The organism is Pseudoalteromonas sp. Angola-30, from assembly GCF_028599215.1.
Lineage (GTDB): Bacteria > Pseudomonadota > Gammaproteobacteria > Enterobacterales > Alteromonadaceae > Pseudoalteromonas > Pseudoalteromonas atlantica.
The window spans coordinates 173,015-288,357 of sequence record NZ_JAQREI010000001.1 but is presented as its reverse complement, the minus strand read 5'-3'; the positions used below and the strand labels follow the sequence as shown (position 1 = coordinate 288,357).

Annotated in this window: 102 protein-coding genes and 1 pseudogene (2 of these 103 running past the window's edge); 49 read left to right on the top strand and 54 right to left on the bottom strand. The window is 41.0% G+C overall.

Annotated features, from left to right (window positions below; all coding sequences use genetic code 11):
• The 7 genes in view from PSH54_RS01315 to tagH are tightly spaced (at most 20 nt apart) and all read right to left on the bottom strand, a layout consistent with a single transcriptional unit that may run on beyond the window.
• Positions 1-656, bottom strand: partial view of a PP2C family protein-serine/threonine phosphatase gene (locus PSH54_RS01315; protein WP_273605263.1) — the 5' portion only. It extends 142 nt beyond the left edge of the window; 656 of the gene's 798 nt are visible here — the first part of the coding sequence; its start codon is at positions 654-656; its stop codon lies beyond the left edge, outside the window.
• A complete protein-coding gene (gene tagF, locus PSH54_RS01310) occupies positions 649-1,377 on the bottom strand; it encodes a type VI secretion system-associated protein TagF (protein WP_024032881.1) in 729 nt (242 codons plus the stop codon). Before tagF ends, PSH54_RS01315 begins: the two co-directional genes overlap by 8 nt.
• Positions 1,359-4,868, bottom strand: a complete 3,510-nt coding sequence (tssM, locus tag PSH54_RS01305; protein WP_273605261.1) for a type VI secretion system membrane subunit TssM — start codon at positions 4,866-4,868, stop codon at positions 1,359-1,361. Before tssM ends, tagF begins: the two co-directional genes overlap by 19 nt.
• Before the next feature lie 10 nt (positions 4,869-4,878).
• A complete protein-coding gene (gene tssL / locus PSH54_RS01300) occupies positions 4,879-6,159 on the bottom strand; it encodes a type VI secretion system protein TssL, long form (RefSeq protein ID WP_096042737.1) in 1,281 nt (426 codons plus the stop codon).
• Positions 6,160-6,179: 20 nt separating this feature from the next.
• Positions 6,180-7,508, bottom strand: coding sequence for a type VI secretion system baseplate subunit TssK (gene tssK, locus PSH54_RS01295; protein WP_024032884.1), 1,329 nt, complete (start codon positions 7,506-7,508; stop codon positions 6,180-6,182).
• Between the two features lie 14 nt (positions 7,509-7,522).
• Positions 7,523-7,987, bottom strand: coding sequence for a type VI secretion system lipoprotein TssJ (gene tssJ / locus PSH54_RS01290; RefSeq protein ID WP_024032885.1), 465 nt, complete (start codon positions 7,985-7,987; stop codon positions 7,523-7,525).
• 15 nt (positions 7,988-8,002) lie between these two features.
• Positions 8,003-9,277: a type VI secretion system-associated FHA domain protein TagH gene (gene tagH, locus PSH54_RS01285; RefSeq protein WP_273605258.1), complete on the bottom strand. Its 1,275-nt coding sequence runs from the start codon at positions 9,275-9,277 to the stop codon at positions 8,003-8,005.
• A 484-nt stretch (positions 9,278-9,761) separates the two neighbouring features.
• On the opposite strand from tagH, the gene PSH54_RS01280 reads away from it, so the two are divergent.
• Both PSH54_RS01280 and PSH54_RS01275 read left to right on the top strand, forming a co-directional pair.
• Positions 9,762-11,735: a serine/threonine-protein kinase gene (locus PSH54_RS01280; protein ID WP_273605256.1), complete on the top strand. Its 1,974-nt coding sequence runs from the start codon at positions 9,762-9,764 to the stop codon at positions 11,733-11,735.
• A gap of 171 nt (positions 11,736-11,906) precedes the next feature.
• On the top strand, positions 11,907-12,263 hold the full coding sequence (locus tag PSH54_RS01275; RefSeq protein WP_096042733.1) for a PEGA domain-containing protein: 357 nt from the start codon (positions 11,907-11,909) through the stop codon (positions 12,261-12,263).
• Positions 12,264-12,301: 38 nt separating this feature from the next.
• On the opposite strand, the gene PSH54_RS01270 is transcribed toward PSH54_RS01275, so the two are convergent.
• Positions 12,302-12,685 carry a DUF1294 domain-containing protein gene (locus tag PSH54_RS01270; protein WP_138685255.1) on the bottom strand — a complete coding sequence of 128 codons (384 nt, stop codon included), beginning with the start codon at positions 12,683-12,685 and terminating at the stop codon, positions 12,302-12,304.
• A gap of 53 nt (positions 12,686-12,738) precedes the next feature.
• Between PSH54_RS01270 and PSH54_RS01265 the strand changes: the two genes are divergently transcribed.
• Positions 12,739-13,269, top strand: coding sequence for a hypothetical protein (locus PSH54_RS01265; protein WP_004587031.1), 531 nt, complete (start codon positions 12,739-12,741; stop codon positions 13,267-13,269).
• A 63-nt stretch (positions 13,270-13,332) separates the two neighbouring features.
• Here the strand turns inward: PSH54_RS01265 and PSH54_RS01260 are convergent, their stop codons facing one another.
• Entirely contained in the window at positions 13,333-13,875 is a 543-nt protein-coding gene (locus PSH54_RS01260; protein WP_024032892.1) for a carboxymuconolactone decarboxylase family protein, read from the bottom strand.
• Positions 13,876-14,007: 132 nt separating this feature from the next.
• Between PSH54_RS01260 and PSH54_RS01255 the strand changes: the two genes are divergently transcribed.
• Entirely contained in the window at positions 14,008-14,595 is a 588-nt protein-coding gene (locus PSH54_RS01255) for a TetR/AcrR family transcriptional regulator (RefSeq protein ID WP_024032893.1), read from the top strand.
• A gap of 96 nt (positions 14,596-14,691) precedes the next feature.
• On the opposite strand, the gene PSH54_RS01250 is transcribed toward PSH54_RS01255, so the two are convergent.
• The 6 genes from PSH54_RS01250 to PSH54_RS01225 form a co-directional block, all read right to left on the bottom strand.
• Complete coding sequence (locus PSH54_RS01250; protein ID WP_273605252.1) at positions 14,692-16,812, bottom strand: methyl-accepting chemotaxis protein; 2,121 nt, start codon at positions 16,810-16,812, stop codon at positions 14,692-14,694.
• Positions 16,813-16,911: 99 nt separating this feature from the next.
• Positions 16,912-18,129: an organoarsenical effux MFS transporter ArsJ gene (gene arsJ / locus PSH54_RS01245; RefSeq protein ID WP_273605250.1), complete on the bottom strand. Its 1,218-nt coding sequence runs from the start codon at positions 18,127-18,129 to the stop codon at positions 16,912-16,914.
• 31 nt (positions 18,130-18,160) lie between these two features.
• Positions 18,161-19,171, bottom strand: coding sequence for an ArsJ-associated glyceraldehyde-3-phosphate dehydrogenase (locus PSH54_RS01240; protein ID WP_024032896.1), 1,011 nt, complete (start codon positions 19,169-19,171; stop codon positions 18,161-18,163).
• Positions 19,172-19,209: 38 nt separating this feature from the next.
• The gene (locus tag PSH54_RS01235; RefSeq protein WP_273605248.1) at positions 19,210-19,563 is read right to left on the bottom strand and encodes a metalloregulator ArsR/SmtB family transcription factor; all 354 of its coding nucleotides are present in this window, start codon (positions 19,561-19,563) and stop codon (positions 19,210-19,212) included.
• Between the two features lie 85 nt (positions 19,564-19,648).
• On the bottom strand, positions 19,649-19,777 hold the full coding sequence (locus PSH54_RS01230; RefSeq protein WP_273605246.1) for a hypothetical protein: 129 nt from the start codon (positions 19,775-19,777) through the stop codon (positions 19,649-19,651).
• Between the two features lie 148 nt (positions 19,778-19,925).
• Complete coding sequence (locus tag PSH54_RS01225; RefSeq protein WP_273605244.1) at positions 19,926-20,810, bottom strand: LysR family transcriptional regulator; 885 nt, start codon at positions 20,808-20,810, stop codon at positions 19,926-19,928.
• A gap of 181 nt (positions 20,811-20,991) precedes the next feature.
• On the opposite strand from PSH54_RS01225, the gene PSH54_RS01220 reads away from it, so the two are divergent.
• The 3 genes from PSH54_RS01220 to PSH54_RS01210 all read left to right on the top strand — a co-directional run bounded on the left by PSH54_RS01220 (position 20,992) and on the right by PSH54_RS01210 (position 24,424).
• Positions 20,992-21,612 carry a glutathione S-transferase gene (locus PSH54_RS01220; RefSeq protein ID WP_273605242.1) on the top strand — a complete coding sequence of 207 codons (621 nt, stop codon included), beginning with the start codon at positions 20,992-20,994 and terminating at the stop codon, positions 21,610-21,612.
• A 119-nt stretch (positions 21,613-21,731) separates the two neighbouring features.
• Positions 21,732-23,867, top strand: a complete 2,136-nt coding sequence (locus PSH54_RS01215; RefSeq protein WP_273605241.1) for an FAD-binding oxidoreductase — start codon at positions 21,732-21,734, stop codon at positions 23,865-23,867.
• 89 nt (positions 23,868-23,956) lie between these two features.
• Positions 23,957-24,424 (top strand): nuclear transport factor 2 family protein, encoded by a 468-nt coding sequence (locus PSH54_RS01210; RefSeq protein WP_064387149.1) that lies wholly within the window; start codon positions 23,957-23,959, stop codon positions 24,422-24,424.
• A gap of 275 nt (positions 24,425-24,699) precedes the next feature.
• Here PSH54_RS01210 and PSH54_RS01205 read toward each other — a convergent pair whose 3' ends face one another.
• Positions 24,700-25,128, bottom strand: coding sequence for an organic hydroperoxide resistance protein (locus PSH54_RS01205; protein WP_004587024.1), 429 nt, complete (start codon positions 25,126-25,128; stop codon positions 24,700-24,702).
• A 131-nt stretch (positions 25,129-25,259) separates the two neighbouring features.
• Here PSH54_RS01205 and PSH54_RS01200 point away from each other — a divergent pair, with 131 nt between their 5' ends.
• Entirely contained in the window at positions 25,260-25,718 is a 459-nt protein-coding gene (locus PSH54_RS01200; protein ID WP_273589196.1) for a MarR family winged helix-turn-helix transcriptional regulator, read from the top strand.
• Here PSH54_RS01200 and PSH54_RS01195 read toward each other — a convergent pair.
• Entirely contained in the window at positions 25,707-26,606 is a 900-nt protein-coding gene (locus PSH54_RS01195; protein WP_029773656.1) for a LysR family transcriptional regulator, read from the bottom strand. The genes PSH54_RS01200 and PSH54_RS01195 overlap by 12 nt on opposite strands.
• Before the next feature lie 113 nt (positions 26,607-26,719).
• On the opposite strand from PSH54_RS01195, the gene PSH54_RS01190 reads away from it, so the two are divergent.
• The 3 genes from PSH54_RS01190 to astB all read left to right on the top strand — a co-directional run bounded on the left by PSH54_RS01190 (position 26,720) and on the right by astB (position 30,595).
• A complete protein-coding gene (locus tag PSH54_RS01190) occupies positions 26,720-27,730 on the top strand; it encodes a zinc-binding alcohol dehydrogenase family protein (RefSeq protein WP_264390781.1) in 1,011 nt (336 codons plus the stop codon).
• A gap of 2 nt (positions 27,731-27,732) precedes the next feature.
• A complete protein-coding gene (locus tag PSH54_RS01185; protein ID WP_273605238.1) occupies positions 27,733-28,836 on the top strand; it encodes an L-dopachrome tautomerase-related protein in 1,104 nt (367 codons plus the stop codon).
• 412 nt (positions 28,837-29,248) lie between these two features.
• Complete coding sequence (gene astB / locus PSH54_RS01180; RefSeq protein WP_273605237.1) at positions 29,249-30,595, top strand: N-succinylarginine dihydrolase; 1,347 nt, start codon at positions 29,249-29,251, stop codon at positions 30,593-30,595.
• A 90-nt stretch (positions 30,596-30,685) separates the two neighbouring features.
• On the opposite strand, the gene PSH54_RS01175 is transcribed toward astB, so the two are convergent.
• On the bottom strand, positions 30,686-31,537 hold the full coding sequence (locus PSH54_RS01175) for a mechanosensitive ion channel family protein (RefSeq protein WP_273605236.1): 852 nt from the start codon (positions 31,535-31,537) through the stop codon (positions 30,686-30,688).
• 345 nt (positions 31,538-31,882) lie between these two features.
• Between PSH54_RS01175 and PSH54_RS01170 the strand changes: the two genes are divergently transcribed.
• A complete protein-coding gene (locus PSH54_RS01170; protein WP_273589205.1) occupies positions 31,883-32,881 on the top strand; it encodes a DUF4382 domain-containing protein in 999 nt (332 codons plus the stop codon).
• A gap of 228 nt (positions 32,882-33,109) precedes the next feature.
• Positions 33,110-33,790 (top strand): SDR family oxidoreductase, encoded by a 681-nt coding sequence (locus PSH54_RS01165; RefSeq protein WP_004587015.1) that lies wholly within the window; start codon positions 33,110-33,112, stop codon positions 33,788-33,790.
• 143 nt (positions 33,791-33,933) lie between these two features.
• Here PSH54_RS01165 and PSH54_RS01160 read toward each other — a convergent pair whose 3' ends face one another.
• Together PSH54_RS01160 and PSH54_RS01155 are read right to left on the bottom strand one after the other, a co-directional pair.
• A complete protein-coding gene (locus tag PSH54_RS01160; RefSeq protein ID WP_273605235.1) occupies positions 33,934-34,197 on the bottom strand; it encodes a Txe/YoeB family addiction module toxin in 264 nt (87 codons plus the stop codon).
• Complete coding sequence (locus PSH54_RS01155) at positions 34,190-34,444, bottom strand: type II toxin-antitoxin system Phd/YefM family antitoxin (protein ID WP_273605234.1); 255 nt, start codon at positions 34,442-34,444, stop codon at positions 34,190-34,192. The genes PSH54_RS01160 and PSH54_RS01155 overlap by 8 nt, the downstream gene beginning before the upstream one ends.
• Before the next feature lie 134 nt (positions 34,445-34,578).
• On the opposite strand from PSH54_RS01155, the pseudogene PSH54_RS01150 reads away from it, so the two are divergent.
• Positions 34,579-34,866, top strand: a pseudogene (locus tag PSH54_RS01150) (SDR family oxidoreductase); the annotation flags it as partial.
• A 123-nt stretch (positions 34,867-34,989) separates the two neighbouring features.
• Here the strand turns inward: PSH54_RS01150 and PSH54_RS01145 are convergent.
• The 4 genes from PSH54_RS01145 to PSH54_RS01130 all read right to left on the bottom strand — a co-directional run bounded on the left by PSH54_RS01145 (position 34,990) and on the right by PSH54_RS01130 (position 37,471).
• On the bottom strand, positions 34,990-35,370 hold the full coding sequence (locus PSH54_RS01145; RefSeq protein WP_055255525.1) for a VOC family protein: 381 nt from the start codon (positions 35,368-35,370) through the stop codon (positions 34,990-34,992).
• 306 nt (positions 35,371-35,676) lie between these two features.
• The gene (locus PSH54_RS01140; RefSeq protein ID WP_273605233.1) at positions 35,677-36,306 is read right to left on the bottom strand and encodes a hypothetical protein; all 630 of its coding nucleotides are present in this window, start codon (positions 36,304-36,306) and stop codon (positions 35,677-35,679) included.
• On the bottom strand, positions 36,307-36,870 hold the full coding sequence (locus PSH54_RS01135) for a hypothetical protein (RefSeq protein WP_157686050.1): 564 nt from the start codon (positions 36,868-36,870) through the stop codon (positions 36,307-36,309). It lies immediately after the preceding gene.
• Between the two features lie 142 nt (positions 36,871-37,012).
• The gene (locus tag PSH54_RS01130) at positions 37,013-37,471 is read right to left on the bottom strand and encodes a hypothetical protein (protein WP_157686051.1); all 459 of its coding nucleotides are present in this window, start codon (positions 37,469-37,471) and stop codon (positions 37,013-37,015) included.
• Positions 37,472-38,531: 1,060 nt separating this feature from the next.
• Between PSH54_RS01130 and PSH54_RS01125 the strand changes: the two genes are divergently transcribed.
• Positions 38,532-39,845 carry a M20/M25/M40 family metallo-hydrolase gene (locus tag PSH54_RS01125; protein WP_273605232.1) on the top strand — a complete coding sequence of 438 codons (1,314 nt, stop codon included), beginning with the start codon at positions 38,532-38,534 and terminating at the stop codon, positions 39,843-39,845.
• Between the two features lie 15 nt (positions 39,846-39,860).
• Here PSH54_RS01125 and PSH54_RS01120 read toward each other — a convergent pair whose 3' ends face one another.
• On the bottom strand, positions 39,861-40,793 hold the full coding sequence (locus PSH54_RS01120; RefSeq protein ID WP_273605231.1) for a LysR family transcriptional regulator ArgP: 933 nt from the start codon (positions 40,791-40,793) through the stop codon (positions 39,861-39,863).
• A 72-nt stretch (positions 40,794-40,865) separates the two neighbouring features.
• On the opposite strand from PSH54_RS01120, the gene PSH54_RS01115 reads away from it, so the two are divergent.
• Positions 40,866-41,468: a LysE/ArgO family amino acid transporter gene (locus PSH54_RS01115; RefSeq protein WP_121638281.1), complete on the top strand. Its 603-nt coding sequence runs from the start codon at positions 40,866-40,868 to the stop codon at positions 41,466-41,468.
• A gap of 59 nt (positions 41,469-41,527) precedes the next feature.
• Here the strand turns inward: PSH54_RS01115 and PSH54_RS01110 are convergent, their stop codons facing one another.
• The 3 genes from PSH54_RS01110 to PSH54_RS01100 all read right to left on the bottom strand — a co-directional run bounded on the left by PSH54_RS01110 (position 41,528) and on the right by PSH54_RS01100 (position 44,176).
• Positions 41,528-42,325 carry a response regulator gene (locus tag PSH54_RS01110; RefSeq protein ID WP_004587007.1) on the bottom strand — a complete coding sequence of 266 codons (798 nt, stop codon included), beginning with the start codon at positions 42,323-42,325 and terminating at the stop codon, positions 41,528-41,530.
• A 121-nt stretch (positions 42,326-42,446) separates the two neighbouring features.
• A complete protein-coding gene (locus PSH54_RS01105) occupies positions 42,447-43,163 on the bottom strand; it encodes an SIR2 family NAD-dependent protein deacylase (RefSeq protein ID WP_273605230.1) in 717 nt (238 codons plus the stop codon).
• Positions 43,160-44,176, bottom strand: coding sequence for a Kelch repeat-containing protein (locus PSH54_RS01100; protein ID WP_273605229.1), 1,017 nt, complete (start codon positions 44,174-44,176; stop codon positions 43,160-43,162). Before PSH54_RS01100 ends, PSH54_RS01105 begins: the two co-directional genes overlap by 4 nt.
• 426 nt (positions 44,177-44,602) lie before the next feature.
• Between PSH54_RS01100 and PSH54_RS01095 the strand changes: the two genes are divergently transcribed.
• The 3 genes from PSH54_RS01095 to PSH54_RS01085 are packed head-to-tail and all read left to right on the top strand — an operon-like array spanning position 44,603 to position 49,242.
• Positions 44,603-46,663, top strand: a complete 2,061-nt coding sequence (locus PSH54_RS01095) for a TonB-dependent receptor plug domain-containing protein (protein WP_273605228.1) — start codon at positions 44,603-44,605, stop codon at positions 46,661-46,663.
• An 8-nt stretch (positions 46,664-46,671) separates the two neighbouring features.
• Positions 46,672-47,205: a YfiR family protein gene (locus PSH54_RS01090; protein WP_273605227.1), complete on the top strand. Its 534-nt coding sequence runs from the start codon at positions 46,672-46,674 to the stop codon at positions 47,203-47,205.
• Positions 47,206-47,208: 3 nt separating this feature from the next.
• On the top strand, positions 47,209-49,242 hold the full coding sequence (locus tag PSH54_RS01085) for a bifunctional diguanylate cyclase/phosphodiesterase (protein WP_273605226.1): 2,034 nt from the start codon (positions 47,209-47,211) through the stop codon (positions 49,240-49,242).
• Position 49,243: 1 nt separating this feature from the next.
• On the opposite strand, the gene PSH54_RS01080 is transcribed toward PSH54_RS01085, so the two are convergent.
• The 5 genes from PSH54_RS01080 to trhP all read right to left on the bottom strand — a co-directional run bounded on the left by PSH54_RS01080 (position 49,244) and on the right by trhP (position 56,487).
• On the bottom strand, positions 49,244-49,879 hold the full coding sequence (locus PSH54_RS01080; RefSeq protein ID WP_273605224.1) for a methyltransferase family protein: 636 nt from the start codon (positions 49,877-49,879) through the stop codon (positions 49,244-49,246).
• Between the two features lie 98 nt (positions 49,880-49,977).
• On the bottom strand, positions 49,978-52,905 hold the full coding sequence (locus PSH54_RS01075) for a TonB-dependent receptor (protein WP_273605223.1): 2,928 nt from the start codon (positions 52,903-52,905) through the stop codon (positions 49,978-49,980).
• 469 nt (positions 52,906-53,374) lie between these two features.
• The gene (locus tag PSH54_RS01070; RefSeq protein ID WP_273605222.1) at positions 53,375-54,700 is read right to left on the bottom strand and encodes a methyl-accepting chemotaxis protein; all 1,326 of its coding nucleotides are present in this window, start codon (positions 54,698-54,700) and stop codon (positions 53,375-53,377) included.
• A gap of 132 nt (positions 54,701-54,832) precedes the next feature.
• Complete coding sequence (locus tag PSH54_RS01065; RefSeq protein WP_004586998.1) at positions 54,833-55,087, bottom strand: YfhL family 4Fe-4S dicluster ferredoxin; 255 nt, start codon at positions 55,085-55,087, stop codon at positions 54,833-54,835.
• Between the two features lie 8 nt (positions 55,088-55,095).
• Positions 55,096-56,487 carry a prephenate-dependent tRNA uridine(34) hydroxylase TrhP gene (gene trhP / locus PSH54_RS01060; protein ID WP_273605221.1) on the bottom strand — a complete coding sequence of 464 codons (1,392 nt, stop codon included), beginning with the start codon at positions 56,485-56,487 and terminating at the stop codon, positions 55,096-55,098.
• 217 nt (positions 56,488-56,704) lie between these two features.
• Between trhP and ndk the strand changes: the two genes are divergently transcribed.
• The 9 genes from ndk to der all read left to right on the top strand — a co-directional run bounded on the left by ndk (position 56,705) and on the right by der (position 67,513).
• Positions 56,705-57,136, top strand: coding sequence for a nucleoside-diphosphate kinase (gene ndk / locus PSH54_RS01055; RefSeq protein ID WP_004586996.1), 432 nt, complete (start codon positions 56,705-56,707; stop codon positions 57,134-57,136).
• A gap of 184 nt (positions 57,137-57,320) precedes the next feature.
• Positions 57,321-58,451, top strand: a complete 1,131-nt coding sequence (locus PSH54_RS01050; protein WP_004586995.1) for a bifunctional tRNA (adenosine(37)-C2)-methyltransferase TrmG/ribosomal RNA large subunit methyltransferase RlmN — start codon at positions 57,321-57,323, stop codon at positions 58,449-58,451.
• A gap of 126 nt (positions 58,452-58,577) precedes the next feature.
• The gene (gene pilW / locus PSH54_RS01045) at positions 58,578-60,449 is read left to right on the top strand and encodes a type IV pilus biogenesis/stability protein PilW (protein WP_273605220.1); all 1,872 of its coding nucleotides are present in this window, start codon (positions 58,578-58,580) and stop codon (positions 60,447-60,449) included.
• Complete coding sequence (locus PSH54_RS01040) at positions 60,446-61,342, top strand: RodZ domain-containing protein (protein ID WP_273605219.1); 897 nt, start codon at positions 60,446-60,448, stop codon at positions 61,340-61,342. The genes pilW and PSH54_RS01040 overlap by 4 nt, the downstream gene beginning before the upstream one ends.
• A gap of 5 nt (positions 61,343-61,347) precedes the next feature.
• On the top strand, positions 61,348-62,466 hold the full coding sequence (ispG, locus tag PSH54_RS01035) for a flavodoxin-dependent (E)-4-hydroxy-3-methylbut-2-enyl-diphosphate synthase (protein ID WP_004586992.1): 1,119 nt from the start codon (positions 61,348-61,350) through the stop codon (positions 62,464-62,466).
• Positions 62,467-62,862: 396 nt separating this feature from the next.
• Positions 62,863-64,143: a histidine--tRNA ligase gene (hisS, locus tag PSH54_RS01030; RefSeq protein ID WP_273605218.1), complete on the top strand. Its 1,281-nt coding sequence runs from the start codon at positions 62,863-62,865 to the stop codon at positions 64,141-64,143.
• 19 nt (positions 64,144-64,162) lie between these two features.
• Positions 64,163-64,783, top strand: a complete 621-nt coding sequence (locus PSH54_RS01025; protein WP_273605217.1) for a YfgM family protein — start codon at positions 64,163-64,165, stop codon at positions 64,781-64,783.
• Positions 64,784-64,793: 10 nt separating this feature from the next.
• Positions 64,794-65,972: an outer membrane protein assembly factor BamB gene (bamB, locus tag PSH54_RS01020; RefSeq protein WP_004586989.1), complete on the top strand. Its 1,179-nt coding sequence runs from the start codon at positions 64,794-64,796 to the stop codon at positions 65,970-65,972.
• A gap of 74 nt (positions 65,973-66,046) precedes the next feature.
• Positions 66,047-67,513 (top strand): ribosome biogenesis GTPase Der, encoded by a 1,467-nt coding sequence (gene der, locus PSH54_RS01015; RefSeq protein WP_004586988.1) that lies wholly within the window; start codon positions 66,047-66,049, stop codon positions 67,511-67,513.
• Positions 67,514-67,620: 107 nt separating this feature from the next.
• On the opposite strand, the gene PSH54_RS01010 is transcribed toward der, so the two are convergent.
• A complete protein-coding gene (locus PSH54_RS01010) occupies positions 67,621-68,121 on the bottom strand; it encodes a TFIIB-type zinc ribbon-containing protein (RefSeq protein ID WP_273605216.1) in 501 nt (166 codons plus the stop codon).
• Between the two features lie 31 nt (positions 68,122-68,152).
• Entirely contained in the window at positions 68,153-68,740 is a 588-nt protein-coding gene (locus PSH54_RS01005) for a DUF4202 domain-containing protein (RefSeq protein WP_273589222.1), read from the bottom strand.
• Positions 68,741-68,986: 246 nt separating this feature from the next.
• On the opposite strand from PSH54_RS01005, the gene PSH54_RS01000 reads away from it, so the two are divergent.
• From PSH54_RS01000 to PSH54_RS00985, 4 genes are all read left to right on the top strand, one after another.
• Positions 68,987-70,714: a DUF885 domain-containing protein gene (locus PSH54_RS01000; RefSeq protein WP_273605215.1), complete on the top strand. Its 1,728-nt coding sequence runs from the start codon at positions 68,987-68,989 to the stop codon at positions 70,712-70,714.
• Positions 70,715-70,764: 50 nt separating this feature from the next.
• Complete coding sequence (locus PSH54_RS00995) at positions 70,765-71,472, top strand: winged helix-turn-helix domain-containing protein (RefSeq protein WP_064385769.1); 708 nt, start codon at positions 70,765-70,767, stop codon at positions 71,470-71,472.
• A gap of 155 nt (positions 71,473-71,627) precedes the next feature.
• On the top strand, positions 71,628-71,966 hold the full coding sequence (locus PSH54_RS00990) for a hypothetical protein (protein WP_054981643.1): 339 nt from the start codon (positions 71,628-71,630) through the stop codon (positions 71,964-71,966).
• 115 nt (positions 71,967-72,081) lie between these two features.
• Positions 72,082-73,389: a DASH family cryptochrome gene (locus tag PSH54_RS00985; RefSeq protein ID WP_273605214.1), complete on the top strand. Its 1,308-nt coding sequence runs from the start codon at positions 72,082-72,084 to the stop codon at positions 73,387-73,389.
• A 26-nt stretch (positions 73,390-73,415) separates the two neighbouring features.
• On the opposite strand, the gene PSH54_RS00980 is transcribed toward PSH54_RS00985, so the two are convergent.
• Positions 73,416-74,492 carry a YeiH family protein gene (locus PSH54_RS00980; RefSeq protein WP_273589225.1) on the bottom strand — a complete coding sequence of 359 codons (1,077 nt, stop codon included), beginning with the start codon at positions 74,490-74,492 and terminating at the stop codon, positions 73,416-73,418.
• 137 nt (positions 74,493-74,629) lie between these two features.
• On the opposite strand from PSH54_RS00980, the gene PSH54_RS00975 reads away from it, so the two are divergent.
• Complete coding sequence (locus tag PSH54_RS00975) at positions 74,630-75,508, top strand: LysR family transcriptional regulator (RefSeq protein WP_273605213.1); 879 nt, start codon at positions 74,630-74,632, stop codon at positions 75,506-75,508.
• A 53-nt stretch (positions 75,509-75,561) separates the two neighbouring features.
• Here PSH54_RS00975 and PSH54_RS00970 read toward each other — a convergent pair whose 3' ends face one another.
• The 3 genes from PSH54_RS00970 to PSH54_RS00960 form a co-directional block, all read right to left on the bottom strand.
• On the bottom strand, positions 75,562-76,284 hold the full coding sequence (locus PSH54_RS00970; RefSeq protein ID WP_096042699.1) for a hypothetical protein: 723 nt from the start codon (positions 76,282-76,284) through the stop codon (positions 75,562-75,564).
• Positions 76,281-76,451 carry a hypothetical protein gene (locus tag PSH54_RS00965; RefSeq protein ID WP_167381771.1) on the bottom strand — a complete coding sequence of 57 codons (171 nt, stop codon included), beginning with the start codon at positions 76,449-76,451 and terminating at the stop codon, positions 76,281-76,283. The genes PSH54_RS00970 and PSH54_RS00965 overlap by 4 nt, the downstream gene beginning before the upstream one ends.
• Positions 76,452-76,747: 296 nt before the next feature.
• A complete protein-coding gene (locus tag PSH54_RS00960) occupies positions 76,748-77,206 on the bottom strand; it encodes a TlpA family protein disulfide reductase (RefSeq protein ID WP_337946978.1) in 459 nt (152 codons plus the stop codon).
• A 128-nt stretch (positions 77,207-77,334) separates the two neighbouring features.
• On the opposite strand from PSH54_RS00960, the gene PSH54_RS00955 reads away from it, so the two are divergent.
• The 4 genes from PSH54_RS00955 to PSH54_RS00940 all read left to right on the top strand — a co-directional run bounded on the left by PSH54_RS00955 (position 77,335) and on the right by PSH54_RS00940 (position 82,567).
• Positions 77,335-79,890, top strand: coding sequence for a CotH kinase family protein (locus PSH54_RS00955; protein WP_273605211.1), 2,556 nt, complete (start codon positions 77,335-77,337; stop codon positions 79,888-79,890).
• 77 nt (positions 79,891-79,967) lie between these two features.
• Positions 79,968-80,885 (top strand): polyphosphate polymerase domain-containing protein, encoded by a 918-nt coding sequence (locus PSH54_RS00950; RefSeq protein ID WP_273605210.1) that lies wholly within the window; start codon positions 79,968-79,970, stop codon positions 80,883-80,885.
• 1 nt (position 80,886) lies between these two features.
• A complete protein-coding gene (locus PSH54_RS00945) occupies positions 80,887-81,474 on the top strand; it encodes a DUF4956 domain-containing protein (protein ID WP_029772252.1) in 588 nt (195 codons plus the stop codon).
• Position 81,475: 1 nt separating this feature from the next.
• The gene (locus PSH54_RS00940) at positions 81,476-82,567 is read left to right on the top strand and encodes an OprO/OprP family phosphate-selective porin (RefSeq protein WP_273605209.1); all 1,092 of its coding nucleotides are present in this window, start codon (positions 81,476-81,478) and stop codon (positions 82,565-82,567) included.
• A gap of 392 nt (positions 82,568-82,959) precedes the next feature.
• On the opposite strand, the gene PSH54_RS00935 is transcribed toward PSH54_RS00940, so the two are convergent.
• The 5 genes from PSH54_RS00935 to PSH54_RS00915 all read right to left on the bottom strand — a co-directional run bounded on the left by PSH54_RS00935 (position 82,960) and on the right by PSH54_RS00915 (position 86,020).
• Entirely contained in the window at positions 82,960-83,841 is an 882-nt protein-coding gene (locus tag PSH54_RS00935) for an NAD-dependent epimerase/dehydratase family protein (protein ID WP_008126570.1), read from the bottom strand.
• A 131-nt stretch (positions 83,842-83,972) separates the two neighbouring features.
• Positions 83,973-84,497, bottom strand: coding sequence for a hypothetical protein (locus tag PSH54_RS00930; protein ID WP_096042694.1), 525 nt, complete (start codon positions 84,495-84,497; stop codon positions 83,973-83,975).
• A gap of 73 nt (positions 84,498-84,570) precedes the next feature.
• Positions 84,571-85,215, bottom strand: coding sequence for a hypothetical protein (locus PSH54_RS00925; RefSeq protein ID WP_096042693.1), 645 nt, complete (start codon positions 85,213-85,215; stop codon positions 84,571-84,573).
• Positions 85,216-85,337: 122 nt separating this feature from the next.
• A complete protein-coding gene (locus PSH54_RS00920; RefSeq protein WP_096042692.1) occupies positions 85,338-85,673 on the bottom strand; it encodes a hypothetical protein in 336 nt (111 codons plus the stop codon).
• A gap of 116 nt (positions 85,674-85,789) precedes the next feature.
• A complete protein-coding gene (locus tag PSH54_RS00915; protein ID WP_096042691.1) occupies positions 85,790-86,020 on the bottom strand; it encodes a hypothetical protein in 231 nt (76 codons plus the stop codon).
• Positions 86,021-86,730: 710 nt separating this feature from the next.
• Between PSH54_RS00915 and PSH54_RS00910 the strand changes: the two genes are divergently transcribed.
• Positions 86,731-87,216 (top strand): hypothetical protein, encoded by a 486-nt coding sequence (locus PSH54_RS00910; RefSeq protein WP_024032946.1) that lies wholly within the window; start codon positions 86,731-86,733, stop codon positions 87,214-87,216.
• Positions 87,217-87,243: 27 nt separating this feature from the next.
• On the opposite strand, the gene PSH54_RS00905 is transcribed toward PSH54_RS00910, so the two are convergent.
• On the bottom strand, positions 87,244-88,449 hold the full coding sequence (locus tag PSH54_RS00905) for an anhydro-N-acetylmuramic acid kinase (RefSeq protein WP_273605208.1): 1,206 nt from the start codon (positions 88,447-88,449) through the stop codon (positions 87,244-87,246).
• Positions 88,450-88,596: 147 nt separating this feature from the next.
• On the opposite strand from PSH54_RS00905, the gene PSH54_RS00900 reads away from it, so the two are divergent.
• The 3 genes from PSH54_RS00900 (at position 88,597) to PSH54_RS00890 (ending at position 90,957) form a co-directional block, all read left to right on the top strand.
• Entirely contained in the window at positions 88,597-89,085 is a 489-nt protein-coding gene (locus tag PSH54_RS00900; RefSeq protein ID WP_273605207.1) for a GNAT family N-acetyltransferase, read from the top strand.
• A gap of 177 nt (positions 89,086-89,262) precedes the next feature.
• Positions 89,263-90,291, top strand: coding sequence for an NADP-dependent oxidoreductase (locus tag PSH54_RS00895; RefSeq protein ID WP_273605206.1), 1,029 nt, complete (start codon positions 89,263-89,265; stop codon positions 90,289-90,291).
• A gap of 48 nt (positions 90,292-90,339) precedes the next feature.
• Positions 90,340-90,957 carry a glutathione S-transferase family protein gene (locus tag PSH54_RS00890; protein ID WP_138576690.1) on the top strand — a complete coding sequence of 206 codons (618 nt, stop codon included), beginning with the start codon at positions 90,340-90,342 and terminating at the stop codon, positions 90,955-90,957.
• Positions 90,958-91,022: 65 nt separating this feature from the next.
• On the opposite strand, the gene PSH54_RS00885 is transcribed toward PSH54_RS00890, so the two are convergent.
• Both PSH54_RS00885 and PSH54_RS00880 read right to left on the bottom strand, forming a co-directional pair.
• Positions 91,023-91,331, bottom strand: a complete 309-nt coding sequence (locus PSH54_RS00885; protein WP_171036109.1) for a YkgJ family cysteine cluster protein — start codon at positions 91,329-91,331, stop codon at positions 91,023-91,025.
• A 45-nt stretch (positions 91,332-91,376) separates the two neighbouring features.
• Positions 91,377-93,305 carry a RecQ family ATP-dependent DNA helicase gene (locus tag PSH54_RS00880; protein ID WP_121638252.1) on the bottom strand — a complete coding sequence of 643 codons (1,929 nt, stop codon included), beginning with the start codon at positions 93,303-93,305 and terminating at the stop codon, positions 91,377-91,379.
• Positions 93,306-93,808: 503 nt separating this feature from the next.
• Here PSH54_RS00880 and PSH54_RS00875 point away from each other — a divergent pair.
• The 3 genes from PSH54_RS00875 to PSH54_RS00865 all read left to right on the top strand — a co-directional run bounded on the left by PSH54_RS00875 (position 93,809) and on the right by PSH54_RS00865 (position 98,950).
• A complete protein-coding gene (locus PSH54_RS00875) occupies positions 93,809-95,113 on the top strand; it encodes an NAD(P)/FAD-dependent oxidoreductase (protein ID WP_004586960.1) in 1,305 nt (434 codons plus the stop codon).
• 135 nt (positions 95,114-95,248) lie between these two features.
• A complete protein-coding gene (locus PSH54_RS00870) occupies positions 95,249-97,339 on the top strand; it encodes a cupric reductase (RefSeq protein ID WP_273605205.1) in 2,091 nt (696 codons plus the stop codon).
• Between the two features lie 111 nt (positions 97,340-97,450).
• Positions 97,451-98,950: a phospholipase effector Tle1 domain-containing protein gene (locus PSH54_RS00865; RefSeq protein WP_273605204.1), complete on the top strand. Its 1,500-nt coding sequence runs from the start codon at positions 97,451-97,453 to the stop codon at positions 98,948-98,950.
• Positions 98,951-99,352: 402 nt separating this feature from the next.
• On the opposite strand, the gene eat is transcribed toward PSH54_RS00865, so the two are convergent.
• Genes eat through PSH54_RS00850 form a run of 3 tightly spaced genes read right to left on the bottom strand, consistent with a single transcriptional unit; the run spans position 99,353 to position 103,058 of the window.
• A complete protein-coding gene (gene eat / locus PSH54_RS00860) occupies positions 99,353-100,756 on the bottom strand; it encodes an ethanolamine permease (RefSeq protein ID WP_273605203.1) in 1,404 nt (467 codons plus the stop codon).
• Positions 100,757-100,776: 20 nt separating this feature from the next.
• On the bottom strand, positions 100,777-101,655 hold the full coding sequence (gene eutC / locus PSH54_RS00855) for an ethanolamine ammonia-lyase subunit EutC (RefSeq protein ID WP_273605202.1): 879 nt from the start codon (positions 101,653-101,655) through the stop codon (positions 100,777-100,779).
• Positions 101,655-103,058 carry an ethanolamine ammonia-lyase subunit EutB gene (locus PSH54_RS00850; protein ID WP_054982089.1) on the bottom strand — a complete coding sequence of 468 codons (1,404 nt, stop codon included), beginning with the start codon at positions 103,056-103,058 and terminating at the stop codon, positions 101,655-101,657. The genes eutC and PSH54_RS00850 overlap by 1 nt, the downstream gene beginning before the upstream one ends.
• A 219-nt stretch (positions 103,059-103,277) precedes the next feature.
• Here PSH54_RS00850 and PSH54_RS00845 point away from each other — a divergent pair, with 219 nt between their 5' ends.
• Together PSH54_RS00845 and PSH54_RS00840 are read left to right on the top strand one after the other, a co-directional pair.
• Positions 103,278-104,246: a helix-turn-helix domain-containing protein gene (locus tag PSH54_RS00845; protein WP_273605201.1), complete on the top strand. Its 969-nt coding sequence runs from the start codon at positions 103,278-103,280 to the stop codon at positions 104,244-104,246.
• 800 nt (positions 104,247-105,046) lie between these two features.
• Complete coding sequence (locus PSH54_RS00840) at positions 105,047-105,610, top strand: cytochrome b (protein WP_024032960.1); 564 nt, start codon at positions 105,047-105,049, stop codon at positions 105,608-105,610.
• Positions 105,611-105,641: 31 nt separating this feature from the next.
• Here the strand turns inward: PSH54_RS00840 and arfA are convergent, their stop codons facing one another.
• From arfA to PSH54_RS00825, 3 genes are all read right to left on the bottom strand, one after another.
• Entirely contained in the window at positions 105,642-105,842 is a 201-nt protein-coding gene (gene arfA, locus PSH54_RS00835) for an alternative ribosome rescue factor ArfA (RefSeq protein WP_024032961.1), read from the bottom strand.
• A gap of 217 nt (positions 105,843-106,059) precedes the next feature.
• Entirely contained in the window at positions 106,060-108,600 is a 2,541-nt protein-coding gene (locus PSH54_RS00830; RefSeq protein ID WP_273605200.1) for a TonB-dependent receptor plug domain-containing protein, read from the bottom strand.
• Positions 108,601-108,827: 227 nt separating this feature from the next.
• Complete coding sequence (locus tag PSH54_RS00825; RefSeq protein ID WP_273605199.1) at positions 108,828-109,805, bottom strand: sensor histidine kinase; 978 nt, start codon at positions 109,803-109,805, stop codon at positions 108,828-108,830.
• A gap of 111 nt (positions 109,806-109,916) precedes the next feature.
• On the opposite strand from PSH54_RS00825, the gene PSH54_RS00820 reads away from it, so the two are divergent.
• Together PSH54_RS00820 and hemH are read left to right on the top strand one after the other, a co-directional pair.
• Positions 109,917-111,248 (top strand): HD domain-containing phosphohydrolase, encoded by a 1,332-nt coding sequence (locus PSH54_RS00820; RefSeq protein ID WP_256850967.1) that lies wholly within the window; start codon positions 109,917-109,919, stop codon positions 111,246-111,248.
• A gap of 286 nt (positions 111,249-111,534) precedes the next feature.
• A complete protein-coding gene (hemH, locus tag PSH54_RS00815; protein ID WP_004589664.1) occupies positions 111,535-112,554 on the top strand; it encodes a ferrochelatase in 1,020 nt (339 codons plus the stop codon).
• A 736-nt stretch (positions 112,555-113,290) separates the two neighbouring features.
• Here the strand turns inward: hemH and PSH54_RS00810 are convergent.
• Positions 113,291-114,448: a benzoate/H(+) symporter BenE family transporter gene (locus PSH54_RS00810; protein WP_273605198.1), complete on the bottom strand. Its 1,158-nt coding sequence runs from the start codon at positions 114,446-114,448 to the stop codon at positions 113,291-113,293.
• Positions 114,449-114,825: 377 nt separating this feature from the next.
• Here PSH54_RS00810 and PSH54_RS00805 point away from each other — a divergent pair, with 377 nt between their 5' ends.
• Positions 114,826-115,343 carry the 5' portion of a hypothetical protein gene (locus PSH54_RS00805; protein WP_273605197.1) on the top strand. It continues 199 nt past the right edge of the window, so 518 of the gene's 717 nt are visible here — the first part of the coding sequence; it begins with the start codon at positions 114,826-114,828; its stop codon lies beyond the right edge, outside the window.

Genomic DNA, 115,343 nt, shown 5'->3' with positions numbered 1-115,343 from the left:
GCCATACCTGAATCAATAATACTATTAGGTTCTAATGACAAACATATTTCTTCATCAGACAATTCGCCTGTTAAGCCATCTGAACAAAGTAAGAAAATATCATTAGTATTTACTTCACCTTGTACTACATCTACTTTAACTTCGTCTGTAACGCCCACTGCACGGGTAATCACATTCGAAAGAGGGTGCGTTTTTGCTTCCTCGACTGAAATTACGCCCTCATCGATAAGGTCATTTACTTGGCTATGATCCCGCGATACTTGCTGTAATTGGCCATTTCGCAGCATGTATGCCCGGCTATCACCTACCCACAAAACGTAATATTGATTATCTTTTATAAATAAGACGGTTACTGTACTGCCCGCCGTTTTACTTCCTAAGTACTGAGCGCTGTAATCATTTAATTGGCGATTTGCATCTTCAATAGCTGAAACAATATGAGAAACGCTAAGCGTAGCTAGTGTCTTTTCTTCAACTTTTGCTCTAATAACATCTACGACTAGTTGGCTTGCAACTTCACCCGCTTCATGTCCACCCATTCCATCAGCTACTACCCATAAGTTATGGCTATTAATTTCAACATGAGAGTCTTCATTTAATTGCCTAACTGCACCGCGATGAGTTATTGCGTAACTTGTGCTTAAATTGCTAATCACTATTTTTTACCTGTGTGTAATTCCATTCCCAATGTTTCCATCGACCATCTAACATAGCAGCAACTTGGTTAACAGGCGGCAGTCCTGAAGTAACAAGCATCATAGGCTTTATATTGCATGAACCGTGTGTCCACCAAACACTATAATCACCATGCTTTTTATATAAAAGTGCATGTAGGGCGTCTTTTAAAACATCACTTGATAGCTCATCACCTGAGAACTCAAATGCTTCACCCTCTTTATTTTTGTCACTAGAGGGAGAAATACTAAGCTGCTTTTTAGGCGCTATAAGGGTGCTTATCGATTTAGCAACGTCTTTTCTCCACGTAAAAAGGTCAACAGAGCTATCGAGCACTTTAAGTACAGTGTCTTCGTACTCTAAGGAGAAAACGCCCGAATTTAATACTTCTATCGGCGCAACTTCTAATGTACTGGCCACTGTAAATGGGTAATGGCGCCCTACTGCATCCATACTCGGTAATAGGGTTCCCATTACGCCTTTATCGCCAACAATATTCGGCGATAAAGCAAAATGCCATACAGGACCTGTTAGGTAGTTATCTTGCCAATTGTCGCCTAACTGTTCCTTGCTTACAGCAATAGCTGCTTGCAGCCATTGCTCCCAGTGCTCTGAAAATTCTTTCGAAACGCTGTCTTGAACAAAGTCCCCCAAGCTAGGGACTTTGCCGAGGTAGCCTATATTTATAATCGGGTCGGACATGAAAACTTCTCTACACTTTTATTCCAAAATGGATGCCTAATTGATTTTGGCAATAGCTCAACTTTTGCGTTGTTACCCATGAGAGAAAAATGTAACTCTAAATCCTCACGTGTTTTAGCTCTTTTAGCGCTTAGCTCATCTAGCATGCGATAAAGCGACCATTCACCTTGGTAAGTCGTATTAATTGGGCGGCCACCACTTGGCGGCGTAAACTCAATTCTTGTGGTACTTTGCCCTGATGAACCTGGCCATACAAAGTTAGTAATTTTGATTGGGCCATGACGATATGACATGGACTGGCCATCTATTTCCACTCTAAATTTAGAGACAGTTTGATCTAATTCAACGGTTCTTAATCCAAACTCAATTCTAGGTGTTGCACTTCCACCATCGAAGAATACCGTTTGAATTTGATGGGCTAGTTCAAACATGGCTAAAGTATCAGCGCTTATGCCAATGTCTTTTTCAAACTTCCACGGACTCGAACTCATATCCACACTTGGCGCTACATAGTTAGTGAAGAAGCTATCAATAGTGCCATCGGGTCCAAAGAAGCGTGTAAAGTCTTTCATATTCACTTCTTTTTGTGCATAAGGAGAGAAAGGGTATCGGCCCACAATAGCTGCGTTGTACTCACGTAAAACTTGGCTTTTCCAAATCTCATTTAAGTGTCTGTTAGCGCTATTTTTAGTGATATTACTGGTATCTCTGCTTATATCTAATAACCAGCTATTAAATGGGTAAGGTAGATCACGGCTCTGGAACTCAAGCTGGCGAATGAAACTGGGTTTACTTTTTCCACTGATTTGATCTTTTATTGATGACTTTAACTGATCACCTCTATCAAGCTTAGTTAGATATACATTAAGCTCTCTGAGGTTTTTCTGAATGTTATCTAATTGCTGAGCATCAATATTTATAACATCTTCAAACGCTTCTTCAACCTGATAACCTGGTAGTTTAATGTCAAACTTAGGCGCTTCGTCAGGTAAAAAACGTTTAATTCTGTTAGCTTTAGTTTGCATTGCAATTTCAGCGGCATTAGCGGCAACTTTACCCGCTGCTTTTTGATTCTCTGACACCGGCAGTTTGGTTAGTTGCACATTTTTTTGCACAGCCATAATAATGTTTTTAATCGGTGCTTCTGAACCAGCAAGTACATCAGTAATATTCACCCCCTCAGCAGGTGAGCTGTACTGATTAAGGCTTAAATCGTCGATAAATGATTGCCAAAAGAAGACATAATCTTGGAAATAACGCTGCTCTAATTTCTTTTCAATCTCTTCTTTAGAAATATCATAAGTGCCCGATGCTTCCTCGCCATATACCCAGCTGCTTGCCATCAAATTTCCAAGCATTTTACTTTTTTCAACATTAAAAATGCCGTGAAAACCGTTAAAGGTATATAAACCAGGGATACTTCGAGTCAGCTCGCCATTGTTTCTGAATGTGAATTTTTGCGCACTTTCAAAACTAATAATGTCTGTTAATCTAAACGGCGGAATGCTGCTATCAAGAAAATCAGCTTGTAGGCGTTGGTATGCCCTTTCGGCTATTGGTAACTTAGTTAATTCAGCTCTAGCTATACGCACTGCTTGATTATCTATTTTGGTTTGACTAATACCAAGCTCTAATAAGGCAGCAATGTGGTTCATTAACTGGCCGCGAGTTAGCGCATTTTTATCACCCGGTAGATTTCTTTCTAGGTATGCATTAAACCAAGCCGAAATATCTTCACTTTCAAAGTACTCAGGTTGGAATAGCATTAAATAGCACTTTAGCGTCTCGTATAAATAGCTAAGGTGCTCTGGGTGCGCTTCCATTTCTTTAATTAACGTATTTGCGATATAGGGTTCTAAATACGTTTGTAGAGACCTGTTATAGGCTTGTGTAGATGACTGTTTAATTTCACTAAGCTTATTAAAACCTATTGACTGAGATTCATCGTCATCAACTAACGCAGGGTTGTTAGCTGGTAAGTTTCTTAGCGCATTGAGCCTGTCGTTTAATACTAATAAGTTGCTTCTATCAAACGAGGCGGCATCTAGCTCCTGATAAGTTTCAATGGCTTCATCTGTAGCAGCCATTAAATTATTATTCCATGCAAAGCTAAAATACCACGAAATAGAAAAACCAATTACCGCAATACTGGCTAAAGAAATACTACCTACTCTGAGCCATTTGTTTTGCTTATCGTGATGTTTGTTAGTGCTGGCTAGGTTTTGCTCAGGGAAAATTACACCTTCTAAAACATTTTTAATAAAGAAGCTTTTCGATTGATTTATATAACTAGAATCTGCTGAGTTTACGTCATTTAAAAAGCTAGCTGGCTTCCCTTCTTGAGTTGCACTGGTCAAATATACGCCCCTAAACATAGGGAGTTCTTCATAAGCGTTAGGGGTAAAAATTTCTTTTAAAAATGCATCGCCCACACCTTGTAGCACACGAAGTTGTCTAGGAAATTCGAAAATTTTGGCTCGTATTTCTTCATTACGCTCGTTAATCAGCCTACGATTAAGCATTTCTGTCAGTTTTGAAATTAATGCGTGAAACTCTTTGTTAAACGCTTCAACTTGAGTGTCTTTATCTAGGTCTAGCTCAAAAGTAACACCCCAAACTTGCTCGCATTCCTCTTCTGTAAGCTCGCCAAAAAACTCTCTAAACCCTTCAATTAAATCAACTTTAGAAAGAATAACGTACACTGGAAAAGTCATACCCAACTGATTTTGTAACTCTTGTAAGCGCTGTTTAATTGCGCGGGCATGTAGGTTACGCTCTGTTTTAGTTTGACTCATGAGCTCAGAAATACCCATGCTGATCATTACACCGTTAATAGGACGTAGAGGGCGGTACTTGCGTAAAAGCCCTAAAAAGCCCTCCCATGCGCGTGAGTCATGTTTTGCGTGGCTACTTTGTGTAGTGTATCGCCCTGCGGTATCGATAAGTACGGCTTTATTAGTGAACCACCAATCACAATTTCGTGTACCACCTACACCGTGGACTAAATCAACACCTAACTTATCTTTTAACGGATAGTCTAAGCCTGAGTTATTAATAACCGTTGTTTTACCGGCACCAGGCGGGCCAATCATAATATACCAAGGTAATTGATATATATTTTTACCTTTAAATAGCTTTACATCTTTGAGTAAGTTGATGGCCTCATTCATGCGATTTTTTAACGTGGTGATCTCTTCATTCACCTCGTTACTGTTCGACTCATCGCTTTCAATTAGCTCATCAGCCATTTTCTCATCGCGTTTGCTTTGTTGTGTTAAGCTATAAATTTTGGTGATAGCAAACACTAAAATAACAAACAAAATAGTTAACAGCCGTGCTGCTACACTCTCTAAAGGGATAAAGTCAGCAATCGCAATAAGCGGACCACCAAACCAAATTAATAAAGATAACGCCAAAAAGCCGATAATTAACATGGCTGTTTTAGAAGTAAGTACGTAAGTAATTTTTTTTATTTTGTGTGAAAAACTCATGTCAGCCTCATTAAAATAATAAATCGATTTCAATTCGTCGGTTTAGTGACCGAGAAGCTGAATCTGAATTGCTGGCGATAGGCTCTGCAGCACCTTTACCTTCAGGCCATAAACGGCCACTTAGGTTTGTACTTTTAGCCATAGAATTAGCAACTTGCGTTGCACGGGCTAAAGAAAGGTGCCAATTTGATGGGTATTTATCAGTCCGAATAGGCGTATCGTCGGTATGCCCAGTAATTAAAATACGCCCTTTTGTTCCTTCTAAACTAAGTGCTAGCTTTTCTAAGATGGGTTGAATTGACGGTAATAATTTAGCATCGCCTTGATTAAATAGACTTTCGCTGTTTATTGAAATTCTTATGCGGTCTAGGTTTTTCTTTACTGTCACAATCCCCATCTGAATTTCTGTTTGCAGTAACTGCTCAAGTACTAATAGTTGCTTATCTTTTTTATCTACACTTTCGTTTTGCGCTATAGGATGAATAACAGCCAGCTTATCGTTAAGTGAAGTAACGCCGTCGTTTAGTTTCATGTTGATAAATAAGTAAACCATTAACAGCACTAAGCCCAGCACTGAAAAAATCACCCAAAGCGGAACTTGATTTCTAAGCTCTACGCCAGCGGCAACACGCTGCTTCCAATTAGGTGAAAGTTTATTGTTCAATGGGCCATCTAATTGATTTAAAAGATGATACATTTGAGAGCGGTATTCTTCTATTTTAGTATCGCCACCGTTGTCTAGCCTGTATTTACCTTTAAAGCCTAAGTTTAAGCAATGGTACTGCAGCTCAATAAATTGTTTGTGTTGTTCAGGTTGAGCCAGTGCATTATCAAGCAGGGTGTAAAAGTATTCACCGCCAAACGTTTCTTTATGAAACGTCGAGAGTAAACTCTCATCAGCCCACTCCATTGAGCTCCATTTAGAATTTAAAACTGATTCATCTAAAATCGCGCACAAGCAATAACGCGAGTTGGTAATGACATCTTTAGAAAGCCCCTGGTTGCGCACTTCAACTTCAAAGCGCTTTACAGCCTCAACACAGCGATGCTTTAAAGCAGCAATATTTGTCATCTCTTTAGCTTGGCTAATCGAAATTACAATTGAAAAGCAATCTGTTGCCGCTTCTAAAAGTGGGTTTTTAAAAATTGAAACTTTAGACGTATTAGCAACACTGCTGGCAACAGGCTCAACAGACATCACTGTTTTATCAGCATCGTTATCTACATTAGGAGTGTTTGAAGTGTCACGCCCTAGTCTACCAGGGCGAGGTTTTATAATGGTTTCGTCCATTGAAACTCTTCCTTTAAAAGTTAGGTTCTAATTGCCCAAAGGCTTATTTGTAGCTCTGGGTAATTGCCCGATAAGTGGATAGCGATACCACCACTTGAACGAAGTTTTTCCCAATGTTCACCCTGCTTGTTTAACTCAAAGTAATGAAAACCTGCATGGTATGGGATTTGGCGCGGTGCCGTTGGTAAGTTACTAATGGTAATACCAGGAATTTGGTTATTAACTAAGTCACGTATGGTTTCTACACTACCGATCTTAATTTGTGAGGGCAGTATTTTGCGCAGCTCTTCGTGCGGTACACTTGCTTTGATTGCTAAAACAAATTGTGCCGAGTTAAGTACAGATTTATCTTTTAGTGCGCCAAACGAAATACCAAACTTGCTTTGCTCTAATTTAATTTCTGTCGCAGTTTGTTCAATAACATGACTTAAAGATTGATATAAGAAATTAACTACTTCAGAAAATACTTTGCCCAAATTTTCATGATCGTACTTAGGCAGCTTTGGTACTCTTTTATTCGCAGTACTAAAAGTAGATAGCTCGCCAGCAAGCTCAATAAGACGGGTATAAAATACATTTGGGTGGAGGTTATTCACGCTAAGTAGATTGTCAAAAACAGCATCGTACTTATTAAGTGTTTGCAGCATGATAAAGTCGGCAACAGAGGTACTCCCTGCATAACCTTGACATAAACGCACAGAAATACTCTCTGCGCGCTGTTTTATCATAGAGCCTATTTCTCTTACTAAACCGAGTAACGGCTTGCATTGACCTACTTTTAAAGAGGCAGGTATGTATTTAGTGTCAAGCTTAATGCTGCCTTCGCTGCTTACTTCAATAATGCGCGCCACAGGTAGCAAAATATAACCAGCGTGATCATCTGATGAAAGCACAAGTTTGCTATAAATTTTAGCAACCTGAATTACCTCTTGAGATTGAGCTCCCAAAGAGTCATCACTAACTGTTAGATCATTTAGCTTATAGCGCGTGACGATATTTTCATCCAGCGCTGAAATATTAATACCACTGCTTTTTAATGCAGGGATGGCAAGGTATACCACCTCATCGTACACGTCTTTATTAACCACTAATGGCTCAGGTAAAGGGGTTGATTGCGGCATTTCAATTGGGAGTAAATCAGGCGTGATAGCACTTAAAGACTCAAGAGCAAACTGCCCTGAGCTCAATAATTGTGTGTCTATACTTATATCAAGTATGCCCCACGGATCAGATAAATTCCCTTTGCATAATTGATTTATTAAGTTAGAAAAATGCTTATCTGATTGTTGAAAATGTTGCGGCCTTAAGAACATCCCTTCAGTCCACGCAACACGAGTGTTATCACCCATTTTACAAATCCTTTTTATCGCTCTCTCATGTATGTAGCAATTGCTTCAACATTTACATCTATATCGTCATAGCCTGTTGGATCAACCTCAATAACGGCTCTCCACCTTGCTTGGTCGATATCTCTATAGGCCACAACAACACCCACATAACGGGTATTTCTGTTAAGGCTCATTTTGTATTTTTGTACTGAGTTTGGTTGTAGCTCTAACTCATCTTTTTTAAGTAAATCTGGACCCAGTAGCTTTTCAGGCGTTTCGTATAAGCTAAAAAAGTCCTGCGTATCAAAAATTGTTCGTGAACTAAGTTCAAATATTTTCATAACAACTGGCGACGGTCTCTCTGATGTGTCTGGATTTACATCTTTAGAAACATTAATAATTAAATCAGTTGAAGGCGGCACTATTTTATTTACGGTGGTACACCCAACCGTCAAAAAGAGTAGGCTAATGCTCATAAAAAAGAGCTTAAGTTTAGACATTATTTACTTTCCTTCCTAAAACGTTTCTTGAGTTTTATCATTGTAAGCCTTTAAAAAATCGTCAGATAACGCCATAGCGCCTTTCGCATTAACATCATGCGCTAGCTCTTCATGAAGGCTTTGGTATATCTTCCAACATTTTGCTTCTGACTGGCCTGGAATAATCTTTAATACATTAGAGTTTTCATTTACTTGCTGGGTGATCTGCTGGGGAGAAACCTGCTCTAAAATCCCTTTAAGTACACCATCAGCTCCTGCTAATAAAGCATGTTCATGTCTTCGTGTATCAGTAAAACTTTCTTTAATCGACTCACGAGACGACAGGAAGCTTGCACTATTTCTTATGAATAAATTCTGAATAACATCATCAATATCAGCAGAAAATTTTATAGGATTATTTTGCTTTGTTTGAAACATGGTTTGATTCAAACGTAATTGATTTTTTACCAATGCTCGTTGTCTTAATGACTCCATCAGCTCGTTTAATAATAAATTTAAACTTTGCCCCATTTCAAACCACAACTCTGGTGTATTAAGGGCATTTTGAAGCTCAGTTTTAACACCTAAACCTTTTAAAAACGCCTCAGATAAAGCGGAATTAGCGCTTGCGGTACTAGCGTGTGTTTGCGCTTGTTTTACTGGCTGCTTAACGGGTTCTGGTGTTTTTTGTGGCTCAACTTTAACGGGTTGTTCTGCCACTGCAACATCATCAAAATGGTTTTGCGGTGAGACTGACACATCAGGGTTCATTAAATGTGATAACTCATCCCAATTTTCAGGAATTTGATTATCAGGCTGTGCCATGTTTTCTTCTTTCATTGAAACAGCAGGCATTGACTCATCTAAAATAGATTCATTTAAAAATAAGTCACTTGAAGAAAAATTATCTATTGCAGGTGCCGGGGCACTATTTCTTAGTGCAAAGTCATCCGTATTTGGGCGTGCTTCAGTGTATGCTGTCGTAGATTGAGAATCAGCTAACTCGACTTCAATTTGAAAGTCCCCCACAGTAATCACATCACTGTGCGCTAAACGGTGTTTATTACCTTGACCAAGCGCAGACACGCCAAAATTAACAAACGTTCCGTTAGTCGAGGTATCGTATAAGTAAAACGAATCCCCTTCTTTTTCAATACGGCCGTGTCGGCTAGAAATTATTTTTTCAGGATCAGGCAAGTGCCAATCGCACGCTTCCGAGCGGCCAAAAATAAGAGAGTGTTTAGTTGTTTTAGAAGCTTCAATTTCAGGCGAGAGTCTATGATAACTAGTTATATTTAGTATCAGTTCCATTTGATAAGTTAGTCCCATAAATCTACATTTTTATTAGGATAAAGTAGAAGCGAAACTATTGTCAACATTGAAATTAATATATAAAAATATACACATATATTTAATTTTGAAGACAATGATAAATTTAATAAACCTAAAAACATGAAATCCAATAATTAAATTACCGTTTGAATGTTCCTTTTTCAGCACACTGCAACAAACTTAATCCCAAACAAAATAAAGTGAAAAATTACCGATGAATGTACCTTTTACGCCTTTTACAGCCCTTTTAAGCACGTTATTTTTTAAGTTTAAAAATAAAAACAAATTTTAAGTGAGTTCAAACAGGCGACATAATTAATTTTGTATGAAACTTCTACGCTAGAAAGATTGCTAAAGTAATCTTTTTTTGTAAAAATACTGCCGTTATCAAAGGGAGAATTGATAAAAACGATAAAAATTCACCTTTGCAATTATTTATATATACACAATAAAAGGATTTATAATGAGCGGTATCAATAATTCTAACGATAAAACTCAGATAGCGTCGCTTGATTCAAATCTCAAAAAACCCCAAGCTAAAAATAAGCTCAATCTAATTGGCAAAAAAATATCTGCTCGTTACTTGGTTGAAGAATTAATTGGCCAAGGCGGTATGTGTTATATCTATCGCGCAAGGGATTTATTTTTAGAAAGCCCAAGCCGCCCTGAAGTGTTTGTGGCGATAAAAGTGTTACTCGAAGAGTTTTCACAATCAGAAGAGGCCATCACTCTCCTAAAAGATGAAACCACTAAAACACAACAGTTAGCTCACCCTAATATAGTTAAAGTCTATTCAGCAGGTTCAGATGGCGATCTTCACTATGTAACAATGGAGCTTGTTGAAGGCGAAACACTTGAGCAAATAATAAAAAGAAATAAACCCACTGGCATGGTGTTTAAAAAAGCCAAAGTGATTTTAGAGCAGTTAGCTGATGCACTGATTTACGCGCATGCACGCGGTGTTATCCACAATGATTTAAAGCCATCGAATATTATTTTTGATTCTAACGGCAACTTAAAAGTACTTGATTTTGGTATTGCGAAACATAAAACCATTGAAGATGCCTATGCTGTTCAAAACCAACAAAATGCCGCAGTTGTAGGTGGTTACACCCCCACCTATGCAAGCCCGGAGCAACTTAAAGGTGCAGAAGCATCAGTTAAAGATGATGTATTTTCTTACGCATGTATAGCCCTTGAACTATTAAGCAGCAAACATCCATTTAACCGCGTAGCAGCCGATAAGCTAGCAAAAGATGCCACGGCCAAACGCCCTAGTAACTGCCCATTATGGTTGTGGGGTAGCTTAAATAAAGCAATTGCATTAAACGCTTCTGATAGATTAAGTTCACTCGACCCCATTACTGCTAAATTAAACCATAATTACAAACCAGCTATCGCACTAGTAGCAAGCTTAGTGATTGCTACAGTATTAGCAGGGCAATATTACTTATCTAACGATAACAATGTAAAACAGCTCGAAGCAAAATTAGACAATGCTCAGGCGATAAATCAGCAAGTAAAAACGTGGATGTCTTGGAATGGCCCAAGCATACTCGATAAGCTTTCTGAAATACCGCCGCAATACGAAGTTTTAAAGCAAGGCTTATTGCGTGTAAATCAAGAGAGTGTTTTGCAAAGCTTCGATGGTATGGCTAATCAGCTAAATAATAGTGGTGATAAGTTTAAAAACTTCGATGAAACAATAGATGTATACACTCAGGCACTTGAATACTACCCAGATTCAGAAAAGCTTTCTGTGCAACTGGAAAGCATTTTAAGAGAAAGACAATCTATTATTTTTGATATTACATCGCGAATTAATTTACTTTTAGAGCAATCTCGTTATAACGAAGTTGATAACAATAGTATTCCTCAGTTAATTATCGATTTAAAACAGGTCGATGACACGTACGTCTATCAGCCTTCACAAATTCACTTTGATAACTACAAGCTAGCGCTCGACAAAGCTATACAAGAAGACGACGTTATTGCACAAAAAGCGTTATTAAACGTAGGGAAAGCCATCTTTACTAATACGCAAAAAGAAGAGCTGCAATTTGCTGAGCTGCTCAAAAGAGAGTCGGCAATCGATGCTCTCACCTTGTATCAGGAAAAAGTAAATAAAGGCCAGCAAGCACAATTTCCAACTGCAGATGCTGTTGTATTTTATCAGCCACGCTTTAATCGCTACACAGAAAAGCTGGAAGGCATTGAACAATACAAAGAACTATTAGAATTTGAAGAGCAGATTAACGTGGAGTCAGTGGATTTACCATCAGACTTTTCGCTTTTGGTTTCTTTAAAGCAAGAGTTATCTAAACGATACATTACAATGGCGAATACCTTAATGAAGAGAAAAATGTATCGTACTGCTGAACAACTAGTAGAGCGAAGTGAAGCCATTACTCAATCACTTGATAATGTTTTATTGTAACTTATAAACAGTAAAGCAAAGCGATTGTGGCTTTGCTTTTACAATACACTTTAAAAGTTGATGAACACTTAGTTTTACCGACGAAAGTCAAGGACGACGAGTTAAGCTAACGCTTGTACTCCTCCATGATATTTCGCAATTTTAATTACTATAATGATTTATGGAGTACCAATGAAAAAAATAACCGCACTTGCAGCATTACTCATCTTAAGTGGCTGTGCAAACACTTCAAATATGAATGAAACTGAACAAAAAGTTGAAGACAATGTTGCCGATGTTCAGGCTGAAGTAGCCGAAGTGGTTGCTCCAATCTCACTTACCGTAATTACTAACCCTAATGACGCTCGCGTACGTATTATGAATATCAAACCGGTATACCAAGACGCGATCGAACTTAAAGAAGGTGAATACGATGTTGAGGTAAGCAAACCAGGTTACCAAACTTATCGTAAGTGGGTTGTGGTTGATAAAAAAACCATACTTACAGTAGAGTTAGATGAAGTAGCCAAAACTGAAGCTGCAAACTAAACACCGTGTAAAATTGTATTTATGCCTTTAAATACACATTAATTTAAAGGCATAACTCTCATGTTTTCTGCAAAAAATGTAATAGCCCCTATTACACTCACATTCCCAAAAATACACAGCCATAACACCACTATAAAACGACGTTTTTGCGATTTATGCCTAAGCCATTGCTGTGCAATGAGTGCGCCGGGCCAACCGCCTAGTAACGACAGTAACTGAAGCGTGCGCTCGGGTGTGCGGTTTACTTTTTTATGCGCTGATTGTTTAGCTTGTCGTTTATCCCATGCGTACATTATAAAAGTAAAAAAGCTTAAACCTGTAAAGTAGCTTGGTATATAAATACTCATATTATAAAGCCAATGAGCTTGCCATACTGCGACCAAAAAAAGCAGTGCAAAGGTGATTAATGTTTTCTTTATCAATTCATGATCGCCTATACTAAAAAGAGTTAAACCAAAATAATAAGAGCCAAATTATGACATACTTTAAAGCCCTATTTTTAGTATTATGCTTATACGCCTTTAATAGTTACGCCACTGATACCCCAAGCAACCTTGATAAAGAACTCGCTGTATTTAAACCTTATTTAGGTACATGGCAGGCCGATTTTGACGTACCTAAAGGTGCAAAACCTGTACAAGATGTTGGCCACTGGGAGCGCGCATTAAATGGTAAAGCTATACATACCAAGCACTCTATTAATGAAGGTGAGTATGGTGGGGAATCAATGATTTTTTACGACAGTAAAAAAGAGTCATTGGTGTTTTACTATTTTACTACCGCAGGTTTTTACACAAAAGGCACCATGAAAGTGCTCAGCCCTACCCAATTTGTAGCGTATGAAGAGGTAACAGGCAGTAAAGAAGGTATTACTAAAGTGCGCTCGATCAGCGAACTAAAAAACGATACGTTTGTAGTTTCAACTTCTTATTTAAAAAAGGGTGAGTGGACTAAGCCCGAGCAGCGTACTTATACACGCAGCACTAAAGCCGTTAAATTTAAATAATGGCCATTCGCTTAAAACACAAAAAGGCAGCCTAAGCTGCCTTTGTTATTTATAAAACCGCTATTATTTAGCAAACTTTTTAAATGGTTCGTCAACTGGTGTATCAGCAAGGTGGTTAGTGTAGTTGCTCATTACTTTTTGCGATAAGCCTACAACAATTTCTAGTAGTTGCTGTTTACCGTAACCTGCTGCAAAAAACTTCTCAATTTGCTCATCGCTAATTACGCCGCGATCGCGTGTCATTGCAAGCGTTGTTTCACGCAGTGTTTCAAGTTTTGCATCTGCAAGTGGTGTTTTGTTTACTAGAGCATCAACAATATCTTGGTCTACATTCATTGAAGCGGCAATTGCGCTGTGTGCTGGTACACAGTAATGACACTCGTGCTCAACATTAATTGTTTGCCATACCACCGTTAGCTCTTCTGCGTTAAACGAGGTGTTTTGAAATAACTCATGCAGTACTTGGTAACCTTTAAGTAGCGTAGGCGCTTCTGCCATTACGGCATGAAGGTTAGGTAACATGCCAAATGCTGCTACTGAATCAGCCATAAGCGATTTTGACTCTTCTGGTGCGTTGTCTTGAGTATATAACGTAAATTCTGCCATGTTCTGCTCCAATAAATTAATGTGTTTGAGTAACCTGGTGTCAGGTTAAGTAACTTCGAGACACATACTATTTGATTTTGAGCGACTGTTCAAGTTAAAATTGAGCATACGTTCAAAATAGTTGAGAATAAAATGGCAAACAAAGTTAAATTTGAGCGCGATAATGTAATTCGCGTTGCAAGCCAATTGTTTTGGGAAAAGGGGTTTAACGCCACCTCAACCCGCGATTTACAAGAAGCCATTAACATGCGCCCAGGCAGTATATATGCGGCGTTTGGCTCTAAAGAAGGCCTATACAGCGAGTCTTTAAAAGACTACACAGTACAAATGAAAAGCCAAATTGATGGGTTTTTAGCAAGTTCTGACTCTGTTTTAGGTGGTTTGCGTGCGTTTGTAGAAAACGTAATTATTAAAACCAAAGACTGTAGCCCAAGTGCTATTTGTATGTTGGTAAAAGCAAACAGCGAATTTGCAGAAAAAGACGCCTCGTTATACGAGCTAAGCCTAGATCTATCGGCAAAGTTTGAAGCCTACTTAACCACCTTGTTTGCTCAAGCCATTAAAAATAATGAGCTAAGCAGCAACCTTACCGCGCTTGAATACGCGCAGTTTTTTCAGGTGCAATTTACTGGGCTGCGTGGCTATTTTAACCGCCCAGGGGTTGAGCAATTAGCGCAGCCAATGATCAACCAAATGTTTGCCTTGATCAAAAAACTATAACGTTTCGCATTACTAACTTCTAAAAAGTCTCAACTAAAAAAGCGGCTAATTCGTGTGAATTAGCCGCTTTTTATATTTGCTAGGGTTGAGCTTTACTTACGTTTTAAGTTTATTAAGCTCGCTATCTTGCTGCGCTACCAGTGCATTAAGCGCTTCACTGCTATCGCCCGCTTTGGTAGATAAATCAGCAAGTTGCGATGCAGCATCAGAAATAAGCGTAAGGTTACGATTTATCTCTTCAGTTACTAAGCTTTGCTCTTCGGCGGCGGTGGCAATGTGGGTAATTTGATTAGTAATTTCATCTACTTTTACTACCACACTGTGCAGTGCTTCAAACGCCACTGAGGTTTCGTCTACTGCGCTTTGCGCGCGTACTACGCCTTTTTCAATTACGGTTGATGCATTACCTACTTCTAACAATAAGCTATCTATAAGTTGGCTAATATCATCGGTAGATGAGCGTGTTTTAGACGCCAGTGCACGTACTTCATCGGCAACTACGGCAAAGCCTCTGCCGTGCTCGCCAGCGCGTGCTGCTTCAATGGCGGCATTAAGTGCAAGTAAGTTGGTTTGCTCTGAAATGGTTCTGATCACATCTAAAATTTGCGTAATATCTTTACTACGCGAAGCCACTTTTTCAACCGCTTGGTTGGCTTCTTTTATTTCTTCAGACATGGTTTTCACTTGGCTCATAGCCGATGACAAGCTCGACTCACTGCTAACCACTAAACCATTTATTTCATCCGCTTGTTGAGCAGATTGCTCAGAGGCTCTGGCAACTTCAAGTGCGGTGGCGCTCATTTCGTTCATAGCGGTCACTACACTTTCAATTTCTTGAAACTGCGATTGCACATTATGTTTTGTATCAATAGCAATATGCTGTGCTATTTCGCCTTGCTGTTTTGTTTGCGACGATACATCTTTAAGCTCTGCAATTAAGCCACGTAGCTTAGCTAAAAAGGCATTAAAACCACCCGCAAGCGCAATTAGCTCTGCGTGGGTATCTACATGGAGTGTATGAGTTAAGTCACCTTCTGAGCTGGCAAGGTTATCTACACGCTGTTGAATTTGCTCAAGGGGTGCAACCACAGTGCCCACTACCACTTTCATAATAATAAAAGCAATTAAAGCAATAACAGCACCGGTTATTAAAATAACAACACCGAGCTGATTGGCCGAGTCACTCATGTTTTTAGCTAAGGCATTAGGCCCCTCTAGCGCTAAATTACTTGGCACTTCAATAAGTAGGCTCCACTGAGTGTTAGCCAGCTTAATATTAATTGGGTAGTTAACTAAATACTCGCTAGGTGTTTTAAAAAGGCCATGTTGCCCTTTAAATTTAACCAGCTCACTGTAAGTGTTACTACTAACCGCCTCTTTAAAGGGGCGGCCTAATTTAGATTTGTAGTGACTGCTGCCTACAATTAAACCTATATCACTTAAAAGTGTTACTTTTGCTTGGCCGTTATAAAGTTCGCTCGAAAGCTTTTCGGTTAAGCCCTGAAACGTAGGGAGCGTTAAATCAACGCCTGCTAAACCAATAAAGCGGCCCGATTTAGTAATAGGTACGGTTAAAGAGGTAAGCATAACCGAATCGCCAGAAGGTATTTCGTAAAGGTAAGGTTCCATAATACAGGGCTTAAGTGTATCTTTTGCGCATAAATACCAATGCGCTTCACGAATACCAAATTCGTTTAACGAGGTCAGGTATTTATCGGCAGCGTTAGCTACTTTTTGTTGCTCAATAATGCCGTTTTGATCACGCGTTATATATACTTCTAACGTGCCATCGCCATTAACTGAGTGTTTATATCCTTGCTTAAATTGCGCGTCTTGCCCATCAAAGGCATTGGCTTCAAACTGCGAATAAATTGACGATAAAAACCGATTTTTTTCAAGTATAGAGCGGTTAATGCTCACTACCGTGTCGCGGTTTAATGTTTGAGTATTAGCCGCATCACCAAGTAATGCAGCTAATGAGTTTGGAATTCGGTAAGCTTCGTTGATAAATCCGGCAATTTTTTCGCCGTAAGCAGCCGCGTTTGCGTTAAGCTTTTGCTCAACTTCGGCCACGATATAATCTTCTGATTCTTTAGCGAGCGCCTCGCTGTTTGATGACATTTGCCACCATAAAACCCCAGAAAGTACTAATACTGTTAAAAATGTACTCCCTACAGTTATCCATAATAACTTTTTTGCTAACGTGAGTTCTCGCACTTAAATTACCTTTTGTTAAAACACCCCTACAGTTTAATATACAAACTGCATCAAGCCATCAATAACATAAAATAATTTAAGTTTTTTGAACAATTAGGCCTAACGCTTGGCCAAAATAGCAGTGGTTATCGTGGCACCTATGAGTAAAGCAACGCTCACCCACAAACACGCTACAAAGCCATAAACCTGAAACACCCACCCCGAAAGCACCGTGCCCAGTAAACGCCCCATGGCATTGGCCATATAATAAAAGCCAACATCAAGCGATACACCATCGCTTTTAGCAAAGCTGACAATTAGGTAACTATGCACAGATGAATTAACGGCAAATACACCGCCAAAAATAAGCAAACCTATAATCAGCGTGGCATGCACGGCCACATCAAGTTGCATAAAAAGTGCTAATAGTGCTGTTACACCACTTAGCAGCAACACCCATAAATAGGCATGTTTAACGGTATCAACACTTGAGTTACTGGTGCCGGTAATACGCGGCGCTTGTGATTGCACACCACCGTAGCCAATTACCCAAAGTGCCATAAAGCCACTTACCCACCAAAAGTTCCAGTTAAACTGCTGGGCTAAATAAATAGGTAAAGCCACTACAAACCATACATCACGCGCGGCAAACAAGCATAATCGTGCTGCACTTAATAAATTTATTGCACGGGATTTAGAAAATAGCTCTTTAAACTTAGGCTTATTTTTAGCCTTGCCCATGTCGCCTTTTAAAAATACAACGCTAATAATCCAAGCAATAGTGAGTAATAAAATTAGGGCTTTTAAAGCACCTACAAAACCCAGTACCGTAAGGAGTAAACCACCTAAAAAGAAACCGACCCCTTTTAACGCATTTTTTGAGCCCGTTAAAATAGCCACCCATTTATAGAGCTGGCCTTGACCGCTTTCTCCCTCGGGCACTAAGTGTTTAATGGCGCTTTTGGCGCTCATTTTATTTAAATCTTTTGCTATGCCGCTAAGCGCTTGCGCCGCCATAACATAAGCCACGGTGAGCCATTCACTTGGCGCACATAACATGGCAAGCGCCATTATTTGCAGCGCCAAGCCAAAGTTCATGGTTTTATTAAGGCCTAAATGAGCCCCTAGCCAACCGCCCACTAAATTGGTTATCACACCAAAAATTTCGTAAAACAAAAACAGCATGGCAATGGCCAGTGCACCATACCCTAACTGATGAAAATGCAGCACCACCAGCATACGTAGTGCGCCATCGGTTAAGGTAAATGCCCAGTAATTACCGGTAATTATTAAATACTGTTTTATTGCTGTAGGTAAATTAGCGAGTTGCTCAAACATGGTTAACGCCCTTAAAACCTTTAATTAATGGTTAAACCAAGTCACTTTTAGCAACTTTAAGCATAAGCTCGGCAGTACGATTAGCGTAGCCCCATTCGTTATCGTACCAAGCGTATAATTTAAGCTGGGTATTATTAATAACCATGGTAGAGAGCGCATCAATAATGCTACTGCGTGGATCGGTTTTGTAATCAATCGATACCAGCGGTTTTTCTTCGTAACCTAATACGCCAGCAAGCTCGTTTTTAGACGCCTGAGCAAACCATTCATTCACCTCAGCGGCAGTTACACCACGCTCAAGCTCAAATACACAGTCAGTAATCGATGCGTTAGTTAAAGGTACGCGCACGGCATGGCCATTTAACTTACCTTTTAGCTCAGGGAATATATGCGTAATGGCTGTTGCACTACCGGTTGTGGTAGGTATTAGACTTGTCCCGCACGAACGAGCACGGCGTAAGTCTTTATGTGGCGCATCAATAATAGTTTGGGTATTGGTAATATCGTGAATAGTGGTCATTGAGCCGTGCTTAATGCCTACTTTTTCTTGCAGTACTTTTACAATAGGCGCTAAACAGTTAGTCGTACACGAAGCCGCAGTCACAATTTTGTGCTCATCTGGGTTATATAAATTATCGTTAACGCCCATAACCACATTTAAAATGCCGTCTTCTTTTACCGGAGCGGTTACCACAACGCGCTTAACACCTTGTGCTAAATATTGATTTAACAGCTCAGTGGTTTTCATTTTACCGCTGGCTTCTATCACTACATCGCAATCAGACCAATCGGTATCGCTAATGGTTTTATTATTGGTAACGGCAATAGTGTGTTTGCCTACACTAAAGCTATTCTCGTTTGCTGTAACGCTGTGCGCTAAACGCCCGTGCACTGAGTCAAACTCTAATAAATGGGCATGTGTTTTAGCATCGCCCGCTACATCGTTTACTTTAATAAATTCTACTTCTGGCCACTCTAGTGCTGCGCGCAGTGTTAAACGTCCCATACGGCCAAAGCCGTTAATACCTACTTTAATTGTCATAATAAATACCTTTAGTAAAGTTATATCAATTTGCTTAATTAACAGCAGCTTGCTGCACGCTCAGGGCGATTACCCATTGCATTGAGTCGATTTAAATCGTCGTTATAAAACGCAAAATTTTCGTTTTTGGTTTGTGCTATTACGCTAAGAGCCCACTCCGGCAGGGCTTTATTAATACTGTAATACACCCATTGATTTTGCTTACGGTCGCTCAATAGGCCACATTGCCTAAGCTGCGCTAAATGGCGCGACACTTTAGGTTGGCTCAGTTCAAGCGCAGCAACAAGCTCACACACACACAGCTCTTGCTCATGGCTAATTAATAACATGGCTTTTAAGCGTGTATCGTCGGCTAAGCATTTGTAAAATTGTAGTGGGTTGAGTTGTTCCATAGCATCCTCGTTTAGTTAGTGTGCATACAATAAAACAAAATAAGGATATATGAAATAGTGAATATACGATTTTTCGTATATTTATTTAAAAGCCCGCTTCAATTAATGTGATTTCTAGTAAATTGCAGCGCACAAAAAAGCCCAGTGGCAAACCACTGGGCTTTTGTAGCGTTTTAGTATGGGCATACTTGGTGTGCTTTATCGCTGCTGCCATTTAAAGCCTTATGCTAACAAAGTATTTACGCAGGTCTGTGCAATAAAAAGATGCCCTACGCTTTGCTCTACTTCACAAGCAAAGTCTAAATCAATAAGCAGATACGTTATACATTGTGCCTGCACAGTAGCTATTGAGGTAATTACCACTAAGTTGCAAAAGAAAGCGCAAGATGATCAAGTAATGCTCGTATTCTTGCCGGTAAGTGGCGGTTTGAAGCATACACTGCGTTTAATTCCAATATGCTTGCTTCGTAGGGTTCGAACAGTAACTGCAATGAGCCGTCTTTTACGTAAGGCTCTGTCACGTATTGCGGGCCCATGCCTATTCCCAGCCCTTGAGAAGCCATGTGGGTTACTGCTCTGGGGGAGTTAGAAGCAAAATCGCCGCTAACATTAACGGTGAACGTATTGCCATCTTCCTTGAACTTCCAGTTTTCAGGGTCGTTTTGAGAAGTTTGCAATAAACAATTGTGTGTTGCCAGCGCACGGGGATGGCTTGGTTTACCATTGCGATTTAAATACTCAGGAGAGGCAAAAAAAACAATACGCATATCCATCAATTTTTTTGCGATCAGCGTTGAATCCTTCAACGGCCCAAACCTCACAGCAACATCCACACCTTCATCGATGATAGCCACATACTGATCAGACAGGTTCAACTCAACATTAATTTTCGGATGCTTGGCTAAAAATGGGGCCAGTGCATCGACTAATTTAGTACTGCCAAATGCGGTAGGTGCGGTTAAGCGAACCGTGCCAGACAGATCAGACTGCCGATGCTGAATGACATCTTCTAGCTCTTCAAATTGTTCCAGCAAAGGAACGCATCGCACAAAATACGCCTGCCCAGTTTCGGTCAAGGTAACACTGCGCGTAGTTCGGTGGAACAACAAAGCAGCGTGTTTTTGCTCCAGCTGAGCAATGTATTTACTCGCCAGTTTAGTGCTTATGCCTAGTTGCTTAGCACCACCTGTGAAAGATTTTTGCTTTGCCACCGCAATAAACGTGCGCATGCCGTCAAGTGTATCCATAAGAGCTCCCTATATTGCTCCGTGTAATGCTTCGCCCTATTCATGAACATTTTGTACATAGTGATTCCATAAATCAACATATTGTTCATAAGAAACGCAACGCCTAATATTTACCCATGCCACAACAGGTCAGTGGCTAACAGCAAAAGTCATCAGTTAACGATTAAATAAGGTAAATATCATGTCAAACGCCATTAAAATTCACGGTTTTCCATTATCCGGCCATGCCCACCGAGTAGAGTTATTTTCAAGTGTTGCAGGCATAGCCCATGAAGTTATTTATGTAGACTTACCCGCGGGGGAGCATAAACAAGCCCCCTTTTTGGCTCTCAATCCATTAGGTGTAGTACCAGTAATTGAGGATTCAGACGTGGTAATCCACGATTCAATATCAATTTTGATTTACTTGGCACGCAAATACGCACCTTCATATATTCCAGAAGATCTTGCCAACGAAGCTGAGATGCATCGTTTTCTTGCCATGTCTGCAGGAGAGATATCCTACGGTCCTGGTGCAGCGAGGTTAATTAATGTTTTCAACTCGCCGGTTGACCCTGTTTTCGCTAAAGAAACAGCAGCAAAAGCCTTAACAAAATTGGAACAGCAACTCGATGGCAATGACTTCTTAGTGGCAAATAAAGTGAGCTTGGCTGACTTTGCGATATACAGCTATGTCGCCCACGCTCCCGAGGGGGATGTATCTCTTGACCCATATCCAAATATACGTCGCTGGTTATCTAACGTAGAAGGGTTAAGCGGTTTCGTTCCTATGCAGGCTACAAAAGCGGGGCTGGTAAAGTAAGTGTTTGTTTTAGCGGCTCTGCCTTTCAATGAATAGGTTTGAGCCCGACATTCTTTTGCATCACCAGTTTAATATTTTTGGCAAATGCTTTTCCGGCGCACTGCGCTCATGGAGTCATTATGAACACACACATTACTTCAAGTGCTTTTCACGAAGGTGAACAGCAAATGCAAAGACGTGCCGGAAGTTACGAAAAAATGCGTACTATTGGCCGCCGCGCGATCCGCGAATTTATGCCAGATCAGCATAGGCAGTTTTTCCAACAACTGCCGTTTATGGTGCTGGGTAGTACATCAGATAAGGGGCAACTTTGGGCGTCAATTTTGCCTGGAAAGCCGGGCTTCGTGCAGTCCCCTTCCCCGACTCAGCTCACAGTAAACACCCCAATTTTATCAGGTGATCCATTAGCCGCAGCAATCACACAAGGTGCTCGATTGGGTTTATTGGGGTTAGAAATGTCGACCCGGCGTAGAAACCGCGTCAACGCTTGTGTTACCTGCGCAGCGAATAACCATTTTGCTTTAGAGGTTGAGCAATCTTTTGGCAATTGTCCGCAGTATATTCAAACTCGCGACCTTCACTTTATCCGTTCGCCAGATGCGCCATACAGGGCTCCGCGCGCTGAAACGTTTTTTGAACTAAGTGATAGCCTAAAGGCCTTTATCCGCCAAGCGGATACGTTTTTTGTTGCCAGTTCTGCGGGTCACGAACCTGCAAACGAAGTAAACCGTCAGGTATCTGCCCATAATGCTATGGGGGTTGATGTGTCACACCGTGGTGGCATGCCAGGTTTTATAAAGGTTGACGAAAACACCCTCACCATTCCTGATTATGCAGGAAATAACTTCTTCAATACGCTGGGTAATTTCGTATTAAACCCCAAAGCGGGTTTACTGTTTGTTGATTTTACCAGCGGCGATGTTTTCATGTTAACCGGCACGGTTACCTTGCTGACGAGTGACTCACCGATAATCAAAGGGTTTCAAGGAGCGCAGCGCGGCTGGCAATTTACCCTAACCCAAGGGGTGACATTAAAAGCGGCACTGCCATTTCGCGCTCAATTCGACAGCTATTCTCCCAATTCTGAAGCAACGGGTACTTGGTCACAGGCAGAAGCAATCGTTAAAGCACAAGCACAGCGCAACCAGTGGCGCGCATTTACCGTCAGTAAAATCGAAGACGAGAGCAGTACAATCCGGTCATTTTATTTACAGCCAAAAGATGACTCTCCCGTACTGCCATTTTCCCCAGGGCAACATTTAACCCTGCGTATTAAACAGCAAAATACTGAAAACTGGCTTGTGCGCAATTACACTGTATCCAGTGCCCCATCGCAAAGTGGTTATCGTATTTCAGTAAAACGTGAAGAGTATGGTCTGGTATCAAGTACCTTGCATTCTCGAATATCGATTGGCAGTGAAATACAGATTAAAGCACCAAGCGGCCATTTTTTTATCGATAACACACATCAGCGCCCAGCCATTTTAATAGGTGCAGGTGTGGGCATTACACCAATGGTGGCCATGGCAAATGATGCAGTTAATGAAGGTATACGCACTCGCTATATCCGCCCAATGGCAGTTATTCAAGCGGCCAAAAATAGTGAGCAACGCGCTTTTTATGCAGAGCTGAGCAACATTGCAAAGCGCAGCGCTGGGCGTATTCAGTATTATTCTGTATTAAGTGATATTCACTACGCTCAGACAGAGAGTTCTGCGGCGTCGAACAATTACACTTCCCAAGGACGAATTAGCCAAAGCTTGTTAATGGACGTACTTAATGCAATGGCCACAGAGCATAGCGTCGATTTCCCATCGCTGTTCGACAAAGACTTTTATCTGTGTGGCCCTCAAGGTTTTATGCAAAGTATGTATGACTTACTGATCGGCATTGGGGTAAAAGATCAAGATATTCATGCCGAAGCGTTTGGGCCATCGTCTTTAGCACGCCAATCAACAGATACCAGCAAGCACACTGAGCTAGAGGCCGAATCTGCCGTGATAAAGTTTGCCCACTCAGGTATTGAACAAAGCTGGAATAAAGGTGATAGCCCCTTGCTAGAGGTGGCCGAAAGCAAAGGACTTACGCCACCATACAGTTGCCGCAGCGGCCAATGTGGCTCATGTGCGGTTAAACTAAAAAGTGGTGCTGTAACGTATCGCACCAAGCCAAGTGCGCATATTGACGCATCAGACGTATTGTTATGCTGCGCTGTGCCAGCGAAAGATTGCGACACTGTTATATTAGATTTGTAGCTCAATTAATCAGGCTAATATTCAAAGTCACTTATTGATGAAACCTATACAAGTTATTCAACGTTACTTTACCCAAAGAGGATTTAAACATGAATACACGCCCACCACTGCCCCCTTTTACCCGCGAAAGCGCCATCGAAAAAGTGCGTCTAGCAGAAGATGGTTGGAACAGCCGTAACGCTGAAAAGGTATCACTTGCTTATACAGTGGATACCAAATGGCGTAATCGCAGCTCTTTCGTGAACAGCCGCGAAGAAGCCGCTGCATTTTTAACGGGAAAATGGGAAAAAGAATTGGAATATAGGCTGATAAAAGAGTTATGGGCTTTCACTGAAAATCGTATTGCCGTGCGTTACGCGTATGAGTGGCACGACGACAGCGGCAACTGGTTTCGCTCCTACGGCAACGAAAACTGGGAATTCGATGAAAACGGCTTAATGCAAAACCGCTTCGCATGCATCAACGACTTACCCATCAAAGAATCAGAGCGCAAATTTCACTGGCCTCAAGGACGCCGCCCCGACGATCACCCAGGGTTATCGGAGTTAGGGTTGTAAGCACACCCAATACAGGCGATACAGACGATAAAGCCAGCCCTCTATCGGCGTTCATGCAGAACGCCTTAACTCTTTTCATCCTCCCAACATTTTTCAGCATTAAAGAGCTGCTTACTTAATCACTGCAAGACAAATACAGCTGTGTCAATTGATGGTACATGGGTTAATTTAATCATGCTGTTTTTATATATTTATAACGTTATTTAATAAACTTTGCTTACAAAAAAGCCCAGTGGCAAACCACTGGGCTATTACAATGCTAAGTGATCAGTTAATTAAATAACCGAAAGCTCTACTTCAATATTACCGCGTGTAGCGTTTGAGTATGGGCATACTTGGTGTGCTTTATTTACCAGCTCTTGCGCTGCTGTTTTATCCATATCACCGAGTGATACAGCTAATTTAACTGCAATGCCAAACCCGCCTTCAATCGCGCCAATAGATACTTCAGAGTTAATGTGTGTATCACTTGGTAACGCAATTTTTTCGCTACCGGCTACAAATTTTAGTGCACCAATAAAGCATGCTGCATAACCAGCTGCAAATAATTGCTCTGGGTTTGTGCCTTGTCCGTCGTCACCACCTAGCCCTTTTGGGGTTGATAAGTTTACATTTAAACGGCCATCGTCAGATTTAGCTACACCTTCACGGCCACCGGTTGCAGTTGCTTTTGCTGTGTAGGCAACATTTTGTAATACATTCATAGTGAACTCCAAAGTTTATCAATTTAGTTTGCGTACAAAATAATAGGTCAAGTAATTAGAGATTGCAAATACTTTGCATGCAAATTAAAATGTTTTTTGAGTTGAAGGTATTAACGCACTAGGAGTTAGGTATGTCATTTGAGCAATTAAAATTAAAAAATCAGCTGTGTCATAGGTTATATATGGCATCAAATAGCATTGCACGTGCTTACCGTGAGCCTTTAGCTGCACTTAATTTAACGTATCCGCAGTATGTAGTAATGATGGCGCTGTGGGAGCAAGACAAAATAACCATAGCGCAGCTAATAGATAAAACCGCTATTGATGGCGGTGCTATGACTCAAATACTCAAAAAAATGACCGAAAAGTCTCTACTGGCTGTTATTAAAGATGAGCACGATAAGCGTAAGCGCCTAATTCAGCTTACCCAAAGTGGGCAAGCCCTTAAAAACGAAGCTGCTGATATTCCAAAAAATATATTATGTAAGTTTGAAAGTGTAGAGCCCACACAAGCCAAACAGCTAATGCAGCTGCTTGATTTAGTAATAAGCGATTTAACAACTAAAAACGATGATGAGTTAGCCAACTAACGCGGTTATTTTTTGTTGAATAAACGCCCTAAATGCGCTGATCACTGGGGTCATTTGGCGCCGATCGGCGTACATCATATAAAGCGGTAGCGGATCGCTTTGCCACTCGGGGCATAAATGAACGAGCTGCCCGCTTGCTAAATCATCAATTACATCTAAGTACGACTTATACGCAATGCCTTTGCCCTCTAGCGCCCAGCGCCTAACCATTTCGCCATCGTTAACTATGTGTTGGCAATTTAGCTGCACTTTTTGCACTGCGCCATTTTTATAAAATCGCCACTCTTTAAACACCTCGCCAAAGCGCATAAAGGTAATGGTGGTGTGCTGCGTTAAGTTAAGTGGATGTGTAAGCAACCCATTGTTTGCCACATATTCAGGTGAGGCCACTAAAATACGCGCATTATTTAAAAAAAGCGGCGCTGCAATTAACTGCGAATCTTTTGGTACACCAAAGCGCAGCGCAATATCAATTGATTGGCTGTAAATGTCGCTTACTTCGTCACTTAAGTGTAGTTTAAGTTTTACATGCGGGTAGTGTGCTAAAAACTCATTAAGCCATTCACTTAGTTTATTGCGCCCTAAGTCGCACGGAGCCGATACCTGTAGCGTTCCCGTTACTTCGCCCACTGCGGTTTGTACTGCAGCTACCCCTTGTTGAATAAGCGAAAGGGAGTCTTTGGCGTAACTTAAAAACTGCTCCCCTGCCACACTTAAGCGTAAGCTTCGGGTAGAGCGAATAAACAGCACGTTTCCTAAATCTTTTTCTAGGCGCTTAATAGCTGCACTTACCGCCGCTGGTGTTTGCTCGTTTTGTCGTGCAGCTTCCGAAATACTGGCGCAACTGGCTACATCTATAAAAGTTTGAATATCGTTAAATGATCGCATATTTTCAATTAAAATTTGAAAGTGCTTTAGTTTTTCATGTCTTTTTCTATTTTTCAACTGAGCTATAGTGCTTATAAGTTAAAAACACTTGGTTAAAATCATCAGGAATTCACATGAAAGCATTTGGCTACACCAAAAACACTAAAACGCTTACAGCAAGCTCTATACAAGCAATTGAGCTTGATACCCCAAGCGCCACCGGGCACGACCTACTTATTGAAGTAAAGGCTATTTCGGTAAACCCTGTAGATACAAAAATACGTGCAAATGTAGCACCAGAGCAAGGCTACAAAGTATTAGGTTGGGACGGCGTAGGCATAGTAAAAGCCGTTGGCGAGTCGGTTTCGTTATTTAATGTGGGGGATCGTGTATTTTACGCCGGCGATTTATCGCGCCAAGGTAGTAATGCGCAATTTCAATTAGTTGATGAGCGTATTGTAGGCCATGCGCCTAAAACATTAACCGACGCACAAGCCGCAGCGCTGCCGCTAACCAGTATTACCGCTTACGAAATGCTGTTTGAGCGCTTACAAGTGCCTAAAAATAAGCAAAATACTCAGCAATCTATTTTAGTTATTGGCGCCGCAGGTGGCGTTGGCTCTATTTTAGTACAGCTTGCCAAGCAACTTACTGGGCTAAATGTGGTAGGTACTGCATCACGCGAGCAAAGCGTAACCTGGCTTAAAGAGTTAGGAGCGGATCATGTGCTCAATCATACTAAAAATTTAAACGAGCAGCGCCTAGAGCTTGGTTTAGCTGAGTTTGATTACGTTATTAGCTTAACCCATACCGACCAATACCAAGATCAAATAGTAGAGTGTATTAAACCCCAAGGTAAATTTGCGCTAATAGATGACCCTTCATCGTTCGATATTTTAAAATTTAAGCGTAAGTGTATATCGGTGCATTGGGAGTTTATGTTTACCCGCTCGCTATTTACTACCGCCGATATAACAGCGCAGCACACCTTACTTAATGAAATTAGTGAGCTGATAGACTCAGGTACACTTAAAACCACGCTTGGGCAAAATTTAGGATTAATTAACGCCGCTAATTTATATAAAGCACATCAAATTTTAGAATCGCACACATCACGCGGTAAACTTGTTTTAGAAGGCTTTTAAGCATGAACCAGATTAAAAAAATACTTTTAGTTGCAGCCTGTAGCACTGCGTTTTTAACCAGCAGTGTGTTTGCGGATACCCAACCTACGCACACCGATTTAAAAACAGTTGCTACATTCGACGCGCAGCACCCACCAGGTAATATTGCTATTACGCCATCGGGTCGTAAGTTTTTATCGGTACATGGTTTTTACGGCCAAAAACAAAAAATTATGGAGCTATTAAGCGATGGCACCACCAAACCCTACCCTAATGAAGAATGGGCATACGCGTACAAAAACGGTAAAGGGTTTTACGACGTACTTGGCATAAATGTATCTGCCGATGGCGTGTTATGGATGCTTGATACATCAGGCCCTGATCATGCTGGGCGTTTAGTCGGTTGGGATACCAACAAAGAGCAGCTGCATAAAATAATTTATTTAGCTAAACCCACCATTACCGACACCTCGTTTTTAAACGATTTAGTTATCGATAATAAACACGGCGTTGTATACATTGCCGACACCGCACAAGGCAGCCAAGCCGCTATTATTACTGTAAATTTAAAAACAGGTGAGGCGCGCAGAGTATTACAAAATAGTCCATACACCACAGCCGAAAACATCGACATGGTCATTGAAGGGCGCACCATGAAACTAGGCGGCCAACCAGCACGTTTAGGCGTAAACCCAATCACACTCGACCCAAGCGAACAGTGGCTTTACTTTGGCTCTATGTCTGGCACATCGGTTTATCGTATTGCCACAAGCGATATTAACAATAAAAGCCTGAGCGCAAGCGCCCTTGAAAGTAAAGTAACGCGTTACGGCACTAAACCCATTTCAGATGGCATTATTGTTGATGGCGGCGGTAATGTGTATGTTACCGACATAACCAACGGCGCAATTGGTGTAGTAAAACCAAGCGGTAAATACCAGGTATTATTTAAAGACGAGCGCTTAAGCTGGCCTGATGGCTTTAGTTATGGCGCCGATCATAAAATATATTTTACCGTAGATGAGCTACATCGCTCGCCAGTATTAAATAACGGTAAAAACGCCAGCCAAGGAAAATTTAGTGTGCTGTCGTTCGACCCACTAGTAAAGGGTAAAGTAGGGCGCTAAATACAGCGTATAAACCATACGCCACGCACCCGCTGCGTGGCTTTTTGGTGCAACTTTTAACCCTTTTAGCCCCAAAGTGGTGCTAAGCGCTCAAAAGTTATTTTTAGTGTTTTAATAAATATCTGATTTGTATTCATAAAATATTCAATTAACAGTTGGCATAATTCTTTCAAAGTACAGATGTGTTCAGTGAAACTTTCAAGGAAAATACCATGGCTAACCTATACCACACCCTTTACCTACTATGGCGTTTAGATATTAGCGTATGGCAGGTAAACGATCCGAGTAATACCCATACTACGTGCGATAAAGAGCGAGTTTACAGCCGATAAATTTCGTATTTATAGGCTTTGCAAGCGCGGCCATTGCGTTGTATTGTTAAGTAACTAAAAACAATATGATTGGAACGTGTATGCACGCCTTAGAAGTAAATTTTGATGGCTTAGTTGGCCCTACTCACAACTATGCGGGTTTATCGTATGGTAACGTTGCCTCGTTAAATAATGCGGCAAGTTTTTCAAACCCTCAAGAAGCTGTGTTACAGGGCCTTGAAAAAATGAAAGCCATGCACGACAAAGGCCTAACACAAGGTGTGTTTGCGCCCCATGCACGCCCCGATTTAAACGTACTACGTCGCTTAGGTTTTACCGGCAACGACTCGCAAGTTATTCATAAAGCATTTAAAGCAGACCCTATTTTATTGCGCGCCTGTTACTCGGCCTCTGCAATGTGGACTGCCAATGCAGCCACTGTTTCACCTTCGCCAGACACCCTCGATGGCAAAGTGCACTTTACCTCAGCTAATTTAAACAATAAGTTTCACCGCTCGCTAGAGCCTGCTACAACTACCCGCTTACTAAAAGCCATGTTTAATAACGATAGCTATTTTGCACACCACACGCATTTACCCGATCAGGGCTTTTTTGGCGACGAAGGCGCGGCTAACCACACCCGACTTTGCGACAGCCACGGCGAGCAAGGCCTAGAAATGTTTGTATTTGGTGCAAGTGCCTTTAACAGCCAATTACCAAAACCGGCTAAGTTTCCTGCAAGGCAAACACTTGAAGCCTCTGAAGCCATTTGCCGATTACATAACTTAAAAGAATCGAGCCAAATTTTACTGCAGCAAAATCCAGATGTTATAGATCAAGGCGTGTTTCATAACGATGTAATTGCAGTAGGTAACGCAAACGTATTGCTTTGCCACCAGCAAGCATTTTTAAACCAACACGATGCCCTGCAAGAAATTCGCGATGCCTACACCGGCAACAAACAGCTATACATAATTGAAGTACCTACTGATAAAGTAAGCATTAGCGATGCAGTAAGCAGTTACTTATTTAATAGCCAATTAGTAAGCCTAGATGATGGCTCAATGCTATTAGTAGCGCCACAAGAGTGTCAACGTAATAGCGCAGTAAACGCCTACATTGAAGAAATGATTTTAGCCGATAACCCAGTAAACCAAGTGCAGTTTTTTGACCTGCGCCAAAGTATGCAAAATGGCGGCGGCCCTGCCTGCCTGCGTTTACGTGTAGCCCTTAACCAACAAGAGCTAAGCGCAGTAAACCCTGAGGTTATTTTAACCGATACTAAATACACTCAGCTTTGTGACTGGGCAAAACGTAACTACCGCGATAAGTTAGGCGCAAGCGACTTTGCCGATTCAGCTCTACTTACCGAAAGCTACCAAGCACTGGATGAACTCACCCAACTGCTTAACTTAGGCTCGGTATACGACTTTCAATTAGAAGGTTAATACTCGTCAGCAAAAAGCTGATACAAAAATAGCGAGCCTTGGCTCGCTATTTTTATTTGTGCTTATGCTAATAGTGTTTAAAGGTCTTTATTAACCGTTATTAACCGTTACTGCCGATGCCATCGACTCAGATATATGCAACGTACGCTGCGGAAACGGAATACTCAGCCCCGCGCCTTCTATGGCTTCTTTAACGCGTTTATTTAAATCCCACACGGTTTGCCAGTAATCGCCATTTACAGCCCATGCACGTAATTGAATATTTACTGCGCTTTCGCCTATTGAGGTAACCATTACTTTAGGCGCTGGCTCTGCGAGTAATCGGCTTTCTGATGCAGCTAATTCTTTAAGTACATTTAAGCCTACATCAATAGAGTCGGCGTACGAAATACCCACCACTATATCCATGCGCCTTTTACCGTTGCGGGTAAAGTTTTTAATGTTGCCGCCCCACACTTTACCGTTAGGCGATGCGATATAAAGGCCGTCGGTGGTTTTAAAAATGGTCGTAAATAAGTTTATTTCGTTCACTGTGCCAAGCGTGCCGCTCGCATCTACAAAGTCGCCTATTTTAAATGGCCTAAGTATTAATAACATAATGCCGGCTGCAATATTACTTAAAGTGTTTTTAAGCGCCAAACCAATCGCTAAACCCGCCGCGCCCATTAGCGCTATTAAGCTTGCCGTATTAACGCCAAAAATATCTAATATAAACAGCCCAGCAATTATGTAAACTAAATACCCCGCAATGCTCGATAAAAGCGGCAGTAGCGTTTCGTCTACTTTTTTTAATGGCGACTTAGAATTTTTAATCGCTTTTTTAACTGAGCGTGCAATAAGTGCACTCGCAACTAAAATAGCCAAGGCTAATACCACTTTGTAACCTAAAGTGATGATAGTTTCTGAATGGCTTTGCCAAAACACAATAAGTTTATCTTTCATACATATTCCAACTATGGGCTGATTATCAGCAAGAATTAAATCTATACACTTCAAAAGAAGTGGCGGGAGTATATAGTAAAAATTTTAAAGCGATAGCATTAAAATAAGTGGAAGGTGTGCCTATATCAGCAAATTAATTTAGCAAAGTTTTTCTTTTTTCGCTTAAATTTTCACACTTAAAGCCTTAGTGCTCACAAACTAGTTAACCTATGGCGTACATACTTTTGTTCAAAAATGCGCAAAGTAAAATAAAGATTAACTTCAAGTAACTATTCTAAAAACCAGTTCAATCTAAATTCAGCTTAGCCCTTCTACAATCCGCTTTATAAACTAAAGGAGTAAATCATGAATTTTAAATCAACATTAGTCAGCAGCGCCGTTCTTTTTGCATTAGCCGGGTGTGGCTCTTCAAGTGATGACAATGACACAACACCGCCACAATCTAGCGACAAGTCAACCTTTAGCCTTGGTGTGTCAGATGCGCCAGTTAGTGGTTTAAAAGCGGTTAACGTCGTGTTTGATTCAATCACTATTAAAACACAAGGCGATGAAGAATTTAGTTTTGAAACCCGAAGTGAAGCTGACGCATCTCAACCACAAATGGTTAATTTGCTCGATTACACCGGGGACGATGTTTTTGAGCTGCTTGACGATCAAGAAGTGCCAGCAGGCGAATACTCGTGGATCCGCGCTCAAGTTATAAATGGCGATACTAATAACCTTAGTTTTACATCTCACGTAGTATACGAAGACGACAGCATTGCTCCGCTCGTGGTTAAAAGAAAAGGGAATGATGGCGTAGGCGAAATACAACTCGATGGCTTTACACTTAACCAAACTGATAACGACTTTGTTTTAGAATTTGACCTAAAAAAATCGCTGGTCGATCCCCAAAATAATGAGGAGATCTTTTTAAAACCTAGAGGCGTACGATTACAAAATCTTTCTGAGTCACAAGAAATTGAAGGCACAGTAAGCCAAGCGCTTATTAATAACTGTGAAACAGACAATATCGCCACTGCTGCTGCAGATTCAACGTTTGGACACGCCGTATATTTATATTCATCAGATGCTCAAACACCTAAAGATATATACGAAATAGATGAGCAAACCCCAGAAGATGCCCCACTTGCAACCGCAAATGTTGTATTTGACCAAGACGATAACCAATATGAGTTTGAGCTTGCTTTCATTACACCGGGAGACTACCAACTTGGCTATACGTGCACCGCACATATAGACGATGCAGAGCTAGAAGATACTGATTTCACTGTTTATCAACTTAAGCAAATTAGTGTACCGCAAACTGAAGACCTTTCAGTTAGCTTTGACATAACACAATAAACGTATAGCGCACTTTAAGGTGCGCTTTTTTTATAAAAAGTATAACAAAAACGAACACTCCACCTTTGCAAAAACCCATTAAAGCCACTCATCTAACATCATCCAAATACTTCATTCGTAAAGTGACCTGCATTCAAGCCCCGTTAACCCAGAACTGGTACAGTTAATAGCACGTATTAGTTAAACCGTTCTTATCATTTTGAATATGTAAACATAGGAGAAATAATCATGGCGAAAGAAAAAGTAGTTCTAATTACAGGTGCCTCTAGTGGCATAGGTGAAGCGAGTGCAAAAACATTGGTTAATAACGGCCATAAAGTCATTCTTACCGCCAGAAGTGAAGATAAATTAGCTGAACTAGTTGAGTCGTTAGGTGAAGATAACGCACTGAGTGTACCCGCAGATGCCACCGACTTTACCGAACTTGAAAACGTAGTAACAAAAGGGCTTAAAAAATTTGGCCGACTAGATGCTGCATTTGCCAACGCAGGTATGGGCGTTTCAACCGCAGGCACTGAAAAAGGCGACCCCGATGAATGGTCAACCATGATAGATATAAACATTAAAGCCCTGCTGTGGACGGCAAAAGCAACCCTGCCCCATTTACGCCAAAACAAAGGCCACTTTATATTAACCAGCTCAGCCGCTGGCCGTAAGCCAATAAAAGGCTCTATTTACGGTGCAACTAAATGGTTTGCTTACGGGTTTGGGCAAAACTTAGCTGAAGAAATGAGCGAGTGGAACGGCCGCTGTACCACTATAGCCCCTGGCATGGTAAACACCCCATTTTTTGATGAAGCTAAGCCCGACAAACTCGACCCGCAAGATGTAGCCGACGCCGTACTGTTTGCCATTGAAGCAAACCAGCGCAACAACGTGCGCGAGATATATTTAATGCCGACTAATTAACGCTGATTGGTTAAGTTTGAGCTGTCAGGTTTAATGCCAATGGCGTTAAACCTGATGGTTGTTTTTGATAAATACTGGCTGGATAGTATGAATAATTTCAGAGGGTGTCTTGTTTATTTATCTTGTTTATTTATCTTGTTTATTTAGTAATTGTAACGACACGAGATAACTGTAATTGCTGTATTATCCAAGGCATATACCAAACGATTTGTATCATCTATTCTGCGAGACCAAAAGCCTGAAAGATTTTCTTTGAGGGGTTCCGGTTTTCCAACCCCATCAAATGGAGAACGCTTAACATCGACAATTAGCTTATTTATACGTTTCAAGGTTTTCTTATCTTGAGTCTGCCAGTAGACGTAACTATTCCAAGCTTCATCAGTCCATGATAATAACCTACTACTCATCAATAAGTTCTCGTGGGGTCGTTTTGCCCGCTTTAAACTGCGCAATTGAACGGTTTAAATGTTCAGCGTTCGCTGGAGAGCGAAGTAAATGAACAGTTTCCATAAGGCTGTTGTAGTAATCTAATGACATTACAACCGCATCTTCAGTGTCACGACGAGTGATTACTGTCGTATCTGCATCATTAATTACATTATCCAAAACGGTTTTTAGACTATTTCGGGCTTCGGTAAAAGACACTATTCTCATTTTGCACCTCACTTGTACATTATATAAGACAAGTTTAGCTGGAAAATTATTACATGTACAGGATACTGTGCATTACTTTGTTGTGGTAGCAAATTTCTAAATAAAGCGCACAGACATGCGGGCTAAAACAAAAGCACTTTATATTAACCAGCTCAGCCGCTGGCCGTAAGCCAATAAAAGGCTCTATTTACGGTGCAACTAAATGGTTTGCTTACGGGTTTGGGCAAAACTTAGCTGAGGAAATGAGCGAGTGGAACGGCCGCTGTACCACCATAGCCCCTGGCATGGTAAACACTCCATTTTTTGATGAAGCAAAACCCGGCAAACTCGACCCACAAGATGTGGCCGACGCCGTACTATTTGTCATTGAAGCAAACCAGCGCAACAACGTGCGCGAGATATATTTAATGCCGACTAATTAACGATGATTGGTTGAATTTGAGCTTTCAGGTTTAATGCCAATGGCGTTAAACCTGATGGTTGTTTGTATTTTGAGGTTAGATTTTAATAGCGTAAGGTTGAACACTGCATAATTAAAGGTCTGATTAGCTGCGTATTTCTACACGCCAAGGTGGGTTAACTCTATTAACACCCGCCCAATATAGCTTAATTTTATGACCTGACGGATCATGCAGTACGGCCTCTCGCCATAGATAACTCTGGTCTGTAGGTTCTTGTATAAATACAAAACCTTTAACTTTTAAAGTCTCAACCAGTTCATCTAATTGTTCATGTTCAAAATATATTACCATGCCACAATCAAACTCACCTCGATCTAAAGACAATGAGAAAGTTGAATCCCCATCTGGACATTCAAAGCGAGCATAATGTGGGGTATCTACAATTTGAGTAAAACCTAAGTCGCGATAAAATTTAGTCGAAATTTCCATATCAGTAACGGGTAATGTAATTTGATTTAAGTTCATTGAACCTCACTGTGAAAAAATTAAAGTAGGTGAGCACTTAATTAATTTACGATTGTTATGTAATACTTTACTTATTTCTTCACTAATTAAAGCCTGATACGTAGCTCATCAAAGTGCGAAAATAAAACTATCTGTCTAGTTTATTATGATTTTGTACTGTTTCACATTCGAAACCTTAGTCGCTATTTTTGAAACTCATACTTTACGAAACACATAACGCCGCCTTAAGCGGTGAGTAATAGCTGGCTATAATGTGAAGCGAAGCGGAACCGAGCCAACTATTACGCATCCGACTTTAAGGCCTTGTTAACTTACCCGAGGTGGTCGATTTCGGTATAAACGAATTAGGAAGCGCAAGAAGTCTATTAAGAACCGGCCAACAATGACAGATAAAGCAGATATAAATGCTACATAAGTATGGTCATTGAGACTAGCTTCGTCTTTGAATTCTGTGAAGTTTACTTCAGTCTTGTTAGCTTCAAAATTGATGTTTAATACTTCCGAAGAAATTAAAGAGATGGTTATGGAGTTACCCTCTACAAATTCCTTTAATTTCACTTTTTTTGATAGCTTTGCTTTGTAATCTGAAAAACTGACAGAACCAAACATTTCTTTTGGTTGAGTTACGTAAAATACTCTATATAGTTCTGGCTTAGAAACGGCATTAACATCTAATAAAAATTCAATATCGTTTATTGCTTTTTTACCTGTATTTTTTAACTCAACTTGAGATACATAAACATCAGCTACTTTTTTACCTAGTATGGGAACTTGTTTTCTGCCTACATCTTGCGGCCCTAGAAGCTTTTTAGACTCAGTAACTTGATAGGTTATTTCAAAGTTAGGTAGGAAAAACTCCTTAACATCAGAACCAAACAATGAAACAAAGGCAACAACTATTCCAATTACAATCGGAGCTATCCATTTATCTATCATCTATCCATCCTTCCGGTTTCTTTTTATTTCTTGTAAACGGATTACATATTCAATTTGTGATTCAGAGTCTATTGGCATGTGTTCTTTTTCAGGAAGTCCTAAAGTTATATCTATAATCATTTCAGGAAACTTTCTGTCCTGATTCATAGATATATCGATTTCATCAACGTAAAGTGAACCAAATCGCTTTTTTGATTTTAAATCTCTTTCTAAGTTTTTAGCGATAACAGGGGTATGTCTATTTACGACTTCAGTCACTTCTTCCTTAGATAATCTACTTATTACTTTTTTCTTTACTGCATCATAAAAGCAAGATGCTATTGTTCCTGCAATAGCCCCAGTCACAAAAAGAATAAACGAGCCTTTTTCTACACGCTCTACGTCTAAGTGAATATTTCCATAAACACTTTTACTTATTTGGGTTCTACTCGTATTTATATTCATAGAACACATGCTTTCAAAAACACTTCGCTCAATAGTAGTAGTAAAATTTGAGATTAACGCACTGAGAGTAGCGGTTGAAAGTCTGTCTGGTTTACTTGTTAGCTTTATTTTTAAATCCATTTTTATCAACTTTTTATAATTTTTGCTGGTTTTTTGGGGGTAAGTTAACTTTTAAATAAGGGGCGCAGACGCGTGGGCTATAATGCGAAGCAGCCCACGTGTATGCGTCCCAGCGAACGCAGTGAGTGGCTTAATTTTTTTGTTAGGTAGCATTGCCGGAAAAACGAACATTTTCAACCTTCGTAATTTTAGGGCTTTCACTACAAATGACTTCCAAGCATTCATCGTTTGTTACCAGCATATGTGACCACTCCTGATTATTTCCCATAGCGAATGAAAGCGGACTCTCTTCATGCCATGGGTGACCTTTTAGCTTAAAAGTATTCTTTTTGGGGCGTTCAGATGACCACAGATAGAGAAGACCATGCTCATCTAATAAACGATATGCATTAACCGTTTCAAAGGCTAACTCGTAAAGCGCTTCGGTTTCTTCATGGAAAACACGAGCGATCAAATCGATGTCCTTATGTTTGGGATTGCCGAGAATTTCAACTTTTGCGCCAGAAGATTTTGTCAGTGACCATTTATCGATACTCCACGATACATCAATGATCCAAGCAGTGCCTTCTTCAAAAGGAGATTCCCAAGTTTCAAATTCCATCTTGCTACCTAACTTTTCAATAACGGGCGCAGACATGTGGGGCATAATGGCGAAGCCGCCCCGCGTGTATGCGTCCCAGCGAACGCAGTGAGCGTGTTGATTGGGTTGTTATGCGTAAAAACACCAAACCACCTTTTAGTTAAATGGTCCAGCCACTAAATTTATTACGTTTTTGAGTAACCATTACATTTTTCCCAAAGAGCTATCAGTAATCCAATGCAAACTGAAAACAAAACTAATAATAGCGATGCATTGAGAATAGTTGATGGTGTTACTAATTCCCAACTCCCCCCGAATGTGACCTTTATTACCACTAATAGAACTAGTGTAAACAGGATAAAAACTGAATTTCTCCAAAAACGGTCAAAAAATTGAGATTTGAAAAATGAGCTGATTTCTTATTCTCCGATACGCATAACATTTTAGTCTACGACATTTGTCGTTTTACAAACCGACAAATGTCCATATATTACAGTGATTTTATCCTAGCTATAAAATAAATACCTGTAAACAAATAGTTAGCTTCACCTTACTTTTCCTAAATGTAGCAAAACCCCAAAATGGTGGAGATCAGTAATATCAGACATATAGCTGTGTAGTTGTACTAGTTGATTATTAATTAACAAATCATATTTTAAATACCTGAGTTTAAACCAATAACGCATACACCCATTAACCCTTAACCTTGTAACTCATTGTTGCTTATAAAATTAGTTAAAAATCACAATCTACTTCTATTGAAACCTTTGTATTTTTACTTCATATTGGGGCGTGTTGACCTTTGCGGATTGAAATTTGTTCAATCTAGGGGCGATTAAATCGCGGCGCGAGGTTTGTAACCTAGTGGGCTAAGTAAAAACCGAGCAACAAAGAGTTTATCGTCCCTAGAAAGAACCCAACGGGCAGCGCATGTTTGGCATTTATGCTACGTTATCGCCTATTTATGGGGAGTAACCACACTACATAGGCTCTGCCTTGCCTAAAAACCAAACACACTGCTGCAAATTCAACCATCAAAAATAAACACGCCCTAACTCTTTTCTTCAATTATGAGGCTGTTATGTCACTTTTAAAATTTAGCCAAGCACTTATTTTTACCCTTGCGAGTACCCTACCGCTTACAAGCCACGCGGCGCTTAATAAAAACGAGCGTGAAATAGTAAAACAAGTTGAGCAAAACATGCCGCAAGCGCTCAAAGAAATAGAACAAGCGGTAAACATTAATAGCGACTCGCTTAATATTGAAGGCGTAAAAAAGGTGGGCGCGCTTGCAAGCGAGCAACTAAAAGCCATTGGTTTTGAGGTTGAGTGGTTAGATGGCAGCGCGTTTAACCGTGCAGGGCATGTATTAGCTGCGCACAAAAGTAAAAACCCCGATGCAATAAAAATACTGATGATCGGCCATCTTGATACGGTGTTTGCCAAACACGATAACTTTACTACCTATAAACAAATTGATGAACACACCGCGAGCGGCCCAGGGGTAGCCGATATGAAAGGTGGTAATACTATTATAATTACCGCGCTTAAAAGCCTACAAGCGCTTAATTTACTTGAAAACGTAAGCGTAAAAGTACTGCTTACCGGCGATGAAGAAAGCAGCGGTCGTCCACTTAGTTTATCTAAAAAGGCGATTGTTGATGCAGCAATTTGGGCTGACGTAGCACTAGGTTTTGAGAACGGCGATAACAATATTAAAACCGCTATGGCGGCGCGCCGTGGTTATACCGGCTGGACGTTAAATATAACGGCCAATGCTGCACATTCATCGCAAATATTTAGTGACAATGTGGGCTATGGCGCTATTTACGAGGCGTCGCGTATTTTAAATGACTTTAGAGAGCAACTAGCTACACAACCTAATTTAACCTTTAACCCTGGGCTTATTGTGGGCGGTACAAATGCCGATTACGACAGTGCTAACTCGTCAGCCACGGCGTTTGGTAAAAGTAACGTAATTGCGCAAACCGTGCATGTAGCGGGTGATTTACGAGCGCTTTCGTCAAAGCAGGTAGAAGGCGCTAAAAAAGTGATGCAGCAAATAGTGGCTAAAAGCTTAAATGGCAGCCAAGCTGAGCTTATTTTTGAAGACGGCTACCCACCAATGGGGCTCACCAAGGGTAATAAAAAGCTGCTTGCACTGTATAGCCAAGCAAGCCAAGACTTAGGCTATAACAAAGTGGAGGCTGCAAACCCACGTAATGCCGGTGCTGCTGATATTTCGTTTGCTGCAAACCATGTTGATATGGCGCTTGATGGCCTAGGCCTAATGGGCAGTGGCGCACACACTAAAAACGAAACCGCCGATTTAACCTCACTTAATAAAAACACCGCTAAAACAGCACTGCTTATTTACAGATTAGGGCAGTTATAAACGCAGGCTTAGCCTTTATGGGCTAATAGGCTCTAACCGTTTGCCTGCTACTTGCAATGCAAACTTACGCAACGTTTTAAGCTGCGGGCTTTCGGTTTGCCAATAGTGCCAGTACAAAGGTGTATCAATATAATATTCTGGGAATAAATCGACTAACTCCCCTTTTACCAGCGAGTCTCCTAGCTGTAATGTAGGTAATAGCCCATAACCTAGGCCTGCTATCATGGCTTGTTTAAATCCCTCTGACGAAGGGTAAATATGTGTAAACAGTGGGGCTGAGCCATTAATATCTTCTAAAAATTGGTGTTGTAGCTTGTCATACTCACTAAATACCAAGCACGGTAAATGCGCTAATTGCGAAAGCTCAGTAAGCTTATGTTGTTTTATAAAATCGGGGCTTGCAATGGCTTTGTAGCGTATGGCGCCAAGTGGGCTAACTAGGCCGCCATTAACGGGCTCGGGGGATGAGCTAATACACACCATAACCTCGCCGTCTTTCATTCTTTTATGGGCAATGGATTGATCTTCACTAATGACTTCAAAGCGTAATTTGCACGCAAGCTCTGTATCTAATACGGCGAGTGCTTCGGGCAGCCAGGTGGCAAGCGAATCCGCATTAGCAGCAAGCTTTACGCTAAGCGGGGTGTTTAAATCTGTGTGCTCGTTAAGTGCCTCTACATTAAGGGCCACTTCTAGCTGTAATACTTGCTGTAAATGATTAAGTAAGCGCTTGCCTAATGCTGTTGGCGATGGCGGCTGGGTTCTTATTAATACGGGTTCGCCTAGTTTGGCCTCAAGCTGATGAATACGCCTACTCACCGCCGATTGGGTAATAAATAATTTTTTTGAGGCCTTTTCAAATCCGCCTTCACTTATAACGGCACTAAGCGCATTGAGTAACTGGTAATCAATCATGAGTTTTACGCATATAACAATAAATATATTCATTGGATTTGTAACAGAATACCCCCTACCCTGCAAGGCATTGGGTAACTGGTTTTATTTGAGTGGATTAGAAGTATGTCGTTTTTGTCGGGTGTGATGTTAGGGCTAAGTTTAATTATTGCCATTGGGGCGCAAAATATTTGGATTTTAAGCCAATGTATGGCGGGCGCTAACCGTTTTGTTTTAGCTGCGGTTTGTATACTTTGCGACGCCACGCTAATTATTGTAGGTGTATTTGCCGCTAATGAGTTAAAGCTATGGCTGCCGGGGTTATTACCGTGGTTAACCTGGGGTGGTATAGCTATGTTACTTTACTTAGCATTTGGCTCTGCGCGCAGCGCAATTAAAGGCACATCGGGGTTAAAAGTAACTCAGGTAATAAAAGTGAGCTGGTGGAAAACGGCCCTTGCGGCCTTTGCTATAAGCTTGCTAAATCCACATGTTTATTTAGACACCGTATTACTGCTTGGCAGCATTGGCGCATTACAACCCGCGCCTATGCACTTTGCTATTGGTGCTTGTGTGGCCTCTGTTATTTGGTTTAGTAGCTTAGTGTTGTTTGCGCCAAAATTAAAAAAGGTTTTAAGCTCCCCGTTTAGATGGCGCGTATTTGATAGCTGTATTGCGGTTATTTTATGTTTTGTAGCGTTTCAGTTATATAACGTGCCAAGCCCATAAGCCAAAACAGCGGTAGTTATGTATTTAACTACCGCTGTTGTTAGCCATTTTTTAAAAGACTAAGACATTATTTTATAAAGTAATTCTCGCACTGTGGCCGGTTCAAACGGTTTATCGCAAATGGCATCAACTCCTGCTTGCGCAATATTAGCTAGGTGAGTGTCGTTTGCCTCTGAGCTCACCATTAAAATAGGAATATGCGAGTAAGCATTTGAGCCACGTACAGTTTCGGTTAGTTCGCGACCATCCATTTCTGGCATGTTGTAATCGGTAACGATTAAATCGAACGATTGCTCACTAAGGTGCGCTATGGCTTCTTTTCCGTTTTCGGCTTCTACGGGTTCGGGGATCCCCATGCCAGCAAGTACGCGTATTATGTGTTTACGAGCAAAGCGGCTGTCGTCTACTACAAGTACGCGAAGTAGCGTTACATCAAAATGATCAAGATCTACTTCTTCTTCGCTTATTATATCGAGAGTTGCTTTGAGTGCGCGAGTAATGGCTTTTGCGCTAAAAGGCTTAGGTAAAATAGCCAACACACCCGACTGGCGTAGTTGCTCAAGGTACTTTTTATTACGCTCGCTCGATATAAGCATAAAAGGTTGATGTTCAGTGGCGGGGTTAAGTCTTATTTTTTGCAATAATGAGTCGGCGGTGCCGTCTGATAAGTACATCGAGCTTATTACTAGGTCTGGGTGGTAACTTTCAAGTAACGATAAAACCTGCGCTTGAGTAGCCGCAGTTTCTACTTGTTTAACACCACTTTCTGCAAGCGATTTTATTATTATTTTTTGCTGAACCTCTGAAGGCTCTACAAGTAAAATGGACAAGTTTGCTATTGCAGTTAGGTCGCTCATTCAAGTCTCTTTGGTATTGTTATAATGAGGATAATAATAACATTATTGACTCGTTAATATTATATAAAGAGATTGTAATATTTAAGAAAACATTAGCAATCTCTTTAAAATATAGCACTTTCTAATTAGATTGGATGTATTCTAATGCATTCATTTTTTTGTACGTTACCTTGCTGTGCATTATGTGAACAGGGTTAGGGTCTACCACTTCTACAGGTATGTCGTAATTACGGGCTATTTCTAATGCCATTTGGGTGATATTTACACTAAACGAGGTGCCCATAAATACAATTTTATCGGCGTTGAGCATACGCTGTTGTGCTTCGGTTATTCTGTAAAGCTTGGTGTAAAATTCATCGAACAACAACACAAAAGGCTTAAACGAATGATTAAGCTCCGGTGTTTGGTTTTGAATATTAAATAGCTCAAAAAGAGACTCATGCAGGCGACTTTCATCTACACTATCCCACGGAGTCATAAGCGGTTTAACGGCTTCGCCTTGCTCATGAAATAACGTCATTTGATCGAGCCTACCGTGTATAGCAATGTAATTTTTGTTACCGGCTTTGCCATCAAGACCATCTATATTTTGGGTTATTAAGTTTTTATCGCTCAGCCAATGGTGTACTTCATTCGGGCCATGGTTACGATAGGCTGCAAAACGATTGTAATACCAAGCTAAAAACTCGCGTGGATTATTTTGATACATAGCACGCGTGGCCATTTCCACAGGCGTATAGTTTTTACTGCCTATAGTCCAAAAGCCATCTTCGCCTCTAAATGTAGGTATGCCACTAGCAGCACTTACCCCTGCACCGGTAATATAAAGTGTATTCACTGTGCTACCTCGTACCCTAGTACATCGTTTATTACTTGTTGTTGGTTGTTCATACCGCCAATACGATATAAAGCCCCATTGTGCTCAAGTAGGCCACGGTGATCCATACTGCCAACAGCTACATTAGGTAATACCTGCCACGTGTTTTGCTTTATATTAAAACGCCACACATGGTTGCTCGCCGGGGCGGGCTGTTTATTGTAACCAATCCCGTTGTAGTTATAGGGGTTATTAGAGCCGCCCAGCATGTAAATATTGTTATTGTAGCTAGTAGCAGCCATACGGTAATGCGACTCCCCCGTAGGGTGGGGCAAAGTACGCCAATCTATTTTTAGCGGATTGTTGGCATTTATTGTGCCTTTTAAACACTGAGCAACACCTGCAAACGAGCGGCGAGAATCTGAATTTGCTTGGGTTTTAACGCCATCGCAAATAACAATGGTATTACCACTAATAGCAGCCGCTTGGCCAAATACTGGCTCACCTAAAAAAGGCGACGCCTGCTGCCATGTATTGTTTTTAGTATCGTAAACTTGCACTAAATTTACATTGCCATCGTTATGCCAGCCGCTAATAAGGTATATGTAACGCTCTTTGTAGCTTAGCGCTACGCTGTCATCAACCGGTACAGGCATACTTGCAAGGTGCTTATATGTATTGTTTTTTATATCGAAACGGTACACATCGGGGCTTGAAATTTCAGTATGATCGCTATCTACCGTGTAGCCACCAAAAATATAAGCGTATTCACCTAAGCCAACAGCAGTACTAGCTAAGCGCCCCTTTAATGGCAAACTTGAAGGCACACTCGCTTGTTGCTGCCATGCGCTGTCGCCCAGTTTTAGTGAAAATACCTTATTGTGTACATCGCTATGTTGTTTGTTTTTACCAAGCCCCATAAAACTCAAAAAATAGCGTTGGTTTTCAACAGTAACCTTAGCTACGGCATTGTTTGCAACGGGTTCGGGTAAAGCAGGAAGGCTTGCTAGCGCAATAGAAAAAAGAAGGCTCATAAAAACAAATAATATAAAAGTGACTAATACACTAAGGGTAAATTATTTTACCTGCATGAACCAGCTAACTATAAGTAATTTACCTTATTAATGCGTGTGTTTAGGTGTGCTGCGTTTTACATACCATCTAATAATTAATGATATAGCCAGCGAGCTAAATTAGATAAGCGAATTTACAAGCAGCGCCTAATTTACACGCTTTATTACTTGATTTTGAGGCTTTATTTGTTAATTTTATTTAAAAACTACAAAACTTTAATAATTTAGCGTTAAGTTTTAAAACATCCTTACTACTTAGTAATTTATGCTAGTTAGCCTAAGAAAGTGTACTTTTAGCAATATAAAGTATGCTAATATTTTGTGGTAACAAATGTTTTACAAAAATATATCCTGTTTTTGATTTTTGATCCCTGTGGAGAAACCTAGGTGAAAATACCTAAAAAGTTATTGTGCTCACTTATTATTGCCTCACCAATACTTGCTGCAGAACCATTAAACGACGATGACTTAGACCTTGACGCGTTAATGGGGATGGATGTTCAAGCAACTTCTGCAATGAAACGAGCACAATCGGCCTTTAGCACCGCCTCTTCTATTTATGTGCTAAGCGAAGAGCAAATTACAAGCTCGGGCGCTACCTCTATTCCTGAGGCATTAAAAATGGTGCCAGGCCTTGCCGTAAGACAACTTGATAACAATCAATGGGCTATTTCTGCACGCGGTGTTGCTTCACGGTATTCCAGCAAATTATTAGTAATGATAGATGGGCAAAGCCTATATACCCCCAAATTTGCGGCTGTGTATTGGGAGTCGTTGCATGTGCCTTTATACGATATTGAACGCATTGAGGTTATTCGTGGTCAGGGCGGGTTGTTATGGGGTAATAACGCAAATAACGGCGTGATCAATATCATTACTAAAAATAGCTTAGATACACGCAACACTTACGCTAAAGCAATTACAGGTAATCAAATAAATGCCGACATAAGCCTTCGCCATGGTGGTGATATTTCTGATATTGGTAGTTACAGGGGCTACTATAATACTAAAAATACCGCACCTTCTAAAAAAGGCAGCCGCATTAAACCTAATGACTTTACTAAACAGCACGCTGGCGGCTTTAGAGCTGATTTTACGCCAAGCGATGAGTGGTCAATCCTCCTGCAAGGGGATCATACCCACACAGAGCACGGCCAAAACCTTACTGGGGTAGTAGATGCGTCTAACCGCAGTCAGCAGTTTCCAACTATTGCAGATAGGCGCGATACACGATTAATGACCCGTGTTGAGCATCGTCTTTCAGATAATGCAAACCAAATGCTGCAAATGTCGTGGCTTAAACAACATGGTGAACAACCCTATATAAATGAAGATTTTGAATCGATTGACGTTGATTATCAAATGAACTTTATTACCGGTGCACTCCAGGTAGATTGGGGGCTTAATTATCGATTTAATGATATTTCTTTTCAAGACAGCATTTTTATTAATAGCGATAAAGACCTAGAAGACCTTCATCAATACGGTGCTATGCTGCAAGCGCAATACAGTGTTATTCCTGATACGTTAAACCTCATTGTAGGCACAAAAATAGAGCATAACGATTTAACCGGTTGGGAAAATCAACCCCTTGCCCGCTTTACCTATCAGCCAAATAGCGAGCACCTAGCATGGGGTTCAATTTCACGAAGCGTACGTATTCCTACACTAATTGAATTTAACGATAACTTTAGAGTAAATGGCCAAAAAATCTCAGACGTTATTGGCATGCAGTCGGGTATTGCTGAAATAGATCAATACCATATAGCTACATTTTTAAATGGTAACGATAACGTAAAAGCCGAAAATTATATCTCGTACGAGCTAGGCTACCGTATATCAAAGGCGGAGTGGTCTTTAGATGTTTCTGCATTTAATACGCAAGCGGATGATGTGGCCGTAATTAGTTTAAACCCTCATGTAGAACAATTTATACCTGCATTAAACTTTTACTTAGCCGGGGAAGTGTCACAAGCATTTGCGGCGCTTCAAACAACAAGCTTAGATTACGACTTTGTTTCGGTAGGTGAAACCACCACAACCGGCGGTGATTTATTGTTCTCGATGCAACTAATGGACGACTTAAGCAGCGAAGTTGGCTACAGCTATACAAAAATAGATTACGACTTACCTAATGCAACGCGCCCTACTATTGGCTACGACTCAGTAAACAGACAATTATTTACTAAACTGAATTACCAATTAACTGAGCAGCATTCTATTTTTGCCACGCTAAGAGCCGAAAACTCAAGCACTTACAATACAGATAACTACACCGCTGTAGACCTTACATGGAACTGGAAAATAAACAATAACTGGGCCACAGCAGTATCAGGCAAAAATTTATTTGCAGGCTCACACATAGAATACGCCAATACTCGCGAAACATTTACGGTTCCTAATTACATAGACGAGTGTGTTACGTTTTCTGTTAGTGCAACATTTTAAGAGAGCCAATGCTTAAGCCTTTAAATCGATTGCTTTACCTATTTTTTTGCCTTGCGCTTTGTACAAGCTCAAGCGCGTTTGCGGTGCAAAAAGAATATGTGCTTAAAGCAGGCTTTTTATATAACTTTGCCCGCTTAGGGCAATGGCAATCTGCACCCGAAAACGGCTCCGACTTTTTAATTTGTAGCCCCGACAGCCAATTTATAGCAATAGCAAATGCCGCCCTAGAAAACAGAAAAGTACATAAACGCCACTTACGAAATAAACTAACTCCCCTCGAGGCAACTGCACTTGAGGGCTGTGATATAGTATTTATTACTGATAATACCTATAACATGTGGTTAGATGCCCACCCCGCGCTTAATTTAAAAAATACAATGATAGTTGGCGAATCCGATGGCTTTATAGCCGCACAGGGCCATATTCGATTTTTCCTTTCAAGTAGTAAGGTGCGCTTTGAAGTTGCCCCAAGCAAGCTTAAAAAAGCAGGCATTACTATGAGTTCAAAAGTGCTGCGCCTAGCACGTGTAGTTGAGGGGTAAATAATGAAAAACTACTTCTCACTCAACTCAATGAGTAAAAAGCTGCTGTTTATTTTAATGAGCGTTGCGCTTATTTCTACCGCTACCGTTACTGCTGTTTTTAGCGCGTATGAGCTAAAAACCGCAAAACAAGAACAAACACAAAGCCTAAAATCACTCTCGCAAATATTAGCCCCCAATATTAGTACTGCTTTAATATTTTACGACACCGCCGCAATAAAAGAGCTGATTGAGCCGCTATTAATGCGCTCCGATATTGTATCGGTAGAAGTGATAAACAATTTTAGCCAACAACTTGCAAGCGTAACGTCGCCTAAATACAGCCAAGAAAGCTCAGCCCCGCATACAATAGAAGTAAAAACACCATTAACAATTGACGCTCAACGCTACGGTACGCTGATTGTGCGCGCAGACGACAGTGACCTAAACGACAGAGCCGCTTTTTATGGCCGGTTTATTATTGTATTAATGATTTTTAGCTTTATTTTAAGTTTGCTTGTATCGCTAATGCTCAGAAAACGTTTTTTAAACCCCATTTTATATTTAGCACAAACAGCAGAGAAAATTACCTCATCTAACGACTATAGCCTACGTGCTAAAGAGCTTTCAAAGGACGAAGTGGGTAAGCTAACAAGCTGTTTTAATACCATGCTGCAAACTATAGAACAACGCGACAACCTGCTAGAAAACCAAGTAAAACGCAGAACAAAAGAGCTCGAAAATGCCAATGTTCAGTTGCATCAATATGCCTATCAAGATGGCTTAACCGACCTACCTAACCGCCGTTATTTTTATGAGCACCTGCAACAGCTTGTAAGCACACCTGAACAACCATTTTCTTTGGTATTTATTGATTTAGATGGCTTTAAAGAAGTAAACGATAGCTTAGGCCACGACTTTGGTGATTTATTACTTCACGAAGTGGCTAAGCGACTTCGCCGCTGCTTAAAACAGCAAGACATAGTGGCGCGCTTAGGCGGTGATGAGTTTACCCTAATACTAAAAGGAATAAGCGATACAACAGCGGTTTCGCACATTGCACACGATGTAATGAAAAGCCTGACCCGAACAATAACCATAAAAAACGAACATGTGCAGGTAACTGCGAGTATAGGCGTGGCGTTTTTTCCGCATGACGGCATATCGGTCGAAACCTTAGTTAAACGAGCCGACCAAGCGATGTATTTGTCAAAAAGTAAGGGGCGAAACAGGTTTGAGTTTTTCTCATACGAAATGGAAGAACTGGCGATTGAAAAGCGCCGCCTTATAGAAGAAATACGCATTGGCTTAAATAACAATCAATTTGAACTTTACTATCAGCCAATATGGGACCCCCATTCACGTACGCTAAAAAAAGCTGAAGCGCTGATCCGTTGGAACCACCCAGAGCGAGGCATTATTGGCCCTGTTGAGTTTATCGATATAGCAGAGCAAAATGGCTTGATAAAAGAGCTAGGCGAATGGGTTAAATCGCAAGCTGTTCGCGATGCGGTGCAGTTTAATAAACTAAGCTATACACCGGTGCAAATTAGTGTAAATACCTCGCCTTTAGAAATTGATCGCGACGGTATTTGGGTTACCCAATGGGTAGAGGCGTGCAAACTGTATAATTTGCCACCTCATACTATCTTAATTGAAATAACTGAAAACAGCTTAATGGACCCAGATAACGCGATTCAGCACCATTTAAAACGCCTTAATGCGCTTGATATAGACATTGCCATTGATGATTTTGGTGTTGGGTACTCATCGCTTGCGTACTTGCAGCAGTTAGACATTGATATACTTAAAATAGATCAATCGTTTATACAAAATATTGAAGCCAATAGCAGCAGTATAGCGCTAATTAAAGCCATAATTACCATGGCGCATAACTTAGGGGTAGAAGTGGTCGCCGAAGGGGTAGAAACACCAACCCAACAAGCACAATTAATCGCGTTGGGCTGTGATTACATTCAAGGCTATTTATATTCAAAGCCGCTTTCAAAGCAAGATTTTATAAATAGCCATCTGCAAATAAAAGCAACCGTTGAATAACCTACAACCAGCGCGGTACGGTTTGCTTATATTTTAGGTAGTCATTATTAAAACGCGTGACTAAATGCGCTTCTTCAACGGCTATTTGTTTATAAAGCGCATATAAGCCCACAGCAAGGCAAATTAAGCTAAATAAGCTTGGTAATGCTAAAAAGAACCCCAACTGAGCAGTTGCCACACCAACATACATAGGATTGCGCGAAAAACTATATAACCCTGTAGTTTTAAGCGTTTGAGGCCCATTTGGGTCTATACCCGAGCGCCAAAGTGACGCCATATGAAAATGAACAACCATACTGAGCACAAAGCCCGCCGTGAGCATAATATTGCCAAACATAACACCCGGCCACCCATTTAAGGTATAAAACATACCTAAGTAGTTATCGGTGGCAGGCAAAAACACACGCAGCACACACACAAACCATATAGCAGCTCTAAAAAACTTAAACGCCATATGATTCCACCAGCTAGTACAAAACTTAGCGCCAGGAAAAATAACACCCGCAGGCGTTGAACGATTTTTATAAATAATTCTAACGGTGTAAAACCCCGCCACAAACGTATAAAAAAGCGCTAAATACACACGCGTAAACTCGATTAGCGAAGCAGAATCATCTATAAACGGTTGGTAACTCATTAATTTATTTTCTTCATCCTTTTATAATAATTTCATCATAATAGTCATGCTATTCATTAACAAGGTTAGTGTGCTAAAAACGTATAGTGGGCTTTTATTTAAAAACTATAATTTATACCCGCGTAGTAGCGTCTACCTGAGTAACTTGAACTTAATAAACGCGCTTCGCTATCATCACCTAAACGCGTAACAGTTTCCGATTTAGTTAAGTTAATAACAGAGGCTGTTAAACTTAAGCCATCAGAAATATTAATGGCGGCATTTACATCAACTTGCTCGTAAGGGTCTTGGTATACATTTAAACCGCTATTTAAGCCAAGTACTGTTTCGCCGCGTTTATTGTACGACGCGCGAAGAGTAAAGTACTCGCCTTCGTAATAAGCAGAGGTGTTGTACTGGTATTTAGCGCTTCCAATTAATGGCGATTGGCCAAATTCTTCACCATTTACACTTACATCGGCTTTATTGGTTTTGTTATAGGTGTAATTAGCATAAAAACCAAAACCACCTGCAAATGCATGTTGAATAAATACTTCGGCCCCTTTTGATACCGCATCGGTGCCGTTACCCACTGTGCTGTATGGCGCAACGGTAATGAAACCGCGCTCTACTATATTGTCTTTGCCTGCAAACTCTTGCTGCATATCTATTACCAGCGGCACAACAAAGTTATCAACCTTTTTATGAAACAACGCTAACCCCAATGCAGAGCCCTCGGCGTAATAATATTCAATAGATAAATCGGCCTGCACTGATTCAAAAGGTTTTAAATTTTTATTACCGCCACTGCCACTAAAACCTGCAAGTTCGTTGAATGCGGCTCTGTCTTCTGCCCATTCATTTGATACAAACGTAATACGCTGCTGCGAGCCTAAATCGCTGTAATCTGGTCGTGCCATCACTTTAGCAATAGCGCCTCTAATCACTAAATCGTCGGTGGCATCCCACGCTATGTTAAAGCTTGGTAGAATTTGTGTGTCGGTGTTTTTTTGTGTAACCAACTGATAATCTTCTACAAAACGCGCATCGCCAGTTACCGGCTCGCCTGTTTCATCATTGGTGTGATCAAGTTGATAAGTATATAAATCGGTAGAAGAGGTTAAGGTTTTAGTTTGTACTACGCGCACACCTAAATTACCTCTTACTTCACTAAATTCAAAATCGCCTTGAATGTAAAACGCTGATATTTTTTCTTCAATATCGTATACAAAGTTATCTTCTATGCGGGTATAAGGCGTGTAGTTGTCGGTTACTAAATCTCGGTATTTATCCCAATCTATGCTGGGCATTTGGTTTATATTAAACCCGCCAACTATATTGGTTTGATTAATAAACACATCCTCGGCAAGTGGCATACCGCCATTCCATTGGTAGCTATCAAATTGCGTTATACCTTGCTCACTCGCTTCACCTTCAGCAATATCAAAGTTAGGATCTAAAAAAAACGTATTACCGGTCTCGCGGTGTAAGTTGGCATGGCGATATTTAGCCCCGGTTCTAATCGTTTTTAAAAATCCCCAATCAACATAAAAGTCGATGTCGGCTTGATAATAATCCTCTTCGAGTTCGCTGCGCACAAAGCTTGAATTTGACGAACCAGCATCACGCCCGCCGCCTAAGCCACTTTGCAAGTTAGCTAATGTGTTGGGATCAATACTCAGCGATACATTATTTTCATTTAAAGACCACGCAGCGCTTTGCGATGCGTTTTGAATAACGGTTTCGTTTTCACCGGCGTTTGAGCTTTTATAAGCGGCTTCCCAGCTTTCTTCAGGGCCGCCCTCAGATTGGGTGTTACCAATAACAAAGCGGGCTTTAAAGCTATCGCCTTCATAGGTTAAATTAAAATCGATAGTATCGGAGGTAGACTCTTCTCGTACATAGCTGCCACGCATCCACGGAAATTGCATATCGTTTTCAACACCGCTAGCACTGGCATTGTATTGCATACCCGTTGCAATGGTGCCTGTTTCATCCAGGTTTACTGCGCTTAAAAAGTCAGGATTGAGTGACCACTCAGGAATATCAATGACTGATTCGGTTCTGTCTTGTCCAAGTGTAAAACCAAAGTAGTTAAATCCTAGTTCTAAGCGATTAGTTGGGCGCCATTGTGTACTAAATTGAATACCTTCACGCTCACGTTTTTCATTAAGCACAGAGCCACGTACAACTTGCGGAAACCACACGTCATCATAACGATTACCGCTGGCATCACTTATCGTATCCCAACCGTTATTGTTATCAACGGCATTACCATTAATATCAGTAGGTTGACCGCCACCCGTGTAACGCCATACATTTGCATCGGTGCTGCCTGTTAAAGTGCGATTAGTACGCTCTTGATAGGTATAACCCACCAATACGCCAAAGGTGTCGTCGTCATTTTTCCACGAATATAAGCCACTAAATTGCGGCTCGTACTCTTTTGTCACATCGGCGTAAGTAGATTCAACGTTAAATACACCTGAGTTTGCCTCCATGCTTAAAGGCTTGCGGCTATGCATTAATACTGTGCCGCCCACGCCGCCTTCATCTAAACGCGCTTCTGGCGATTTATACACTTCTACGCTTTCTATCATGGCAGAGGGCAGTAAAGTGTAATCGAACGAGCGAGAAGGCTCCCCGGGTGATGAGGCTATAAAATTGCCATTAAGCTGAGTAAATGTAAGCTCAGATGATAAACCACGAATACTCACCGATGCCCCTTCTCCGCCATCGCGTTCAATAACAACGCCAGGTACTCGCTGCAACGAATCCGCTACATTTTTATCAGGAAATTTGCCAATATCTTCGGCAGTAATTGCATCCACCACAGAGCCAGACATACGCTTAACATCTAAGTTCTCAGCCATGCTTGAACGTATACCCCGTACTTCAATTACTTCCATATTTTTTTTAAGCAGTGTTTTAGCATTTTGTGAGGCAGCATCATCAGCTAAGCTAAATGGGCTTGAGGTAATAAGTGATGCGCAAAATAAAGATTTATATACTTTAGATAAAGGGTAATGACGTAGGCAATTAATCATTTTTACAGCTATTCCATTTACATTGCTTAGGCTAAGCAAATCAGTGATCCATTAGCGTATTGCAGTACGTAATGGCAAATTGCTGCAAAGTTTACATGGCGAAACTTAATGTATTGTTAACACCTGGCTTAATTTAGCCTCAACTGTGGTTAAAAAATAACTCACACCTCACTATTTAACCTTATTAGGGTTTATGCACCCGTTTTTAAGCTATTTAATGCTACCTAAGGTGAAAATAACACCTTGTTATAAAAATATTACCCGCCGCTTTACTTCACCTAAACTCTGGTTAAGAGACTTACTAACAAATTAAATTACAGAGATAGTTAAATTTATTTTCTCTAACCAGAGATAGGTTTATTATCCACAGTTCAAATTACTTAATATGTGCCGGTACGCATTCTTGTTAAAGCAAAAAACCGCTTTCGCGGTTTTATTTTATGCTTGTTGTTTTAACGTATTTACTCAATCAGTTATTAGAGTTTAATTGGCTGGTAAATTGCCCTACCGCGTTTACCACTTTTTGGGCTCCATCTTGAATTTCTGCCATAACCTCACCCGACTCTTTAGAAAGCGCTAAACCTTGCTCTGCTTTTTCTTTGCCTTGCTCAATAACCGCTACCGTACTTTGGGTTTGTGACTGATTACGCTGTACCACTTCCACAATTTCTTCTGTTGCTTTTGATGTTCTTGACGCTAAATGCCTTACTTCATCAGCAACCACAGCAAACCCGCGCCCTTGCTCTCCTGCACGCGCAGCCTCTATTGCAGCATTGAGTGCAAGTAAGTTTGTTTGCTCGGCAATACTACTTATGCTTTGCACTATGCTGGCTATTTGTTGAGATTGTTGATCCAGCGCCGAAATTTCGTTAGCTGCTTGTTCCATATTTACAGCCAGCTCGTTCATAACAGATACGGTTTCTTGTAATACGCAGCTGCCACGCTCTGCGGTTTTATCTGTTTCTGTAGAGGTGCCATAGGCTATTTCGGCTGCTTGCGAAATAGCAATTTCACGGTTTACTTGCTCAGTAATTACGGTGGCAAATTTCATTACTTTATAAAGCTGATCCGCATCATTCGATATAGGGTTGTAGGTGGCTTCTAACCAAATTACATTGCCATATTTATCTATGCGTTTAAACCTGTCGGCAATAAATTGGCCTTGCCTAAGCTTGCTCCAAAACTGTTGGTATTCAGCCGAATTAGCTTCTTCGGTTTCACAAAACACGCGGTGATGCTGGCCAAGTATTTCTGATTCACTGTACCCCATGGCTGACAAAAACTGATCGTTTGCCGTCAACACATGCCCCTGCAAATCAAATTCAATCACAGCCATAGAGCGATAAATCGCTTTTATTGTGTCGCTTTGTTCACGAGAGGTTGTAATGGTTTTAGTAAGTACGGTGCCAAACACCGAAAAATATAATAACTGATTTTGCTCACCCACCACTGGGTGCACAATTAATCTTAGCCACTCTGCATTGCCATCTTGGCGAACAAATTCAATAGCCCCACTCCAGTGGCCTTCTTTTTGGAATGCTTTTTCAAGTTCTGCGTATTCAGGTGATAGCCGCGACTGATCAGCAATAAAATCGCCTAGCTGATTATTTGTTAAATTATCTTCGTTATAACCTAATGCGTTTAAAAAGTTATCGTTAGCATGCGAAATTCGCCCATCATAAAGTACATTAAGTACCAGCATTTCTTTGTAAAGCCCTTCCCACACTTGCTCTAAAGGGTACAACTGGGCTTTTAAAGCGGCTATTTCGTTTTGCTTACCTTTTGAAAAAAACATTAATTTCCCTACCAAAAAACACTAAATCAAGTTACTTCCAGTATAGGAGGTATTAATGATAACGCGATAATTAATAAGTAGTTTAAGCTAATTTTTTGCTAAATTTGTAAGCATATGTTCCTTTTTATGTGTTCAGCCTTCACTTTCAACTAGGTTTACATACTTTTGTGCGAGCTGCTCAAGTGACTCCCTATTTAAAGGATCGCTTTTAATGCAATTAATAGGGCACACTATGACACACGTTGGTTTATCGTAATGCCCCACACATTCAGTGCACTTATCTGGGTCTATTTGATAAATTTTTGACCCCATAAAAATCGCGCTGTTGGGGCACTCATCTACACATACATCGCAGTTAATGCATTTATTATTTATAAATAGTGCCATGCTAGCGCTTACTCACTTGCTACTTTTTTATAGGGGTTGCGGGTATCTTGGTGCTCATCTAAATTTCGCATTAATATTGCGTGCTCTAAATTAATGCGTGTATCTAATCGAATTTTAACGTGATGCCCAGAGCCTTTGGCATCGGTAATACTTTCGCCCTTTTTGTTTTGCATATATTCAAGTTCAAAAATAATGTTCCCTTGTGGTGTCATAAGCTCTAAAGAATGCCCAACGCAGAATTTATTTTTTACCTCTATTTCAACTAAACCATCAGCATGGCGCCCTATTACTTCCCCAACAAATTGCTGCTTAGTTGATACAGAGTGACCGTATTCGTAGTTTTGATAATCTTGATGGGCATGGCGCTTTAAAAAGCCCTCGGTGTAGCCTCTATGCGCTAAGTTCTCAAGTGTTTTAAATAAGTGAGTATCGAATGGTTTACCCGAAGCCGCATCGTCTATGGCTTTACGGTATACTTGCGCGGTGCGCGCTACGTAATAAAACGATTTAGTCCGCCCTTCTATTTTTAAACTATGTACGCCCATTTTTGTAAGCTGCTCTACGTATTGCACGGCGCGTAAATCTTTTGAGTTCATAATATAGGTGCCGTGTTCGTCCTCAAAGGCTGGCATATACTCCCCTGGGCGCCCTTGCTCTTCAAGCATGTAAATATTATTTGTTGGCGCACCTTCACCAAGGGTAGGAATAACCTGTTTAGGATCAATTTTATGCACCATCTCACCCGTTTCGTTTTCAACCCCTGATTTTACATCGTAACTCCAACGACAAGCATTCGTGCAAGTGCCTTGGTTAGGGTCGCGCTTGTTAATATAACCCGAGAGCAAACAGCGCCCAGAATACGCCATACATAACGCCCCATGTACAAACACCTCAAGCTCAGTATTTGGGCAAAGCGTACGTATTTCTTTTATTTCTTCAAGTGATAGCTCGCGGGATAAAATAACTCGCTCAATACCTTGTTTTGCCCAAAATTGAACACTTGCATAATTAACTGCATTTGCTTGCACCGATAAGTGAATAGGCATGGCTGGCCACTTTTCACGTACCAGCATAATTAACCCCGGATCTGACATAATCAGCGCATCGGGTCCCATAGCAATCACAGGTTCTATATCACGTAAATACGATTTAACCTTTGCGTTATGCGGAGCAATATTTGAGACCACATAAAACTTTTTATTTTGCGCATGGGCTTCATTAATCCCTATTTGTAATGTCTCTAAATCAAACTCATTATTACGTACCCGCAAACTGTAGCGAGGCTGGCCGGCGTAAACAGCATCGGCTCCATATGCAAAGGCGTAGCGCATGTTTTTTAAGCTCCCCGCAGGGCATAACAGTTCGGGAATAAAAGAAGTTACAGAAGAAACAGCTGGCATATGCGCTCCGTACAGCTAACCGAGTACACGTCGGTTACATGATTAATTAATTTACAAGCGCGGCATTATAAATGCGCTAAACATTGTGCTTTTGATCAAGATCATAAAACTGCAACCAAACTGGTTTTTAATAAAATTAGGTTTTTTCAATTAAAACGCGTATAATTCGCGCCCGTAAATATTCACACTTTTATTTAAAAATTATTGGAGCATAAAGATGGCTTTAGAGCGTACTTTCTCAATCGTAAAACCTGATGCAGTAGCAAAAAACCACATCGGCGCAATCTACAACCGTTTCGAAACTGCGGGTCTTAAAATCGTTGCAGCTAAAATGGTTCACCTTTCAAAAGAGAAAGCTGAAGGTTTCTACGCAGAGCACAGCGAGCGTCCTTTCTTCGGTGCTTTAGTATCTTTCATGACATCTGGTCCAGTAATGGTTACCGTTCTTGAAGGCGAAAACGCTGTTCTTAAAAACCGTGAAATCATGGGCGCTACTAACCCTGCTGAAGCACTAGCTGGTACTTTACGTGCAGACTACGCTGATAGCATCGACGAAAACGCTGTTCACGGTTCTGACGCTGTTGAATCTGCTGCTCGCGAAATCGCGTACTTCTTCGCTGACGAAGAGCTTTGCCCACGTACTCGTTAATTCGAGTTTTACAGTTAACGCTGTAATGCAAAGTAAGAAAAGGGCTTTCGAGCCCTTTTTTAGTCATTACGTAAAGTATCCTTAAATGCATTTTTGATATTTTACTTAATGATTAAAGTGGGTGAATTGTGTACAATTCGCCCTTGTAAATTTTATCTCCACCGTCACCGATTGAGGTTGTTTCATGACCGAGCAAAAAAAGATTAACTTATTAGATTTAAACCGAGATGCAATGCGCGAGCTATTTGTATCATTCGGTGAAAAGCCATTTCGTGGCGACCAGGTGATGAAATGGATTTATCATTTTGGCGTTGATAACTTTGACGACATGAGCAACGTTAATAAAAAGCTTAAAGAAAAGCTTAAAAACGAATGCGAAATTGTTGCGCCAGAAATCTCTGTACGCCAACAAGCAAGCGACGGCACAATTAAGTACGCATTAGTGCTTGATGGCGGCCAAGAAGTTGAAGCTGTATGGATCCCAGAAAAAGACCGCGCCACTTTGTGTGTATCTTCGCAAGTGGGTTGTGCCCTTGAGTGCACGTTTTGTTCAACTGCGCAACAAGGCTTTAACCGTAACCTTAAAGTGTCTGAAATTATTGGCCAAGTTTGGCGTGTAGCTAAAGACATAGGCCTTGATGGCAACAGCGAAAAACGCCCAGTTACCAACGTTGTAATGATGGGTATGGGCGAGCCTCTACTTAATATTAAAAACGTAGTGCCGGCAATGGAACTTATGATGGACGATTGGGGCTTTGGCTTATCTAAGCGCCGCGTAACATTAAGTACCTCAGGGGTTGTACCTGCCCTTGATTTATTAAAAGAAAAAATAGACGTAGCACTTGCTATTTCTCTTCACGCACCCGATAACGCTCTGCGTGACGTACTTGTACCAATTAATAAAAAGTACCCAATTGAAGAATTTTTAGCCGCGTGTCGTCGTTATATCGATGGCTCTAAAGCAAATAAAGACGTGACCATTGAATACGTTATGCTAAATGGCGTTAACGACAGCACCGACCAAGCACATGAGCTGGTTAAAACGCTTAAAGGTACACCTTCTAAAGTTAACCTTATTCCGTTTAACCCGTTCCCGGGTAACGAATACACGCGCTCTAGCAACAGCCGTATTGACCGTTTTTCTAAGGTTTTACAAGCCGCGGGGATTACGTGTATTGTGCGCCGTACTCGTGGTGACGATATTGACGCCGCCTGTGGGCAACTAGCCGGCGATGTTGTTGACCGTACTAAACGTATGGCGAAAAAGAAAATGCGCGACGATAACGCAATTAGCGTAAATATCCAGCAAGCATAAGCCTGTAACCACCCTGCGTATATTTCCTATGCAGGGTGGTTAAGTTGTTTATTTTTAAATAAATGATGCAACACTAAGGGTTTTAGGTAAGATAGGCGCTATGGATAGAAAAACAGAGACAAGGTAATGCGATCTTTACTTGCTTTAACACTTTCAACACTTGCCCTTACAGGGTGCGTAAGTGAAAGTAGTTATAACGGCAGTGACAAACCCGTCGTCGAAAACAAAATCAATAATGCAGGCGCAGCACGCACTCGTATCGCCCTCGCTTTACAATACTTAGAAACTGGCAACAACTCGCAAGCAAAGTATAACCTTGAGCGAGCTATAGAATTTGCCCCAAATCTACCTGAAGTACATTACTCTCTTGCTTATTATTACCAACAAGTAGGCGAAAAAGAGCGTGCCGATAAAGCCTATCAAAAAGCATTAGCAATTAAGCCTGACGATCCGAACACGCTTAATAACTACGGTGTGTTTTTATGTAGTATTGAAGAGTATGACCGCGCGACCGATCAGTTTTTAAAAGCAATTGATATTCCAAGCTATATTCGCGTTGCCGAAAGCTACGAAAACCTTGCATTATGTGCCATAGAATTTAACGACTTTGAAAATGCAGAGAGTTACTTTAAACAAGCACTTAATCACAGCTCGCAACGTACATCGACCCTAATAAGCTTAGCCGCCCTTTTTTATGCTAAAAGCGATTTACATAAAGCCAGCGAAGTATTAAAGCGTCATGACGACACCGGCCGAGTGTCTGCACGGGCTTTATTGCTTGGTTATTTAATTAAGCAGCGCATGGGCAGAATAGAAGAAGCAGAAAAAATTGCCGCCACCATAATGCAAACTTACCCAACCAGTAAGCAAGCCTATGCCATTCGCGATAATCGTACTAAACAAACTGAGTTTGAAATACTGCGCGAAAAATACCGTAAAGCGCAGCTCGAAGAGCTTCAAGAGCAGTATGGCGAAGAGCAAATCAGTGTTGAGCAACCAAAAATTAAAATTATCCGTAAAAAGCGCCCAACTACCGATAATTCGACCAGCTTAATTTCTCCAGGGGTTGAGCCTTCAAGCCCAGTATTAAATGAGACGGCAAAAGCACAGGCAACCATTGCCGCAGCAAACAAACAAAAAACCGTAGCTGAGCAAAATGATGACGCTGCCACTTTCACGCCAGCGGCTCAACCAACGCAGGCTAAAGTAGCGACAACAACAAAAGCAGTAGTGCCAGCTGCGGCAGCGGCTCCAACCGTAACAAATACTGCCCAAGTAGCAACTACAACTACAACATCTGCGCCTGCAGAATCTAATACAGATACCGCAGCGGTGCTTTTGGCTTTAACAACGGATCACCAAGCGCAACAAACGTCTACTCCCACAGCTGAGCCGCCAAAAGCCGTCGCTAAACAAGCAGCCCAAGATGATGACGAAGTAAAAATAATTTCATTTGGTGCGCCAAAACAAGCTAACTTTAACACCTCACAAAATACACGCCCTGCTGCAAATGGCCCACAAAATACGGGCTTAAATAATTCGGTAGTATTTTATGAGGCTAAAAAAGACAGTGCGGTATTTAGTAATAACCCATACAGCGACAGTAACGACATTACACTAAAAAACTACCAACCAAGTGTAAAACAAGAGCCTCCCATGCTTAATCCAAAAGTCCCCCCTTTAAAGGTGCCTTTTCATATTATTGAGTTTGGTGAAAACCTATTTAGCATTTCAGTGCGATACAATGTTAAACTACAAAAACTCCTGCAGTGGAATGGTCTAAAGGAGTCGGATCGTGTTATCAACGGAAGTAAAATTTACTTAAACGATCCTAATATTTATTACGAGATTAAAGCTGGCGATACCCTTTACGACATAGCTACCCAGCGGCATGTATTAATTGATGAATTAATGCGATGGAATAAATTAAGCCCAGATATAGAACTTACACCTGGGCACAGACTATTACTAGTGGATCCAAATTCGTACCTATTATGACAGAAGAAACTACGCAACAAAGCGATGAGCCAAGTGTTGGGCAACTATTAAAAGCGCATAGAGAGCAGGCTAATGTAAGCTTAGAGTCACTTACTGGCCCACTTAAGCTTTCTATTTCTCAGCTGCAACGCTTAGAAAGCGATCAGTACCAAACGTTAGGCCCAATTACCTTTGTAAAAGGCTACATTAAAAACTATTGCCGTGAACTACACGTCGATAGCGCCCCTATATTAGCTAAATTGCCTGCACCGCCCGAGCCTACTAAGCCGGCTAACATGCAAAGCTTTTCGCGCCGCACAGAAAAAGAAGCCCACGACAGCCGCCTAATGCTGGTGAGCTACATTATTTTAGCCATTGTTATTGGCTCATCTGCCTTATGGTTTTGGCAAAATGCTACGCCTATCGATGAGCAAACAAGCACAATCAATATTGAAAATTCAATTTTAGATAACCAGCAAAATAACAACGCGCTAAATAACGAAAGCGAGAACACCTCGCAAATGCAAGCAACACAGGCAGTTGAGCGCACACCGGCTGTAATGCCTATAAGCGCTGAACAAGTCCCCTTAAGTGAAGCCGTTAATGCCACGGCGCCTATTGCCGCTAGCACCCAAACAGCCACTAACGAGCCCGACACGCAAAGTAACATCAGTACAATTAACATGGTGTTTAACGATGAGAGCTGGGTAGAAATACACGATGGCGAAGGTGAACGCATTGCATTTGGCGTAAAAAAAGCAGGCTATAAAATGGCTGTAAGCGGTACCCCGCCTTTTTCAGTTGTGCTGGGTAAGCACGACGTAGTTAGTGTTTCTCTAAACGGCGAACCAGTTGATATTTCTGGTTATCCTAAAAATCGTTTAGCCAAATTTAAATTACCATTAGCAGAGTAGTCGCTATGTTTTCAGAATCTCCAATTAAACGCAGAAAATCAACCCGCATCAATGTAGGCAACGTGCCTATTGGTGACGGTGCCCCTATTGCCGTGCAGTCGATGACCAATACCGACACCATGGATATAGATGCCACGGTAGCGCAAATCCAAGCAATACAAGATGCCGGCGCCGATATAGTGCGTGTATCTGTACCAACTATGGATGCAGCAGAAGCGTTTAAAAGTATAAAAGAGCAAGTTAGTATACCGCTTGTAGCCGATATTCACTTTGATTACCGCATAGCGTTAAAAGTGGCAAAATACGGCGTGGATTGCCTACGTATAAATCCAGGGAATATAGGCAGTGAAGAGCGCATTAGAGCCGTTGTAGACTCAGCGCGCGAGCATAATATTCCTATTCGTATTGGTGTAAATGGCGGCTCATTAGAGCGCGACCTACAAGAAAAATACGGCGAGCCAACTCCCGAGGCATTACTTGAATCAGCAATGCGCCATGTAGATATATTACGCCGCCTTGATTTTGACCAATTTAAAATATCGGTAAAAGCATCAGACGTATTTTTAGCTGTAGGCGCTTATCGTTTACTTGCTAAAGAAATAGATCAACCCCTACATTTAGGGATCACCGAAGCCGGCGGCATGCGCTCAGGTTCGGTTAAATCGGCTGTAGGCTTGGGCATGTTACTTGCCGAAGGTATTGGCGATACGCTACGTGTATCACTTGCTGCCGACCCAGTTCAAGAAATCAAAGTAGGTTTTGATATTTTAAAATCGCTGCGTATACGCTCTCGCGGAATTAACTTTATTGCCTGCCCTAGCTGCTCACGTCAAGAGTTTGATGTAGTGAGCACCATGAACCAGCTTGAAGAGCGCCTAGAAGATGTTGTTGAGCCAATGTCTGTTTCGGTAATTGGTTGTGTCGTTAACGGCCCAGGCGAAGCCCTAGTTAGTGATATTGGCCTTGCCGGTGCAAACCGCCGCTCAGGTTTATACATTAATGGCGAGCGTCAAAAAGCGCGTATTGATAACAACAACATTGTTGACCAGCTTGAAGGTTACGTGCGCGACTTTATTGCTCAAAAAGAGCAGCAAACACCTATCGACATTAAAATAGTCGAATAAATACCGTATAAAGCGCCAAACCACGCTGTTTGGCGTTTACCTTTATAGCTAGAGGATACCCAAACGACCCCAAGATACAGAATTCAGCGTTTCACAGGCTCTTAATATCAAGGCGTTACTTTGCAAGAATGGCAATCCCTTTTAAAAAGTAACAACGATGAGAGTAAGTGTCTGTGAAGCGCCCAATGGGTTGGTTTAAAAGCGATTTATACTGCGTTATTGATTTTAACAATAGAACCTCTATTACTTTCAATCAATGCCTTGCCTAAATCGCTTTTAATTCCAACGACGCTCGCATCATGGGGTCATTTGGGTATATAATGACGGGTCAATTTTTAGCATTCTTGTTGTGTAAGCATTTTTTTATTACACATAAACAGTAATTAGGATTTATCAGTGGCAAAACAAATTCAGGCAGTTCGCGGTATGAACGATTGTCTGCCGGGCGACACGCAAGTTTGGCAGAAAGTAGAAAACATTTTACGCGAGACAGTAGCATCGTTCGGTTATCAAGAAATTCGTTTTCCTATTGTAGAATCAACCGACTTATTTAAACGCTCTATTGGTGAAGTAACCGATATAGTAGAAAAAGAAATGTACACCTTTGCCGATCGTAACGGCGACATGCTAACCCTTCGCCCAGAAGGCACCGCAGTGTGTGTACGTGCAGGTAACCAAAATGGCTTGCTTTATAACCAAGAACAGCGCCTGTGGTACATGGGCCCGATGTTTCGTCATGAGCGCCCTCAAAAAGGCCGCTACCGTCAGTTTCACCAATTTGGTTTAGAAACATTTGGTATTGCCACAGCCGACATAGACGCAGAAGTTATTTTACTTACCGCGCAATTATGGAAAGCATTTGGCATTAACGAACACGTACGTTTAGAGCTTAACTCGTTAGGCTCTAACGAAGCACGTGCTGATTACCGCGATGCACTCGTTGCCTACCTTGAACAGCATACCGACGTGCTTGATGAAGATTCAAAGCGCCGTATGTACTCAAACCCATTACGTGTACTTGATAGCAAAAACCCAGACGTGCAAGCAATCTTAGTGGATGCGCCTAAATTGTCTGAGCATTTAGATGCTGAATCAAAAGAACATTTTGCAAATTTATGTGAACGTTTAGACGCAGCTGGCGTCATATACACGGTTAATGAAAAGTTAGTACGTGGTTTAGACTACTACAACCGCACCGTATTTGAATGGGTAACAGATAGCCTAGGTGCACAAGGTACAGTGTGTGCTGGCGGACGCTACGATGGCTTAGTTGAGCAACTTGGCGGCAAAGCAACGCCCGCAGTTGGTTTCGCTATGGGTCTAGAGCGCTTAGTACTGTTACTCCAAGCACTTGAGTGTGTAGGTGACATTCGCCGCAATGCTGATGTATATTTAGCGGCAATGGGCGACAAAGCCAGCGTACAAGCCCCAGCCATTGCAGCGCAACTGCGTTGCGACGTACCCGGTTTACGCGTTATGGTGCATGCCGGTGGCGGTAACTTTAAAAAACAACTAAAACGAGCTGATAAAAGCGATGCACTAGTGGCCGTTATTATTGGCGAAGATGAATTAGAAAAAGGCGTTGTGACCATAAAATATTTACGTGAGCGTAAAGAGCAAGTCACACTAGAATTAGAACAAGCTAAAGCGCTATTAGCTGAGCTTATCAATAGCTAAGCTAACTTAAGAGGTAATAATGGACATTTATTCAACAGAAGAACAACAAGCAGAAGCCATTAAGCGCTTTTTTCGCGAAAACGGTATTTCACTTGCGCTAGGTGTAATTGTAGGTTTAGGCGGCTTATACGGTTGGAAAGCATACAACCAAAACCAAATTACAACTGCTGAGCAAGCGTCTGACGAATATACAACACTTGTTCAAAGTGACGATGTACTTGGCGCAGCCGATACATTCATTAAAAACAACCAAGACACAAGCTATGCAACTTTAGCCGCTTTTGTTGCGGCAAAAGACGCTGTTGATGCAAAAAAATTAGACCTTGCTAGCGAAAAGCTTAGCTGGATTGTGACAAACGCCCAAAGCGAAGAGCTTAAAGCCATTGCCATTACGCGTTTAGCACGTATTCAACTTGCGCAAAGTAAATTTGACGAAGCCCTAAGTACATTAAACTCGCCACTACCAGAGGCATATAACGCCAATGTAGCTGAGCTAAAAGGCGATATTTACATTGCACAAGGTAATAAAGACCAAGCTCGCACTGCGTATCAAGCAGCTGCCGATGCAGGCGGTTTAACAACAAACCCTTTATTACAAATTAAATTAGACGACCTAGCAGTAATTAGCCCAGCAGCATAAGGTTTTAGGTATGAAAAAAATAACAACAGCAACTCTCGCACTGTGCATGGCAACGCTAATGGGTTGTTCATCAAGTGATGACGAAGACGAGTTAGTACTTCCTGAAATTGTTAATCAATTTGAAACAGACGTAGTGTGGCAAGAGTCGGTTGGCAGTGGTGTAGAACATTATTTTTCTCGCTTATCGCCTGCTGTATACAAAGACACTATTTATGTAGCTAGCCGCGAAGGCCAAATTGAAGCGCTTTCGCTTACCAATGGCGACACGTTATGGGAAACCGACGTACGTGAAGATTTATCGTTTTGGCCATGGTCAGATAACGGCACAGCTAAATTATCAGGCGGTATATTACAAGCTTATGGTAAAATTTACGTAGGCTCTGAGCACGGATTTATTATTGCCCTTGACCGCGAAACGGGTGAAGAAGTATGGCGTAAAAATGTGCCAGGCGAAGCGTTATCAAAACCAGCTGCGGGCGATGGCCTAATTTTTGTTAATTTAGGTTCGGGTAAACTATTAGCGCTGCACCCAGATACAGGCGAAGAACGCTGGAACTTTGAACAAGAAGTACCACCGCTTACATTGCGTGGCCAAAGCTCGCCAACTGTTGCAAACGGTGGTGTGTTAGTAGGCTTAGAAACAGGTAAATTAAGTGTACTCATTTCTGAGAGCGGTTATTCAGCATGGAGTGCAGAAATTGCCGTTGCTAAAGGCGCATCAGAATTTGAGCGTTTGGTTGATGTAGACACACAACCAATTATTAGCGGCCCTTACGCTTATGCTATTGCATACAACGGTAACCTAGCAGCGGTAGATATTCGCTCAGGCAATGTTGTATGGAAACGTGAATACAGCAGCTACCGCGAAATAGCGATGGATGCACAAACTATTTACCTAGTAGATAGCGAAGGCGTAATTTACGCATTAGATAAAAATTCAGGTATTGAACGTTGGAGCCAACCCGCTCTACGTGGATGGTACCTAACAGGCCCTGCAGTTGCAGGTAGCCACTTAGCTTTAGGTGACCAAGAAGGTAACCTGCATTGGCTAAACAAAGACACTGGCGAGTTAGTATCTCGTGAAGAATTTGACAGCTCAGGCTTTTTTGTTGAGCCGGTTGTAGCCGACGACAAGCTAATTTTATACACCCGTGATGGTGAAGTTAGTGTGGTAAACACCCCTAACTAACTAGCTAACACTTAAAGGTTTTTTGTAAGGCTTCGCACTGCGAAGCCTTTTGTTGTTTTTTAAAGAGGTAGTTTATGCTTCCCGTGATCGCTCTAGTTGGGCGACCCAATGTGGGCAAATCCACATTATTTAACCGTTTAACACGTACTCGTGATGCACTCGTAGCCGATTTTCCAGGTTTAACACGAGATAGAAAATATGGCCAAGCTAATTACGATGGCTATGAATTTATCGTGGTAGACACGGGTGGTATTGATGGCTCTGAAGAAGGCATCGAAACCGAAATGGCCGACCAGTCGTTACTTGCCATTGAAGAAGCCGATATTGTGTTGTTTTTGGTTGATGCCCGCGTAGGCATGACCGTTGCTGACCAAGCCATTGCTAATCACTTGCGCAAGCAAGAGAAAAAAAGCTTTGTAGTTGCCAACAAAACAGATGGCATTGACGCCGACTCAAACTGTGCAGAATTTTATCAATTATCATTAGGTAATATTCACCATATTGCAGCAGCACATGGGCGTGGTATTACACAGCTTTTAGAGCACACTTTACAGCCTGTAATTGCAGAGCTTGCTGCTCTTGATGAAGATGTAGCCGATGACGATGAAGAGTTAATCGACCTTTATCAAGAAGCTGAAGGCGACGATACAGACCATCAAGCGTTTGCCGATAAACCAGTAAAACTGGCTATTATTGGTCGTCCTAACGTAGGTAAGTCTACACTTACAAACCGTATACTCGGTGAAGAACGTGTAATTGTATACGATATGCCAGGCACCACCCGCGACTCTATTTATATTCCGATGACCCGTAACGACAAAGAATATATTTTAATAGATACCGCAGGTGTTCGTAAGCGTAAAAAAGTAAGCGACGTAGTTGAAAAGTTCTCAGTAATTAAAACGCTTCAAGCCATTGAAGATGCAAACGTTGTATTACTGGTTGTTGATGCTCGCGATGGTATTTCTGATCAAGACTTAAGCTTATTAGGTTTTGCGCTTAACTCAGGTCGTTCATTGGTTATTGCCGTGAACAAATGGGATGGGCTTGATGATTACGTTAAAGATCGCATTAAAACAGAGCTTGATCGCCGTTTAGGTTTTATTGATTTTGCACGCTTGCACTTTATATCTGCACTTCACGGTACAGGTGTTGGCCATTTATTTGAATCGGTTGACGAAGCGTACGAGTCAGCAACTAAACGTATTAGCACCGCAATGCTTCGCCGTATTATGGACATGGCACAGGCCGATCATCAACCGCCACTTGTTCGTGGTCGTCGTGTTAAGCTTAAATATGCGCATGCCGGTGGTTATAACCCGCCACGTATTGTAATTCACGGTAACCAAGTTCACGATTTACCAGATAGCTACAAACGCTACCTGATGAACTACTACCGTAAAGCACTTAAAATTATGGGCACCCCAATCAAAATTGAATTTAGAGAAGGTGATAACCCATTTGCAGGGCGTACTAACAAAGTAACGCTTTCGCAAAAGCGTAAAATACGTGCCTTTGCCAAAGAAAACCGTAATAAATAAATTCGTTAGAGTTAATTTACTACAAAAAACGGCGTACTTTTTAGTACGCCGTTTTTTATGCTTTATACCAATTAGCTTAATTAAGTGATCTATTTTGAGGCTTGGTATTAAAGATTAAGTAATGCCAATTGCACCAGCCGTTCAACGGTGGTGTCTTGGCTATTTTTAGGCGCTTTGGGGTAATACTTAGATTTTGGCGACTTAATAGTTATAAACCCATGATTGGTGGCCATTTCGTGCGCTAACAGCTTTCGCTCTTTGGGTGTTAGGTGGTTTTCATGTATTTTTGCAAGCTCGCCGCTATCAAGCCATATGCCAGCGCAACCTGGGCACTCGTCTATCTCAACCACTTTGAGCGGCGAAAAAAACCGGCGCATCATTACTATGCTTGGGCACTTTGGGCAATTTACTCGCGATGATACATCGCCCTCACCTTCAATGTAATTACTCAAATACTTAATTAGAACCTGACCATGCTTTAACTCAGGCGAGCTAAACTTAAAAATTTGGCTGTTATCAAAAAATACGCCGCCTTGCGCTGACGTAAAAACAGTAATGCCGCCAACAAGTAAAGGTTCAAGTGGCGTATTACTACGAGGACAATACATTTAAAATTCCTTTTTATTTATTTATGTTCTTTTACTCAAGCGCTTTATGAATAAGCCCAACAAGCGGCGCTGGCAATGTAATATTACCTGCAAGTACAAACTCATGCGCGTCATCTGACATTTTTTGCCATGTACGGCGAATAATACCTATCCATTTTTGCTCATCGTAATCAGGCTTACTATTAGCAAACCCGAGCATGTAATGCTCAATAAATACCAGGCTTGCTACGTCTTCTACTAATTGGCTGTCTGGGTTACGTTTAATATTTTTTTTAGCAACTGCATCGTACACTCTGTTTTGCTCAGCATCGCTGTACCCAGCTTGCTGCATAAGCGCAACAACGCTACTGGCATGAAATATATAAAGCGCACTGCGCCATTGATGATAGCCCTGCTTGTTCATTGCAAAGTCGCTACGCGGCGACTTCCAACGTTGTATATGCTGCCCACGCACTGCAATTTGCATGAGTTCATCGGCATCAGGCTTAAAGCGAGTTAGCATTTCGCTCATACGTTGTGAGTATAAATACTCTTTAGGGACACTCTCCCCATTAAATTGCTCACTGTTTGGGTCTTGGTTGTTTGCTTCATCAATTAAGGCGATTACTTTATTAAACATGACGGTCATTTTTTTATAATAAGTTTTAATCATTCTAAACGCTGATAAAACAATAAACTAGTGCGCCACTCAGTTACGCAGTGAAATTTGTTCAATCAAAAAGTAAAGCCTAGAGGTACAAGTTATAAAAGTAAAGCCTAGAGGTACAAGTTATAAAAGTAAGCGCATTGATTAAGTTAACTTGGTACTATATTGAGCACAAATTAAAATAAAAAAGCGCGACTAACTCGCCAATAACGGATCACTATGTTTAAAAAACGTATTTTAGCTATTTGCTTAGCAGCCACCTCGCTACCAAGCCTTGCCGACAGTAACAGCGATTTAAAAACCATTATTGATAACCACTGGCAAAATGCCAAAGCTGAAAAAATATTTTTTCGGACCGATCCAGACGGTTGGAAACCAAATGGCACATTACCAAATTGGAGCGAGCAAGCCATTGCAAAGCGCCAAGCTTATAACAACAGCGTACTAAAAAGCTTAGCCAACATTGATCCAAAAACGCTCAACAACGAGCAGCTAATGAACTACCGCTTATTTAAATATGAGCGAGAAACCGAGCAGCAAAGCTACCTTTATCAAGATAAGTATTTTCCGGTAAATTTTTTAAGTGGCTGGCATACCTACTTTGCAGAAGCACCCGCTAATATGGCTTTTTTAACAGCTGATGATTACAACGCATTTTTAATCAGCCTTGCCGACTACCCGCGCTTTAATCAGCAAAATATTGATTTAATGAAAGAAGGGATAAAAACAGGATTTACCCATTACTGTAAAACCTTTGAAAATTACAGCCAAAGCATTAGCGCGCACATAGTTAAAAACCCCGAAAACAGCGCCCTTTACGAGCCCTTTACGCGTATACCTAATACCTTTAGTGCATCGCAAAAATCAAACTTAAAACAAGAAGCCCAAGCCGTAATTAAAAATAAAGTAATTCCTGCGTATCAGCATTTTTACGACTTTTTTGAAAATGACTATATGCCACATTGTAGAGCGCAGCCGGGCATAGCAAGCGTTAAAGGCGGGCTTGATTACTACAAGTACACGGTTAATTACTACACCACAACAAACGCCACACCTAAACAAATACACCAACTAGGCCTTAAAGAAGTCGCGCGTATTAAGGCGCAAATGCAAAATATTATTGATGAAGTAGGCTTTGATGGCACCTATAGTGAGTTTTTAGAATTTTTAGCAACCGATGAGCAATTTTACGCAAAAGACGCGCAAGACTTGCTAGAAAAAACCGCGTTTATAACGCAAAAAATGTATGGCAAATTGCCCACTTACTTTGGCCACTTACCGCGTAACACCTTTACTATTAAGGGCTCAGCAAGTCGTGGTGCGTTTTATATGCCACCACCAGATAACCGCTCACCAGGCACTTATTTTTTAGCCTCAACACCTAAACTGCAGCCTTTATATAATTTAGAAGCACTTAGTCTGCACGAAGCCATACCCGGGCACCATTTACAAAACGCCATTGCTATGGAGCTAAATGTATCCGAATTTAGGCGCACACTTAGCCACTCTGCATTTGGCGAAGGTTGGGCACTATACACAGAACGCTTAGGCAAAGAAGCTGGTTTTTATCAAAGCCCGTACAGCGATTTTGGCCGTTTAGGCTACGAAATGTGGCGTGCAGTGAGGCTTGTTGTTGATACCGGTATTCATGCCTTTGGCTGGAGCCGCCAAAAAGCAATTGATTACTTAGCCAGTCACACTGCTTTACCACAAAGTGCGGTGGAAGATCAGATAGATCGTTATATTTCATGGCCAGGCCAAGCGCTCTCTTACAAAATGGGCGAAATAAAAATACGAGAGCTGCGCGCAAAAGCCGAAAAACAACTCGGCGCTCAATTTGATATACGCAGCTTTCACGACACTGTTATTGGCCAAGGCTCATTGCCTATGGCAGTGCTTGAAGACGTTATAAACGATTGGATAGAAAAACAAAAATCGGCTATTTAACATTAATGAAGGCGGTATTATTTTCCGCCTCTTTCTAAACGGACTTTTTAATGAAACACCTACTTATTTTTATATCATTCATTTTATTTAGCAGCCAAGCTAATGCGTTTTGTTTAGAAGCATCAAACTACATAGAGGGCGTAAAATATGGCGTTTGTGGGGAGCAAACAGATTCAATTTCCCTTACGCCTTATTTTATTATATGGATGCTTTTAAATGTGTTATTTGGGCAAATGCTTAATAAACCAAATGTACACGTGGGGTTTAAGTATTTACTTTTCCTATGTGCATTTCCACTCAGCCCGCTAGTGCTTTTAATGAATTTAACTGGAATGATGGTATCTCGCGTTTATAAAAAATATTCAAGCCCAGCAGCAAATAAAACCCAAGCTAACCATGTTTGCGCAGAACCTGTTATTGAAAAGCCGAGTGTTAATCAGCTAACAATTGGCGAGTACACTTTTGACAGTCTGCAGCAGTCCTTAATTAAAGAAGATAACCTCTACACATTAGAGCCTAAATGCATGCAGGTACTTAGCTATTTAATAGAACAACAGCCAAGAATAGTTAGCCTTGAAGAGTTACACAACAATGTATGGGAGAATCAAATAGTAACCGATACCGCAGTTAGACGAGTTATTAGCAAACTACGTGTAGCCCTTAACGATAACGACACAAAAAACCCCAAATATATAAAGTCTGTAATGAAGCGAGGTTATCAGCTTATAGCTAAAGTAAAAACACAACCTATTGAATAGTAATGACTTATAAAAGTTATAACCAAGGTAATACCATGGTTATAACTTTATAATAACTAGTTAATGGCTTTGTTATCGTTATTTTTTGCCAATCGTTTTAATTTGTCTAGGCGCTATAGAGCGACCCATAAAATTAAATAGTTAAGGAAGAAAATATGAAACACTTATTACCTCTATTACTAGTATTAATCATAACAGTAATTACATTAAGCCTTATTAACAGCAACGAGTGTATAGAAATAGGTAACGCATCTATTGCCAGTATTTCATTTGGCACGTGTGATTTATCTAACCCTCAATCAAACATATCACCACTTTTAGCTTTATTTTGGTTAGCCATGAGCGTTTGCTTTGCAATTACATTACCTAAATCAACTGTTGCTAATAAGTACAAAATTGCCTTATTTATATTTGGTTTACCACTCACTGTTTTTGTTTATTTAATTGCCTATATATCTGAAAATATACGCCAAGCCACTCAATCTCTTAAGTAAACCTAGATGAGCAAGTCACACTTGCTCATCCTTTCTTAATTAAATACAAGTGAAAATCAATCCCTACCCGCTTTTGCTTCGTAAACTTAATGATTACAAAAACCAGAGCATAAGTATGAGCAAACGCATTTTATATTGGCTACAAAACGATTTACGCCTAACCGATAACCCAATTTTTAGTGACCTTATGTTGCAGCAATGCGCGCTTGATATTGTATTTGTTATTAACCCGCACTGGTTTAAAAATAATAACTACCAACAAAAACCTTACGGCATACATAAGCAGCAGTTTTTAATGCAAAGCTTGTACGAACTACAACAAGCACTTATTGAACGCGGGCAAACCCTGCATGTGCTTGAGGGAGAACCCGTATCGCTTTTAAAAGCGCGTATTAATGAGCAAAATATTGATGAAGTTGTATACAGCGAACAATTTGGCCTGTACGAGCAACGCCAAATAAACTTACTCAAAGCACATTGCCCCAATACACAATTTACAGGGTCGCAGCAAGACACGCTATTTAAGCAAAGTGACCTCCCCTTTGATTTAAGCGAATTACCTAAACACTTTACCCCGTTTCGTAAAAAGGTAGAGGCCGCTAATAGCCCTATTACATCAACAACTTTGCCAAACGGTTTGCTCCCTAAGCCAATAACTTTATGCGCAAAAAAACCTATAGAACGTATAACAAATAAAGGCGTAATGCATGGCGGGTTTAACAGTGCGCAAGCTCATTTAAAGCAATACTTTGCAGGCACAATGCCAAGTACTTATAAAACGACTCGCAACGAGCTTGATGGCTTTAACAACACCACCAAATTTAGTACTTGGCTTGCCTTTGGCTGTATAAGTGCAAAACAAGTTTACAAAGCAGTAGAAAATTACGAGCAATGCAATACGGCAAACGAGTCTACTTATTGGATTAAATTTGAACTGCTGTGGCGAGAGTATTTTAAATGGCACGCACTTAAAGCAGGTAACAGCCTGTTTAGCTTTAAAGGGCAAAAACAAACTAAACCGCTTACTACTTTTACATCTACACGCTTTGCTGCTTGGTGTAACGGCACAACGCCTTACCCGCTTGTAAATGCCATTATGGAAGAACTAAACACTACGGGTTACATTTCAAACCGAGCACGGCAAATTGCAGCAAGCTGTTTAGTAAACGAGCTTGGCCTTGATTGGCGATACGGCGCAGCCTATTTTGAGCAGCAACTTATTGATTACGATGTAGCAGCAAACTGGGGAAACTGGCAGTACATAGCCGGTGTGGGCGTGGACCCGCGTGGCGGCCGCCACTTTAATATACAAAAGCAAACGGCGCAGTTTGATCCAAATGGTAATTACACCAATAAATGGCACGGGCACAGTAATAAAACACAGCAGCTCGATCACTTAAACGAAGTAGATTGGCCTATTTAAGCCAATCTCCCTCCACCAGGTTATATTTAAAACAGCTGCGCAATGCCTACATTAATGGCAAAACCAGCTATGGTTAAAAACAAAAATAAACAGCCTGCTAATAACAGTGGTTTTATACCCGCTTGGCGAATAGCGCCAACATGTGTACGCAGCCCAAGTGCGACCATGGCAATGGTGAGCAATATATTATCAAACCATATAATAGCGTTTGTAGTTCCTTGCGGAATAACCGATAACGAATGCACGCCACTTGCCACTATAAATAACACTGCAAACCAAGGGATTGTAATTCCTGATTTTTGCTCGCCGCCATGTGCGTTTATGTTTGCATGCTTTTTACTTTGCCAAAACGATAAGCCTACTAAAAATGGCGCAAGCATCATTACGCGTAGCATTTTTTCTATCACGGCGGTGTCAGCCGCATTGGCACTTACCGCAGTCCCTGCTGCTACCACTTGAGCAACTTCATGAATAGTTGAACCAACAAAAATACCGTACGCATGCTCACTCACACCCATATATTCAAACATAATTGGGTAGGCAAACATACTTAACGTGCCAAACACCACAACCGTTGCCACCGCTACCGATACTTTATGCGCTTGTGCTTTTATAACTGGCTCAGTTGCCATTACCGCTGCGGCGCCACAAATAGAGCTACCCGCACCTATTAGTATGGTTGTTTGTTCATCAAGCTTAAAAACGCGCTTACCTAGCTGTACTGCTAATATAAACGTACCAAGCAGCATTACCACATCGGTTAATAGGCCATGCCAGCCTACACCCGCTACTTGCGCAAAAGTAATTCTAAACCCAAATAAAATAACGCCCGCTTTAAGTAATATACTTTTAGCGTAATCAACGCCTACATCTGTACGCGTAGCAATGTGCGCAAACACGCTGTTGCCTACAATAATGCCAAGCACAATACCAATTGTTAAGGAGCTAAATTGCGCACTTTGCATTATAGGTAACTTACTTAATGCAACAGATGCCCCCGCTAACACAACCACCAGCAGCATACCTAACCACCAGCGCGTATCGCCGTATTGCTTAGTATTAATACCTATAGGCTGAAAACTATTTTTAATAGCGCTAAGCATAATATTCCCTCACTTAAACCAAGTTGATGTGTTGACTTAATTGTAAGAAAGCTCAAAATATAACTCCAATATATTAAAATCATGATTTGATAACTTAAAGTTATACAATTTAGAGTTATGCAATTTAAGGTTATACAATGAACTTACATGCGCTTAGGGTGTTTTATACAGTGGCTAAATTGGGTAGCTTTTCAGGCGCAGCCGAAGCGCTTTTTATAAGCCAGCCCGCTGTTTCTAAAGCGCTAAAAGAGCTGGAGTATCAGTTAAATATTCAACTTATTGAACGTGCATCTAAGGGTAAAAAGCTCACCTTAAGTGAAGGTGGACAAGCACTTTTTGATCACGCCCGCAGTATTTTTTCTATCGAAAAAGCCGCCATTGAAGATATTAAATCGCGCACAGGGCTTAAGCGCGGTACATTAGTTATAGGCACCAGCACCACCATTGCCAGTTACTGGCTACCGCCTTATTTAGCCAAATTTTGTGCGCAGTACCCGCATATAAAAGTAGAAGTACAAGTGGCTAATACCGCGCAAATTGAGCACGCATTGCTAGAATGCACTATAGATTTAGCACTGGTTGAAGGCACACCTACCGAGCCGCACATTATTAGTAAGCACTGGCAAAATGATTTAATGAGTGTGGTTATACCGAGCAACTTTAAGCCCACTAAAGACTTAACAGCATGGTTAAATAAGCAGTTTTGGTTATTACGTGAGCCAGGCTCTGGCACGTTAGAAATGTCGGTAAAGTTATTAGCACAACATGGCGTACAGGCTGAGCAAAGTATGCAATTAGGCAGCAACGAAGCCATAGCTAGGGCCGTTGCTCAAGGTATGGGGGTCGCTTTATTGCCAAACGTAGTCACAGAAGATTTAGTGCAGTTAGGTAAATTAACACGCCTGAGCCAAAAAAATAACGAGCAACTCTCTCGGCCGCTATACCAACTGCATTATAAAGACAGACCGTCTTCGCATGCTGCGCAAGCGTTCGAAAAAAGCTTGTTTAGTGAATAGAGGTTATGTGATTAAGTCTAAATACGATATATAAATCGCATTTGTGTCGTTGTCTACTCTTCTTCAATAATATAAAGATATTCAATATTAATATTTTTTATATCTTCATACTTGAGAATAAGCCGATCTCCTTTAATCTCGTAAAAACGAGCCACTGAGGAATCTGTAGATAAAGGCTTATCTAACTCTATAGGTCTTCTCATGGCATCGGATAAAACAACACGATCTAACTGCCCACTAGAGTCAAGGTAAAAATCTTCAAGAACACCATAATATAAAAAGGAAATATTTTTAGACTCTACTAAACAAGATAACTTAATTAACTCTGCATTCTGAGTTTCAGATAATTTTCCTGTTAATTCGTAATACCATGGAGTATCGAAGGCATATCTTGAGGATTTGTATGGGTTAAAGTGAAAAATTAGCTTTTGAAATATTTTTCCCAAAATATATGCAAGGAGAAATGAACTTGAAAAATATAAAATGATTTTAGGGATACTAGCACTTACAATTTTTAAATCAGATTCCGACACAGATTTAGAGCCCGTTAATAATTTTAGGCAAATTTCATAATTAATTTCGTTTCCAAATAAAGGTACTAAAAGATAAATTAGAAAAATATGTAAAATTAAAGCATAAAAAAAAGCCAAAGATGAAGATACATCAAATGGCTTTTTTTCTATGCTAGTATTTTCTACTTTTTCATAAGAGTTTTGGAATATAAAACCTGGAATTATTAATACTAAAATAAAAAAAGCAGGAAAAGCTATATTCATGCCACTGCTTTATCTTTAGGAGAAGTAGAAACACGATACTTCTTACCATTTGACAAAGTAATAACTTCACTGTCTTTTGAGCCACTAGAAATAAAAGCTCTCAACTGTTCGCTCCCTAATGGATCGCCTTTAATTTTCTTAGCTAAACTACCTAACAAAGCTTTCATAATGCCCCCAAAATAATGTTCCGTGATTCTAGTTTACTTTAAATATTACCAATAGGCTACATATCATACTAAGAGGGTTCTAACATAGCGCACTAATGCCAGCGAGCAAATTTCCAATCGATGCCTGCTATATTCAACTTCTCTTTTGTTCGCGAGATAACACCTATCACGAAAAAACCAAATGGATCAAACCCGACTTCACGCATTGTAATTTTAAGAGATCACTCATAGCAGTTCACCAGCTACCCATAAATCTATTAGCTAAATCCGTAAGCTCTTATACCCCCAAGCTGAATTCACAAACCCTGCGTTAAATCTTGTGCCAGTGTGCCCGTTGGCTTTTCAATTACGCGTACTAACTCTTTGCCATTATCTTTTACTATAAACGTTGGCGTGTATTGCAAGTCGTGCGCTAGTGCTATTCCGGCGTCGTCTTGCTTGTTGTAACCCACGGCCACATATTTAACGCTTGCAAGTTTTACCTTAGACGCATCAAGTAACTTAATAAGCTTTGGTACTTCGCGTTGGCTGTCGTGACACCAAGTGCCAAATAATACAACTAATGCCTTGCCTTCTAGCTTTTGCATTAAGGCTATATCTTGCTCGGTTGGCGTAAATGCGTTGTACTGCTTATTAAACTTATCGTAATCGTTTAATAGTACATCAGTTGTAATATCGCCCGAAAATGGCGCAGTAGCGGCATTACTTACAAGCGGCATGCTTAACGCGCACAATAAAATTAATTGTTTAAACATAAGGTTAAAGTAACTTTTAAAGTGAGTAATTAAGCTCACTATACTGAATATTACTGAATGTTTACACATTGTTTGCACCTTCTATTTTTATAGTTTGCCCACTTTAATAAAATAATAAGCGTGCATACATGAATATAAAACCTTTTATATTTTATTCAGTTATCGCCTCTACTACATTTTTATATGGCTGTGGCGGTACTGAGCAAACAACCGATAGCAGCACAGAGCAAACTGATTCATCATCAACAACCACCTCCACGGGCTTAGTTATTAACGAAATTGTCGCAAGCCCAAGCGATACCACCTACGACTGGATTGAGCTATACGCCACTGAAGATATAGCCGACCTATCGGTATTTTCGCTTGTTGATGATAACGCCGACAGAGAGCCTCAAGCTTTACCTGCTGTATCACTTTCGCAAGGTGAGTTTATTGTTATTCAAGCCATTGATGAAACCGACACCCCGCCCGATAACGGTTATTACGTTACCTTTAAACTAGGGAGCGACGATGCGGTTACGTTATACGAGGACGGCACTGCTATCTCTGTACTTGATTGGGAAGAAGGCGAAGCCGCTGAAGGTTTTAGTTACGGCTTATACTCCGATGGTACAGGCACCGCGCAAACCCTAACGCCCACAGAGGGCGCAGCTAACCAAACAGCCGATACCTCTACACTTGTAACAACCTTAATTGCTGAAGATGCACCACTTCGTATAAACGAAGTAGTAGCAAAAGACAGCAGCGGCGGCGAGGACTGGATAGAGCTTTATGTAACAAGCAGTAGCGATGTTTATTTAGCCGACTACACACTAAGTGATGACAATAACGAGCAATTTGCTCTACCTGATATTACGTTATCGCCTGGTGAGTTTTACCGTATTTACGCAAGCACCGATGATTTAGGCGACCTGCCAAGCGTAGCGTTTAAATTAGGCGCAAGCGATACCGTAAGCCTTTACAGTAACAATGTAATTATAGAGCAGTTATCGTGGAATAAAGGCCAAGCGCTAAGTGGTTACAGCTATGGCCGCTACCCAGATGGCAGCGATGCAACTACAGTACTCACTCCAACAGAGCTTAGCTCAAACAGCCAAGCAACCCACGGGTCACTCGTTATTAACGAAGTGGTGGCAAGCGCCGCAGATGATGGCAACGACTGGTTTGAGCTATACAATAACAGCGAAAATACAATTAACTTAGCCAACTACCACGTTATTGATGAAAGCGACGACATAGACCCCGTAACCCTGCCCGACATAGATTTATACGCAGGTGAATACATTACTATTTATGCCACCGATGAAGACCCAGGCACTTACTACGTCCCGTTTAAACTAGGCAAAGAAGACGAGCTAAGCTTAATACTCAACGATGAAGTAATTGACTACATTGACTGGGACGAAAGTGATGTAGCCACAGGCTTTAGCTACGGCCTAAGTAGCAGTACAGGCTTTACTCATGCGTTTTTAACACCTACCCCAAGTAGTGAAAATACAGTTGCAACCGCCTTTACACCTACGGCCGTTAATACGCTTTCTATTACAATTACCGATGAAAACTGGCAAGACATTCTAGATAACCCACTTGATGAGCAGTACCACGAAACCGCTATTACCTTTAATGGGGTAACACTCGATAGCGTGGCTATTCGCACTAAAGGCGGCTCAAGCTTAAGCAGCGTTGCCAACTCAAGCAGCGACCGTTACAGCTTTAAGGTTGATATTAACGAATATGTGTCGGGGCAAAAGTTTTTTGGGCTAAAAAAATTCACACTACAAAACTCGTTTAACGACCCGTCGTACATGCGTGAAGTAATCGCCTACGAGCTAATGGATGAAATGGGCGTACCAACGCCTGAGCATGCTTACGTTAACTTTTATGTAAACGGCGAACTATTTGGTTTGTATTTAATGGTAGAAGCCGTAGATGGCGAATTTGTTGAAAAACACTTTGCCAACAGTAACGGCGATTTATACAAGCCAGATGGCACAGGCAGCGATTTATTATGGCTAGGTGACGACATACAAAGCTACACCGATATAAATCTGCAAACCAACGAAGACACCACAGATAACGGCGCATTTATTAACTTTGTAGAATCGCTCGATAAAGGCGAAACCAGCGCCATAGATATAGACACGCTGCTGCGTTATATGTCGGTAAGTACTTCACTGTCTAATTTAGATAGCTACCACGGCCCACTCGCACATAACTATTATATTTACGATGACGATGGCGTATTTAGCATTTTGCCGTGGGATTTTAACGAGTCATTCGGCACATTTAACATGGATTGTAATAGCGTAGATGTAAGAGAGCTCTACATTGATGAGCCTGTAAGCGGGGCATTAAGCGAGCGCCCATTAATTGCTAATGTATTTGCCGAGCAAAGCAACCTCGATACGTACCACAGTTACTTAACACAGCTTATTAATGGCTCACTTTCAAGCGACACATTTAACGCACGCGTAAATGAAATAGCCGATTTAATTCGTGAGCACGTACAAAACGACCCAACTAGCTTTTATGGCTCAACCTACTTTGAGCAAAACCTAACCTCTACCACGGGGCAGTTTTACGGCTTAACCTCGTTTATGGAGTACCGCGTAGCAAATATGGCCGCGCAGCTTGATGGCACATTGCCCTCAGCGGGTGATGGCAGCGGATTTTGCTCTAGATAAACAACCCATCCTTGATGCGGTGTCAGCACGCTGGCACTGCACTCTATTACTTTGCAATTTAATAATCTGAGAAAATTATGACAATTCAAGCACGTTTTAAGGATGAACTTTTTGAAAAGGATACTTCAATCTCACCAGTAGCAATTACTGCAATAAACACTAAAAATAAGCAGGCTCAGCCTGAAAAGCCAGATGCGCGAGGCTCATTAACAAGCTTAATTAACGAGTTGCTCGCCCCGTTTGAAGGTTACGGGTTAAACGATCTTAATAACGCTAATTTAATGAACCGTGTAGACAGCAAGTTTATGCTGCCACTGTCTTTTTTACCTGAGCTACTTACTCATATACAAGGCCAGTACCGTGTACTTGATATACAAGGTAAGCGTTTATTCTCTTACTATAATCAGTACTTTGACACACCCGAACTTGATTTATATAAAGCTCACCATAACGGTAAGCTTAATCGCTACAAAGTACGCCAAAGGCGCTACGTTGATACAGCCACCGAATACCTAGAAATAAAACTAAAAAACAACCAAAGCCGCACAGTAAAAACACGTATAAAGCTCGCGCAAACTAACAACCAGCAAGCTAACAGCACGGCGTTTATTAAAGAGCAAATGAAAAACAGCTTTGCACATTTAAATGTAACCCAGCAAAGCGGCTATAACCGCATAGCCCTAGCTAACGAAGAAAAAGCCGAGCGTTTAACGCTTGATTTTAACCTGTGGTACAACACCCCAAAAGGCGATAACAAAATAACCTTACCGGGCTTTTTTATTGCCGAGCTTAAACAAAGTAAAAAAACAAAACGCTCGCCATTTTATAAACTTATGAGCAAACACCACATATCCCCTGCCTCGTTTAGTAAATACTGCATTGGCTGTGCTTTGCTCTACCCCGAGCGCTTAAAAGTAAACCGCTTTAAACCTGTTTTAGCCCGTTTAAAACACCTTAACCGCACTAACCCCCTTTTACCTTTAGAGAATAATTAAAATGACCAAATTAGATCTTATTTTTCTTTCCCGCTTTTTAGTAAACATCCTATCGCTGGCTGTACTTTGCTATGGCTGTTATTTTCGCGTAAGTAAAAATGCAGTGGTAGCAGGCTCGTTTATTTTATTTGGCGTAGGCGTTTTTATTATTACCTTTTTGCTGCACGGCGTTGATATGTCGATGGAGTTTGCATTTGGCCTATTTGCCGTATTTACCATGCTCAGGTACCGCACTGAGTCTATTTCGATTAAAGAAATGACCTACTTATTCCTTGTTACTGCCATTGCTTTACTGACCTCTGTAGGGCAAATGAGCCTAATTGAGCTAAGTATTCTTAATGGCATTATTTGCTTAATTGCCTTTTTGATTGACTCAAGCGTATTTGTAAAACGCTACGAAGTACAAAGCGTTTGCTACGAGCGCATAGAAAACATAACCCCACAAAACCAAGCCATTCTCATCAATGATTTAAAACAGCGCACAGGCCTAAACGTCGTTGCCGTAGATATAGAACACATCGACTTTTTAAGAGACGTAGCGCAACTAAAAGTAAGTTACTTAGCCGAAAAACAAACAAAGGCAGCCTAACATGACCTCTAAACAAACGATTACCTATGCGGCACTTTCAGCGCTTTGCCTTGTTAGTAACGCAAGCTTTGCCAAAATTAACGACAATATAGACCTAAGCGGCTATATCATGCTCGACTACAACAAGTTTGATACCTCTTTGTTAGAGGGGCAATACGACAGCAGCAGCTCAGAAAGTACCTCTGAAATACGCCGCGCACGCCTAAGTTTTAAATCAGACATAAGCAAAGATTGGAAAAGTAAATTTCAGCTTGGCTTTGCCGATGGCGAAACCGAAATAAAAGACGCCTATTTAGAATACTCTGGCTGGAAATATGCCGATTTAACCATAGGCCAACAAAAAGAAGGTTTTGGCCTAGAAAAACTAACCAGCTCGCGTAAATTACTAATGCTTGAGCGCAGCATGATAAGCGAAGCATTTTCACCAGGGCGTAGCTTAGGTATTAGCCTATCGGGAGACATAGCCTCAGTAAATTGGCAACTAGGTTATTACGAGCCCGATGAAGACGAAGCAACGTCTGCTATTACAGGGCGCGTAGCCTGGGTGCCATGGCAGCAAAACTCCAACCTTTTACACCTAGGCGTCGCATTTAGTGAAAGGCAGTACGATGGCAACAAATTTAGAGTGAATGAACCTCTTGAAGTTTATACCGCCGACTCATTAATAGAAGGCGATAAAATTAATGCAGATAGCCTCACGCAACAAGGTATAGAGCTGTTATGGCTAAAAGACAGATTTACCATGATGGCCGAGTGGCAACAAGCACAAGTAACCAGTATTGAAAATACAACTAACGATTACGAAGGCGGCTATTTGCAATTTGGTTATCAACTATCGGGCGGATACCGTAAGTATAAAAACGCAAAACTAGGCGCAAGCTCAGAGCCAGGCTGGGAAATTACAGGCCGCTACAGCCTACTTAAGCTCAAGCAAGAAAACCAAGACGCAAAAACCTACGCCCTTGGTGTTAACTACACCGTAAACAAAAGCATAAAGTTTATGGCCGACTACATTAAAGCCGACTACTTTGAAGCAGGCGGTACTATCACATCGGGCAATGCAATCTCATTAAGGCTGCAGTATTCGTTTTAATGCGCTTTGCATGTTAAGCCGGTTAGCCTAAAACTATAAAGCCCTGTGTTAAACGTAACGTTTAACACAAGGCTTTTTAATTGAGCTGTTATAAACTCCTAAAGGTTACTTATCAGGCTTGTACTTATTCCACTAATTACAGTAGGGGATTTAAGTTTACCTGTTCACTAATTAATATCGTTCAATAAAAATGAACACCAGCATTTAGTGAACAAAAGATGGACAAGGGCTAATACAGGCAGCTATCGGAAAACTAAACTTGCAAACGAGTTTAGGCACAAAGTATGAAACTTTTAAAAAAGAGTGTACTGAGGGCGAACTCGCTTTGCCTAATGTTAAAAGCAATGCATAGTAAAAACGCTGCCCATGCCGAATCACTCTTAATTACTTTGTTAGCTGCGTTTCAAAATTGGCAATACTTCAGGTATTTCAGTATCTAGCATTTCCAAAACGCTTTTAAAACCATGTATAGGTGACCACCCTAATTTGTCACATGCAGATGATGAATCATATACGCGATCTAAGCTTTGAGGTAGTTGCCAATCTCTTTGTTTAAATGCTAGCGCGATGTCAGGACATTGACGCTCGATGACAGATGCAGCATCAGTATATAGAGCTTCACAATCAGAAAGTTGAAAAGGTGTAGCGCCTGAGATTATAAAACGATTAAAACCACTTAAGCGTTTTTCCACAGAACATAAATGAGCGTTTGCTACATCACGAGCATCTATGCCACGAGTAAGGCGAAATACTGCCATTAAATCCGCAGGTTCAGGAAAACATCTCGACATTTGCAGCACAGTAACTGGAAGCTGAAACAACTTTGAAATTTCTTCTAGCTTAGCTTCAGCCGCAATTTTACTTTTATGATAAATCGACTTGGGTTGAGGTGTGACGTCTTCATTTATCCAACCTGCAATACCTTTAGGTGTTGAAGCATAGCCGTACAATGCAGTAGTGCTGGTAAAAATAAAGTGCTTAATACCTGCTTTTAATCCAGCCAGAGCGAGTTTCTCGGTCGCGTCTACGTTGATAGACTGAAACTCTGAATCAGGTACTAAACCAACATGTGGAGCGTGAAGAGCCGCTGTATGAATGATGACATCAACATTTTTAAGAGCCCGATCAATCAGATCACTATCAAGAATATCACCAATGTAATCGGCTGTTGAGCAAGGCGTTTTATCAATGCCGACCACGTCATGGGTGCGCATTAATTTAATATAGATTGCACGCCCGACTCTACCGGCAGAGCCTGTTACTAAAATTCTCACTATGACACCTTACTAATGATTGACCTCAAAGCAGCTAACGCTTTGCCAAGGGGCAAATGCGAACGTTGTTGGGCGAAGCCCAGTGAGTATTTGTCCCAGCCGCGCTTTTTGCGGCGAACTTTGGCAACTTGTTAGGTTCCGGTTTTAGGGATGTTACATTTGATCATAAACCAATTCTTTTCGCTTTCGTTAAGCATAGCGAACCCCATATTTTCTTCGCCGAAATGGCAAATTCTTGTTTTTGATGGATTACCAAAAGAAAAATAGCCTTCTCGACGCTTTCCGCTGTCTTCATAAGAAAATGCCTTCATGACAAACCAAACACCATCAAAGTACTGAAACCAAATTAATTTGATTCCTTTACTTTTAGCGAATGAAATGAATTCGTCAAGTCGGCCATCAGAAACTTCTACTTTCTTTTTAGTCCCTTTTATTGAAACGACATTTACCGGCAGGTTTTTACCATCATCTTCATCTATCCACTGAACAAGCTCAAATTTTTCTTTCTCAGCCAACTTAATCAAATGTTCTAAGCTACTATGATGTTTCGACAAAAAGCCTTCTGCTCTTTTTTCTACCCTGTTTTTGAAAGGATTATACTCGTCAGAACACCCCAGCACTAAAAATCCAACAGCAAGAATCGTGAGTAATCTCATAGGAACCTAACGCCCCAATAATGGGCGAATATCAGTTGGTTAAAATAAGCGACGTAGGAGCAAAAACCAACTGTTATTTGTCCTGATTAATTGGCTTGTTAGCAGTACTTTTAACCTTGCTTACAGTTAGAAGAGCACCAATGAATATTATTGCAATAATATCAATTGAGAACGACTGCATAGGTAAACTTGAAGTAAATTGATTAAAAGAGAAGCCAGGCAAAAATGATGCTGTTGCCCCAAATGAAAACTCAGTCCCCCAACTCAGGTAAACATAAGCACCACCTAACCCAGAATAAGTAGTTGAAATACTACCGATAGCAATGCTAGGGATTTGAAGTGACTGATTTAAGATAGAAAGCCAGTAGTATTTATGGTTTTCTTTTAATGCAGTATAGCCAGCTAAAATATTAAGTACTATAAGTGGAAGCGTAATCACCGTACTAAGTATTGAAACTGAACCATCGGCAATAGAGCTCAAATAATACAATATAATAAATACGGCTGCTGTAAGTTGGAAATAACCGATGATCTTAACTCTATTTTCAGCTAACGAAAAAGCTTCAGTTTGGGAGTTAGCCATTACTATAGCTATTTCGTCTTTTCTAATTTCGAGCTCTGTCAGGAATGAATCATAATTACTAGATTCAGGTGAAATTTTATCTTTAACTTCAAATAACTCATTTATAGAGTATTTAGAATAATCGATAGTGCTCATATGCATCCTTGTACTGCTAACGCCCTCGTTAAGGGGCTTTTTATTAGTTTGCCATAATTGTGTAGCGAAGTGAAACTCGGCAAACTGTAAAAAGTCCCGCTTGAACAGCTTGTTATGTGTATTTAAAACAAATCTATTTTTTGATTGACGTGTTCCATTATTTCATCGTATTTAAATTCGTCAATCTTACCTGCAACAACAAAACAAAATAGATAAGAAGAAACATAATTAAATTTATATTGTTTAATAGAATTAGGATCGAAAGAGCAATCTGTTTGAACTTGTTGTTCATTAGCTTCAGACATTTCCTCAAGTAAACTGACTCTTTTTATATTTTGCCTTTCTGCAAAAAATAGTGGAGCTAATTTATACATATTTTCTTTAGGGATCTCACCACTACTTACGGCTGTAATTGCAGATAAAAGAGATTCTTCTGTTTCTTGTAGCCATTCATCCATTTTTAAATACACCTGAGATACACATAACGCCCACATTAACGGGCAAATTGTTGCTTGGCTATAATTTGTGACGAAGGAACAAAGCCAAGCGTTATTTGTCTCTGTTTAATTGCTTGTTATGTGGTTGTTACGCTTTCTAATTTTTTAATCAAATAATAAATTAGAAATGAATTTATACCACCAAATATGACAAGTAATGTAGCTAAGATATTTAACTGTGGGGCAATTGCATAAATAAAGCCAATTGCAAAAAAAGAAATAGCCACTAATACGAATGCTAAAACCATGACCATTTTGAAGTCACGCTTTTTATCTTGATGATTAATTGTATCCATTACATTAGACATATTTATCCTTAATATGAGAAACACATAACAATTTAATAGTGCGCTCGTCGCGCATATTTCTACCGACTTAGCGCTCATTTATCTACTTTATATAGTTTTAACAAATTACCTAAGGTATTACTATCACTAAGTTTTCTAAAGTTTTTAGGTAAACTTAAATAATCCAATTTGCGCGCAGCGCTCATTTTCATGAATATATGCGCAAAGTGCAGTTTAACCAATCAATTAACGACGATATTTAGCCAATCTCAATGACCTGTTATCGCTCATAAAGGCCTTACTACATTTTTAGCATAAGATAGCTTGGCTTGTGCGGGCACTCTTTTAATACGGGCTACAACATTCAACCGCAATGCATACCGTATTAAATCAAAAAAGATAAGTATGAAATTTTAATTTGGAATCTCTATTTAATGCTTTGATTAGGTAAAGCCTAAAAACCAAATTCTATTCCCTATGAAGAGAAGCCTATGAGAAAAACTCAAATAAGGAACAACAACACCATCGCTACAAGCCTTGCCACATAAGGCTCTTTATTCTAGATGTGTGACAAACTATTCCAAAGTTGAATGAGAAAGAACATATAGCGATCTTTTTTGATCAAAATACAGCGATTATCCGATTAAGTGCAATTTGTCATAAAACTGCAATCAAAATAGGTGATAATTTAAACTCGAACTGTATTTTTTATAATCTAGAAGTTGAAGTAAATGAGCACACCAATGACGCAACTCACATTTGCGTTACAATCGTTTGAAGATCCTCTCTCTGCGGCTATGGGCCACACAATGGAATACGAGCAGTTAACCTTGCAAGCCAGTGCTATGCATGAAATAACGCTGCAATGCGTATTGCCTGACGACGCCCACGAAAACGATATTATTTCGCTGAGCGCAACGTATCCCAGTGCCCGTGATGCGCAATACTTTACTGAAAAAGTACTCACTAACGCCGACTTAGAGCGTGGTTATGTGTATTTAACATTAAGTAAAATTACCCAAAGCCACTGCTTAGTAATGCAATTGATGCTGCATGGCTTAAATGCCACTTTAAAAAATAGTTTACAGTTTGATATGCAAGTAAATGCGTTTGAGGCTGGTTATAAAAATCAGCAAGCACTAAAAAGCCAAACTAAGCCACATGGCGTTAAAAAATACTTTCGTAATATGAGCTCAAGTTTATTTTCGTTTTTTTAATGTGTTGGTATACAAATTTATAAAAACTTAATCAGCAAAACTCACTTTACCCATAGTGACCCCTGCAATACCCTGTGCAGTATTATTTAGGTGCTGCTGCTCACCTGCTAGGCATTCGTTGGCTAAAATGGCAAATAGTACGGCTTCTTTGGCATCGGGGTTTATGCCTAAATCGTCGGTATTTTTAAACGCTTTAATAGTCGGGCACAGCGCATTAAGGTGCGCCATTAATAATGGGTTATGAATACCGCCACCACTTGCGTATACCACACACTCTTTAGCACTTTGCCCGCATTCATTTAACGCATTTGCAATTACCCTTGCGCTAAACATATTTAAAGTTGCCATTACATCTTCATGGCTTAAGTGCTGTGTATTTGTTTGCAGCTGAGCGGCATGCAAATACGCTAAATTAAATACTTCAGGCCCTGTTGTTTTAGGCAGCGCAAGCTCAAAAAAAGTGTTGCTACACAATGCATTTAATAAGAGTGAATTAACCTTGCCAGCTTTAGCTATTTTAGCGCCATCATCAAAGTGCATACCTTTAAAATTCTGCTGTACGTACGCATCCATAATGGTGTTACCTGGGCCTATGTCGCTACTAAATACGCTATTTGCATCACCGCTTTTAGGTAAAAACGTTAAATTAGCAATACCACCCATGTTTAATAAAATGCGGTTCTCATTGTGGTTTGCAAAAAATAAGTAATCGCCATATACCGCAAGCGGTGCACCTTCCCCTCCTGCGGCTATGTGTTTTTGCCTAAAGTCACCAATCGTTGTAATGCCGGTAGTAACGGCTATTTGGTCGCTGTCGCCAATTTGTAATGTGCCATTAGTAAAGCTTTTATGATTATGCTGCGACTGTGGGCAGTGGTAAATGGTTTGCCCATGACTGGCTATTACATCAATACTTGCTGGATTTACCTGCCAAGTATGTAAGCACTGATTAACCATATCGCCATGGAGTTTACCAACCCATGAATGCAGTAAGGTAACAAGTTCTAAATCACACTCTCGTTTGGCAAATACCTGCTTTATTTTACTTTTATACTCGTTGTTATAGTCAACGGTGGTAAAGTTAAGCACTTCAATTTGCGTATTTATACCTGCGCCCGTTACCTTACACAGTGCTACATCGAGCCCATCTAACGAGGTCCCGCTCATTAAACCTATAATTAAACGGCTTGGCTTTTGGGCACTATTATAAAGGGCGGCTATATGTGGGTGCATAAAGGTATCTTAAACAGGTATCATATTTTGCTTATATTAGAGTACTTTAAAACAAAGTTATAGCCGTAAACGGTTAATCTTTGTGATTGTGCAATCTCTAATTGCTTGCTAAGTTGACCCGTATGCAACAGACACTTAATTAAAACAATGATCACCCTAAGAGACTTTAAACCAAAAGACGCGCCACACATTATTAATACCTTAAATGATGAACAGGTTACGCGCTTTTTATCCTCTAAAATTCCATTTCCGTATACTCAAGCCGACGCCGACTGGTGGATAAACCAAGGCTCTAAAAGTGGAATAGTTAAGGCCATTGTTGTAGATGAGCAATTTGCGGGGTGTATTGGTATCACCCCCGGAGAATTTGAATATAGCCGCAGTGGCGAAATAGGCTATTGGCTTAATAGCCACTTTTGGGGGCAAGGAGTAATGACTCATGCTATTTCGCAAATTTGCGATGACGCATTTAAAAGCTCAAACCTAAATAGAATTTTTGGCGCTGTATTTGCTGGCAATACAGGCTCTGTAAAGGCACTCACTAAATGCGGCTTTATAGCTGAAGCCGTTCTCAAACAGGCCATTTATAAACATGGTGTGTTTTACGATAGCCATATTTTTAGCAAGCTAAAATAAACCGTTTAGAATAAATACTCTGCAAAGCTTGAATTACCAGCCTCGCGCCCAAAGCTCGTGTATTAAGGTACAAATTTTTATTTTCGTAAAACTTAGCGCGCATTATTGTTTAGGCTCAACCTGGTTTTAAACGCGTAAACATTCGCTAAGTAAATTCACTCTTAAGAGGAGATTTTTATGTCTGCAACTAGTCGTCAACTTACTTTAGCATCACGCCCGCACGGTGCCCCTACCGATGAAAACTTTGAACTTAAAACAGTAGATTTACCAGCGCTTAAAGATGGCGAGGTGCTGCTGCGCACTATTTACCTATCACTTGACCCATACATGCGTGGCCGCATGAGCGATGCAAAGTCGTATGCCGATCCGGTAAATGTGGGCGATGTAATGGTAGGCGCTACCGTATGCCAAGTAGAAGAGTCTAAAAACGATAAATTCAGCGAAGGCGAATGGGTACTTGCTTACACCGGTTGGCAAGATTACGCCATTACTAACGGCGAAGGCCTTATGCAATTAGGTAAAGAGCCAGAAAACCCATCGTACGCACTCGGTATTATGGGTATGCCAGGCTTTACAGCCTACATGGGCTTACTTGATATTGGCGCACCTAAAGAAGGCGAAACCGTTGTGGTAGCCGCAGCAACAGGGCCGGTTGGCGCAACGGTTGGCCAAATAGCTAAAATTAAAGGCTGTAAAGTGGTAGGCGTTGCTGGTGGCAGCGAAAAATGTACACATGCCGTTGAAAATCTGGGCTTTGATGCCTGTATTGATCACAAAGCCGATGACTTTGCAGAGCAGCTAGAAAAAGCCTGTGATAACGGCATAGATGTTTATTACGAAAATGTGGGCGGTAAAGTGTTTGATGCCGTATTACCTCTACTTAATACCGCAGCCCGTGTTCCTCTGTGTGGTTTAGTGTCGCAATATAATTCTACCAGCCTTCCTGATGGGCCTGATCGTATGGGAATGCTAATGGGGCAGTTGCTTACTAAACGTATTAAAATGCAAGGCTTTATAATTTTTGACGACTACGGCCACCGCTACGACGAATTTGCACAAGACATGCAAAAATGGCTACAAGATGGCAAAGTACAATACCGCGAACACATGGTAGAAGGTATTGAAAACACCATTAGCGCATTTAACAATATGCTAAATGGTAAAAACTTTGGTAAAACCGTTGTTAAAATTAACGAGCCACTTTAAATTTTACAAAGCGTTACTGCACATGCAGTAACGCCAACAAGGACTGACATGATTAAACTACACCATTTAAATAAATCGCGCTCAAAACGTATTATTTGGCTTTTAGAAGAGCTTGATGTTGATTACGAAATTGTTGCCTACCAGCGCAACACAGAGACCTTTTTAGCGCCTGACGAACTTAAAAAAGTACACCAATTAGGTAAGTCACCAGTAATTGAAGACGATGGCCTAATTGTTACCGAATCTGGCGCGATCACCGATTATTTAATTACTAAATACGGTAACGGTAAATTTGCACCAAAAGCTGGCACTGCCGAATATGTTGAGTATCAACAATGGCTTCACTTTGCCGAAAGCTCTGCTATTTTACCGCTGTTGCTTAAAATGTTTGTTTTAAAAGATGGCGCTAAAACAGAGTTTTTAGAAAATTACGCCGATGCAGAAACCGTAAAAGTAATTAGCTACTTTAACGACCGACTCCAAGGTAAACGTTATTTAGTCGGCGACACGTTAACCGGTGCCGATATTATGATGTCGTTTATTGTAGAAATAGTTAAAAACTCAGGCCAGCTTGTCCACTTTAAACACCTTGTAAAATACGATGAGCTATTACAAAGCCATGAGAAGTTTCATACAGCTAATGAGCTAGAAGCTAAATACGATTAATTAGTACAAAACACAGGTAAACCAAAGGGGCTTTTTGAGCCCCTTTTTTAGTGCATATGTTTTTATTAAATACCCGCTATTTCGCGCTCAGTAATACACTCATTTGAGGCCATTTCGAACTCGCGACACGTAAGTGGGCGGTTTTCGTAAATAGTACACATTAGCGTGTTACGGTCGAGTGCTTGGCACCAGCCGTCGTCTGCGCGTTTCATTACTTCGCTGCCCCATTTGTCGTAATCAATGTACTGAAAAGGCACGCCCGTGTCGGTCACTATGCGCACTTCTAATTGGCAGCAACATGCCTGGCAATTAGCGCAGGTTATGGGCTCAGGTGTAGAGGAAATAGTTTTACTTGGAATAACAGTATTAGGCATAGTGACTTACTTTTTTTAATAAGCCACTAGGATACAGTAACTAATTTAACGCGCTAGTAGTTTTGCTTTTATATCGCTGTAACGCATCTGCTCACAAAGCGCAAAACCACTCAGTTGGCGCACTTTATTACGTGCAAATAATGGCACGCTCATGCCCGCTAAAAAGCGGCACTGGGTTTCAATACCTACACTGTGAATACCTTTTGTTGCCATGTGCGCTAAAAACTCATCCACTTTTTGATAAACAACGTCATCGGCAATGTGAGCAGGCTCTATTGAATACTCAAGCTTTACAGCATTACCACGGCATACACTACAATGCCCGCATTGCGCTGGCGCATTTTGATCGTCAAAATAGCGCGCCAAATTATAGCTTAAGCAACTTTGTAGCTCAAAAAAGCGTACCAATGCAGCTATACGTTTAATCTCAGCTTGTTCTTTTTCGATAAAATAACTGTGTAATTGTTTTGCAAGTTCAGGGTTATTTATAACCTCACTATGCACTTTGTAAACTTGGGTAATACGTTTGGTTTCAAGGGTTATTAGGTTTTTTTCGGCTAGGTAGTCAAGCGCGGCCACTACGCGTTTACGGTCAACTTGGGCGGCTTGGGTAAGGGTGTCAAAATTAAGCGTGCCCCATATTTTTTTAAAATCGGTGTGGCTAAATATTTGCGTTAAAAAAGCTTGGCGTTGCTCGTCAAACTGGCTAAGTAGTTCGTTTTTATCAACCAAAAACTTGTATTTAAAATCGGCGTAATAGGCGTACTGCGGCGTTATTGCTCCTTGCATTTCTAGTTGTACCAGCAAGGTTTTAAGCGCTAATTGGCGAATGTTACTTTCGCTCGATAAGCTGTACTCTTGCATTTCCCATTGCTGCGGCTGGGCTTTAATATCGTTAATTACGTATTCAATGCCGCTCAGCTCAGGGGTGTCGCCATACACAAAGTTTTCTACTGTGTTTAGGCCATCTAAATTAGCCAAGGTGTAGCAGTTTGATGGGTTGCCATCGCGCCCTGCGCGGCCAATTTCTTGGCTGTAGTTTTCAATTGATTTTGGTAAATCGTAATGAATAACAAAGCGAATATCTGATTTATCAACGCCCATACCAAAGGCTATTGTTGCCACAACAACGTTAATTTTACCCGCCATAAAATCATCTTGAATTTGCCACCTTAGTGTATCTTCAAGCCCTGCATGATACGCAACCGCTTGAATACCTTGCGCACTTAGCGTATTAGCCACTTGCTCGGCACTTTGCTGAAGCGTTACATAAACAATACCTGGGCCATTTTGCGCACGCACTATGTTTGTAAGCTCAGTGTTTTTATCAGCCGTTTTTACACTTAGCACACTTAAATCGAGGTTAGCGCGGTAAAAGCCGGTTTGTACAATGCACTCTGGGGCAATATTAAAACGCTCGCTCATGTCGCGTTTTACTTTTTTAGTGGCTGTGGCGGTGAGTAATAGTACCAGTGGAATATTTAGCTCTTCGCGGTATCGCGGTAGTTTAAGGTAGTCGGGTCTAAAGTTATGGCCCCATTCAGATATACAGTGCGCTTCGTCTACCACCAGCATAGACAGCGCAACTTGGCTTATAAACTCTCTAAAACGCTCGTTTTTAAAACGCTCAACCGACACCATTAATACTTTAATTTTACCATTTCGTACATCGTTCATTACGGTGCTGCTTTGCATTTGGTCTTGGCTAGAATCAAGGCTTGCTGCGTAAATACCTTTGCTATTTAAAAAGCTAATTTGATCTTTCATCAATGCAAGTAAAGGCGACACCACCAAGGTTAAGTTTGGTAAATGCATAGCTGTTAGCTGATAACACAACGACTTACCCGACCCCGTAGGAAATATAGCCAGTGACGATTGCCCATTTAAAAGCTGCTCAATGGTTTGCTGTTGCCCTGCTCTAAATTGGCTAAAACCAAAATGCTGCTCAAGTGATTTAATTAATGGCGTGGTCATAAATATCCTTTTTGGCTAGGGAATGGGCTTTAACAGCAAAAGTGCAACGTAAATGAAATATTTGCATATACCCCAAAGCATCTCAATATAAGAGTGTCTGTTGGCATTAAAAGCAATTTAGATAAAGCATAGATTGTAAGTATTAGCGGCTTTATTGCAACAATCAACAAAGCACTAAAACCTATTTTAAATCAATAGATTAAAAGATTTAAAAGCTTTTAATATCAGCGTTACACCCTATTAAAAGCAAGCTGCCTTTTATGTAAAATAACGCCTTTATATTAGGGCCTTGTAAAGCGCTAAATTTTTCATATTGAGGCAATTTAGACCTTAGTATACAACAAATAAGCTTATCAATTGCTGACATATGTTTTATTTAGGCGCAAAATACGCAGCAGATGCTCAATGGTGCTAACAGCCAAGCTAATTTTGTATACCCAAGTGATTTTTTATAAGCGTTATAAGCAGATTATTTGGGTATATTATTTTTTAAGGGCATTGCTATGAATATAACTAAACCTAAAATCGTCGTTATTGGCGGTGGCGCAGGCGGACTAGAGCTGGCAACACAATTAGGGCATAAATTAGGGAAGAAAAAACAAGCCGAAATTCTTTTAATCGATAAAAACCGCACCCACATATGGAAGCCGTTACTACACGAAGTAGCGACAGGCTCTATTGACCCTGATTTAGATGGCGTTGTGTATTCAGCCCACGCTGCAAAACATCATTATAATTTTCAGCTTGGTACATTTTGCGATATAGACCAAAGCAATAAAACCATTACCCTTGCACCGCACCTTGATGAGCTAGGCCACACTATTTTGCCACAGCGCAGCGTACGCTACGACCACCTTGTTATTGCCATTGGCAGCGTAAGCAACGACTTTAATACCCCAGGCATAAAAGATCATTGCTACTTTTTAGACTCAAACCAGCAAGCTGAGCGCTTTCAGCATTCATTACTCGACAGCTTTACTCGCCTTCACCAAGACGATAACCAACAGCAATCATTAAATATTGCCATTGTGGGCGGCGGCGCAACCGGTGTTGAGCTCTCGGCAGAGCTTTACCATGTATCTGAATTATTAAAGCTTTACGGCCTTACAAATATGTCGTCTAAGCGTTTACATATTCATTTAATAGAAGCGGGGCCCCGTATTTTGCCCGCCCTACCCGAGCGCATAGCCGATAGCGCAAAGCGCGAGTTATTAAAACTCGGCGTAAACGTACGAGAGCAAACACTGGTAAAAGAAGCCACCGAACAAGGGTTTATCACAAAAGACGAAGAACACATAGACGCCGATATAATGGTATGGGCTGCAGGTGTAAAAGCGCCAGATTTTATTAAAGATTTAGGTATTTTTGAGCTTACTCGTAGCAACCAAATTCAAGTAAACGAGTTTTTACAAAGCACCGTAGATGAAAGCATTTTTGTTATTGGTGATTGCTGCGCCTTTACCCAAGAAGACGGAAAGCTCGTTCCACCGCGTGCGCAATCGGCGCATCAAATGGCGCTATGTGTAGAAAAAAACCTCATTGCCACGTTAAAACAACAGCCATTATGCGGCTTTAAATATAGCGACCATGGCTCTCTCGTTAACTTATCGCGCTACAGTACGGTAGGTAATTTAATGGGTAACTTAACCAGCAATACCTTTTTTATAGAAGGTAAAATTGCTCGCTTTATGTATATATCACTGTATCGCATGCACCAGCGCGCCATACACGGCAGCGCAAAAACCTTTGCGTTATGGATAAGCGAAAAAGTACTGCGCGTAGTACGCCCTAAAATGAAACTGCACTAGAACATAAACAGCAGCTAAATAGTCAAGAAGCTTTAATAGGTAATGTAAATTATCTTTTAAAGCTTTTTTGCTTTATGCGTATCTAAAATAGTACCATGCAGTTAGATGTAATTGTAATTCAAGGGATTGACGCTAATGAAAAAAGTACTTTTTGGGATTGTAATAATCACTGCTTTAGCTGTTTATTTTTTTCAAACTCAACCGCACTCTGTAGCTGTAGAGCAAGCAGAACAAGTTAAACCAACCACCTCTCAGACCAGCGTAGTTAATAAAAAGCAGCCAAATGAGGACTCACCGCTACAGGTAGTTAATAAACTAAAAAAACAGATTAGCCTGTGTAGAGATCAGTCACAACAACAAAGCAATAAAGTACAAACATTGAATCAATCGCTTGTTTCATTTTTTGTAAGTGAACTTAAAAAAGGGACATCGGTATCCACGCTTTTAAAGTATACAGATTTATCAAAAATCAATCAGCGTACATACATTGCCCTTTTAAAAGATGCCATTATTGCAGAGCAAAAGCAGCAACTTAACATTACTAGCTCTTTAAACGAGTTAGCTAATTGGCAAGGTATTGAGGCAATTAAGGGCTTCACCAATGATAAAGTAAAAGAAATGATTCAACAGCTTGGAGATAATAAGCATAACCCTCCAGGACTTACTCTGAGTGTACCCCTTGATGAAAATGTACAAAAAGAAACCCTTTATGCTTTATTAAACAACACCGATACATTTACCACTTACTCTAAAACCTTTATTAAACTTGAAGGCAGTGAGGTAATTTCTCCAGCGACATTGTTTGTGCTTAATGCAAATAAATTTACGCCAAAAGAGTTTGAGCAGGCTATTTCATCTAACCAATTTACAGTGAATGAAGTGGCTACCGCTATAAAAAACGATATTCCTAATGAGTATATTATTGCGCTTTTACAGCAAGTTCCCGTGCTAGATGCCATGCCGTTATACGAAAAAAACACTGTTTTATATAACTTAGCCGATATTGCGGTCAGTAAATTTAATTTACCTCTTGTAAAAGCACTGCAAACAAAAGGGATTACGCCAACCAACGAGCCAGGCCTATTTACAGGTTTAGACGTGGCTATTGTAAACCTGCCTAAAAGCGGTAACTTAACCCTAGCCCCATTAGATACTAAGCACACCCAGCTTTTAGATTATCTTAAAAAGCGTGGTTACAAAGCACATAGCGGCAATGCGAATGAAGACCTAAATAGCAAAGGGGTATTTTTTGTAAATGACTTTATTTACCAGCAAGGGGCCTATATTAATAAGCAGGACAACCCAGCGCAATACGCTTACTTTAGCCCTATTAGTAAAATTAACAATAACGCGTTACCCCAAATAACTGAGCCTGATAATTCTGATGTTGCCCTTTTTTTAGTAGATTTAAAGCAGCAAAAAGCGCAGCTAAACAATAAAAGGCAAAACTGTGAGCTGTTACAACAACAGTTAAAAGATACAGAGCAGCTGCACACAGTAATGCAAGCTTATGACAAAGTTCAACAGGTTAAAAATAAGCACGGATCTAACTTTGTACGTGTTTTGCACGATATAGACCCTGTTTTAGTCAATTATTGGTGGAGTAGTCTGAGTAACCAGCTTTCAAACGATAGAAGCCAAAGCACATTTAACGAATATTTATCTAAGAAAGAATATCAAAAGGCTTATGAATACAGCCTCAGTACGGTATTAACTCAAGCCGAAACCGATACGCTTTTTTCTTTATTACTCTTAAACCCTGATGATTTAATCACTACTTGGCAAAACCGCATAAACCCTAAGCCACCGCGTGAGTTAACACGATTAAGCCGCTTTTCGCTAAATCATTGGCAAGCACTCGCACAGGCGGGTTTTGATTTTTCGATTACCGATATACATGGGCGCGACGTTTATACACAAGCTGCATCGTCTTCTTCTGAGGCAGTACAATTTTTAATTGATAATAAAATACCGGCTGATCCAAGTAAGCTTGGCGTAGATATACTCGACTTAGCACTAGAGCAAAGTTACACCAAAGGGGAGTTAAGCCCAATGATTCCTTTAGCTTTGCAGCTTGTGGAAAAATTTGAGCCAAACCACTTAGCCCGCGTAGCACGATTAAAAATGTTTTACCCTGAGGTTTATCAGCAGTTAATTCAGCTAAACCCAGCGCTTAAGCCTGCCCAGGGCACAGAGCTAAATCATTATATGTTTGATAATCACTAAATAACCCGCTAAGCACGCTAACGCCTCTTAGCGTGCTATTTGAAAAATTAATGTCTTTAATATTTAACATTGCCTGTGTAGAGTATTTAAAACAATTAAAGGATTAGGGCTATGACGGGTAAAACGCTAATTTTTAATTTTGATGGTACTGGGGGCGAGCCTCGCGATGCAGAGCAATTTAGCTCAGACCATTTTAAAGAAGACAGTAGTATTTCTAATATTCTTAAGCTGCATTTATTATTAGGCGGCAAACTCGATGACTCCCCCACCACTCCATTTACAAACCAGCTTAGCTTTTATTATCAAGGTATTGGCACTAAAGGTAGCCGCTTAAAACGTATTTTAAACCAAACTTTAGCGCCACGTGGTGACGATGTTGCTAGTATTTTAAATCAAGCCATGGGTGATTTTAAAGCGCATTACCAACTAGGCGATACCCTTTTACTTACCGGCTTTAGCCGAGGCGGCGCACTCGCTAGGCGTTTTGCAAAAATCCTAGAACCTTTAATTAGCGATAATGTTTACGTATGTGTATTTGATACTGTGGCCTCAATTGGTTTATCGAAAGTCAGTAAAGCAACGCGCGGTGCCGAGCATGTAATATTTGAAAACCACACCATTGCTAATAATATTTCGCAGGCACTACACTGCGTAGCGCTTGATGAAAAACGCCGTGCGTTTGAACCCACCCTAATGAACCATCAAAATAATATTACCGAGCTTTGGTTTGCAGGGGCGCATTCAGATATTGGCGGCGGTTATTACCGCGATGGCCTAGCTGATATTTGCCTGCGCTATGCGCTTGAATGGTTAATTGAGCAACCACTTAATATTAGCTTATTAACCAGCCACGACATTGACTACGAAACCTTATTGCCTGGCAGTAAATTAGTTGACCAAGACGATGTAACCGTAACGCCCGATCCTCTGGCTTTAAGCCATCAGCAAAATTACTTTTGGTTTAATCCCTTTTTTAAATTGGTGGATAGGGAGTGCTATGTACTTATTGATAACGAAGCCAGCAACTTAGAACCACATATACATCAAAGCGTAGCTACACGAATTAATAAACTAACTAGCTATCGCCCAGAATCGCTTAAAAACCTGCATTACAAAATTAGGTATAACGATAACAGCACATTAAGCTTTACTGGTTTAAGCCAACACATTGCCCTTGAAAACCAAAACATGAGCGTATTACAAGTTTCGCAAAGCCAAGATGTAATAGTGTTTGCCAGCGAGGCACATAACAATACAGGGCTTATGTTAGTTGAAGGCGCAACTTATAAGTTTGAACCCTATCCCAATCAATTTTGGTATGACGACGGTATAAAATGCACCTCAAGCGGCTGGCACCGCGATAATGTGCAATTAGGGGTTAAAGAAATCCCCATGGCATTGCTTGAACCATTTAGACGACTTCCAAGAGCGCAGTGGTTCTCTTTGGTTGGCGCAATTAACAATAACGACGAATATTTATTTGAAATAGCCAATGGCGCTACAGTAACCATTACTAAATCAGGTGAATTTAGCCCATTTGCCAATGACTTAAGCCGATTTTACGGCGCCAATGCAGGAAAAATAAAAGTAAAAGTAACCCGCATAAGTTAAATGGGCTGTAGGTGCGCAGCTTGCTGGCGTTTAAAAGCAACGCTTTAACTGGGAACCACCGAGAAGCGAAGGAGAATACCTAGAGAAGTGACTAAACGTTACGCGTGTTTTCTGTGTGTAGCGCGAAGCGCCTCGGTGTACTCGGTGGTGATATACAGATAACTTATACTAATTTACTTTGGCTGCTCGTTTACTTCTCTCTCTTCTCTTTGTGCATATTGTATTAAAGATCAATAAACCACAAAGAGGCTTAGAGGCGCTTCACTTTTAGAGAAGTAACGAGCATTTTACGCGAGCAAGCTTCGCGCCTACCGACAAAATTAACACCGAGGTAAATTACCCTGTAGACGCGCAGCTTGCTGGCGTTTTAAAAGCAACGCTTTTACCCTAGTGTTAATCCCCTTAATTTGAGGCGGCTAAGTCCGCTTCAGCATCGGCAAGCATGGCAAACTCTTCATCCGCACTTTTAGCGACTAAATGCTTAGCGCTATAGCCAAAGTAATAAGCTGCACCAATCACAAATAGCACTACGGTGTATAAAAATGCACGAGGGTCAAACGCATACACACCCGTTAATGCAATAAGCGATAACACTAACGCAATACCCGATGTAACCACGCCACCTGGCGTTTTATACGGGCGAGCTAAATTAGGTTGCTTAATACGCAACATAATATGGCTCAGCGCCATTAACGCATACGATACCGTTGCACCTACCACCGCCATAGCTAACATTAAATCGCCCTCGCCACTCAGTGAGGCAATAAATCCAAAAATAGCGGGTACAATTAACGCACGCGCGGGTACTTTGCGCTCTGTAGTAATTGATAACGAACGCGGTAAATAGCCCGCACGCGAAAGCGCAAACACTAAACGGCTATAACCATAAATAATCGAAAAGAACGACGCGACCAATCCCGCTAAGCCTAAAATATTTACCACAGTGGCTAAGCTTGTATTCCCCGTGGCGTTAAGCGCATCAACTAAAGGAATTGCACTGGCGCCCATTGCGTTTGCACCACCAGCAGCTGGAACTAATACCACAACAAGTAAAGCGGTAAACAGTAAAAATAACATAGCGCCAATAATGCCTTTAGGTACATCTTTAGCCGGATTTTTAGCTTCTTCGGCAGCAAGCGGCACGCCTTCTACTGCTAAGAATAACCACATAGCAAAAGGCAATGCAGCCCACACACCATACCAACCAAGTGGTAAAAATTCATTTGCACCTGCAGCATTAGTTACCGCAACATCAAATAAATTAGCCGCGTCAAAATTAGCAATTAACGCCACGGCGGTGGCAATAATAGCCAATACTGCTAAGCCACTTATCACCATCATTACTTTTAGCGCTTCACCCACACCCGCTAAGTGAATACCTACAAACGTTAAGTAAAACAGTGCATATACCCACGGGCCATTAAAACCCGTTAACGCCTCAACCGCCGAGCCAATAAATATAACAATGGCGGCGGGGGCTAATGCATATTCAATTAATACCGCAAGACCAGTTAAATAACCCCCAGCAGGGCCCATCGCTTGACGCGCAAAACTGTAACCGCCACCCGCAGCAGGAATTGCTGCCGACATTTCAGCAAGCGATAACACCAGCGTTAAATACATTATTGCCATTAACACCGCAGCAATGGCAAATCCGCCCCAACCGGCTTCGGCTATGCCAAAGTTCCAGCCTGCAAAGTCGCCCGAAATTACATACGACACCCCTAGCCCTGCAAGCAATAACCAGCCCGCAGTACCACTTTTTAACTGCCTTTGTGCAAGATACTCTTTATTGTTATTAGACATATTGACCTCTTTTTATGGTTTTATTCCGCGATTAAAAAATTTGTGGTTTGAACCTGATGCTCTATTACATCGTCTTGTGTTCTGTCTTTTAAGTTAACCCCAGTAAGCCCGCACTTTTTGGCCTCTTGCAGTAAATATACGGCTCTTCGGGCAGCCTCAAAGTAGCTAAGCCCTGCAGGGCGAATATTAGAAATACAATTACGGCACGCATCGTTAAGCCCTGTTTTTGGCTCCCACGTTAAGTAAAGGCCAAGACTGTCGGGGGAGCTAAGCCCCGGGCGCTCACCAATTAATACCATTACCACTTGTGCATTTAGCAGCTCGCCAATATCATCACCAATCGCTACGCGGCCTTGCTCTACTAGGGTAATTGGCGCAATTTTGTAAGGTGAGGGCTCAGTAGGAAGCTGCTTTAAAAGCTCGCTTATAAATGGCTCTGCGTTTTTTTGTACCGCCAACGACGAAAGCCCATCAACTACTACAATGGCTAAATCGTATTGCGCCTGAGTACTGTTTTGCCTATTTTGCATAGTGTTTAAAAGCGTTGTACGCCCTGCTTGGTTTAGCTTTCGTCCTAAATCGGGGCGCTGTAAATAAGTAACACGATCAACAGCCTCACTTTGTACACTTAGCGGTTTTTCAACCTCGCTAAGCGCATCAATAGCACTGAGTGTTTTTGTCATTTCGCTAATATCTAACGGAAAGTTAACCGCATCGCGCGCCTGAGCATGCGATAGCTGAAACGCTAGCATTTCAGATGTAGGTAAACTAATGCCTGCGCGGCCAAGGCCTATACGGGCATCGGTAAAACGACGTAAATCGCTCCATGGGTTTTCAACCACTTTGCCATTATCGTGATCGTGGCTGCTTTGCGTGTTTATGCTTTTAACCGCTTTCATTACATCCCTCCTTGTACTGCTTTTAATGGCTTAGCAAAGGCAGTTGGTAAGGTGTTTGATAAAATAGTCTCGGCGGTATTTTCCATAATTTTCATTTTGCTAAGCCACGCTTCAAACTCGGGCGCTGGGCGCGAGCCTAAAACTCGGCGCACATATAAGGCATCATGAAATGAGGTAGTTTGGTAATTAAGCATAATATCGTCCGAGCCTGGAATCCCCATTACAAACGAGCAACCCGCCACGCCTAATAAGGTGAGTAAGTTATCCATATCGTTTTGGTCGGCCTCGGCGTGGTTGGTGTAACACACATCGCACCCCATAGGTATGCCTAAAAGCTTGGCACAAAAGTGATCTTCAAGCCCTGCGCGGGTAATTTCTTTACCATCAAATAAATACTCGGGGCCAATAAAGCCTACAACGGTATTAACTAATAAAGGGTTAAACTTGCGTGCTACAGCATAAGCACGCGCCTCACAGGTTTGTTGGTCAAGCCCATGGTGTGCATTAGCCGAAAGCGAGCTGCCTTGCCCGGTTTCAAAATACATTACATTATTGCCAACCGTGCCACGCTTTAAGCTCAGCGCAGCATCTTGCGCCTCTGCTAGTGTATTTAAATTAAAACCAAAGCTTGAATTTGTAGCCTCTGTACCGCCTATAGACTGAAACACTAAATCAACGGGCGCACCTGCTTCTATGCATTCTATGGTGTTAGTCACATGGGTAAGCACGCAGCTTTGTGTTGGAATTTCGTATTTTTGAATTACATCATCCATCAGCGTCATTAACTTAATGGCTTGCGCTACGTTGTCGGTGGCGGGATTAATGCCAATTACCGCATCGCCATTGCCGTATAAAAGGCCATCGAGCATGCAGGCAGCTATACCATTTATGTCATCGGTTGGGTGGTTAGGTTGCAAGCGGGTTGATAAATGCCCAGGCAAACCTATGGTGTTTCTAAACGCGCTTTTTACGTGGCACTTTTTAGCAACAAGTATGAGATCTTGATTACGCATTATTTTACTTACCGCAGCGGCCATTTCAGGGGTAATGGCTTGCCTAACACTTGCAAGTACCGCAGGCGTTGCAAAATCACTTAATAACCAGTTTCTAAAATCTCCCACGGTTAAGTGCGATATAAGCTTAAAAGCGTTTGCATCGTGCTCATCAATAATAAGGCGTGTAATTTCGTCTTGCTCGTAGGGAATAAGTACATCGTTTAAAAATGTTTTTAGCGGTACTTCGGCCAATGTCATCTGCGCTACAGCGCGCTCTTGTGCCGATTGTGCAATAACTCCCGCTAACCTATCACCCGAGCGCTGTGGCGTAGCTTTAGCCATTAACTGCGCTAAGCTCTTGAATTGATAAGTATGTGTTCCTAAAGTATAACTGTACGTATGCCCCATGATTTACTCCGCATAACTAATATTACAAACCTTGGTATAGGTCTTGCCTCATATAAGCTATAAATCAATTTTGAATAGTCACAAGAAGGCTTAATTTGTACCAAGTGGCTATCGAATTTTGGCAAATCACGTTTTATTATTTTATTTCAGTAAGTTAATGCCTTTATTTGGCATTCACTTAAACTAAAAATATGTTTACTTTAAAAGAGCATCACCTATATGGCGCAGCAAGGCAGCAACAACGCACCACAAAAGAGCAAGGTATACACGCACGATATTGACGAGCAAGCCCATAACCTCACTCAATGGCAGCAAAAGTACGACCAAGTAAGCGATGGCCGCTTTTATGGCTGTATAGAAGGCGTAAATTACAACGATATTCATGCTTTTAAAGAGTACACCGAGCGTGCGCTGCGCCAGCAATGCAACATAGCTCCTAACTCTATTTGGCTTGGCATACCGAGTCAGTCGCAACAAAGCAAAATTAATGGCCTTGATGTAGCGAGCAATCAATTTATGTGCCGTACCAGCAGCAGTGACTTTGAGCTAATTACCCCTGAGCAATTTGATATTTACGGTTTGGTTATTGATTGGCATTCCATTGAGTACATGGCGCAGTTACAAGGCGTAACAATTAAAAACCTATCATCTGCACAATCTGCTCGTTTAACGGTTAGTGACTCATCGCTGCAAACAGCAAGGCAAATTATTAACAGTATGGTTATAAACAAAGGCTTTGGGCTTAAACCAGAGTCACAGCAAGATATGCTTAGTATGTTAGCACTACACTTATTGCAAGCCGATAACCCGCAGCAAAACATAGCCCCAAGCTACAAACACCGTAAAGCGGTGGTCGATAAAGTAAAAGAGTACGTGGCAGCCAACCCACAAAAAACAATAACCATAACCGAACTTTGCGAGCTTACTTTTGTTAGTAGGCGCACGTTGCAGTACAGTTTCGAAAGCATTTTAGGTATTAACCCGCTTAGGTTTTTACGTTTAACTCGACTTAACAATGTAAGGCGCGAGCTTAAAGTGGTTGGACAAACTAAGCCTATATCAATCATAGCGGCCAATTGGGGGTTTTGGCACGCAGGGCAATTTACTAAAGATTACACGCAGTTATTTGGTGAAAACCCCTCTCAAACCATCGCCAATAATTTAAAAGAAAGTGGCCTAGATTTTTAGATGCTTAGCATCGCGCGTGAGTAAGCTTCGCTTTTAGAGAAGTAACTAACATCTTGCGAGAGCAAGTTTCGCGCCTACAACTTTCACTTCTCATTTACTCCTCATTCCCTTCTCTTTGTGCATTTTTGTATTAAAGATCAATTAATCACAAAGAGGCTTAGAGGCGCTTCGCTTTTAGAAAAGCAACTAATGTCTGGCGCGAGCAAGCTTCGCGCCTACAACTTTCACTTCTCATTTACTTCTCTATCCCTTCTCTTTGTGCATTTTTGTATTAAAGCTCAATTAATCACAAAGAGGCTTAGAGGCGCGTCGCTTTTAGAAAAGTAACTATCATCTTGCGCGAGCAAGCTTCGCGCCTACAATTTTCACTTCTCATTTTCTCCTCATTCCCTTCTCTTTGTGCATTTTTGTATTAAAGATCAATTAATCACAAAGAGGCTCAGAGGCGCTTCGCTTTTAGAGAAGTAACTAACATCTTGCGAGAGCAAGTTTCGCGCCTACCACTTTCACTTCTCATTTACTTCTCTATCCCTTCTCTTTGTGCATTTTTGTATTAAAGCTCAATTAATCACAAAGAGGTTAAGAGGCGCTTCACTTTTAGAGAAGTAACTAGCATCTTGCGCGAGCAAGCTTCGCGCCTACAACTTTCACTTCACGTTGCGGGTTTATCCTTTTAAATTTAAAAAATAAGTTTCGTTAACCCTACTTTAACCCTCTGTAGTTTAAGCTAGCTGCATTAATGTAGATTATTCAATTGTACACGCAACTAAGCGCCACTTTTTAAGTTAGGAATAACCACAATGAAACTTACAAAAGATACAACAAGTACGTTAAGCAAAACCACCATAAGCCTGCATTGGATTGTAGCTATTTTAATTATTGGGTTATTAGGCTCAGGCCTATATATGGAAAACTTTAAAGCGTTTTTTCTAATGAGTTGGCACAAGTCATTTGGCGTAATGCTGCTTGCTTTTGCGTTATTAAGAGTAACATGGCGCATTGTAAATGGTTGGCCAAAGCACGATGTTAAACACCCAAATTATGAGCAAGTGTTAGCTAAAATTGTGCATTACGTTCTTATAATAAGCATGTTACTTATGCCTATTTCGGGGCTGATTATGTCGGGCTTTGGTGGGCACGGCGTGGATGTGTTCGGGCTAGAGCTTATACCGCACAACCCCAACCCAGAAAACCCACAAAAAAGCCTCGCTTTTAACCAAGGCTTAGCTGAGATAGGAAAAACCGTTCACGGTATTACAGCAAATGCGCTTCTTATCGCGTTAGGTTTACATATTGTGGGCGCTTTAAAGCACCATATTATTGATAAAGACAACACCCTTACGCGTATGCTTGGCAAAAAGTAGGTAGTTAAAAGTCTTATTTAATCGGTGCTATTTAAGCCGCGATTAAATAAGACTCTCGTCCTACGTGTTTGTTATTGCGCTTAAACGAGCCTTTCCCTTTTTTAGCTTTAACCACTTGAGGTTTAAACACTTTAGAGGTTACTAGCGCCGCCAGCGCATTATGATTAATAACACCTCGGCCGGTGTCTACCGCACTATTATTTGCGGCTTTGGTTTTCGATTTTTTAGCCATTTTATTTCCTAACTATTTATAACAATAAGAACCTTAAGAAGTGGCGATTGTATGCCTAATTTTCAACCTTGCAAGTGTTTTAACGCTCTTTTTCATAATAACTAAACATAAAAAAGCGCAGTAAATAACTGCGCTGAGTAACCTGAACGCTGGATAATAAAATATGTTGGTATATCTCTTAACCAGAATTCAGGTTAAATAGGTTTAGCTCAATTAATTAAAATTCAAAGCTTACTTTTGCATAATAAGTACGCCCGTCAAAGCCGTAAGGCAATGCACGTACAGGGTATTTAAACGCGCCGTTGGTAATAAAGTTAAGCACTTCGTCATCACCTAGCTCATCTGGGGTTTCATCAAAAATATTATCAGCCCCTACCGATACGTTAAATATTTCGTTAATTTGGTAGCTAACGTTTAAATCCACTAGTACTGCTGATTCAACTGTACTAGTTGGTTTAAACGACCCCGTAGGCGAAAGCTCACCTGGTAAAGGGATGTGGTCATTACCAAAGTATTTAACGTCTGTTTCGCCAAAGTAATTAAAGCGAAGCGTTGTTTCATACGCATCACGCTCATAGTCAAACGTTAAAGTTGCGCGCTCACCTGGCTGGCCGTCGGTAAAAAAGCTACGTTGTAAATCATCAAACGCCACCGACTCAGGAATACCTTCTTCTGCGTTCACGTTATCAATTTTAGTGTCGTTTAAGTTACCCGCAAAGGTTACTCCAAAATTACCGCCCTCTACATCAGTACGGTAAGAGGCAATAATATCAACACCTTGTGTAGTTGAATCTACAGAGTTTGAAAAGTAGTTAGCTTGAACAGCGCCGGTTGCTTGAAGCGCGGCTACGGCTTCATCGCTAAAGGCAACATCCTCTGCAGACAGTAAACTACCAAGCGTAATACGGTCTTTAATTTCTACGCGGTAAAAATCAACCGTTAACGAAAGCTCACTTGTTACATCGTAAACAAAACCAGCACTGTAGTTAGTTGAGGTTTCAAGCTCTAGGCTATCTACACCTAACGCACTTGGAAAAGCAGTCCCCGTATTTGCAGTGAACGACTGCGTAAGTGTGCCATCTGAGCCTAGGTTAGTTGTAAATGCGGTATAACCACTTTGCTGAAGCGATGGCGCTCTAAAACCAGTAGAAACCGCACCACGTACTGCAAAGTCATCGTTAAATTCATAACGTGTTGCTAATTTACCAATTAAGTCATCGCCCGCATCTGAAAAGTCTTCATAGCGCAGTGCACCACTTACGTTCCATGCATCAGTGACCATGGTTTCTACATCTACATAAAACGCGTAGCTGTGGCGATCGCTCTTGTTTGTTGCCTCTGGGCGCAAACCGTTATAAGCCTGAAAACCACACTCAGCAAATTGATCAGGATCGTTTACTGAAGGGTACGAAGCATCGGTATTTGCTAAACCACATGCGTAAGAGGCTTCATCGCCAGGGACTATTTCGTAGTTTTCTTTACGGTATTCTGCACCAATAGTTACATATAAAGGCTCATTTCGGCCAATATCAACGATGCCGTTAAAATCAGCATTAACTGTTGTTTGATCAAATCTAAAACCACCAGAGTAACCGCCGCTTGGGCCTGCATTTGCAGCTATATCGGCATCGCTTGCATCTGGGTTGTTAAATACGTACTCCGCCGCATAAGAGGCATTTATAGTATTACGTGAGGTAAAGTCGTATTGGTTTTCACCATACACTGCCGATACATCGTATCCCCAATCTGGGTTTATATCGCCTCTAAAACCAACCGCTACTGAAATATCTTCAGCTTCGTTATAAATGCGGGGTAAAAAACCATCGCTGTATACTTGCGTTACATTTTTAGACGCTTCGTTAAAGTTACGGTAAAAACCATTACCCAGCGCGGTGCGCTCAGAGTAGCCACCAAATGAGTACAATTCGCTGTCGCCCATTGGCAAAGCCATGTTGTAAAACAACGAGGTAAATTCACTTTCTGAGTTACCTTGGCCCCAACGTACATCTTCACTCAGCGTGCCTGGCTCAACATTTAACGACCCACCGGTATCGCGCTCTGCACGGTTAGTGCCATCGGCATCACGATACTCAAACGATAAATTAATAAAGCCGCCTTCGTTACCTAAGTCAAAACCACGGTTTAAACCTGCTGAAAGCGTATCGCCGTCGCCTTCACTGGTGCCGCCGTACTGTACGTAACCCGTTGTTACGCCAGTTGAATTATTAAGCGATAAGTTAATTACGCCAGCTATCGCGTCAGAGCCATATTTAGCTGCTGCGCCATCGCGTAGTACTTCTACACCTTTAAGCGCAGTTAGCGGAATGGCGTTCATGTCGGTGCCGGCTGCGCCTGCACCTACAGTGCCGTTAAGGCCAAAAATAGATTGATTATGGCGGCGCTTACCGTTAACCAACACTAACGTTTGATCTGGCTGTAAGCCGCGCAGCGTTGCTGGTCTAAATAAATCTGAGCCATCAGATACTTGCGTACGAGAAAAGTTAAACGACGGGGCAGTAGCTTGCAGACTCTGCCCTAGTTCTGTAAAGCCGCCTTTGTTTAAATCATCAGCGTCTATTAAATCAATAGGTGACGAAGACTCAGTAGAGGTGCGGTTAGAAACGCGCGACCCTAATACAGAAATTTGTTCGATATTTTGTGCAGCCTCAACAGGTGCTTCTTGAGCGCTTACGATGCTTGGTGCGCTTACGGCAAACGCAACAGCGGCAGCTAATGTATTTAAACGGTATGTTGACATGGTGACGACCCTGTTTAGTGTGTTCTTTAATATTTGTTATTGCGATGTAACGCATCGCACTGGGGAACATCCTAGCAACATATGCAAATAAAAAGAAATGAAAAAAACTAAATAATAGGTCTAACTATGCAAAAAAATGTAAATACTAAAAAATAACACTTAAACTTGTTCAAAACACATACAATTAAGGATTTTAATTTCAACCCCGAATCAAATTAACACTTTATTTACAATGGGTTTATCACGCTTTCTTGTGCTTTTACGGGTAACCAACAACAAATGGTAGTACCTGTTCCTAAAGTACTGCTAACTTCTATTTTTCCGCCGTGATCTTGCAAAATAAAGTTAACAACGGTCATTCCTATTCCTAATGAGTGGGCTGTTTTATGTGTAGTAAAAAAAGGCTTAAACAGGTGCGCTTGGGTATTTTCATCCATTCCACAACCGTTATCTTTCACTTTTATACATACCCCCTCATTTTGCTGCGTTACGCTTAGTTCAATAATGGTGCCTTTTTCTAATTCATGTTCGCACGCTTGTTGAGCATTTAATAACAGCTCAACAAAAATTTGATGAATAGACGACAGCTCCCCCCAAATAAGCGGCACTTGCTCAAAGTTGGTTTTTATTTCGCAGTATTTAAGCTGCCCTTGCAACACGCCTAAAGCAGAGCCTGCAACCTCGCTTACATCTAAATATTGCTTGTTATGGGTACTTGTAAATTGGCTAAGGTTTAATAAATTATGCACGGTTTGCTTTATGCGCTTTAAACCATCTAGGCTTTCGCTCAACTGCGAGTAAATTTCGTGTCCATTCCATGCCAGTTCGTATTGTTTTTTTAGATCAACCAACACGTTTTTAAATTGCCCTGCATTTAATTGGCCGTTTAAAAACTGCTCGTTATAGTGAAGAGATTTTGATAAAAGAGGGCTAACATATTGCAAGCTTTCTATATTACTAATTACATACGAAAGCGGGTTATTTATTTCATGCGCAATACTGCAAGACAAAACACCCACACTTGCCATTTTGTCGGCCTGAACAAACATTTGCTGATACAAAGACAGCTCAGCAACGTTTTTGGTTAGTTCGCCATTTAACACAACTAACAATTGGCTTTTATCGGCAAGCAGTTGCTCTGCGGCTATACGCTTTTGCTGCTCATCTAAAAAGGCTTGTTTGTAATCGTCGGTTAAAGTGCTCATCCTATTCGCTCCATAAATACGCATCCATGTATAACGTTTAGTTTGCCATACGTAATTATGCAAACTAGGGGCAATTTTTAGGCTATGCTTATTATTTTAAAAGGTAGCACTATGACCAAACCAGCAGACGCTGCACATTCAATCACTGCCGTAGATGTACTTTGTGTTGATGACGACGAAATTGTTCTGCGCTCACTAACCTCCTTATTAAAAAATAATAACTTTAGTTTTATGACCTGCAAAAGCCCAGTGCAAGCGCTTGAGCTTTTAAACAGCCACGAATTTAGCTTAATTATTAGCGACATGAAAATGCCCACCATGAATGGCGCGCAATTTTTAGAGCAAGCCCGTAACAAAGCCCCCGAAACACAACGTATTTTATTAACCGGTTACGCCGAAATAGAAACCACCCTAGCAGCTGTAAACCTAGCGCAAATTAACGGCTACATACAAAAGCCATGGCAAAACGATATGCTTTTGCGCAGCATAAACGACAGCATCGAAAAATTTCAGCTAAAAAAACAAAACAAGCAACTCGAGCTGCAAGTAAAACAGCAAAACAAAGAGCTTCTCGAATTAAATAACTCATTAGAGCAACGAGTAGAAAAGCGTACAAAGCAAATTAAGCAGGTACTTAAACAGCTAGAAGATGCCAACGAGCGCGAAAAACACGAACACAAAGCCACCGTGGAGCTACTTTATAATTTTATAAACGCCAACCCATACTTAGATGGCAACAAAGCGCAAAAAATTGCCGACACCTGCACCCAAATAGCACTGTACTTAAACCTCTCGCAAAAAAGTATAGATTTAGCCCCCATGGCGGGTTACTTAGCGCAAATAGGTTTGCTTGCTATGGACCCAGAGCTCTATAAAAAGCCAGTGAGTCGGCTAAGCGAGCAACAGCGCAAAGCCTTTTATACGCACCCTAGCACAGCACAATTAATGCTTATGCCTGCTATACATTTACATGATGTATCTGATGCAATTTATCATCAATATGAGCGCTTTAACGGCAACGGTTTACCAAAAGGATTAGCAGCAAACGACATTCCTATTGGCGCTATGGTGCTTAGCGTTGCTCGCGATTATTGGAACGCATTTGAACAAAGCCAAAGCCCCACAGACAAAGAGCGCCACAGCGATGCGCTCGAAAGCGTTAAAATGTACAGTGGCACTTTTTACCACCCTAAAATTGTGCGCGCACTCGAAGCAAGCCATAGCAAATTAAATGAGCAACTTAATAATGCCGGCTCTATTATTATATGCAGCGCTCAAGAGCTAAAAGCCAATATGATTTTAGGCCATACGTTACACAGCCACAGCGGTATTATGTTGTTACCTAAAGGCCATGTGTTTGGTAAAAAATCCATCGAAAAACTACAGCAACTAGAAGCCAAAAAACCGACCCCATTTAGAATAATGGTAAAAAGCGCTAAATGAGTGATCTAAACTGTGGCTTTTTTCGTTACAATTACCGTAAATAAGCTAAACTAATTCAAACAGGTACCTGTTAATCTGGGTATAAATTTTAAACTGTTTAATACCAATCCGCTTAATTAAGTAATTTATTTTGAGGGTGGAAAAACGTGTAGATAGCTAGGCAAAAAAATTCGCTATTTAGTTGTTCTAAATGAGAATTGCTTAACGCTGGTAGCGACACGTTTAGCCCCGCAAAATGATTAAGTATTATCGCGAATTGGTATCACATTGCTTTAAGGAGCACAGCGTGTCGCGATTTTCTGCAGTCACTGACAATCCCCACGACGGACGTTTTAATCAAAAAACGGGCATTTTACTTACCAACTTAGGCAGTCCAGACGCGCCCACCCCTGCGGCACTGCGTACCTACTTACGTGAATTTTTATCCGATCCGCGCATTGTAGAAATTCCACGTTTAGTGTGGATGATAATACTGCACGGTATAATTTTGCGTATTCGCCCTAAGCGCTCAGCAAAACTATACGAAAGCATTTGGACCGAAAACGGCTCGCCGCTAACACATATTACCCGCCTGCAACGCGACAAACTAAACGCGCTACTCCAAGAGCAAGGTTACACCAATACCGAAGTTGTTATGGCCATGCGTTACGGTAACCCTTCAATAGAGGCGGGCCTGGAAGAGCTGCGCGATAAAGGCCTAACGCGCATAATTGTACTACCGCTTTACCCGCAATATTCAAGCCCTACCACCGGCTCAACATTTGATGCCGTATCAAGAGTATTGCAAAAATGGCGCTGGGTGCCAGAGCTACACTTTGTAAATGGTTATCACAAAAACACCGCATACATTGATTCATTAGCTAGCAGCATTAGTGAAGATTTAGAAAAAAACGGCATGCCACAAAAATTAGTTTTTTCATACCACGGTATGCCAAAGCTATTTTTAGATAGAGGCGACCCTTACCACTGCCTATGTTTGCAAACCACGCGTTTAGTGGTTGAAAAACTAGGCCTTGATAAAGATAAAGTAATTAGCACTTTTCAAAGCCGCTTTGGTAAAGCCGAATGGTTAAAGCCATACACCGACGCCACGCTTGCATCGTTACCTGATGAAAACATTACCGACGTTGCAATTTTAAGCCCTGCTTTTAGCGCCGATTGCTTAGAAACACTCGAAGAGCTTGAAGAAGAAAACCGCGAAATTTTTGAAAATGCAGGCGGCGAAAAGTACCGTTACATAGCCGCTTTAAACGACAGAGACGATCACATTAACGCTTTATATGATGTGCTAAAACCAATGCTTTAAACACATCTTTATTGCCTTAACGTAAAAAAGCGGTGTTAAATTTAACACCGCTTTTTTAATTGTAAGGTAAGCATTTATTAAATGTCATAGCCACTATTTACGCGAGCAATAGCTCGTAGATAAAAACCAACGCATTCACAAATAGGTTAAGAGGCGCTTCGCTTATAGAGAAGCAACTAACATCTTGCGCGAGCAAGCTTCGCGCCTACAACTTTCACTTCTCATTTAATCCTCATTCCCTTCTCTTTGTGCATTTTTGTATTAAAGATCAATAAACCACAAAGAGGTTAAGAGCCGCTTCGCTTTTAGAGAAGCAACTAACATCTTGCGCGAGCAAGCTTCGCGCCTACAAACTTCACTTCTCATTTACTCCTCATTCCCTTCTCTTTGTGCATTTTTGTATTAAAGATCAATAAACCACAAAGAGGTTTAGAGACGCTTCGCTTTTAGAGAACTAATTAGCATTTTGCGCGAGCAAGCTTCGCGCCTACAGCTTTCACTTCTCATTTACTCCTCATTCCCTTCTCTTTGTGCATTTTTGTATTAAAGATCAATTAATCACAAAGAGGTTAAGAGGCGCTTCGCTTTTAGAGAAATAATTAGCATTTTGCGCGAGCAAGCTTCGCGCATACTGACAAAGTTAACACCGAGGTAAATTACCCTGTAGACGCGCAGCTTGCTGGCGTTTTAAAAGCAACGCTTTTACCTGTTTTAACCTATTCGTTAACGCTTTTCCTTAACTTTTACGGGTAATCATCAACGTACAAACGCCGGCAATTATTCCCCAAAACGCAGAGCCCACCGAAAGCATGGTTAAATCAGACGCGGTTACCAAAAACGTAACTATTGCAGCCTCTGTGTATTGGGCTGAGCTTAAAGCTTGCTGCAAGCTATTAGCAATGGTGCCAAACAACGCAATACCCGCTAAGGCTAAAATTAATGCCTGCGGTAAACTTGCCACTAAACCAACAAGCGTTGCCGCGCAAAGTGCCATAACAATATAAAATACGCCTGCGGCAATACTTGCCCAATAGCGTTTATCGGGATTTTTATCGGCCTCATCGCTCATACAAATAGCAGCGGTAATAGCGGCTAAATTAATAGAGTACGTACCAAACGGCGCAGTTAAAATATTAATAAAACCAGTTACATTAAGCGTAGCTGAGATGGGCGCTTTATAATTATGAGCCTTTAGTACAGCAATACCCGGTAAGTTTTGTGAGGTCATGGTCACTATATAAAGCGGTAAGCCAATACTTATACACGCTTGCAAGTTAAACACCGGTGCTATGTATGTAAACTCACTTATTTTCCAATGAATAGCGCCAGTATCAATATGCCCCATTTGCCACGCCAGTAGCACGCCTGCAACTAAAACGCTAAGCATGGCAAAACGCGCAAAAAATCGTTTTCCTAAAAAATACATAAGCACCATTAGGCCTATAACCAGTGGTAGCTCATTCATAAAATTAAATACATCTATACCAAAGGTGACCAATACGCCTGCCAGCATGGCACAGGCAAGTTCGCTCGGTATACGGTTCATTATTTTTTCAAACCAACCGGTAACCCCCGACACAAAAACCAATGTAGCGGCAAACATAAATGCACCAATGGCTTCGCCTAAATGGTAGCCCTGCGCGCTGGAAATAAGTAAAGCCGCCCCAGTGGTAGACCATGCAATTAAAACGGGCACTTTATAATAATACGACAACCCAATAGTGGTTATGCCCATTACCAGCCCTAGCATTAAAAGCCAGCTTGCGACTAAATCGGGCGTGCCGCCAAGGGTTATAACAACTTGATAAATAAGCGCAATGGAACTTGAAAAACCAATAATAACAGCCACCAACCCTGCGGTTGCTCGATTAAGCAGCTGATCGGAAAACATCATAAAATCCCTCTTAATTTTAGATTTTTAAGCCCACAACATACGTTGCCTATTTACGCTTTGCAATTAGCGTTTAGGCTATTAAGCGTGAAAAATATTCATTATTTTAAAATTTTTTTTACCTATAAAGATCACACCTTTCATTGCCAAATTAAAAACAAAAACAATTATTCGCTTATGCTTACACCCCGCTAAAACTCTATAAAAACCCATCCTTTTTAGCTCAAAAAACCAAACCCATTATAGGTAAATTGTTTATTTACAATCATTTACAATGTAAATAATTAGCACTTTTATACTATACCAACTAACTTGATCTAATTCTCTAGATGATATAAAACGTAACAATTAGTTAACTAAAAACCCCGTAAGAGAAACAAATGAAACGCGCTATTTTAATAATTGTTGCCCTTGGTCTATCTGCATTTGCTATTTATAAGCTGCTATTTAATACCGAAAAACCTCAGCAGGTAACGGCGCCTGTTGCAGTGGATATAGTGCCCGTTGACTCTCAATTTGCAGCAAATAAAAAAGCACCGCAGCCCATAGATATGAGTAAAGATCCCGTTAACGTAAAACCTAAAACCATTGAGGCACCAGCGCAAAGCAACCAGTTTGAAGCTATAAACAAGGTATCTGCAAAAGCTAAAGAGGTACTTACCAACGCCAACGTACTACCAAGCGATTTAAACAACGAAGCCTACATAGAGTTCGACCTACATACGTTACAAACCCTTGAAGCTGGCGACTCGTTTGATATTTCAATCCCGCAAACCGTTGAAACCTACAGCGCCGAAATCACCTCGTTATCAGAGGCGAGTAATGGCGATAAAAGCATATTTGGCCAAGTTATTGGTGCCAACGGGCAACTACACACCACGGTTATGACCGTAGGAAA

Bases quoted from the DNA above. Each gene is read 5' to 3' on its own strand.
- tagF (WP_024032881.1), bottom strand. From the start codon at position 1,377: ATGTCCGACCCGATTATAAATATAGGCTACCTCGGCAAAGTCCCTAGC.
- tssM (WP_273605261.1), bottom strand. From the start codon at position 4,868: ATGAGTTTTTCACACAAAATAAAAAAAATTACTTACGTACTTACTTCT.
- tssL (WP_096042737.1), bottom strand. From the start codon at position 6,159: ATGGACGAAACCATTATAAAACCTCGCCCTGGTAGACTAGGGCGTGAC.
- tssK (WP_024032884.1), bottom strand. From the start codon at position 7,508: ATGGGTGATAACACTCGTGTTGCGTGGACTGAAGGGATGTTCTTAAGG.
- tssJ (WP_024032885.1), bottom strand. From the start codon at position 7,987: ATGTCTAAACTTAAGCTCTTTTTTATGAGCATTAGCCTACTCTTTTTG.
- tagH (WP_273605258.1), bottom strand. From the start codon at position 9,277: ATGGAACTGATACTAAATATAACTAGTTATCATAGACTCTCGCCTGAA.
- PSH54_RS01280 (WP_273605256.1), top strand. From the start codon at position 9,762: ATGAGCGGTATCAATAATTCTAACGATAAAACTCAGATAGCGTCGCTT.
- PSH54_RS01275 (WP_096042733.1), top strand. From the start codon at position 11,907: ATGAAAAAAATAACCGCACTTGCAGCATTACTCATCTTAAGTGGCTGT.
- PSH54_RS01265 (WP_004587031.1), top strand. From the start codon at position 12,739: ATGACATACTTTAAAGCCCTATTTTTAGTATTATGCTTATACGCCTTT.
- PSH54_RS01260 (WP_024032892.1), bottom strand. From the start codon at position 13,875: ATGGCAGAATTTACGTTATATACTCAAGACAACGCACCAGAAGAGTCA.
- PSH54_RS01255 (WP_024032893.1), top strand. From the start codon at position 14,008: ATGGCAAACAAAGTTAAATTTGAGCGCGATAATGTAATTCGCGTTGCA.
- arsJ (WP_273605250.1), bottom strand. From the start codon at position 18,129: ATGTTTGAGCAACTCGCTAATTTACCTACAGCAATAAAACAGTATTTA.
- PSH54_RS01240 (WP_024032896.1), bottom strand. From the start codon at position 19,171: ATGACAATTAAAGTAGGTATTAACGGCTTTGGCCGTATGGGACGTTTA.
- PSH54_RS01235 (WP_273605248.1), bottom strand. From the start codon at position 19,563: ATGGAACAACTCAACCCACTACAATTTTACAAATGCTTAGCCGACGAT.
- PSH54_RS01230 (WP_273605246.1), bottom strand. From the start codon at position 19,777: ATGGCAGCAGCGATAAAGCACACCAAGTATGCCCATACTAAAACGCTA.
- PSH54_RS01225 (WP_273605244.1), bottom strand. From the start codon at position 20,810: ATGGATACACTTGACGGCATGCGCACGTTTATTGCGGTGGCAAAGCAA.
- PSH54_RS01220 (WP_273605242.1), top strand. From the start codon at position 20,992: ATGTCAAACGCCATTAAAATTCACGGTTTTCCATTATCCGGCCATGCC.
- PSH54_RS01215 (WP_273605241.1), top strand. From the start codon at position 21,732: ATGAACACACACATTACTTCAAGTGCTTTTCACGAAGGTGAACAGCAA.
- PSH54_RS01210 (WP_064387149.1), top strand. From the start codon at position 23,957: ATGAATACACGCCCACCACTGCCCCCTTTTACCCGCGAAAGCGCCATC.
- PSH54_RS01205 (WP_004587024.1), bottom strand. From the start codon at position 25,128: ATGAATGTATTACAAAATGTTGCCTACACAGCAAAAGCAACTGCAACC.
- PSH54_RS01200 (WP_273589196.1), top strand. From the start codon at position 25,260: ATGTCATTTGAGCAATTAAAATTAAAAAATCAGCTGTGTCATAGGTTA.
- PSH54_RS01195 (WP_029773656.1), bottom strand. From the start codon at position 26,606: ATGCGATCATTTAACGATATTCAAACTTTTATAGATGTAGCCAGTTGC.
- PSH54_RS01190 (WP_264390781.1), top strand. From the start codon at position 26,720: ATGAAAGCATTTGGCTACACCAAAAACACTAAAACGCTTACAGCAAGC.
- PSH54_RS01185 (WP_273605238.1), top strand. From the start codon at position 27,733: ATGAACCAGATTAAAAAAATACTTTTAGTTGCAGCCTGTAGCACTGCG.
- astB (WP_273605237.1), top strand. From the start codon at position 29,249: ATGCACGCCTTAGAAGTAAATTTTGATGGCTTAGTTGGCCCTACTCAC.
- PSH54_RS01175 (WP_273605236.1), bottom strand. From the start codon at position 31,537: ATGAAAGATAAACTTATTGTGTTTTGGCAAAGCCATTCAGAAACTATC.
- PSH54_RS01170 (WP_273589205.1), top strand. From the start codon at position 31,883: ATGAATTTTAAATCAACATTAGTCAGCAGCGCCGTTCTTTTTGCATTA.
- PSH54_RS01165 (WP_004587015.1), top strand. From the start codon at position 33,110: ATGGCGAAAGAAAAAGTAGTTCTAATTACAGGTGCCTCTAGTGGCATA.
- PSH54_RS01160 (WP_273605235.1), bottom strand. From the start codon at position 34,197: ATGAGTAGTAGGTTATTATCATGGACTGATGAAGCTTGGAATAGTTAC.
- PSH54_RS01155 (WP_273605234.1), bottom strand. From the start codon at position 34,444: ATGAGAATAGTGTCTTTTACCGAAGCCCGAAATAGTCTAAAAACCGTT.
- PSH54_RS01145 (WP_055255525.1), bottom strand. From the start codon at position 35,370: ATGAACTTAAATCAAATTACATTACCCGTTACTGATATGGAAATTTCG.
- PSH54_RS01140 (WP_273605233.1), bottom strand. From the start codon at position 36,306: ATGATAGATAAATGGATAGCTCCGATTGTAATTGGAATAGTTGTTGCC.
- PSH54_RS01135 (WP_157686050.1), bottom strand. From the start codon at position 36,870: ATGGATTTAAAAATAAAGCTAACAAGTAAACCAGACAGACTTTCAACC.
- PSH54_RS01130 (WP_157686051.1), bottom strand. From the start codon at position 37,471: ATGGAATTTGAAACTTGGGAATCTCCTTTTGAAGAAGGCACTGCTTGG.
- PSH54_RS01125 (WP_273605232.1), top strand. From the start codon at position 38,532: ATGTCACTTTTAAAATTTAGCCAAGCACTTATTTTTACCCTTGCGAGT.
- PSH54_RS01120 (WP_273605231.1), bottom strand. From the start codon at position 40,793: ATGAATATATTTATTGTTATATGCGTAAAACTCATGATTGATTACCAG.
- PSH54_RS01115 (WP_121638281.1), top strand. From the start codon at position 40,866: ATGTCGTTTTTGTCGGGTGTGATGTTAGGGCTAAGTTTAATTATTGCC.
- PSH54_RS01110 (WP_004587007.1), bottom strand. From the start codon at position 42,325: ATGAGCGACCTAACTGCAATAGCAAACTTGTCCATTTTACTTGTAGAG.
- PSH54_RS01100 (WP_273605229.1), bottom strand. From the start codon at position 44,176: ATGAGCCTTCTTTTTTCTATTGCGCTAGCAAGCCTTCCTGCTTTACCC.
- PSH54_RS01090 (WP_273605227.1), top strand. From the start codon at position 46,672: ATGCTTAAGCCTTTAAATCGATTGCTTTACCTATTTTTTTGCCTTGCG.
- PSH54_RS01085 (WP_273605226.1), top strand. From the start codon at position 47,209: ATGAAAAACTACTTCTCACTCAACTCAATGAGTAAAAAGCTGCTGTTT.
- PSH54_RS01080 (WP_273605224.1), bottom strand. From the start codon at position 49,879: ATGAGTTACCAACCGTTTATAGATGATTCTGCTTCGCTAATCGAGTTT.
- PSH54_RS01075 (WP_273605223.1), bottom strand. From the start codon at position 52,905: ATGATTAATTGCCTACGTCATTACCCTTTATCTAAAGTATATAAATCT.
- PSH54_RS01070 (WP_273605222.1), bottom strand. From the start codon at position 54,700: ATGTTTTTTTCAAAAGGTAAGCAAAACGAAATAGCCGCTTTAAAAGCC.
- PSH54_RS01065 (WP_004586998.1), bottom strand. From the start codon at position 55,087: ATGGCACTATTTATAAATAATAAATGCATTAACTGCGATGTATGTGTA.
- trhP (WP_273605221.1), bottom strand. From the start codon at position 56,487: ATGCCAGCTGTTTCTTCTGTAACTTCTTTTATTCCCGAACTGTTATGC.
- ndk (WP_004586996.1), top strand. From the start codon at position 56,705: ATGGCTTTAGAGCGTACTTTCTCAATCGTAAAACCTGATGCAGTAGCA.
- PSH54_RS01050 (WP_004586995.1), top strand. From the start codon at position 57,321: ATGACCGAGCAAAAAAAGATTAACTTATTAGATTTAAACCGAGATGCA.
- pilW (WP_273605220.1), top strand. From the start codon at position 58,578: ATGCGATCTTTACTTGCTTTAACACTTTCAACACTTGCCCTTACAGGG.
- PSH54_RS01040 (WP_273605219.1), top strand. From the start codon at position 60,446: ATGACAGAAGAAACTACGCAACAAAGCGATGAGCCAAGTGTTGGGCAA.
- ispG (WP_004586992.1), top strand. From the start codon at position 61,348: ATGTTTTCAGAATCTCCAATTAAACGCAGAAAATCAACCCGCATCAAT.
- PSH54_RS01025 (WP_273605217.1), top strand. From the start codon at position 64,163: ATGGACATTTATTCAACAGAAGAACAACAAGCAGAAGCCATTAAGCGC.
- bamB (WP_004586989.1), top strand. From the start codon at position 64,794: ATGAAAAAAATAACAACAGCAACTCTCGCACTGTGCATGGCAACGCTA.
- der (WP_004586988.1), top strand. From the start codon at position 66,047: ATGCTTCCCGTGATCGCTCTAGTTGGGCGACCCAATGTGGGCAAATCC.
- PSH54_RS01010 (WP_273605216.1), bottom strand. From the start codon at position 68,121: ATGTATTGTCCTCGTAGTAATACGCCACTTGAACCTTTACTTGTTGGC.
- PSH54_RS01005 (WP_273589222.1), bottom strand. From the start codon at position 68,740: ATGTTTAATAAAGTAATCGCCTTAATTGATGAAGCAAACAACCAAGAC.
- PSH54_RS01000 (WP_273605215.1), top strand. From the start codon at position 68,987: ATGTTTAAAAAACGTATTTTAGCTATTTGCTTAGCAGCCACCTCGCTA.
- PSH54_RS00995 (WP_064385769.1), top strand. From the start codon at position 70,765: ATGAAACACCTACTTATTTTTATATCATTCATTTTATTTAGCAGCCAA.
- PSH54_RS00990 (WP_054981643.1), top strand. From the start codon at position 71,628: ATGAAACACTTATTACCTCTATTACTAGTATTAATCATAACAGTAATT.
- PSH54_RS00985 (WP_273605214.1), top strand. From the start codon at position 72,082: ATGAGCAAACGCATTTTATATTGGCTACAAAACGATTTACGCCTAACC.
- PSH54_RS00980 (WP_273589225.1), bottom strand. From the start codon at position 74,492: ATGCTTAGCGCTATTAAAAATAGTTTTCAGCCTATAGGTATTAATACT.
- PSH54_RS00975 (WP_273605213.1), top strand. From the start codon at position 74,630: ATGAACTTACATGCGCTTAGGGTGTTTTATACAGTGGCTAAATTGGGT.
- PSH54_RS00970 (WP_096042699.1), bottom strand. From the start codon at position 76,284: ATGAATATAGCTTTTCCTGCTTTTTTTATTTTAGTATTAATAATTCCA.
- PSH54_RS00965 (WP_167381771.1), bottom strand. From the start codon at position 76,451: ATGAAAGCTTTGTTAGGTAGTTTAGCTAAGAAAATTAAAGGCGATCCA.
- PSH54_RS00960 (WP_337946978.1), bottom strand. From the start codon at position 77,206: ATGTTTAAACAATTAATTTTATTGTGCGCGTTAAGCATGCCGCTTGTA.
- PSH54_RS00955 (WP_273605211.1), top strand. From the start codon at position 77,335: ATGAATATAAAACCTTTTATATTTTATTCAGTTATCGCCTCTACTACA.
- PSH54_RS00950 (WP_273605210.1), top strand. From the start codon at position 79,968: ATGACAATTCAAGCACGTTTTAAGGATGAACTTTTTGAAAAGGATACT.
- PSH54_RS00945 (WP_029772252.1), top strand. From the start codon at position 80,887: ATGACCAAATTAGATCTTATTTTTCTTTCCCGCTTTTTAGTAAACATC.
- PSH54_RS00940 (WP_273605209.1), top strand. From the start codon at position 81,476: ATGACCTCTAAACAAACGATTACCTATGCGGCACTTTCAGCGCTTTGC.
- PSH54_RS00930 (WP_096042694.1), bottom strand. From the start codon at position 84,497: ATGAGATTACTCACGATTCTTGCTGTTGGATTTTTAGTGCTGGGGTGT.
- PSH54_RS00925 (WP_096042693.1), bottom strand. From the start codon at position 85,215: ATGAGCACTATCGATTATTCTAAATACTCTATAAATGAGTTATTTGAA.
- PSH54_RS00920 (WP_096042692.1), bottom strand. From the start codon at position 85,673: ATGGATGAATGGCTACAAGAAACAGAAGAATCTCTTTTATCTGCAATT.
- PSH54_RS00915 (WP_096042691.1), bottom strand. From the start codon at position 86,020: ATGTCTAATGTAATGGATACAATTAATCATCAAGATAAAAAGCGTGAC.
- PSH54_RS00910 (WP_024032946.1), top strand. From the start codon at position 86,731: ATGAGCACACCAATGACGCAACTCACATTTGCGTTACAATCGTTTGAA.
- PSH54_RS00905 (WP_273605208.1), bottom strand. From the start codon at position 88,449: ATGCACCCACATATAGCCGCCCTTTATAATAGTGCCCAAAAGCCAAGC.
- PSH54_RS00900 (WP_273605207.1), top strand. From the start codon at position 88,597: ATGATCACCCTAAGAGACTTTAAACCAAAAGACGCGCCACACATTATT.
- PSH54_RS00895 (WP_273605206.1), top strand. From the start codon at position 89,263: ATGTCTGCAACTAGTCGTCAACTTACTTTAGCATCACGCCCGCACGGT.
- PSH54_RS00890 (WP_138576690.1), top strand. From the start codon at position 90,340: ATGATTAAACTACACCATTTAAATAAATCGCGCTCAAAACGTATTATT.
- PSH54_RS00885 (WP_171036109.1), bottom strand. From the start codon at position 91,331: ATGCCTAATACTGTTATTCCAAGTAAAACTATTTCCTCTACACCTGAG.
- PSH54_RS00880 (WP_121638252.1), bottom strand. From the start codon at position 93,305: ATGACCACGCCATTAATTAAATCACTTGAGCAGCATTTTGGTTTTAGC.
- PSH54_RS00875 (WP_004586960.1), top strand. From the start codon at position 93,809: ATGAATATAACTAAACCTAAAATCGTCGTTATTGGCGGTGGCGCAGGC.
- PSH54_RS00870 (WP_273605205.1), top strand. From the start codon at position 95,249: ATGAAAAAAGTACTTTTTGGGATTGTAATAATCACTGCTTTAGCTGTT.
- PSH54_RS00865 (WP_273605204.1), top strand. From the start codon at position 97,451: ATGACGGGTAAAACGCTAATTTTTAATTTTGATGGTACTGGGGGCGAG.
- eat (WP_273605203.1), bottom strand. From the start codon at position 100,756: ATGTCTAATAACAATAAAGAGTATCTTGCACAAAGGCAGTTAAAAAGT.
- eutC (WP_273605202.1), bottom strand. From the start codon at position 101,655: ATGAAAGCGGTTAAAAGCATAAACACGCAAAGCAGCCACGATCACGAT.
- PSH54_RS00850 (WP_054982089.1), bottom strand. From the start codon at position 103,058: ATGGGGCATACGTACAGTTATACTTTAGGAACACATACTTATCAATTC.
- PSH54_RS00845 (WP_273605201.1), top strand. From the start codon at position 103,278: ATGGCGCAGCAAGGCAGCAACAACGCACCACAAAAGAGCAAGGTATAC.
- PSH54_RS00840 (WP_024032960.1), top strand. From the start codon at position 105,047: ATGAAACTTACAAAAGATACAACAAGTACGTTAAGCAAAACCACCATA.
- arfA (WP_024032961.1), bottom strand. From the start codon at position 105,842: ATGGCTAAAAAATCGAAAACCAAAGCCGCAAATAATAGTGCGGTAGAC.
- PSH54_RS00830 (WP_273605200.1), bottom strand. From the start codon at position 108,600: ATGTCAACATACCGTTTAAATACATTAGCTGCCGCTGTTGCGTTTGCC.
- PSH54_RS00825 (WP_273605199.1), bottom strand. From the start codon at position 109,805: ATGAGCACTTTAACCGACGATTACAAACAAGCCTTTTTAGATGAGCAG.
- PSH54_RS00820 (WP_256850967.1), top strand. From the start codon at position 109,917: ATGACCAAACCAGCAGACGCTGCACATTCAATCACTGCCGTAGATGTA.
- PSH54_RS00810 (WP_273605198.1), bottom strand. From the start codon at position 114,448: ATGATGTTTTCCGATCAGCTGCTTAATCGAGCAACCGCAGGGTTGGTG.